Origin of the sequence: Micromonospora sp. NPDC048169 (assembly GCF_040652815.1) — a bacterium.
Lineage (GTDB): Bacteria > Actinomycetota > Actinomycetes > Mycobacteriales > Micromonosporaceae > Micromonospora.
The window spans coordinates 54502-168348 of sequence record NZ_JBEZMS010000009.1; the positions used below are offsets into that span (position 1 = coordinate 54502).

At 72.5% G+C, this 113847-nt stretch carries 105 protein-coding genes (2 of these 105 cut by a window edge); 50 read left to right on the forward strand and 55 right to left on the reverse strand.

What is annotated here, in order from left to right; all coding sequences use genetic code 11:
• The 5 genes from AB0D28_RS10690 to AB0D28_RS10710 form a co-directional block, all read right to left on the reverse strand.
• A protein-coding gene (locus AB0D28_RS10690) for a cellulase family glycosylhydrolase (RefSeq protein ID WP_357384652.1) crosses the window boundary here: on the reverse strand, positions 1-231 show its beginning. Its footprint begins 1209 nt before the window's first position; the window shows 231 of its 1440 coding nt (coding positions 1-231); the start codon lies at positions 229-231; the stop codon falls past the left edge of the window.
• 139 nt (positions 232-370) lie between these two features.
• Entirely contained in the window at positions 371-655 is a 285-nt protein-coding gene (locus AB0D28_RS10695; protein WP_357384654.1) for a BON domain-containing protein, read from the reverse strand.
• Positions 655-1221: an STAS domain-containing protein gene (locus AB0D28_RS10700; protein WP_357384395.1), complete on the reverse strand. Its 567-nt coding sequence runs from the start codon at positions 1219-1221 to the stop codon at positions 655-657. The genes AB0D28_RS10695 and AB0D28_RS10700 overlap by 1 nt, the downstream gene beginning before the upstream one ends.
• Positions 1218-1532 carry a hypothetical protein gene (locus AB0D28_RS10705; RefSeq protein WP_357384397.1) on the reverse strand — a complete coding sequence of 105 codons (315 nt, stop codon included), beginning with the start codon at positions 1530-1532 and terminating at the stop codon, positions 1218-1220. The genes AB0D28_RS10700 and AB0D28_RS10705 overlap by 4 nt, the downstream gene beginning before the upstream one ends.
• 9 nt (positions 1533-1541) lie before the next feature.
• A complete protein-coding gene (locus AB0D28_RS10710; RefSeq protein WP_357384399.1) occupies positions 1542-1907 on the reverse strand; it encodes an STAS domain-containing protein in 366 nt (121 codons plus the stop codon).
• A 149-nt stretch (positions 1908-2056) separates the two neighbouring features.
• Between AB0D28_RS10710 and AB0D28_RS10715 the strand changes: the two genes are divergently transcribed.
• The 4 genes from AB0D28_RS10715 to AB0D28_RS10730 all read left to right on the forward strand — a co-directional run bounded on the left by AB0D28_RS10715 (position 2057) and on the right by AB0D28_RS10730 (position 5588).
• Positions 2057-2731: a response regulator transcription factor gene (locus AB0D28_RS10715; RefSeq protein WP_357384401.1), complete on the forward strand. Its 675-nt coding sequence runs from the start codon at positions 2057-2059 to the stop codon at positions 2729-2731.
• Complete coding sequence (locus AB0D28_RS10720) at positions 2728-4077, forward strand: HAMP domain-containing sensor histidine kinase (protein WP_357384403.1); 1350 nt, start codon at positions 2728-2730, stop codon at positions 4075-4077. Before AB0D28_RS10715 ends, AB0D28_RS10720 begins: the two co-directional genes overlap by 4 nt.
• Positions 4074-4637: a GerMN domain-containing protein gene (locus AB0D28_RS10725; RefSeq protein ID WP_357384405.1), complete on the forward strand. Its 564-nt coding sequence runs from the start codon at positions 4074-4076 to the stop codon at positions 4635-4637. Before AB0D28_RS10720 ends, AB0D28_RS10725 begins: the two co-directional genes overlap by 4 nt.
• Positions 4638-4778: 141 nt before the next feature.
• Complete coding sequence (locus AB0D28_RS10730) at positions 4779-5588, forward strand: SigB/SigF/SigG family RNA polymerase sigma factor (RefSeq protein WP_357384407.1); 810 nt, start codon at positions 4779-4781, stop codon at positions 5586-5588.
• A 237-nt stretch (positions 5589-5825) separates the two neighbouring features.
• Here the strand turns inward: AB0D28_RS10730 and AB0D28_RS10735 are convergent, their stop codons facing one another.
• Positions 5826-7217 (reverse strand): PLP-dependent aminotransferase family protein, encoded by a 1392-nt coding sequence (locus tag AB0D28_RS10735; RefSeq protein WP_357384409.1) that lies wholly within the window; start codon positions 7215-7217, stop codon positions 5826-5828.
• Positions 7218-7245: 28 nt separating this feature from the next.
• On the opposite strand from AB0D28_RS10735, the gene AB0D28_RS10740 reads away from it, so the two are divergent.
• Positions 7246-8178: a DMT family transporter gene (locus tag AB0D28_RS10740; protein ID WP_357384411.1), complete on the forward strand. Its 933-nt coding sequence runs from the start codon at positions 7246-7248 to the stop codon at positions 8176-8178.
• A gap of 72 nt (positions 8179-8250) precedes the next feature.
• Here the strand turns inward: AB0D28_RS10740 and AB0D28_RS10745 are convergent, their stop codons facing one another.
• Positions 8251-9456, reverse strand: coding sequence for a hypothetical protein (locus tag AB0D28_RS10745; RefSeq protein WP_357384413.1), 1206 nt, complete (start codon positions 9454-9456; stop codon positions 8251-8253).
• 319 nt (positions 9457-9775) lie between these two features.
• Between AB0D28_RS10745 and AB0D28_RS10750 the strand changes: the two genes are divergently transcribed.
• Complete coding sequence (locus AB0D28_RS10750) at positions 9776-11341, forward strand: pectate lyase (protein ID WP_357384415.1); 1566 nt, start codon at positions 9776-9778, stop codon at positions 11339-11341.
• 61 nt (positions 11342-11402) lie between these two features.
• Here AB0D28_RS10750 and AB0D28_RS10755 read toward each other — a convergent pair whose 3' ends face one another.
• The 5 genes from AB0D28_RS10755 to AB0D28_RS10775 all read right to left on the reverse strand — a co-directional run bounded on the left by AB0D28_RS10755 (position 11403) and on the right by AB0D28_RS10775 (position 17935).
• Positions 11403-13133, reverse strand: a complete 1731-nt coding sequence (locus AB0D28_RS10755; RefSeq protein ID WP_357384417.1) for a cellulose binding domain-containing protein — start codon at positions 13131-13133, stop codon at positions 11403-11405.
• Between the two features lie 27 nt (positions 13134-13160).
• A complete protein-coding gene (locus tag AB0D28_RS10760) occupies positions 13161-14588 on the reverse strand; it encodes a non-reducing end alpha-L-arabinofuranosidase family hydrolase (protein WP_357384419.1) in 1428 nt (475 codons plus the stop codon).
• 262 nt (positions 14589-14850) lie between these two features.
• Positions 14851-15915 carry an SRPBCC domain-containing protein gene (locus AB0D28_RS10765; protein WP_357384421.1) on the reverse strand — a complete coding sequence of 355 codons (1065 nt, stop codon included), beginning with the start codon at positions 15913-15915 and terminating at the stop codon, positions 14851-14853.
• A 21-nt stretch (positions 15916-15936) separates the two neighbouring features.
• A complete protein-coding gene (locus tag AB0D28_RS10770; RefSeq protein ID WP_357384423.1) occupies positions 15937-17268 on the reverse strand; it encodes a low temperature requirement protein A in 1332 nt (443 codons plus the stop codon).
• 76 nt (positions 17269-17344) lie between these two features.
• Complete coding sequence (locus AB0D28_RS10775; protein ID WP_357384425.1) at positions 17345-17935, reverse strand: TetR family transcriptional regulator; 591 nt, start codon at positions 17933-17935, stop codon at positions 17345-17347.
• A gap of 120 nt (positions 17936-18055) precedes the next feature.
• Between AB0D28_RS10775 and AB0D28_RS10780 the strand changes: the two genes are divergently transcribed.
• Positions 18056-19696: an MDR family MFS transporter gene (locus AB0D28_RS10780; protein ID WP_357384427.1), complete on the forward strand. Its 1641-nt coding sequence runs from the start codon at positions 18056-18058 to the stop codon at positions 19694-19696.
• A 74-nt stretch (positions 19697-19770) separates the two neighbouring features.
• Complete coding sequence (locus AB0D28_RS10785) at positions 19771-20613, forward strand: phosphatase PAP2 family protein (protein WP_357384429.1); 843 nt, start codon at positions 19771-19773, stop codon at positions 20611-20613.
• Between the two features lie 7 nt (positions 20614-20620).
• Here AB0D28_RS10785 and AB0D28_RS10790 read toward each other — a convergent pair whose 3' ends face one another.
• The gene (locus tag AB0D28_RS10790; protein ID WP_357384431.1) at positions 20621-22678 is read right to left on the reverse strand and encodes a cellulose binding domain-containing protein; all 2058 of its coding nucleotides are present in this window, start codon (positions 22676-22678) and stop codon (positions 20621-20623) included.
• Positions 22679-22921: 243 nt separating this feature from the next.
• Between AB0D28_RS10790 and AB0D28_RS10795 the strand changes: the two genes are divergently transcribed.
• The 5 genes from AB0D28_RS10795 (at position 22922) to AB0D28_RS10815 (ending at position 27652) form a co-directional block, all read left to right on the forward strand.
• Positions 22922-23671 carry a lytic polysaccharide monooxygenase gene (locus AB0D28_RS10795; RefSeq protein WP_357384433.1) on the forward strand — a complete coding sequence of 250 codons (750 nt, stop codon included), beginning with the start codon at positions 22922-22924 and terminating at the stop codon, positions 23669-23671.
• Positions 23656-24300 (forward strand): DUF305 domain-containing protein, encoded by a 645-nt coding sequence (locus AB0D28_RS10800; RefSeq protein WP_357384435.1) that lies wholly within the window; start codon positions 23656-23658, stop codon positions 24298-24300. The genes AB0D28_RS10795 and AB0D28_RS10800 overlap by 16 nt, the downstream gene beginning before the upstream one ends.
• Positions 24301-24606: 306 nt before the next feature.
• Entirely contained in the window at positions 24607-26196 is a 1590-nt protein-coding gene (locus AB0D28_RS10805) for a DHA2 family efflux MFS transporter permease subunit (protein ID WP_357384437.1), read from the forward strand.
• A gap of 122 nt (positions 26197-26318) precedes the next feature.
• A complete protein-coding gene (locus tag AB0D28_RS10810; protein WP_357384439.1) occupies positions 26319-26543 on the forward strand; it encodes a hypothetical protein in 225 nt (74 codons plus the stop codon).
• Positions 26544-26578: 35 nt separating this feature from the next.
• Positions 26579-27652 (forward strand): PIN domain-containing protein, encoded by a 1074-nt coding sequence (locus AB0D28_RS10815; protein WP_357384441.1) that lies wholly within the window; start codon positions 26579-26581, stop codon positions 27650-27652.
• 199 nt (positions 27653-27851) lie between these two features.
• On the opposite strand, the gene AB0D28_RS10820 is transcribed toward AB0D28_RS10815, so the two are convergent.
• The gene (locus AB0D28_RS10820) at positions 27852-29042 is read right to left on the reverse strand and encodes a hypothetical protein (RefSeq protein WP_357384443.1); all 1191 of its coding nucleotides are present in this window, start codon (positions 29040-29042) and stop codon (positions 27852-27854) included.
• Positions 29043-29132: 90 nt separating this feature from the next.
• Between AB0D28_RS10820 and AB0D28_RS10825 the strand changes: the two genes are divergently transcribed.
• A complete protein-coding gene (locus AB0D28_RS10825) occupies positions 29133-29606 on the forward strand; it encodes a molybdenum cofactor biosysynthesis protein (protein ID WP_357384445.1) in 474 nt (157 codons plus the stop codon).
• Between the two features lie 153 nt (positions 29607-29759).
• The gene (locus AB0D28_RS10830) at positions 29760-30326 is read left to right on the forward strand and encodes a sigma-70 family RNA polymerase sigma factor (protein ID WP_357384447.1); all 567 of its coding nucleotides are present in this window, start codon (positions 29760-29762) and stop codon (positions 30324-30326) included.
• Between the two features lie 66 nt (positions 30327-30392).
• Here the strand turns inward: AB0D28_RS10830 and AB0D28_RS10835 are convergent, their stop codons facing one another.
• Both AB0D28_RS10835 and AB0D28_RS10840 read right to left on the reverse strand, forming a co-directional pair.
• Positions 30393-31130, reverse strand: coding sequence for a zf-HC2 domain-containing protein (locus AB0D28_RS10835; protein WP_357384449.1), 738 nt, complete (start codon positions 31128-31130; stop codon positions 30393-30395).
• A 49-nt stretch (positions 31131-31179) separates the two neighbouring features.
• On the reverse strand, positions 31180-32586 hold the full coding sequence (locus tag AB0D28_RS10840; RefSeq protein WP_357384451.1) for an acyl-CoA synthetase: 1407 nt from the start codon (positions 32584-32586) through the stop codon (positions 31180-31182).
• A gap of 116 nt (positions 32587-32702) precedes the next feature.
• Between AB0D28_RS10840 and AB0D28_RS10845 the strand changes: the two genes are divergently transcribed.
• A complete protein-coding gene (locus AB0D28_RS10845) occupies positions 32703-33830 on the forward strand; it encodes a CoA transferase (RefSeq protein WP_357384453.1) in 1128 nt (375 codons plus the stop codon).
• Positions 33831-33852: 22 nt separating this feature from the next.
• Here the strand turns inward: AB0D28_RS10845 and AB0D28_RS10850 are convergent, their stop codons facing one another.
• Positions 33853-34269, reverse strand: coding sequence for an ASCH domain-containing protein (locus AB0D28_RS10850; RefSeq protein ID WP_357384455.1), 417 nt, complete (start codon positions 34267-34269; stop codon positions 33853-33855).
• 115 nt (positions 34270-34384) lie between these two features.
• The gene (locus AB0D28_RS10855; protein ID WP_357384457.1) at positions 34385-35263 is read right to left on the reverse strand and encodes an alpha/beta hydrolase; all 879 of its coding nucleotides are present in this window, start codon (positions 35261-35263) and stop codon (positions 34385-34387) included.
• Between the two features lie 108 nt (positions 35264-35371).
• Here AB0D28_RS10855 and AB0D28_RS10860 point away from each other — a divergent pair, with 108 nt between their 5' ends.
• Positions 35372-35908, forward strand: coding sequence for a GNAT family N-acetyltransferase (locus AB0D28_RS10860; protein ID WP_357384459.1), 537 nt, complete (start codon positions 35372-35374; stop codon positions 35906-35908).
• A gap of 1 nt (position 35909) precedes the next feature.
• Here the strand turns inward: AB0D28_RS10860 and AB0D28_RS10865 are convergent, their stop codons facing one another.
• Positions 35910-36320, reverse strand: coding sequence for an MmcQ/YjbR family DNA-binding protein (locus AB0D28_RS10865; RefSeq protein WP_357384461.1), 411 nt, complete (start codon positions 36318-36320; stop codon positions 35910-35912).
• Between the two features lie 166 nt (positions 36321-36486).
• Here AB0D28_RS10865 and AB0D28_RS10870 point away from each other — a divergent pair, with 166 nt between their 5' ends.
• From AB0D28_RS10870 to AB0D28_RS10880, 3 genes are read left to right on the forward strand one after another with little or no spacing between them, the layout of a single operon-like run.
• Complete coding sequence (locus tag AB0D28_RS10870; protein ID WP_357384463.1) at positions 36487-37602, forward strand: exo-alpha-sialidase; 1116 nt, start codon at positions 36487-36489, stop codon at positions 37600-37602.
• Positions 37599-37895 carry a MoaD/ThiS family protein gene (locus tag AB0D28_RS10875; protein WP_357384465.1) on the forward strand — a complete coding sequence of 99 codons (297 nt, stop codon included), beginning with the start codon at positions 37599-37601 and terminating at the stop codon, positions 37893-37895. Before AB0D28_RS10870 ends, AB0D28_RS10875 begins: the two co-directional genes overlap by 4 nt.
• 45 nt (positions 37896-37940) lie before the next feature.
• Positions 37941-39902 carry a beta-propeller domain-containing protein gene (locus AB0D28_RS10880; protein ID WP_357384467.1) on the forward strand — a complete coding sequence of 654 codons (1962 nt, stop codon included), beginning with the start codon at positions 37941-37943 and terminating at the stop codon, positions 39900-39902.
• Between the two features lie 54 nt (positions 39903-39956).
• Here AB0D28_RS10880 and AB0D28_RS10885 read toward each other — a convergent pair whose 3' ends face one another.
• The 9 genes from AB0D28_RS10885 to AB0D28_RS10925 form a co-directional block, all read right to left on the reverse strand.
• Entirely contained in the window at positions 39957-40571 is a 615-nt protein-coding gene (locus AB0D28_RS10885) for a hypothetical protein (RefSeq protein ID WP_357384469.1), read from the reverse strand.
• A complete protein-coding gene (locus AB0D28_RS10890) occupies positions 40568-41920 on the reverse strand; it encodes a hypothetical protein (RefSeq protein WP_357384471.1) in 1353 nt (450 codons plus the stop codon). Before AB0D28_RS10890 ends, AB0D28_RS10885 begins: the two co-directional genes overlap by 4 nt.
• Positions 41917-42714: an ABC transporter ATP-binding protein gene (locus AB0D28_RS10895; RefSeq protein ID WP_357384473.1), complete on the reverse strand. Its 798-nt coding sequence runs from the start codon at positions 42712-42714 to the stop codon at positions 41917-41919. Before AB0D28_RS10895 ends, AB0D28_RS10890 begins: the two co-directional genes overlap by 4 nt.
• 79 nt (positions 42715-42793) lie before the next feature.
• Complete coding sequence (locus AB0D28_RS10900; protein ID WP_357384475.1) at positions 42794-43600, reverse strand: zf-HC2 domain-containing protein; 807 nt, start codon at positions 43598-43600, stop codon at positions 42794-42796.
• Positions 43597-44163: an RNA polymerase sigma factor gene (locus AB0D28_RS10905; protein WP_357384477.1), complete on the reverse strand. Its 567-nt coding sequence runs from the start codon at positions 44161-44163 to the stop codon at positions 43597-43599. The genes AB0D28_RS10900 and AB0D28_RS10905 overlap by 4 nt, the downstream gene beginning before the upstream one ends.
• Positions 44164-44245: 82 nt before the next feature.
• Complete coding sequence (locus AB0D28_RS10910) at positions 44246-45412, reverse strand: SGNH/GDSL hydrolase family protein (RefSeq protein WP_357384479.1); 1167 nt, start codon at positions 45410-45412, stop codon at positions 44246-44248.
• A 73-nt stretch (positions 45413-45485) separates the two neighbouring features.
• The gene (locus tag AB0D28_RS10915; protein WP_357384481.1) at positions 45486-46325 is read right to left on the reverse strand and encodes a sugar phosphate isomerase/epimerase family protein; all 840 of its coding nucleotides are present in this window, start codon (positions 46323-46325) and stop codon (positions 45486-45488) included.
• Positions 46322-47485, reverse strand: a complete 1164-nt coding sequence (locus AB0D28_RS10920; protein ID WP_357384483.1) for a dihydrodipicolinate synthase family protein — start codon at positions 47483-47485, stop codon at positions 46322-46324. The genes AB0D28_RS10915 and AB0D28_RS10920 overlap by 4 nt, the downstream gene beginning before the upstream one ends.
• Positions 47482-48633 carry a Gfo/Idh/MocA family oxidoreductase gene (locus tag AB0D28_RS10925; protein ID WP_357384485.1) on the reverse strand — a complete coding sequence of 384 codons (1152 nt, stop codon included), beginning with the start codon at positions 48631-48633 and terminating at the stop codon, positions 47482-47484. Before AB0D28_RS10925 ends, AB0D28_RS10920 begins: the two co-directional genes overlap by 4 nt.
• A 102-nt stretch (positions 48634-48735) precedes the next feature.
• Here AB0D28_RS10925 and AB0D28_RS10930 point away from each other — a divergent pair, with 102 nt between their 5' ends.
• Both AB0D28_RS10930 and AB0D28_RS10935 read left to right on the forward strand, forming a co-directional pair.
• Positions 48736-49755, forward strand: a complete 1020-nt coding sequence (locus AB0D28_RS10930; protein WP_357384487.1) for a LacI family DNA-binding transcriptional regulator — start codon at positions 48736-48738, stop codon at positions 49753-49755.
• A 39-nt stretch (positions 49756-49794) separates the two neighbouring features.
• A complete protein-coding gene (locus AB0D28_RS10935; RefSeq protein ID WP_357384489.1) occupies positions 49795-50304 on the forward strand; it encodes a pyridoxamine 5'-phosphate oxidase family protein in 510 nt (169 codons plus the stop codon).
• A 72-nt stretch (positions 50305-50376) separates the two neighbouring features.
• Here the strand turns inward: AB0D28_RS10935 and AB0D28_RS10940 are convergent, their stop codons facing one another.
• Together AB0D28_RS10940 and AB0D28_RS10945 are read right to left on the reverse strand one after the other, a co-directional pair.
• Positions 50377-51267: an arginase family protein gene (locus AB0D28_RS10940; RefSeq protein ID WP_357384491.1), complete on the reverse strand. Its 891-nt coding sequence runs from the start codon at positions 51265-51267 to the stop codon at positions 50377-50379.
• 25 nt (positions 51268-51292) lie between these two features.
• A complete protein-coding gene (locus AB0D28_RS10945) occupies positions 51293-52024 on the reverse strand; it encodes a methyltransferase domain-containing protein (protein ID WP_357384493.1) in 732 nt (243 codons plus the stop codon).
• A gap of 79 nt (positions 52025-52103) precedes the next feature.
• On the opposite strand from AB0D28_RS10945, the gene AB0D28_RS10950 reads away from it, so the two are divergent.
• Entirely contained in the window at positions 52104-52571 is a 468-nt protein-coding gene (locus AB0D28_RS10950) for a hypothetical protein (protein ID WP_357384495.1), read from the forward strand.
• A gap of 17 nt (positions 52572-52588) precedes the next feature.
• Here the strand turns inward: AB0D28_RS10950 and AB0D28_RS10955 are convergent, their stop codons facing one another.
• From AB0D28_RS10955 to AB0D28_RS10965, 3 genes are all read right to left on the reverse strand, one after another.
• Positions 52589-53407, reverse strand: a complete 819-nt coding sequence (locus AB0D28_RS10955) for an RNase H family protein (protein WP_357384497.1) — start codon at positions 53405-53407, stop codon at positions 52589-52591.
• A gap of 32 nt (positions 53408-53439) precedes the next feature.
• The gene (locus AB0D28_RS10960) at positions 53440-54276 is read right to left on the reverse strand and encodes a hypothetical protein (protein WP_357384499.1); all 837 of its coding nucleotides are present in this window, start codon (positions 54274-54276) and stop codon (positions 53440-53442) included.
• Between the two features lie 62 nt (positions 54277-54338).
• A complete protein-coding gene (locus AB0D28_RS10965) occupies positions 54339-54911 on the reverse strand; it encodes a DUF4352 domain-containing protein (RefSeq protein ID WP_357384501.1) in 573 nt (190 codons plus the stop codon).
• Positions 54912-55010: 99 nt separating this feature from the next.
• Between AB0D28_RS10965 and AB0D28_RS10970 the strand changes: the two genes are divergently transcribed.
• The 9 genes from AB0D28_RS10970 to AB0D28_RS11010 all read left to right on the forward strand — a co-directional run bounded on the left by AB0D28_RS10970 (position 55011) and on the right by AB0D28_RS11010 (position 69731).
• Positions 55011-56915: an N-6 DNA methylase gene (locus AB0D28_RS10970; RefSeq protein WP_357384503.1), complete on the forward strand. Its 1905-nt coding sequence runs from the start codon at positions 55011-55013 to the stop codon at positions 56913-56915.
• A 211-nt stretch (positions 56916-57126) separates the two neighbouring features.
• The gene (locus AB0D28_RS10975; protein ID WP_357384505.1) at positions 57127-59088 is read left to right on the forward strand and encodes a class I SAM-dependent DNA methyltransferase; all 1962 of its coding nucleotides are present in this window, start codon (positions 57127-57129) and stop codon (positions 59086-59088) included.
• Positions 59085-60395, forward strand: coding sequence for a restriction endonuclease subunit S (locus AB0D28_RS10980; protein ID WP_357384507.1), 1311 nt, complete (start codon positions 59085-59087; stop codon positions 60393-60395). Before AB0D28_RS10975 ends, AB0D28_RS10980 begins: the two co-directional genes overlap by 4 nt.
• Entirely contained in the window at positions 60392-63439 is a 3048-nt protein-coding gene (locus AB0D28_RS10985; protein ID WP_357384509.1) for a type I restriction endonuclease, read from the forward strand. The genes AB0D28_RS10980 and AB0D28_RS10985 overlap by 4 nt, the downstream gene beginning before the upstream one ends.
• A 64-nt stretch (positions 63440-63503) precedes the next feature.
• Complete coding sequence (locus AB0D28_RS10990) at positions 63504-64250, forward strand: hypothetical protein (RefSeq protein WP_357384511.1); 747 nt, start codon at positions 63504-63506, stop codon at positions 64248-64250.
• Between the two features lie 46 nt (positions 64251-64296).
• A complete protein-coding gene (locus tag AB0D28_RS10995) occupies positions 64297-65919 on the forward strand; it encodes a serine/threonine-protein kinase (RefSeq protein ID WP_357384513.1) in 1623 nt (540 codons plus the stop codon).
• Between the two features lie 5 nt (positions 65920-65924).
• Complete coding sequence (locus AB0D28_RS11000) at positions 65925-66080, forward strand: hypothetical protein (RefSeq protein ID WP_357384515.1); 156 nt, start codon at positions 65925-65927, stop codon at positions 66078-66080.
• A gap of 415 nt (positions 66081-66495) precedes the next feature.
• Positions 66496-69015, forward strand: a complete 2520-nt coding sequence (locus AB0D28_RS11005; protein WP_357384517.1) for a DUF262 domain-containing protein — start codon at positions 66496-66498, stop codon at positions 69013-69015.
• A gap of 32 nt (positions 69016-69047) precedes the next feature.
• A complete protein-coding gene (locus AB0D28_RS11010; protein WP_357384519.1) occupies positions 69048-69731 on the forward strand; it encodes a DUF6308 family protein in 684 nt (227 codons plus the stop codon).
• A gap of 128 nt (positions 69732-69859) precedes the next feature.
• Here AB0D28_RS11010 and AB0D28_RS11015 read toward each other — a convergent pair whose 3' ends face one another.
• From AB0D28_RS11015 to AB0D28_RS11040, 6 genes are all read right to left on the reverse strand, one after another.
• Positions 69860-70333 (reverse strand): hypothetical protein, encoded by a 474-nt coding sequence (locus AB0D28_RS11015; RefSeq protein ID WP_357384521.1) that lies wholly within the window; start codon positions 70331-70333, stop codon positions 69860-69862.
• Between the two features lie 14 nt (positions 70334-70347).
• A complete protein-coding gene (locus AB0D28_RS11020) occupies positions 70348-71637 on the reverse strand; it encodes a hypothetical protein (RefSeq protein WP_357384523.1) in 1290 nt (429 codons plus the stop codon).
• Positions 71634-71954 (reverse strand): type VII secretion target, encoded by a 321-nt coding sequence (locus tag AB0D28_RS11025; protein WP_357384525.1) that lies wholly within the window; start codon positions 71952-71954, stop codon positions 71634-71636. Before AB0D28_RS11025 ends, AB0D28_RS11020 begins: the two co-directional genes overlap by 4 nt.
• Positions 71941-72342 (reverse strand): YbaB/EbfC family nucleoid-associated protein, encoded by a 402-nt coding sequence (locus AB0D28_RS11030; protein WP_357384527.1) that lies wholly within the window; start codon positions 72340-72342, stop codon positions 71941-71943. Before AB0D28_RS11030 ends, AB0D28_RS11025 begins: the two co-directional genes overlap by 14 nt.
• 83 nt (positions 72343-72425) lie before the next feature.
• Positions 72426-73061, reverse strand: a complete 636-nt coding sequence (locus AB0D28_RS11035; protein ID WP_357384529.1) for a hypothetical protein — start codon at positions 73059-73061, stop codon at positions 72426-72428.
• Between the two features lie 5 nt (positions 73062-73066).
• Positions 73067-74458 carry a pyridoxal-dependent decarboxylase gene (locus tag AB0D28_RS11040; RefSeq protein ID WP_357384531.1) on the reverse strand — a complete coding sequence of 464 codons (1392 nt, stop codon included), beginning with the start codon at positions 74456-74458 and terminating at the stop codon, positions 73067-73069.
• Between the two features lie 177 nt (positions 74459-74635).
• Between AB0D28_RS11040 and AB0D28_RS11045 the strand changes: the two genes are divergently transcribed.
• Together AB0D28_RS11045 and AB0D28_RS11050 are read left to right on the forward strand one after the other, a co-directional pair.
• Positions 74636-75559: a hypothetical protein gene (locus AB0D28_RS11045; RefSeq protein WP_357384533.1), complete on the forward strand. Its 924-nt coding sequence runs from the start codon at positions 74636-74638 to the stop codon at positions 75557-75559.
• A 43-nt stretch (positions 75560-75602) separates the two neighbouring features.
• Complete coding sequence (locus AB0D28_RS11050) at positions 75603-75905, forward strand: hypothetical protein (protein ID WP_357384535.1); 303 nt, start codon at positions 75603-75605, stop codon at positions 75903-75905.
• A 9-nt stretch (positions 75906-75914) separates the two neighbouring features.
• Here the strand turns inward: AB0D28_RS11050 and AB0D28_RS11055 are convergent, their stop codons facing one another.
• Complete coding sequence (locus tag AB0D28_RS11055; RefSeq protein WP_357384538.1) at positions 75915-77864, reverse strand: BTAD domain-containing putative transcriptional regulator; 1950 nt, start codon at positions 77862-77864, stop codon at positions 75915-75917.
• Positions 77865-77961: 97 nt separating this feature from the next.
• On the opposite strand from AB0D28_RS11055, the gene AB0D28_RS11060 reads away from it, so the two are divergent.
• The 3 genes from AB0D28_RS11060 to AB0D28_RS11070 all read left to right on the forward strand — a co-directional run bounded on the left by AB0D28_RS11060 (position 77962) and on the right by AB0D28_RS11070 (position 80695).
• Positions 77962-78843 (forward strand): alpha/beta hydrolase, encoded by an 882-nt coding sequence (locus AB0D28_RS11060; RefSeq protein WP_357384540.1) that lies wholly within the window; start codon positions 77962-77964, stop codon positions 78841-78843.
• Positions 78844-78920: 77 nt separating this feature from the next.
• Positions 78921-79889, forward strand: coding sequence for an ATP-binding cassette domain-containing protein (locus AB0D28_RS11065; RefSeq protein ID WP_357384542.1), 969 nt, complete (start codon positions 78921-78923; stop codon positions 79887-79889).
• A complete protein-coding gene (locus AB0D28_RS11070; protein WP_357384544.1) occupies positions 79886-80695 on the forward strand; it encodes an ABC transporter permease in 810 nt (269 codons plus the stop codon). The genes AB0D28_RS11065 and AB0D28_RS11070 overlap by 4 nt, the downstream gene beginning before the upstream one ends.
• A 40-nt stretch (positions 80696-80735) precedes the next feature.
• Here the strand turns inward: AB0D28_RS11070 and helR are convergent, their stop codons facing one another.
• Positions 80736-82907, reverse strand: coding sequence for an RNA polymerase recycling motor ATPase HelR (gene helR, locus AB0D28_RS11075; protein WP_357384546.1), 2172 nt, complete (start codon positions 82905-82907; stop codon positions 80736-80738).
• A 223-nt stretch (positions 82908-83130) separates the two neighbouring features.
• On the opposite strand from helR, the gene AB0D28_RS11080 reads away from it, so the two are divergent.
• Together AB0D28_RS11080 and AB0D28_RS11085 are read left to right on the forward strand one after the other, a co-directional pair.
• On the forward strand, positions 83131-83922 hold the full coding sequence (locus AB0D28_RS11080) for a TetR/AcrR family transcriptional regulator (protein ID WP_357384548.1): 792 nt from the start codon (positions 83131-83133) through the stop codon (positions 83920-83922).
• A gap of 43 nt (positions 83923-83965) precedes the next feature.
• Positions 83966-84277: an NIPSNAP family protein gene (locus AB0D28_RS11085; protein WP_357384550.1), complete on the forward strand. Its 312-nt coding sequence runs from the start codon at positions 83966-83968 to the stop codon at positions 84275-84277.
• 16 nt (positions 84278-84293) lie between these two features.
• Here the strand turns inward: AB0D28_RS11085 and AB0D28_RS11090 are convergent, their stop codons facing one another.
• Positions 84294-85292 (reverse strand): WYL domain-containing protein, encoded by a 999-nt coding sequence (locus AB0D28_RS11090; protein WP_357384552.1) that lies wholly within the window; start codon positions 85290-85292, stop codon positions 84294-84296.
• Positions 85293-85388: 96 nt separating this feature from the next.
• On the opposite strand from AB0D28_RS11090, the gene AB0D28_RS11095 reads away from it, so the two are divergent.
• Positions 85389-85967 carry a DinB family protein gene (locus AB0D28_RS11095; RefSeq protein ID WP_357384554.1) on the forward strand — a complete coding sequence of 193 codons (579 nt, stop codon included), beginning with the start codon at positions 85389-85391 and terminating at the stop codon, positions 85965-85967.
• Positions 85968-85997: 30 nt separating this feature from the next.
• On the opposite strand, the gene AB0D28_RS11100 is transcribed toward AB0D28_RS11095, so the two are convergent.
• Positions 85998-87206, reverse strand: coding sequence for an aminotransferase class I/II-fold pyridoxal phosphate-dependent enzyme (locus AB0D28_RS11100; RefSeq protein ID WP_357384556.1), 1209 nt, complete (start codon positions 87204-87206; stop codon positions 85998-86000).
• A gap of 34 nt (positions 87207-87240) precedes the next feature.
• On the opposite strand from AB0D28_RS11100, the gene AB0D28_RS11105 reads away from it, so the two are divergent.
• Positions 87241-87795 carry a GNAT family protein gene (locus tag AB0D28_RS11105; RefSeq protein WP_357384558.1) on the forward strand — a complete coding sequence of 185 codons (555 nt, stop codon included), beginning with the start codon at positions 87241-87243 and terminating at the stop codon, positions 87793-87795.
• A gap of 66 nt (positions 87796-87861) precedes the next feature.
• Here the strand turns inward: AB0D28_RS11105 and AB0D28_RS11110 are convergent, their stop codons facing one another.
• Positions 87862-89490: an acyl-CoA dehydrogenase family protein gene (locus tag AB0D28_RS11110; protein WP_357384560.1), complete on the reverse strand. Its 1629-nt coding sequence runs from the start codon at positions 89488-89490 to the stop codon at positions 87862-87864.
• Between the two features lie 178 nt (positions 89491-89668).
• On the opposite strand from AB0D28_RS11110, the gene AB0D28_RS11115 reads away from it, so the two are divergent.
• From AB0D28_RS11115 to AB0D28_RS11140, 6 genes are read left to right on the forward strand one after another with little or no spacing between them, the layout of a single operon-like run.
• Entirely contained in the window at positions 89669-91207 is a 1539-nt protein-coding gene (locus AB0D28_RS11115; protein WP_357384562.1) for an ABC transporter substrate-binding protein, read from the forward strand.
• Positions 91207-92151 (forward strand): ABC transporter permease, encoded by a 945-nt coding sequence (locus AB0D28_RS11120; RefSeq protein WP_357384564.1) that lies wholly within the window; start codon positions 91207-91209, stop codon positions 92149-92151. The genes AB0D28_RS11115 and AB0D28_RS11120 overlap by 1 nt, the downstream gene beginning before the upstream one ends.
• A complete protein-coding gene (locus tag AB0D28_RS11125) occupies positions 92148-93029 on the forward strand; it encodes an ABC transporter permease (protein ID WP_357384566.1) in 882 nt (293 codons plus the stop codon). The genes AB0D28_RS11120 and AB0D28_RS11125 overlap by 4 nt, the downstream gene beginning before the upstream one ends.
• A 35-nt stretch (positions 93030-93064) precedes the next feature.
• Positions 93065-94042, forward strand: a complete 978-nt coding sequence (locus tag AB0D28_RS11130) for an ABC transporter ATP-binding protein (protein ID WP_357384656.1) — start codon at positions 93065-93067, stop codon at positions 94040-94042.
• Entirely contained in the window at positions 94039-95073 is a 1035-nt protein-coding gene (locus tag AB0D28_RS11135; protein WP_357384568.1) for an oligopeptide/dipeptide ABC transporter ATP-binding protein, read from the forward strand. Before AB0D28_RS11130 ends, AB0D28_RS11135 begins: the two co-directional genes overlap by 4 nt.
• A 10-nt stretch (positions 95074-95083) precedes the next feature.
• Complete coding sequence (locus AB0D28_RS11140) at positions 95084-96871, forward strand: gamma-glutamyltransferase family protein (protein WP_357384570.1); 1788 nt, start codon at positions 95084-95086, stop codon at positions 96869-96871.
• 9 nt (positions 96872-96880) lie between these two features.
• On the opposite strand, the gene sthA is transcribed toward AB0D28_RS11140, so the two are convergent.
• Positions 96881-98284, reverse strand: coding sequence for a Si-specific NAD(P)(+) transhydrogenase (gene sthA / locus AB0D28_RS11145; RefSeq protein WP_357384572.1), 1404 nt, complete (start codon positions 98282-98284; stop codon positions 96881-96883).
• A gap of 82 nt (positions 98285-98366) precedes the next feature.
• On the opposite strand from sthA, the gene AB0D28_RS11150 reads away from it, so the two are divergent.
• Entirely contained in the window at positions 98367-99845 is a 1479-nt protein-coding gene (locus tag AB0D28_RS11150) for a M1 family metallopeptidase (RefSeq protein ID WP_357384574.1), read from the forward strand.
• Between the two features lie 47 nt (positions 99846-99892).
• On the opposite strand, the gene AB0D28_RS11155 is transcribed toward AB0D28_RS11150, so the two are convergent.
• Positions 99893-101266 (reverse strand): glycosyl hydrolase family 18 protein, encoded by a 1374-nt coding sequence (locus AB0D28_RS11155; protein ID WP_357384576.1) that lies wholly within the window; start codon positions 101264-101266, stop codon positions 99893-99895.
• Positions 101267-101408: 142 nt separating this feature from the next.
• Here AB0D28_RS11155 and AB0D28_RS11160 point away from each other — a divergent pair, with 142 nt between their 5' ends.
• On the forward strand, positions 101409-102653 hold the full coding sequence (locus AB0D28_RS11160) for an ROK family transcriptional regulator (RefSeq protein ID WP_357384578.1): 1245 nt from the start codon (positions 101409-101411) through the stop codon (positions 102651-102653).
• A 32-nt stretch (positions 102654-102685) separates the two neighbouring features.
• Here the strand turns inward: AB0D28_RS11160 and AB0D28_RS11165 are convergent, their stop codons facing one another.
• From AB0D28_RS11165 to AB0D28_RS11205, 9 genes are all read right to left on the reverse strand, one after another.
• Positions 102686-104098 carry a GH1 family beta-glucosidase gene (locus tag AB0D28_RS11165; protein WP_357384580.1) on the reverse strand — a complete coding sequence of 471 codons (1413 nt, stop codon included), beginning with the start codon at positions 104096-104098 and terminating at the stop codon, positions 102686-102688.
• A 39-nt stretch (positions 104099-104137) separates the two neighbouring features.
• Positions 104138-105145, reverse strand: a complete 1008-nt coding sequence (locus tag AB0D28_RS11170) for an ABC transporter ATP-binding protein (protein WP_357384582.1) — start codon at positions 105143-105145, stop codon at positions 104138-104140.
• Complete coding sequence (locus tag AB0D28_RS11175) at positions 105142-106206, reverse strand: ABC transporter permease (RefSeq protein ID WP_357384584.1); 1065 nt, start codon at positions 106204-106206, stop codon at positions 105142-105144. Before AB0D28_RS11175 ends, AB0D28_RS11170 begins: the two co-directional genes overlap by 4 nt.
• Before the next feature lie 3 nt (positions 106207-106209).
• On the reverse strand, positions 106210-107187 hold the full coding sequence (locus AB0D28_RS11180; RefSeq protein WP_357384586.1) for an ABC transporter permease: 978 nt from the start codon (positions 107185-107187) through the stop codon (positions 106210-106212).
• On the reverse strand, positions 107184-108290 hold the full coding sequence (locus tag AB0D28_RS11185) for an ABC transporter ATP-binding protein (protein WP_357384588.1): 1107 nt from the start codon (positions 108288-108290) through the stop codon (positions 107184-107186). Before AB0D28_RS11185 ends, AB0D28_RS11180 begins: the two co-directional genes overlap by 4 nt.
• An 87-nt stretch (positions 108291-108377) precedes the next feature.
• Positions 108378-110054 (reverse strand): ABC transporter substrate-binding protein, encoded by a 1677-nt coding sequence (locus AB0D28_RS11190; RefSeq protein WP_357384590.1) that lies wholly within the window; start codon positions 110052-110054, stop codon positions 108378-108380.
• Positions 110055-110170: 116 nt separating this feature from the next.
• Complete coding sequence (locus AB0D28_RS11195) at positions 110171-111241, reverse strand: LacI family DNA-binding transcriptional regulator (RefSeq protein ID WP_357384591.1); 1071 nt, start codon at positions 111239-111241, stop codon at positions 110171-110173.
• Between the two features lie 228 nt (positions 111242-111469).
• Positions 111470-112192: an FkbM family methyltransferase gene (locus tag AB0D28_RS11200; RefSeq protein ID WP_357384658.1), complete on the reverse strand. Its 723-nt coding sequence runs from the start codon at positions 112190-112192 to the stop codon at positions 111470-111472.
• A gap of 357 nt (positions 112193-112549) precedes the next feature.
• Positions 112550-112930, reverse strand: a complete 381-nt coding sequence (locus tag AB0D28_RS11205) for a YccF domain-containing protein (RefSeq protein ID WP_357384592.1) — start codon at positions 112928-112930, stop codon at positions 112550-112552.
• A gap of 116 nt (positions 112931-113046) precedes the next feature.
• Here AB0D28_RS11205 and AB0D28_RS11210 point away from each other — a divergent pair, with 116 nt between their 5' ends.
• On the forward strand, positions 113047-113847 hold the 5' portion of the coding sequence (locus tag AB0D28_RS11210; RefSeq protein WP_357384593.1) for an FUSC family protein. It continues 12 nt past the right edge of the window; only the first 801 of its 813 coding nucleotides appear in the window; its start codon is at positions 113047-113049; its stop codon lies beyond the right edge, outside the window.

Sequence of the window (113847 nt, forward strand, 5' to 3'; positions counted from 1 at the left end):
GTCGGGGAAGGTGAAGCCCAGCGTCCAGTTGCTCACCGGGTCGCCGAGGTTGCGCACCGTGACGCCGGCGGTGAAGCCGCCGGGCCACGAGTTGGTGGTGTAGGTGACGGCGCAGCCGGTCGCCGCCATCGCGTTCGTCGACGGCAGCACGGCGGTCGCCGCCAGGGCGAGCGCGCCTACCGCGCCGCCGACGAGCAGGTGCCGCCGGGACGGGCGGGGAATCGAGAACATACGGGAAGGTCCCATCGTCTGGATGGTGATCGGACGGTGCCCGTCGTGAACCTGCCCGGAAAGCTCGACGTGGCGGCCTGGGGGAGCGCTCCCACGGCAGAGCGTAGAGGTGGACGCCGATGCGTGCAACCACCGCGGCTCAGCGGCCGCCGCGCCGCCCGCCGTAGAGCCGCAGCGCGTTGCAGACGTCGAACACGCCCGGCACGTCCCAGGCCAGCTCGGCGGCGACCAGACGCGTCGCCGGGTCGGCCACCAGGCCGGCGAGGATGACCACCCGGTTCTGCACGGTCACGGTGATCTGCTGCCGCCGGGTGGTCCAGTCGGCGCTGAGCCGCTGCGCGACGAGCGACGCGAGCCGGGTGTCCGCGTCGTCGGGATCCGGCCCGCCGCCGGTGAACGGGAACTCGGGGTACGGCCAGGGCATCACCACGGGGAGGGCTCCTTCTGTTCGGTCAGGACCGGCCGGCGGGACGCGGGCCCCGGTGCCGGGACGCGGCCGTCGACGACTGTGAAGACGCCGTCGAGCCGCATGGTGTGCAGCACGGTGAGCACGAACCGCGACGGCGACAGCAGGCCCAGCCGCCGGCCGTCGCGCCGGGCGTCCTGGTGCGCGCGCACCAGCAGGCTGAGCCCGGCGGAGTCGATCACCTCCAGCCCGGACAGGTCGACCAGCTCCAGGTCGCCGCGGACGGAGCGCTCGGCGAGGGCACGGCGTACCGTCGCGGCCGGGTCGACGTCGTGGGCGGCCGGTGTGCCGGCGACCTGTTCCAGCTCGTCCAGGCCCAGGCCGTCGTCGGCGATGGCCGCCCGGGTGCTGCACCGGGGGCAGTGGTGCGGTCCGGACGCGAACGGGGAGCCGACCCAGTCGTGCTCGAACACCAGCGTCCACACCACCTCGGCGTCGGGCAGTGTGGCGCCCGTGCCGGTGACGCTGTCGCCGCAGCCGTCGCAGATGAGCATCATCAGGTGGTCCGCGGGTACGACAGTCACACCTCCTCCTTTCGCCGGCCACCCGGCGCGGGCGGCGTCTGCCCCTCGGCCTCCGACCGGCCGGCGGCCACCACCGCGAGCACGACCGCCACGGCGGCGAAGCCGATCTCGACCATCAGCGGCAGCAGCGTCGAGCCGCCGGTGCGGTGATCAACCAGCCCGACCACGATCGCGCCGAGCAGTGCGGCCGCCACGCCGAGCGCGAGCGTCAGCCAGACCGGGACGGCCTTGCGCCCGGGCAGGACGAGGCGTCCCAACCCGCCGACGGCCAGGCCCACCACGAGCGCTCCGACGAGCGTGCTGCCGGTCACCTATCCTCCTCAGCGTGCTGCGGACGCGACCCGGGCCCGGCCGCGCGCGGCCGGACGGGGCGTGTCGACGACGGGTACCGCACCGAGCCCGGAGGTCTCCAGGATGCGCCGGATCCGCGGGTGTGGATTGCTCAGCGTGAGCCGGCCGTCCTGCCGCGCCAGCCGGCGGTGCACGTCCAGCAGCAGCGCGACGGCGGCCGGGTCCACATGCCGGCATCCGGCGAGGTCGATCGTCAGCTCGCGGGGCCGCAGCGCGAGGATGCGGTCCAGCACGTGGGCGACCTCGGGCAGCCCGGCGAGGTCCAGCTCGTCGGTGATGTCCACGCGCACGTGCGGCACGGCGGACTCCGGCGGGGACGGCAGGGTGGCGGGCATCGCGTCGCTTCCGTGGTCGGATCGGGGCAGACCTCACTCTGCGCGCGGATCTTGGAGGTCCCCGGACGGTTGTATGACGGTTCGATGACAAAAACCACGAACGGCCTACGCGATTGGGCGACCCGTGCGGGGCCGGTCATGATGCCCATATGACGGCCGTACTGGTGATCGAGGACGACGACCGCATCCGGCTCGCGCTGCAGCTCGCCCTGGAGGAGGAGGGCTACGAGGCGTACGGCGAGCCGACCGCCGAGGACGGCCTGCGCCGGCAGCGGGAGAAGCCGGCGGACTACGTGCTCGTCGACCTGATGCTGCCCGGCATGAACGGCTTCGACTGCATCCGGCAACTGCGCCGCGACGACGACGTGCCGGTCGTGGTGATCAGCGCCCGCGACGACACCCACGACATCGTCGCCGCGCTGGAGGCCGGCGCCGACGACTACGTGGTGAAGCCGGTCGCGATCAAGGAGCTGTCGGCCCGGCTGCGGGCGCTGCGGCGGCGCGTACGCACGGTGTCCGGACCCGTCCCCGCCCAGTTCTTCGGCGACCTGGAGATCAGCGCGGAGGCCGGCGAGGTGCGGCGCTCGGGCCAGCCGGTGCCGGTCACCCGGACCGAGTTCCGGCTGCTCTGCGAGCTGGCCGAGCACGCCGGGCGGGTGCTGTCGCGCCAGCAGTTGCTCAGCCGGGTCTGGGGCTACGAGACCGGCGACGAGCGGCTGGTCGACGTGCACGTGGGCCGGCTGCGGCAGAAGATCGAACCCGACCCGGCCAATCCGCGCCACCTGGTCACCCTGCGCGGTCTCGGCTACAAGCTGCAGCGATGACCCGTCCCGGACTCCGCGCCCGGGTCACCGCGGCGTTCGCCGTCGGCGCGTTGCTGCTGTCGGCGCTGATGGCCCTCTTCTCGTACGACCTGACCCGGCGCTCGCTGCTCGACGAGCGGGAGCGCGCGGCGGTGCGGGCCGCCTACTACGACGCCGCCGTGGTCCGCTCCGGCCTGGACACCGGCACCCCGGACGTGGTGGCGGTGCTGCGCTCGCTCGACACCGGCAGCGCCCGCCGGCCGCTGCTGCACCTGCCCGACGGCTGGTACGCCCGGACCGCCGACGTGGGCGCCAGCTCGGTGCCGCCGGAGTTGCAGCGCATGGTGGCCGACGGCAAGCCCGCGGTGCAGCGGATCCGGCTCGACGGTCAGCCCGCGCTGCTGGTCGGCGTACCGCTGCCCGGCGCGCTCGGCTACTACGAGCTGACCTCGCTGCGGGAGGTCGAGGAGACCTTCCAGGTGGTGGGGCTGGCGCTGATCGCCGTGGCGATCATGGTCGCCGGGGCGGGCGCGGCGCTCGGCTGGTACGCCACCCGGCACAGCCTGCGGCCGCTCACCGCGGTGGCCGACGCGGCGGAGCGGATCGCGGGCGGCGATTTCGCCACCCGGCTCGACCCGACCACCGATCCCGACCTCACCCGCCTGTCCAGCTCGTTCAACGAGATGGTCGACAAGCTGGTGCACCGCATCGAGCGAGACCGGCGCTTCGCCGCCGACGTGAGCCACGAGCTGCGCTCGCCGTTGCAGACCCTGTCCGCCGCCGCGAGCGTGCTCAACCGCCGCCGGGAGCACCAGGACGAACGCACCGCGACCGCGGCGGGCCTGGTGGCCGACGAGGTGACCCGGTTCCAGCGCCTGGTCGACGACCTGATCCAGCTGGCCCGCACCGAGCAGCCGGCCCACCGCGAGACGGTCGACGTGGTGGAGCTGGCCCGGGCCTGCTGCCGGGAGCGGTCGCTGCCGGAGAGCCTGGTGACTGTCGACGGCGACGCCCCGCACCTGTGGTGGGTCGACCGGCGCCGGTTCGCCCAGACACTGCTGAACCTCGTCGAGAACGCCGAGCGGTACGGCGGCGGGCCGGTCGCCGTACGCCTGGGCGGGCGCGACGGCGTGGGCGTGCTGGAGGTCGACGACGCCGGTCCGGGTGTGCCACCCGCCGACCGCGAGATCATCTTCGACCGGTTCGTCAGGGGCCGGGCGGCGCACGACCGGGCCGGCACCGACGGCACCGGCCTCGGGCTCGCCCTGGTGGCGCAGCACGCCGCCGCGCACGGGGGAACGGCCGCCGTGCTGGACCGCGAGCCCGGCGCGCGCTTCCGCGTGGAGCTGCCCGGAGCGCTGCGATGAGCCGGCGGCGGCTCCTGCCCGGCCTGCTCGTGGCCGTGCTGCTGGCCGGCTGCGGGGTGCCGGTGGACGACGAGCCCCGGCTGGTGCAGACGCCGCCCGGTGCGTTCCCGACCCCGGCCGTTTCCTCGACCGTCGACGCGGACGGGCGGGTGGACGAGCCGTTCTGCTTCGTCCGGGACGACGGCCTGGTCGTGGTCAAGCGCCGGGTCGACGGGCTGCCGGGGGTGGACGCGCACCTTCAGCACCTGCTGGCCGGGCCGGACGGCGGCGAGCGCCGGCAAGGGCTGAGCACGGCGCTTCCGGGCACCGTGGCGGTGGCCGGGGCGACGCTCGCCGGCACGCTGGCCACCGTTGACGTGCGCCAGGCGGGGGAGGAGACCGGCCGCAACGACGAGGTGCTCGCCTTCGGGCAGATCGTGTGCAGCCTCACTCAACGGCCCGACGTGTACAGCGTCGTGTTCCGCCGGGACGGGCAGCCGCTGGAGGTGCCGCGCGCGGACGGAAGCCTCTCCGTGCTGCCGCTCACCGCCGCCGACTACCGGCCGCTGATGCCCCGCTGACGCACCCTGATCGACCCTATGTCCGTATTGACACGAAATCTCCATCGTCCGTTCGGTTGATTTGGCCGTGGCCTTTGGTCTAGTGTGGCTGGCACGACCGGTGTGGGAGGCCACCCGTTCTCCGAGGACAGGAAGGGCAGCATGACCACGATGACCATGGCATCGACCGCGACCGAGGTGCACCGCGCGCCGCAGACCGGTGAGGAGTCCCGTGCCAGCGAGCTGATCACGGCGCTCGCCGCGCTGCCCGCCGACCACCCGCAGCGGGCCGCCCTGCGCAACCAGGTCATCGAGGCGTGGCTGCCGCTGGCCAACCACCTCGCCGCCCGTTACAGCGGTCGCGGCGAGCCCGCCGGCGACCTGGCGCAGACCGCGGCGCTCGGCCTGATCAAGGCGGTCGACCGGTTCGACGCCTCGCGCGGTGTCGACTTCGCCGGCTTCGCCATCCCGACGATCCTGGGCGAGATCAAGCGGCACTTCCGCGACCGCACCTGGAACATCCGGGTCCCGCGCCGCCTCCAGGAGCTGCGGCTGCGCATCTCCGAGGCCAACAGCACGCTGACCCAGACGCTCAACCGGGCCCCGACCGTCGCCGACATCGCCGCCCACCTCGACGTCACCGAGGAAGAGGTCCTCGAGGGCCTGGAGGGCGCCCGCGCGTACAACGCGGTCTCGCTGTCCACCCCGATCGGCGACGGCGACAGCGCCACCGAGCTGGGCGACACCCTCGGCGCCGAGGACAACGAGTACGAGCTGGCCGAGCTGCGCGCCTCGCTGGGCCCGGCGCTCGCCACCCTCGACGAGCGCGAGCAGAAGATCCTCACGCTGCGCTTCTACGGCAACCTGACCCAGAGCGAGATCGCCGCCCGGGTCGGTGTCTCCCAGATGCACGTGTCCCGGCTGCTCGCCCGCGCGCTGACCAAGCTGCGTGGCCAGCTCACCGAGGCCTGATCCACCCCGACCACGACCCCCGCCGGCCACCCGGCGGGGGTCGAGTCATGTGCACCCACTCCGGACCTCTGTAGATCTTGGTACGGAAGCGCCCCCATGAGGGCGGGCCCGTACCAAGATCCGCGCAGTCCTGACCCCGGCCGGCGGACTCTGCGTTGATCTTGCACTTTCGGCCCTATTTTTGTCGGGATTGTTCCCTCTGCCGGGGCCGAAAGTGCAAGATCGCGGGGGCGAGGGTCAGTGGGGGAGGGCTGTGGACAGGCGGCGGACGGCTTCGTCCATCTGTTCGGGTGGGGCGGCGGCGTAGGTGAGGCGCAGGTGCGGGGCGGGGGGTTCGGCCGCGTACCAGGGGCGCCCCGGGAAGACGGTGACCCCGGCCGCGGCGGCCGCCGCCGTCACCGCGACGTCGTCGACGCCGTCGGGCAGGCGTACCCACAGGTGCAGGCCACCGCGGGGGACGTCGCGCGGCGCCAGTGCCGGCAGGTGCCGGTCCAGCGCGGCGAGCAGCGCCTCCCGCCGGGCCCGCAACTCCCGGCGCAGGGTACGGCGGTGCCGGTCCCACGCCGGCGCGGTGAGGAACTCCAGCGCGGCCTGTTGCAGCGGCCCGGCGACGAAGAGGTCGTCGAGCAGGCGGGCGGCGCGCAGCCGCGCACCGGCCGGCCCGCGCGCGCCGAGCGCGGCGATCCGCAGGCCGGGCGCGGCCGGCTTGGTCAGCGACCGCAGGTAGACGACGTGCCCGTCCGGGTCGTCGGCGGCGAGCGGCGGCGGGGCCTCGCCGTCGACGGTGAGGTCGCGGGCGTAGTCGTCCTCGATCAGGAACGCGCCGGCCTCGCGTACCGCCTCGGCGACCTGGTCGCGGCGGGCCGGTGCGAGCGTCGCGCCGTGCGGGTTGGCGTGCAGCGGCTGGCAGTAGAACACCCGCGCGCCGGTGCGGGCGAACGCGGCGGCGAGCTGGTCGGGCCGTACCCCGTCGGAGTCGGCGGGTACGGGCACCACCCGCAGCCCGGCCGCGCGGGCGGCGGCGAGCGCGCCGAGGTAGGTGGGGGACTCGACCAGAAGCGTGTCGCCGGGCGTGGTGAGTGCCCGCAGGGTCGACGAGAGCGCGGCCTGCCCGCCCGGGCAGATCACCATGTCCTCGGCGCGCAGGCCGCCACCTGATTCGCGGGCGAACCAGGCTCGCAGGTCCGCCCGCCCCTCCACCGGGCCGCGCTGCCACGTGGCGGGCTGGCGGGCGGCACGGGCGAGCGCCGCGCCGAGTGCGGCGGCGGGCTGGAGATCCGGGTCCAGGTAGCCACCGGTCAGCGGGATCGCGCCCGCCGGAGGTAGGGCCAGCAGCGCCTGCATCTCCTCCTCGCCGCCCCGCCTCGGGCCCAGCGCGACCGTCTGCCACGACAGGTCCGCCCGCTGCGGCCCGGTGCGCCGGGCGGCCACGAACGCGCCACGCCCCGGCCGCGTCTCGATCAACCCGTCCGCGACGAGCCGCCGGGTCGCCTCGGCGACTGTCACGGGGGAGACGTGATGGCGCGCGGTCAGCTCCCGCACGGACGGCAGCCGCGTGCCCGGGGCGGCGGATGCCGCCAGCGCACCCAGGTGCCGGACGAGGTGGTCGATAGCGCTACCATCATTCATGAAGGAACAGAGTAGCGCTACTGCCGTGATGACGGTAACGGTCAGGCCGGGCGGCGGGGTCGCCCTCGGCACGCTGGGGGTGCTGGCCTTCAGCATGTCGCTGCCGGCCACCCGCGTCGCGGTGCACACACTCGACCCCTGGTTCGTCGCGTTCGGACGCGCGGTCGGCGCGGCGCTGCTGGCGTGGGCCTACCTGCGCCTGACCGGTGCGCCGCGCCCCACCCGGGACCAGTGGCGACGGCTGTCGATCGTCGCGCTCGGCGTCGTCGTCGGCTTCCCGCTGTTCACGTCGCTCGCGCTCACCACGCAGACCTCCGCGCACGGCGCGGTGGTCGTCACCGTGCTGCCCGCCATGACCGCGGTGTTCGCGGTGCTGCGGGCCGGGGAGAGGCCGCCGCCGCTGTTCTGGCTCGCAGGCGCGGCCGGCCTGGCGCTGGTGCTCGCGTTCCTCGCCGCCGGCGGCTCGATCCGCGGCGCGCTGTCACCGGCCGACGCGTTCCTGCTCGCCGCCGTGGTGCTCTGCGGTCTCGGGTACGCCGAGGGCGGCAGGCTGGCCCGCGAACTCGGCGGTGCCCGGACGATCTGCTGGGCGTTGCTGCTGTCGCTCCCGGTCACCGTGCCGGTCACCGGGATTGCCGCGCTCCTGCACCGCCCGCAGGGCGGCGTCGCCGCCTGGACCGGATTCGGCTACCTCACAGTGGTGTCGATGTTCCTCGGCTTCTTCGCCTGGTACGCCGGGCTGGCCCGGGGCGGGATTGCCAAGGTCGGCCAGATCCAGCTCGTCCAGCCGGTGCTCACGCTGGTGTGGTCGGCAGTGCTGCTGGGTGAGGCGGTCACGCCCGGCGCGCTGGTGGTGGCGGGTGCGGTGCTCGCCTGCGTCGTGCTCATCCAGCGCACCCGGGGCGGCGCGGCGCCGGGCGTGACAGCGGGTCATCAGGCGTCGGTGAACAAGGCGGCGTAGCGGTTCAGGTGCAGCCGCCAGCCCCGTCGTGAGCGACGCCGTCGCGGACCGACTCCCAGCCCGGACCCCGCCTCAGCAGGCCGGGATGGCGCCGGTCACGCTGGAGACGTACGCGTGGCTGACGAAGTGACCTGACGCGAGTCGGTTCCACTGGCTGGTCGTCCGGTACGGCCCGCTCACCGACTGGCCGGTGACCGAGCACTCGATCGGCACGTTGGCGTAGGTGGCGGCCAGCCCGACGACGGGGTTGCTCGTGGCCGGGCCGGAGCGGATGTTGAGCGGGCCGCTGCCGATCCGGCCCCGGGTGCCGCTGCCGGTCCAGAGGTAGGCGACGTCGACCCAGGCGTTGTCGGTGAGCAGCAGTCCGTCCCAGAACGTGCCGTCGGCGAGGTCGATGCCGGCCGGGCTGCCCACCACGCGCCCGAACTGGTCCCGGCCTCCGTTGTAGCCGCTCTGGTACGCCGCCTGCGCCTCGGGCCGGCCCTGCGGCAGGTCCTTCCACGACTCGCGGACACTGCTCGGGTTCCAGTAGTCGTCCTTCGTGTTCCACGGCCCCATGTCCCAGACCGGCGCGTACTCGCAGCGGCTGCGGGTCGTGGTGCAGACCCGGACGGTGTAGTCGCCGGTGTTCCTCGGCGCCAGGCCACGGGCCGACGGCAGCGCGACGAAGTGGTCCCGCGAGACGATCACGTGCCCGTTGGCGGTGGTGCCGCCGACCAGCCCCTCCCGCGTGGCGTACACCCGGTAGGTGAGGCCCGGGGTGGCGGCCGTGACGGCGGCGACCGAGTCGGCGACGAGCCGGACCGCGCGCACGGTGGGCGCGGCGGTCGGCCGCTCGGCGGTGAGGGCCACCCGGATCTGCACCCGGGTGACGGGCTGGTCGAAGACGGCGGCGCCGGAGAGGGACCGCCACTCGGTCCACGCGCCCGATCGCCAGCCGCGTGCCGCCACCTCGACGGCGCCGCCGGGGGTCGCCTCGACGTCGGCCCGGACCCGGTTGGCCGGCGCGGCGAGTGGGTGGGGCGCGGTGACGAGCATGCCCCCGGCCGTCGGCCGGCGCTGGGCTGCCGGCCGGCTCGCCGTGTCGGCGAGGCGCAATCCGGCGTCGGTCCAGCGGACGCCGACGTCGTCGGCGTCGACGACGGTGAGGTCGGCGGTCCACGCGCTGCCGGTGGCCGTGGGTTCCGCCGGGGGTGCGGCGGGCGCCGGGGAGACGGCCAGGACGGCGGCGAGCGCGCCGGCGGCCGCGGCCAGCGGGGTTCTGCGGGGATGGGGCATGGCGCTCCTCGTGAGGGCAGTAAGTAGACGAGTGTCGATCTCCAGGGTGAGGTGCAGGCAACCACCGATCGCGCGTCCCGTCAAGAAGGCGGCGCGGCCGAGCGGTGCAAAAAACCTGCAAACGCCAGCTCTTGCCTTCCTGGAAAGCGCTTTCATACGATTGCGTTACATCGATGTTTCATGTGCGGGCCGGGCATCGCAGATGAACCACATTCGCTGGCGGCGCGCCTGATCGCGTCGCGGCTCCTCATTATTCCCATTCGGTGACTGCCGCTGCTCGGCGGCGATTCCCGCATGCTCGAAAAAGGAATGAGGCGACATGAGAAGAACAGTCACGCTGCGACTCCACGCGGCACTGGCAACGGCGGTCGTCGGTATCGCCGTCGCCGTGGTGATGCCGTCCCCGCAGGCGTCGGCGGCGGCGGGCAGCGCCACCGGCTACGCCACCCAGAACGGCGGCACCACCGGCGGCGCGGGCGGCCAGACCGTACGCGCCACCACCGGCACCGCGATCCACGCGGCGCTGTGCAACCGGGCCAGCAGCAGCACCCCGATCACCATCGAGGTGACCGGGACCATCAACCACGGCAACACCAGCAAGGTCTCCGGATCGAGCTGCAACACCGCCGACGGCGTGATCGAGCTGAAGCAGATCAGCAACGTCACCCTCATCGGGGTGGGCAGCGGTGCCGTCTTCGACCAGCTCGGCATCCACATCCGCGACTCGCGCAACATCATCATCCGCAACGTCACGGTGCGCAACGTCAAGAAGTCGGGCTCGCCGACCTCCAACGGCGGCGACGCGATCGGCATGGAGAGCACCGTCCGCAACGTGTGGGTCGACCACGTCACGCTGGAGGCGTCCGGTGGCGAGTCGGAGGGCTACGACGGCCTGTTCGACATGAAGGACGACACCCAGTACGTGACGCTGTCGTACAGCATCCTGCGCAACTCCGGCCGGGGTGGCCTGATCGGATCCAGTGAGAGCGACCGCGGCAACGGCTACATCACGTTCGAGCACAACCTGTACGAGAACATCGACTCCCGTACGCCGTTGCTGCGCGGCGGCATCGCCCACATGTACAACAACCACTACAACGGGCTGCACGAGTCGGGCATCAACTCCCGGGCCGGCGCGCGGGCCAAGGTGGACAACAACTACTTCCGCAACTCAAAGGACGTGCTCGGCACGTTCTACACCAGCGAGCGCGGCACCTGGCAGGTCAGCGGCAACATCTTCGACAACGTGACCTGGTCCTCGCCCGGCAGTGACAACTACCCGGCGGGTCCGAACGTGACGTCCACGACCACCGTGAGCGTCCCGTACTCGTACCGGCTCGACGGGGCGAGCTGCGTGCCGGACATCGTGCGGCAGACCGCCGGCGCCAACACCGGCCTGCGCGTCTCCGACGGCAACTGCACGCCGCAGTCCCCGGCCCCGACCACGCCGGGGCCGACCACCCCGGCGCCGACCACGCCGCCGCCGGGAACGACCACGCCGCCCCCGTCCGGCGGGACCAACCTGAGCCTCGTCTCCGGTGCCGGCGCGGACGGTTCCAGCAAGGCCGACGGCACCAGCTACGGCAACGTGCGCGACGGCAACCTGAGCACGTACTGGTCGCCGTCCGGGTCGACCGGCACGATCTCGATCAAGTGGGGCTCGGCCACCACCGTGTCCCGCGTGGTCATCCGTGAGCCGTCCGGCACCTCGGGTTCGATCGGGTCGTGGCAGCTCGTCAACAACGACAACGGCGCGGTGCTCGCCTCCGGCAGCGGGGCCGGCCAGATCACCTTCGGCGCGACCTCGCTGAAGAAGATCAACTTCAAGATCAACAGCTCCAGCGGTACGCCGAGAGTCGGCGAGTTCGAGACGTACGCCAGTTAGTAGTCACAAACGAGCGGGGGCGGCCGATCCGGCCGCCCCCGCCCTTGTTCCGTGTCCCCGGTCAGAGAGTGAGTACGACTGTGGAGATGCTCCGCGCGCCGACGTTCACGGTCACCTGGTTGCCGTTCACGCCGACCGGCTGGCTCGCCGCGCTCGCGTTCTGCGACGTGGCCACGTACTCCGCCCGGCTGACGTTCTGCGGCGCCTGGATGATCGCGTTGTTCACCGCGCTGGTGGACCGGTTGAGGATCACCAGCGTGACCTTCCCGTCGCCGGAGTAGGCGGTCACCTCCAGCGGGGACGCCTTGGAGCTCTTGGTCAGGGCGACCCGCTGGTAGCCGGGCCGCACGTACTTCGCGTACTGGGAGAACGCGTACCCGCGCTTGAGCGGCGCACCAGCCACCGTGCCGTACGCGGACTCCCCGTCACCGATGAACGAGTAGTAGCGCTTGCCGTACCACCAGACGTACGCGCTCCAGTTCGACTCCATCGACTTGTGCACGGTGCGCATGATGTCGTCGAGCGTCTCGTTCCAGACCGTGGCGTTTGCCGGGTTGCCCCAGATGTTCGAGCCGCCGCCGTCGGCCTCGTGCAGGTTCCACTCGGTCATCCACACCGGCTTGTTGTACTGCTGCGCCAGCGTGTACGGCTTCAGCCGGCCGGACGCCTCGGTGCCGTAGAGGTGCCCGCCGATGTAGCCGATGTTGTTGCGGGCCGCCGCGTCGTTGAGCGTCGGGTCGGTGTAGCCGTAGTTGAGGTTCACCGCCTCGGCGACCATCAGCTTCGTGTTCTGCACCTTGGCGCCCTGCTCCCGCACGAAGGTCTGCAGCTCGGTGCCGCTCCAGTCCATCGAGTCGTAGTTCGGGTGCCAGTCCGGCTCGTTCTGCACGGACGTGACGTCGATCGTCACGCCCTGGTTGCGCATGTACTGCACGTAGCTGTTGAGGTGGCCTGCGTAGTCGTCGTAGTAGTCGGTGCGCAGCTTGCCGCCGTTGATCCGGCTGTTGTTCGTCTTCCAGGCCGCCGGGGCGGTCCACGGCGACGCCATGATCTTCACGTTCGACCCGTACGACTTCGCCGTCCGCAGCGCGCTGACCTGGGTTCCCCACTCGCCGGACACCGGCGAGATCCCGGTACGCACGATGGACAGGCCGAGCTGGTTGGGGCCGAGCCCGACGAGCGTCTGCGTCTCGGCCGTCGACCAGGCGCCGCCCCAGATCGACACGGCGGCGCCGAACCCGTCGATCGTCTGGTAGCGGCTGGCGGTGTTGACGGTGATGTCCGCCGCCCCGGTCGGCGGCGGGGTGCTGGGCGAGGTGGTCGGCGAACTCGTCGGTGACGTGGACGGCGAGGTGGACGGCGACGTGGGCGTCGTGCCGCCGGTGCAGGTCACCCCGTTGAGCGCGAAGCTCGTCGGCGCGGGGTTGCTGCTGGTCCAGGCCCCGTTGAACCCGAACGACGTGCTGCCGTTCGTGGGGATGGACCCGTTGTAGTCGACGTTGCGGGCGGTCACCGCCGCTCCGCTCTGGGTGACGGTGGCGTTCCACGCCTGGGTGACGGTCTGGCCGGCGGCGTAGGACCAGGTGAGCGTCCAGCCGTTGACCGGGTCACCGAGGTTGGTGACCGTCACGTTCGCGCCGAAGCCGCCCTGCCACTGCGACGACACGGCGTAGGTGACCGCGCATCCGGCGGCCGCCGCTCCGGCCGGCAGCGCCGCGGCCATCGCGGTGGACGCCAGCAGGACCGCGCCGGCCGACAACACCGCGGTACGGGTCGTTCTGTGCCTTCTCATGCGACCTTCCTTCCTGGACGGTCCGGCTCAGCGCTGGAGGGTGAGCAGTCCGGGGCGGTAGGGCAGGAGGCCGTAGTCGCCGCCGGAGTTGGGGGAGCGGCCCTGGTAGAGCAGTTGGAGGTTGCAGGGGTCGACGGTGAAGGTCTGGTCCGCGGTGGTGCGGATGAGCTCACCGTGGCTGATGTCGTTGGTCCAGGTGGCGCCGCTGTTGGCCTTGCCGGCGAACGGGTTGGACTCGGTGGCCGCCTGCGGGGTCCACGATCCGTTCAGGCTGGTGGCGGTGAACGAGCGGAAGTAGCGGCCCTGCGAGCCGATCGCCTCGACGATCATCAGGTAGCGGGTCTGGCCTTGCAGCTTGTAGACCTGCACGGCCTCGAACAGGTTGTTCGTCGAGTCCGACATGATCGTGGTGTAGTTCGAGCCGAAGCTGCCGGGGAAGTTCCCGATCGGCATGCTGGAGCGGTAGATCTTGCCGTTGTCACCGGCGAAGAACAGGTACATGTTCTGGTCGTCGGCGATCAGCGTCTGGTCGATCGGGCCGGTGCCGGAGCCGGAGATGCTGCCGGTGAACAGCGGCTGCGCCGACGACCACCCGTTCGGGTTCGTCGGGTTGGTCGAGGTGCGGTAGGAGAACGCGGTGGGTCCCCACTGGTATGCCAGCACCCAGATGTTGCGCGGCGCGAAGTAGAACAGGGTGGGCGCCACGGTGCCCGACGACATCGCGTTCTGCGACGCGGAGGCCATCTGCGACCAGTTCGAGAACAGGCCGAAGTTCATCGACCCCCACGACGACCCGGTGTCGTGCGTGGTGGCGTAGACCAGGTGCTGCCCGTTGTAGGGCACCACTGTGAAGTCCTTCAGCGACACCCAGCCCGACCGGGGCTGCGCCAACGCACCTGTGGACGACCACCGGTACGACGACGGCAGACTGCAGGTGTTGCCCGGCGGCGGTGTCGTGGGCGGTGCGGTGGTCGGCGGCGCCGTGGTGGGCGGTGCGGTGGTGGGCGCGCCGGTCGGGCCCCCGGTCGGCGTGGTGGTGCCGCCCGTGCAGGTCACCCCGTTGAGCGCGAAGCTGCTCGGCACCGGGTTGCTGCTGGTCCAGGAGCCGTTGAAGCCGAATGACGTGCTGCCGTTGGTCGGGATCGACCCGTTGTAGTCGACGTTGCGCGCGGTGACCGCGGACCCGCTCTGGGTCAGGCTCGTGTTCCACGACTGGGTGACCGTCTGCCCGGCGCCGAACGACCACGTCAGCGTCCAGCTCGACACCGGGTCACCGAGGTTCGTGACGGTGACGTTGGCGCCGAAGCCGCCCTGCCACTGCGACGAGATCGCGTAGTTGACCGAGCAGCCGGCGGCGGCTGCCCCGGCGGGCAGGGCCACGGCGACGGTCCCCGACGCCAGCAGCGCGGCGCCTGCCGACGCCAATATGGCATTGACTGACCTAGATCTGGACATGGAATGACCTCCTGCGGGGGCAGCGGCTCCGACATTGGCGGTGGCGATTGTTTTGTGAGCGTTAACAGCCGCGTCAGGGATGTTACGGGAGCGCTCCCATGCACTCAACAACCCATTTCCGCACCCACCGCACCGGCACCCCCGCCCGCCCACGCCCCATCCGCCCACGCCCCACCCGCCCGGGATGCGGCGATCATGACGTTGGCCGTCGTCAATGCGGACGAATCCACGGCCCAACTTCATGATCGACGTGGTGAAGCCCTCAGGCGGGGGTGCAGGGGGTGTTCTCTGTGGCGCAGGCGGCGGGGGCGTCGTGGCCCGGGTCGGGGTCGCGGACGTCGAAGCGGATGGTGGCGGTCTCGCCGCCCGGCAACACGCCGCCGGTGAACGTCACCACGGCGCCGTCCTGTTTCGCCTCGGCCCCGCTCACGCTGCCCACCGTGGCGCCGTCGTGCAGCGTCACGGTGACCGTCCAGCCCGGACGCGGCGACGGTCCGGGATTGCGCAGCACCACCTGGCCCCGGTAGCCGAAGACCCGGTCGGTGACCGTCTCGTAGGTGGCACTCAGCGGCGCCGCCGCGACAGTCGAGGGCGTCGGGCTCGGCGTACGGCTGGGGGTGGGTGATGGTGTCGGCGAGGGCGACGCGCTGCGGCGGCTCGGGCTGGGCGTGGGCCGCGCGGTCGTGGGGCGGGCCGACGGCGTGGCGCTGGACGGCATGACGAGCGACGTCGTCGGGAGCGGCGCGGCCGGCGCGGGCGGGTCGTCGCCGGTGGCCCACACCGTCGCCCCGGCCGCCGCGGCGAGCAGCGTCACAGCGCCGGCCACCAGCAGCACCCGGCGCCGCCCGGGCCGGCGGTGCTCGTCGCCGAGCAGCCGGACCACCGGCAGTTCGGCGGTCAGCCCGCCCTCGGCGCGGCGCAGGTCGACGTTCTGGAACGCCAGCCAGTCGAGGATCGCCGGCAGCCGTCCGGTGACTGCCTGTTCGTGCTGCTCGGCGCGGGCGTCGGCGTCCCAGTCGCCGTCTTCGAGCACCTCGCGTACGGACAGCCGGGTGCCGAGCGCGGTCGGGGTCAGGTCGCAGGCGAGACGGGTCGCCCGGCCGTCCTCCCGGCAGCGGACCACCAGCCGCTGCGGCGCACGCACCTCGACGGTCTCCACCTCGGTGTCGCCGTCGTAGCCGGGCAGCGCGGCGGTGGCCAGGATCCACCGGTCGGACCGGGGCGCGCTGTCGGCGAACCACTTGGCAAGCAACGCGCGTTCCGTGAGCGCCCGCCAGACCCGGGCGGGCGGGTGGAACAGGTCGACCTCGGTGACGATCTCGATCACGCGGAGACTCTAGGTCCTGTGTCAAGATCGGCGCGGGGCGCTGTCGCCGTCCTCGCGCCAGCGGGCCCGCCAGGCCGCCTCGCTCTCCTCGGCGCTCGTCTTCTCCTCGTGCATGAGCCGGCGCAACGCGACCCGGGAATCGGCGAAGATCACCAGCTCGGCGCCGACGAGGGCCACGCAGATCGCGGTGAGCAGGCCCAGCGCGGCGAGCGCCGGCAGGTGCCGGCCGACCGGCAGCGCCGCGGCGAGCAGCACCACAGTGCCGAGCCGGGTCCAGGACAGCGTCCGCAACGCCCGCCACTGGAACGCCATGTTGGCGGCGAGGTAGACCAGAACGCCACCGAAGAGCAGCGGCACCGCCGGCCCGTGGCCGCGCTCCGCCGGGCCGCCCGCCGGGTCGGTGACGATCCGGACCAGCTCCTCGGCGCCGATCGCGAACAGGATCACCCCGGCGATCATGGGCAGGTAGAGATACGCGTACGCGTCGCGGGCCAGCGCGACCCGCGGACGGCCCTGCGCGGCGTGCAGCGCGATCCGGGCGGCCGGGCCGATCATGTCGAAGTGCGCCCACCAGAGCGCCGCGGTGAACAGGATGCCGAAGATCGCCGCCGGGATCGCGGGCCAGGTGACCGGCTGGCCGAGCAGGTTGCCGCCGACGCCGACCGAGATGACCGACTCGCCGAGCGCGATGATCAGGATGAGGTCGTACCGCTCGGTCCAGTGCTCGGCCGAGGTGATCTTCCAGCCGTCGGCGCCGGCGAGCAGGCCGCTGCTGTACTGGATGGCGACGACCGCGATCCAGAGCCCGTCGCGCAGCCACGGGCCGACGTCGGGGGCTACGCGCGGCGGCAGCAGCGCCGCCACCAGCAGCAGGGTGGCGGTGACCAGCGCCTCAGGCAGGAACAGCCGCAGCTTGCGCCGGGCCGGCGGGTCGTCGCGGGTGGCGTACCAGTACAGGGCGGTGTGCACGAGCCGGATCACCACGTAGCTGATCGTGACCAGGATCGGCCCGGCGCTGCCCTTGTCCAGGTCGCCGAACGTCTGCGGCAGCGCGAGCGCGAACGTGAACAGCGCGATCATGCCGACCACCATGAGGATCGGCACGAAGCCCTCGCCCAGGCGCAGCCGGGCGGCGACCGCGCTGTGCACCACCCAGCACCACCAGAGCACGGCGAGCACCAGCAGCGCGTGCAGCAGCTCCCGCGGTGTGACGTTCGCGGCGGTGGCGCGCGTGATGATGAAGAAGGAGACCACGAAGACGAGGTCGAAGAAGACCTCGAACCGGTCGACCCGGGTCGCCGGGGCGACGCCGGTCGCCGGTCCGAGCCCTTTGCGCCAGCGGTCGGCACCCACCGGGCGAGTCTGTCAGCCCAGGTCAGGTGGGGTGTTCCGTTCGTGGTCATTCCACCGTTCCCGGCTGGGGGAGCGCTCAGCCGTCCGCCGGGGCGGCGCGGGCGAGCACGTCGCGCAGCACGTCGCGCAGCGGCCGGCCGGGGTGTTCCAGCCACTCGTGGGCGGCGACGCGCAGGGACGCGAGGAACGTGGCGGCGACGACCCGGGCCCGCAGCGGCGAGTCGGGCCCGGTCAGCCGGCGGGCCAACTCCGCGGCCATCTCCCGCTCCTGGGCCGCGTACGCGCCGACCTGGTGGGCGGCCAGGCTCGGGTGGCCGTGCAGCCGCCGTCGCCGGTTGAGCCAGGGCTCGGCCGGGTCGTCGTAGCCCTCCTCGGCTTGGATGAGGGCGGCCCGGGTCAGCGTGGCCCACGGCCCGAGTTCCGCCGGCTGCTCGGCGACCAGCGCGAGGAGCCGGCGCAGCCGCAGCGTGTCGCCGTGGAAGAGGGCCTCCTCCTTGCCGCTGAAGTGGTTGGAGAACGTGCGCCGGGACACGTTCGCGGCGTCGGCGATGGCCTCGACGGTGATCCGGTCCGGGCCGTGCTCGGCGGCGAGCGACAGCGCCGCCTCGTGCAGCGCGAGGCGGGTTGCCGCCTTCTTGCGTTCCCGCAGGCCGGTGCACTCGTCCATGCGGCTAGCGTAGGTGAGCCATTTCTCAATGGGCAAACTTGCCTACCGGGCAAGGTTTAGTGTTGATTGCTTGAGGCAACGAAGCGGCCAACCCAATCGACACACCTGGAGGACGCGCGGATGAGCGCACCCACCGCGACGGCTGAGGCCGCCCCCATGAACCGGCGGCAGACGCTGGAGGCACTCAGCGGCCTGCTGCTGGTGCTCTTCGTGGCCATGCTGAGCGGCACAGTGGTCTCGACGGCCCTGCCGAAGATCATCGGAGCGCTCAACGGCTCGCAGACGCAGTACACCTGGGTGGTCACCGCCACCCTGCTCACCGCCACCGCGACCACCCCGATCTGGGGCAAGCTGGCCGACCTGTTCAACAAGAAGCTGCTGATCCAGGTCGCCATCGTGGTGTTCCTGGTCGGATCGGTCGCGGCCGGCTTCGCGCAGAGCGCCGGACAGCTCATCGCCGCCCGCGCCTTCCAGGGCATCGGCGTCGGCGGCCTCCAGGCGCTGGTGCAGGTCGCGATCGCGGCCATGATCCCGCCGCGCGAGCGGGGCCGCTACAACGGCTACCTGGGCGGCGTGATGGCGCTGGCCACCGTGGGCGGCCCGCTGCTGGGTGGCCTGATCGTGGACACCTCGTGGCTCGGCTGGCGCTGGTGCTTCTTCGTCGGTGTGCCGGTCGCCGCCGTCGCGCTGTTCCTGCTCCAGATCACCCTGAACCTGCCCACCGCGCGCCGGGACAACGTCAAGATCGACTATCTGGGCGCCACGCTCATCGCCGCCGGCGTCAGCGTGCTGCTGATCTGGATCTCGTTCGTCGACGACTCGTTCGCCTGGGTCTCCTGGCAGAGCGGCGCCATGGTCGGCGGCGCGGTGCTGCTGCTCGCGCTCGCCGTCTGGGTGGAGGCGCGGGCCGCCGAACCGGTGGTGCCGCTGCACATCGTCCGCGAGCGCACCACCGCCCTGGCGATCCTGGGCAGCCTCGCGGTCGGCATGGCGATGTTCGGCGGCGCGGTCTTCCTCGGCCAGTACTTCCAGATCGGCCGCGGCTACAGCCCGACCGAGGCCGGCCTGCTCACCATCCCGATGATGGCCGGCGTGCTGATCTCCTCGATCGTGGCGGGCCGGATGATCACCGCCACCGGGAAGATCAAGCCGTACATCGTGTTCGGGGCGGTCGTGCTCGTCATCGGGTTCGGCATGCTCGGCACCATCGACCACGAGACCTCGCTGGTCTTCGTCGGCATCGCGATGTTCATCGTCGGCGTCGGCGTCGGCATGACCATGCAGAACCTGGTGCTCGCCGTGCAGAACACCGTTTCGCTCAAGGACATCGGCGCGGCGAGCGCCAGCGTCGCCTTCTTCCGCTCGCTGGGCGGCACCATCGGCGTGTCGGTGCTCGGCGCGGTGCTGGCCCGCCGGGTCACCGACCGGATCAACCACGACCTGGCCGCGGCCGGCATCCCCGCCTCCGGCGGAGGCGGCGGCAGCACGCTCAACCTCGACGCGCTGCCCGAACCGGTCCGGCAGATCGTCCGGGCCGCATACGGGGACGCGACCGGGCATATCTTCCTGATCTCGGCCGCCATCGCGGTGGTCGGTATCGTGGCGGCGCTGCTGCTGCGCCCGGTCACCCTGCGTTCCAGCCTCGACCTGCCGGACACCGGCCGATCGGTGGCGGTGGGAGCGGACGCCGTCGACGGCGCGCCCGCCTTCGACGAGGTGAGCGTGGACTCGGCCGGCCGGGAGGAACGCGCCCGCCGCTGAGCCCGTACCCCCAGGGCCGTCGCCGACCCCGGCGGCGGCCCTGGCCCATGCGGGGACGAACCGAAGGAGGAGCCGTGGACGTCACGCGGACCGCGCCCACCCGTCTCGCCGTATGGCAGCGGGCCGCGCGTGAGCTGGCGCTGGTCGCCGTGCTCTTCCTGGCCTACAAGGCGGGCCGGCAGGTGGTGGCCGGGCACGCCGAGGTGGCCCTGGCAAACGGCGAGTGGGTCTGGCGGCTGGAACGGCTGCTGCGCCTGCCCGACGAGATGCTCGTGCAGGGGCCGCTGCTGTCGCAGGAGCTGCTGGTACGCGTCGCCAACTCGTACTACGCCTACATGCACTTCCCGGCCACCGTGCTCTGCCTGGTCTGGCTCTGGCTGCGCCGCCCGGCCCACTACCTGCGGCTGCGCCGCGCCCTGGCGTCGCTCACGGCGGTGGCGCTGGTGCTCCACGTCTGCATTCCGCTCGCGCCGCCCCGGCTGACCGCGCTCACCGGGATGGTCGACACCGGCACCCGGTTCGGCCCGAGCGTCTACGGTCCCCCCGACACCGACCAGCTCAGCAACCAGTACGCGGCCATGCCGTCGCTGCACGTGGGCTGGGCGCTGGCGATCGCGCTGGCGCTGATGGCGGTCACCACCGGACGCCTCCGCTGGCTCTGGCTGCTCCACCCCCTGGCGACAGCGCTCGTGGTCGTGGTCACCGGCAACCACTACTGGCTCGACGGTGTCGTCGCGGTGGTGCTGCTCGTGGCGATCCTGGCCGTCCTGCCGACGGCCGTGCCGGAACCGCCCACGCTCCCGTCCGGACCGGTGCGCCCGCACGTGGTGCCGGCGCCCCGGCGAGCCGGCCACCGCCGGAACCCGAAGGTCCCGGCGGCGGCCGACGTACGGCTGCGGCCACCCGGCCGCGGCTGAGGACTCCTCAGCGCAGCGTGCAGACCGTGCCGTTGAGGCGGAACGCCGCCGGCGGCACGTTCGGCCCGCTGTACGCGCCGACGAAGCCCACAGTCGTGCTCCCGCCGTCGGCGGCGAGCCGCCGGTTGTCGGCGGTGGGCGTCACCCGGACGTCGCGGCCCTGCTGGTCCCAGGTGGCGCTCCACCCGCTGCTCACCTGCTGCCAGGCCGTCGGCCAGGTCCAGGTCAGCGTCCAGCCGTCGACGGCCTTCGCGCCCGTGTTGATCACCTCGACGTTCGCCACGTACCCGTTGCCCCAGTCGTTGTCGTCGTTGAACCGCACCGCGCAGGAGCTCTCGGCCGGGCTGCCGGTGGCGAACGTCAGCGGTGGCGACGACCAGGAGACCTGTCCGGCCGTGTCCCGGGCCAGCACGTTGACCGTGTAGCGGGCGCCCGGTTCGAGGTTGCCCACCGTGAGGGACGTTCCGGCGGTCTCGCCGAGCTGCTCGCTCACCGCGCCGTACTGCCGGTGCACCTCGTACTTGGCGATCGGCGACGCGCCCGGCGTGGCCGCCGGCCAGGAGATGGTCGCCGCGCGGTCGGTCACCGCGCTCGCCGTCGGCCGGCCCGGGGCGCCGGGCCGCCCGGCCGAGCTGCCGGCCGGTCGCAGCACGAGCGTGGTGAGCGAGTACGGCGGCAGCGTCCGCGCCGCCGCGCTGCCGGCGCGGGCGGTGCTGATCGCGGTCGCGCCGTTGGTGAACGTGTGCACTGTTGGCGCCTCGTCGGCCGGGGTGAACCCGGCGTAGTCGAGCGCCACCGGGTGTGCGTTCTCCGGGTCCTTGTTGAGCAGCAGGACCGCGAGGCTGCCGTCCGGCCGGAGGACCGCGTGCGCGGCCACCAGCGGCTGGTCGGTTCCGGCGCGGACGAGCTGGTCACCGGGCCGGGCGAACAGGTTCATCATGGACAACGCGTGGTACGGCGCGAACGGCGTGTTGAACGCCGGCTGGCACACCTCGCCGTCGTTCGTGCAGTTGCCGCTGGACAGCAGCCCGAAGTCGCCGTAGTCGGTCTGCCCGGCCACCTCGGAGACCGTGCCGATGCCGTTGTGCACGTTCCACCACTGCACCGTGAACACGCCCTGCTCCAGCAGGCCGCTGTAGGCGTCGGCGAGGAACAGCGCGCCCGGCGCCGTGGTGCGGCCGGCGTCCACGTTCAGCTCGGTGAAGCTGATCCCGATCCGGTCCGCCCCGGGGCCGGCGTACCGGGCGATCTGCTGGCGCAGCAGCCAGGCCGCGTCGGGCAGATGGTTGGTCCGGGCCAGCGAGTCGGCGGCGTTGCCGCCCGGGTACCAGTGCACGTCCACGAAGTCGATCTTCGGACCGGCGAGGGAGAGCACCGTCTGGTTCCACGGCCCCGGGTCGGATCCGGCGGTGATCCCGTCCGGCCAGTTGCCGGGCATGGTGAGCACCGCGCCGACCTTGATGCTCGGGTCGACCGCCTTCATCGCGTCGGCGTACTCGACCACCAGCCGTGCGTACTGGGTGGCGCTCTTGTCCGGGTGGTCGTCGGCCTCCCAGGCCGAGCCGTAGTGGCCGTTGCCGTAGTTCTCGTTGCCGACTGTCCACCACTTCGCGCCGTAGCCTTTTGTGACGTTGGCGTAGCGGACCCACGCCGCCGCCTCGGCGGGCGTGCCGGTGCCGTAGTTCGCGATGATCATCGGCTGGGCGCCGATGCGGCGGGCACCGGCCATGAACGTGTCGAAGTCGGTGTTCGGGGCGACGTAGCCGCCGGGCGCGGTGTGGGTCTCCCAGTGGTAGATGTCGGCGTACGAGCCGCCGGGGTAGCGCAGCATCTTCACGCCCGCGGCCTTGAGCAGGTCGGACGTCTCGGCGCTGCCGAGCTGCGAGTCCCAGATGGCGTGGTTGACGCCGAGCGCGGTGGCCGGGACGGTGGCCAGCCCGGCGCGGGTGTTCACCGTGACGGTGACCGGGTCGGCGGGGTCGGCGGCGGCGACCGGCCCGCCGACGGTGCTGAGCGCGGCGGCGACAAGCAGCAGGCTGGCCGCGAACGCGGTGGATCTCCTCATGTGGGGGTGTCCTCCGGGGAGTGGGACGACGAGGCGATGCCCGGTCTGCGTCGTCCTCCCGGACGCCTTGCGGCGGCGGGATGCCCAGGAACGACGGTCGGCTCCGCGCGGCGAGCCATCGATCAGGATCATACGCCCGGCGCCGGTCGTGCAGGACTTAATTTATAGATAGGAGTCTTTACTGTTAAGAATGTTTAATTTATGTTCGGGGCACCTTCCGTTCCGCCCGAAGGAGTTGCCACCATGCGTCGAAGAATCACCCTCCCGCTGCTCACCGCCGGTGCCGTCACCGGCACGCTCGCGCTCGCCGCACCCGCGCAGGCCCACGGCTACGTCTCCTCGCCACCCAGCCGGCAGGCGCTCTGCGCGCAGAACCGGGTGCCCGACTGCGGCCAGATCAAGTACGAACCGCAGAGCGTCGAGGGCCCCAAGGGTCTGCGGAGCTGCCACGCCGGCATCGCCCAGTTCGCGGTACTCAACGACGACAGCCGCAACTGGCCGGCCACCTCCGTCGGCAGCACCGTCACGTTCACCTGGGTCAACACCGCCCGGCACGCCACCGCCAACTGGGAGTACTGGATCGGCGGCACCCGCGTCGCGGTCGTCGACGGCGGGGGCCGCCAACCCGGCGCGACCGTGTCCCACACGGTCGGCCTGGGCGGTTTCTCCGGCCGGCAGAAGCTGCTGGCGATATGGAACATCTCCGACACCGCCAACGCGTTCTACTCCTGCGTCGACCTCCAGATCGGCGGCGGAGGCGGCAACCCCACCCCGTCGCCCACCCCGACCGCGGCGCCCACCACGCCCGCGCCGTCGCCCACACCCACCCGGACCAGCACCCCGGCGCCGGGCGGGACGTGGACCGCCGGGCGGGCGTACCAGGTCGGCGACACGGTCACCTACGACGGCCGCGGCTACCGCTGTCGCCAGGCGCACACCGCCATCGCCGGCTGGGAACCGCCGAACGTTCCGGCGCTGTGGCAGCAGATCTGAGCCCGCGTACCCGCGCGGCGGAGCCGGCCGTTCCCCGGCTCCGCCGCGCGCCCGCGGCGCTGCTCGCGGTCCTGTTGACCCTGACTGGGTGCGGCGGGGCGCCCGCCGCCGATCCGTCCCCGCCGGTGCCGTCCGCCACGGTCCCGGCGGGCCCGGACGCCTCGGTGCCGGGCGGCGCGGACGCCCCGGTCAGCGGGATCGACGCGCTGTTCCTGGCCATGATGGTGGCGCACACCGAGCAGACGCTGGAGATCGTCCGGCTCGGCCTCGACCGCGCCGGTGACCCGCGGCTGCGCACGCTCGCCGCCGCCGTCCGGGCCACCGAGACCGACGAACTGGCCACCATGCGCCGATGGCTGCGCGAGGCCGGCCCGTCAGCCGCCGCTGCCGCCCGGCACGACCACTCCGGACACAGCGACGCCGCCGCCGGACTGGCCCGGCTGCGCGCCGCCGCGCCCGCCGACGCCGACCGGGTGCTGCGCGACGTGCTGAGCCGGCACCAGCGCACCGCCGCCGACCTGGCCCGCGCCCAGGTCACCGCCGGGACCAGCGAACGGGTACGCGACCTAGCCCGCCGCATCGACCGCTCCCGTACGGCCGAGGTCGAACTGATGGCCGGGCTGGGCTGAGCGGCGGTCCGCGTGGGGCATGACCTTCGTCACGGTCGCCGCCGCCGGCCCCGTCCCGACAAGGTTCACGAACCGGCGCGCACCAGCCCTTTCCGCGAGCCGCCGGAGCGCCCGGGGCCGCCGGGGCGGCCGCCTGCCGCAGCACCGCGGTTCGCCTCTGGGCAAAACCGGCCGCGTGCTGTCCCAGGTCATCGCTACGCTGTCGCCCGGACGTCGCCCCGCCGCGCGTTCCGCCCGCGCTCCGCCGACGGCGCGCGGCGCCGCCACCGCCTCGAAGTGCCGGACCGGATCCCCAGGAGACCGTCAGTGACACACCAACCCGTCGCGACGTCGACGAAGCTCGACGCCGCCGTACTCAAGGTGGCCGGCGTCGTCGTGCTCGGTGCGATCATGTCGATCCTCGACGTGACAGTCGTCAGCGTGGCGCTGCCGACGTTCCAGAGCGAGTTCGACGCCTCGTACGCCCGCGTCGCGTGGACCATGACCGGCTACACGCTCGCGCTGGCCACCGTCATCCCGCTCAGCGGCTGGGCCGCCGACCGGTTCGGTACGAAACGCCTCTACATGGTGGCGCTGGCGCTGTTCACCATCGGCTCCGGGCTCTGCGCCACTGCCGACTCGATCGGCGAGCTGATCGCCTGGCGGGTCGTCCAGGGCCTCGGCGGCGGCATGCTCATGCCGCTCGGCATGACGATCATGACCCGGGCCGCCGGCCCGCACCGCATCGGCCGCCTGATGGCGGTGCTCGGCATCCCGATGCTGCTCGGCCCGATCACCGGCCCGATCCTCGGCGGCTGGCTGATCGACGTCGCGAGCTGGCACTGGATCTTCCTGATCAACCTGCCGATCGGCCTGGTCGCCCTGGTCTACGCCCAGCTGGCGCTGCCCAGGGACAACGCCGAGCCGTCCGAGTCGTTCGACTTCCTCGGCATGCTCATGCTCTCGCCCGGTCTCGCGCTGTTCCTCTACGGCATCTCCACGCTGCCCGAGACCGGCACCGTCGCCGACACCAAGGTCTGGCTGCCGATGCTCGTCGGTGGCGCGCTCGTGGTCGCCTTCGTGCTCTACTCGTTCCGGCCCCGGCACCCGCTGCTCGACCTGCGGCTCTTCCGCAACCGCAACCTGACCATCGCCGCCGTCACCATGTTCGTCTTCATCATCGCGTTCATGGGTGCCGGCCTGCTGTTCCCGAGCTACTTCCTCCAGGTGCGCGGCGAGACGACGCTGACGGCGGGCCTGCTGATCGCACCGCAGGGCATCGGCGCGATGCTGACCATGCCGATCGCCGGCATGCTCGCCGATCGCGTGCCGGTCGGCCGTACGGTGCCGTTCGCGCTCGTGCTCATCGCGGCCGGGTTCTTCACCTTCACCCAGCTCGGCACCGACACGTCGTACTGGCTGCTCTGCGGCTCGCTGTTCGTGATGGGCCTCGGCATGGGCGGCACGATGATGCCGATCATGACCTCGGCGCTGAAGACGCTCAGCGCGGCGGAGGTGGCGCGCGGTTCCACGCTCGTCAACATCCTCCAGCAGATCGGCGGTTCGGTGGGCGCCGCGGTCATGTCGGTCATCCTCACCAGCGAGCTGAACGGCTCGCGGCCGATCCCCGGCGCCGTCGACCCGGGCACCGGCGCCACGCTGACCGAGGCGCAGCTCGCCATCGCCACCCAGCAGCGGCCCGAGTTGCTCCAGCAGTTCCCGGTTCCGCCGTCGCTGATCGAACGCGGGCTCGACTACGCGGCGAGCTCCTTCTCCACCACGTTCTGGGTCGCCTTCGGCCTGGTGCTGCTGACGTTCGTCCCGGCTGCGTTCCTGCCCCGCCGCCGGGAGCCCTCGCACCTGCTCGACGGCGAGACGGGGGAGGACAAGCGCCCCGCGCCGATCCCGATCCACTGACCGCCGCCGTGACACCGGGGGCCGGACGCGTCAGTGTCCGGCCCCCGGCCGTCGTGATCCGCTGCCCCGGCGGTGACCAGCGCCTAGGATCGGAAAAACGGAGCCGGGGAGAGGCGGACGGCGTGAGCGGACACGACACGCAGCGGTCGGCGCGACGGCGCAACCGGCTGTTGCTGGCGGGACTGCTCGCCGTCGTCGGGCTGATCCTGCTGTTGCTCGGTCTCACCGTCGCCAACGGCACCATCGCCGGTGTCGAGGTGGCGCTCGCGCTGTTGCTGCTGGTCGCCAGCTACGCGATCCAGCGCGTGGCCCGCCGCGAGACCGTCTACCGGGACGAGCGGCGCTGACCGGTCCGGCGCTCCGGCCGGGCTAGGCTGCCAGTGTGGATCACGAAGACCGGATCGCGCTGTTCCTCGACTACGAAAACCTGGCCCTCGGCGTACGGGACCATCACGGCGGCCGGCCGTTCGACTTCCGGCCGATCGCCGACGCGCTCGCCGAGCGGGGGCGCGTGGTGGTGCGCCGGGCGTACGCCGACTGGTCGTACTTCGACGAGGACCGCCGGATGCTCACCCGCTCACACGTCGAGCTGATCGAGATCCCGCAGCGGATGGGCGCCTCGCGCAAGAACGCCGCGGACATCAAGATGGCGGTGGACGCGGTCGAGCTGGCGTTCGAGCGCGGCTACATCTCCACGTTCGTGATCTGCACCGGCGACAGCGACTTCACCCCGCTCGTGCACAAGCTGCGCGAACTCAACAAGCGGGTGATCGGCGTCGGGGTGGAGAAGTCCACCTCCGCGCTGCTGCCCCCGGCCTGCGACGAGTTCCTCTACTACGACCGCCTGGAAGGTGTGGACGTGCCGCCCCCGGCCGCCCGCCGGTCGCGCCCGGCCCGGCCCTCACCGGCGGAGCCGGCGCCCGAGCCGGCGGTGGAGACCGTCCCGGCCGAGGACGAGTCGGCGCGGGACGTCGACACGCTCGCCGTGCAGCTCGTGCAGACGGTGGCCGGCATGCAGGGCAGCTCCAGCGGCGACGTGACCGCGTCCGCGCTCAAACGTGCGCTGCTCCGCAAGGACCCGACGTTCAGCGAGTCCGACTACGGCTTCCGTACCTTCGGCGAACTGCTGCGTCATCTCGCGGCGCACAACGTGGTGGAGCTGGCCGCCGGGCCGGCGAAGGGCGATCCGGAGGTGTCGCTTCCCGAACAGGGGGACCGGGAGGTCGCGTTCGGGCTGCTCCGCTCCGTGGTGGTGGACCTCGCCGCGGACGGTGGCGCGGTGGCGCTGTCCGGCCTGAAGGACCAGCTCCGGCGGGCCCGGCCGGACTTCAGCGAGAAGAAGCTCGGCTACCGCAGCTTCCTCCAGTTCTGCAAGGCCGCCGCCACCGGCGGCGCGGTGGAGCTGCGCTGGAGCCCCGAAGACGGCGACTACCTGCTGACCCCCCAGCCCTCCTGACCCTTACCCCGCCCTCACCCCCTCTCCTCGCGATCTTGCACTTTCGGCCCCCCCATATGGGGCGAATCCGGCGTCCTGGGGGCCGAAAGTGCAAGATCGACGGGGACGGGGGACGGGGGACGGGGGAGCAGGTCGGGAAGGGGTCGGGTTCACCGGGGATCTGAGGCCGGGGCGGCGGCCGGGGTGATCGGCGGGGACATCAGGGTCGGGGCGGCTCGGGTGAGGGGGTGGGGCTCGGCTCTGCTGTCGGGCTTGGCGCTCCGGTCGTGCCCGGATCACCCGTGGGGCTCGCGGTCGGCGCCGAGGTCGCCTGGGCGGCCGGCGGGGTGGACGGATCGGCGCGTGCCGGCGGGCGGTTGCCGGGGTGCGACGGTGGCGGTCCGGCTACAGGTGGCGCGGTGGTGAGGACTCGCGTACCCGGCCGCGCTGCCGGATCCGACCACGTCGCGGGATTCGGGAAGGGCTCCGGTCGCGGTGCGGGCCGGGTCGGCGGGGGTGTCGAGGGCGACGCCGGAGTGGCCGTGGGCTGTGCCGGCGGCGCGGCTGCCGTGGTGGACGTGCCCGCCGGGTGGGACGCGGGCCGGCGCGCCGGGTCGGTCTGCCCGGCGGTGGCGCTCCAGGTGCCGGCGGACGTGACGCCGAGCAGCACGGCCACCGCCGCGACGCCCGCCGCCACCAGCCGCCGGGGGAGTGCCGGTTCGGCCGGGGCGTCCCACGGACCGAGCGGACGGGGTGGCCGGGGACGGGCGGCCCGGTGGGCGGACCGCAGCGTGTCGATGTCCTCGACGACCGCTTGCCGTGTGCCGGTGGCGTCGGCGTGGGCCAGGGTGAGGTAGAACCGGGCGTTCGCCGCGCCCGGCGCCGGTACGCGCAGTCCCGCCGGTGCGCCGCCGTCGGTGCCGTGGAGCAGGGTGACCGGGCGGTCGCTGTGGTGCCCGAGGCCGTGCAGGTCCCGCAGGGGCCAGTCCCGCCGGACGTCGCGCCCGGCGAAGGTCACCCGCCGGTCGGTCACCACGGCGGCACCGCTGTCGACCACGCGCAGCCCGGCCGGTAGCGGGCCGTCGGCCGGGCCGAGACGGCCGGTGAGGGTGCGGCCGGGCGCGGGTAGTCCGGGCACGTGCCGGGCGGTGGCCTCGACCAGGTCGACGGCGGACAGGATGCGGTAGACGACCTCACCTTCGTCCAGCGGCACCGGCAGTGCGGTGCCCGGCAGCGCGCAGCCCCGGAAGCCGGCCGCCTCGATCGCCAGCCGGTCGAGGTGCTCCGCGCGGCGGCGCCAGGTCCGGGCCGCCGTCTCGTACGCCTGACGCCGGCGCTCGTTCTCGCGCCGCGCCCAGGCCAGCCGCCGTCGCGGATGAGCTCCGATCGCTTCTGGTCGCCTCGCCGTCACACCCCGTACAACGGGCCGTGACCAGGGCGGATACGTGAACGTGGCTATCGTCCGGTTTGGCGATGTTATGCCCGCTACTACACTTCGGGCATGCCGAGGATCGTCCAGTTGCTGGCCTCGCCGGTGCACCGGTACGTGGGCCGTCCGGCGGACGGACCCGCCCCGGCGCCACCCGGCGAACTGGTCGACCAGGTGCGGGTACGCGCCGGACTCGGCATCGTCGGTGACCGCTACTTCGGCCGTCCCGCGCACCGGGAGGCGAGCGTCACGCTGATCGCGCGGGAGTCACTGCCGCCCGGCACGGACCTCACCCAGCTGCGGCGCAACGTGCTGACCGAGGGCATTCCGGTGGACGACCTGGTGGGCCGGGTGCTCACGCTCGACTCCGGCGACGGTCCGGTCCGGCTGCGGGCGCATCGGGCCGCGCCGCCCTGCGCCTGGCTGGACGTGGTGGTCGAGCCCGGTACGTGGAAGGCGATGCGCCGCCGCGCCGGCATCCGGTGCGCCCCGCTCACCGACGGCGTGCTGCGGGTCGGGCCGGTCACAGTGTCCGTCGAAGACTGACCATGTCCCGGGAACTTTGTCCCTGCGACGGCCGACCAACCGAGGGGCGGCCGGTACCGCCTTGCCGGCAGGAGGGACGCCACTGATGAACCGAGCGGGGCTCTTATCCGTACCGTCCGGCATGAGCATGCCGGACCGGCGGACCGGCCGCGGATGAGACCGGACGCCGACGACGAGCAGGTCACCGGCTGGGCGCGGCGCGCCGCCCGGGGCGACCGGCTGGCCGCCGCCGCCTTCGTCCGGGCCCTCCAGGTGCCGGTGTGGCGTTTCCTCGCCCACCTGGCCGGGCCGGCCGAGGCCGACGACCTCGCCCAGGAGACGTTCCTGCGGGCGCTGCGCAGCCTGCCGGGCTTCGCGGGCCGGTCGTCGGCGCGTACCTGGATCTTCACCATCGCCCGCCGGGTCGCGGTGGACCACGTGCGGACGGCGACCACCCGGCCCCGGCTGGCGGCGCTGCCGGACTGGCAGACCGCCGCCGAGGCGGCCGGCGCGGTGACCGGCGGCGGGGACGACGGGGTGGTGTTGCGTGGTCTCATCGCCGCGCTGGCGCCGGACCGGCGGGAGGCGTTCGTGGCCACCCAGGTGCTCGGCCTGTCCTACGCCGAGGCGGCCGAGGTGTGCGGCTGCCCGGTGGGCACCATCCGCTCCCGCGTGGCCCGCGCCCGCGAGGACCTGGTCGCCGCCTGGTCCGGCGACGCCCGCGACCGCCGGGCCCGCTGAGATCGCGACCCGCCGCCTCGACCGCTGGCACAGCCCGCCGGCAGCCGGGGCTCGCGCGGCGGGTCGTCAGGCGGCGCGCCGGTCGCGGGCCTGTGCGGGGTACGGGCCGGGCGGCACCAGCCGCAGCGGCGCGGGCGCGGGCGGTTCCTCGATTCGCAGCGCCCACCGCGAGCCGTCCGACCGGCGCTGCCCGGGTGGCGTGTCGCCGGGACGGCGGCCGAGCCGGGACAGCACCAGCATCACGGCCCAGCCGACCAGCAGGAAGCCGTGGCTGACCAGCCGGGTCATCTCCACCTGTCCGATGATCAGGTCGTTCACCGACAGCAGCACCAGCGTGGCGACGAACGCGCTGAGCATCGGCAACAGGCCGGACGGGGTGGACCGGCGCGTCGCCACGTAGAGGAATCCGGCGCCGACCGCCACGTTCCACGCCGCCGACTCGTGCCACAGGTGCTGGCCGGAGGCGTGCGCGTGGGTGACGACCGCCTCCCGGCCGATCTGGGTCAGGCCGAGCACGAGCTGCACCGCGCCGAGCAGGCCGAGCGCCCCGCGCAGCCCCAGCGTGATCCGGTGGCGGCGGCTGGGCCGGGGCGGCGGCGCGGCGGCCAGCACCGCGTCGACCAGGTCGGGCACCCGCGGGGCGAGCTGCGTACGGACCCGCCGGATCACCGACGCCGCGGAGTCGAACCAGCCACGGCAGCCGGCGCAGCCGGTCAGGTGGGCCTCGGCCGCCTCGATCTCCGACGCGGACGCCTCACCGTCCAACTGTGCCGACAGGATCTCCCGCCACTGCTCACACGCCATGTAGGGATAGTCGTCGGGAGCGCCGCGCTGGTTCCCGGCGGGGTGCGGGTCACGCCCCGGTCAGCCGGGACTTCTGCACCTTGCCCATCGCGTTGCGGGGCAGCGCGCTTACCAGCCGTACCTGCCGGGGGCGTTTGTGCGCGGACAGGTGCCGCGCCACGAAGTCGATCAGCTCCGCCTCGGCCACGCCGTCGCCCACCACGTACGCGGTGACCTGTTGCCCCAGGTCGGGGTGGGGCGTGCCGACCACCGCCGCCTCCCGTACCCCCGGATGCGCCAGCAGCGCGTCCTCCACCTCACCGGCCCCGATCCGGTACCCGCCGCTCTTGATCAGGTCGGTGGCGGCCCGCCCGACGATCCGGTGGACGCCGTCCCGGCCGACGAGCGCGACGTCGCCGGTGCGGAACCAGCCGTCCGCCGTGCGGCTGGCCGCGTCGGCGTCCGGCCGGTTCAGGTAGCCGTCGAAGAGCGTGCCGCCGCGCACCTGAAGCTCACCCATCGCGGCGCCGTCGGCCGGCAGCGGGCCGCCGTGCTCGTCCACCACCCGCGTCCGCACGCCGGGCAGCGGCACGCCCACGGTGCCGGGCCGCCGGGGACCGTCGGCGCGGGCGCTCACCGTGACGAGGGTCTCGGTCATGCCGTACCGCTCCAGCGGCTGGTGCCCGGTCAGCCCGGCCAGCGCCGCGAAGACAGGTTCGGGCAGAGCGGCGCTGCCGGACACGAGCAGCCGGGCACCGCGCAGCGCCCGCGCCGCCGCGGGGCGCGCCGCGATCCGGGACCAGATCGTGGGTACGCCGAAGTACAGCGAGGCGCCTGCCGCCGCGTACCGCTCGGGGTGGGGCCGGCCGACGTGGTGCAGCCGGCTGCCGACGCGCAGCGGGCCGAGCACGCCGAGCACCAGCCCGTGCACGTGGAACAGCGGCAGGCCGTGTGCCAGCACGTCGTCCGGGGTCCAGGCCCAGGCGTCGGCGAGCCCGTCCAGGCAGGCGGCGACCGCGCGGCGCGACAGCACCGCGCCCTTCGGCGCGCCGGTGGTGCCGGAGGTGTAGAGGATCAGCGCGGTGGTCGCCGGATCGGGCTCGGGGAGTGTGGTGTCCGAGCGACGCGCCAGGTCCAGCGGTACGACCGGCGGCGCGGCGGCGTCGGTGTCCGGTACGTCCGGCGGCGCGAGCAGCAGTTCCGCGCCGGAGTCGCGCAGGATGTGATCGCGTTCCATCGGGCCGGCGTCCGGCGGCACCGGCACCACCGCCGCGCCGGCGAGCAGCCCGCCGACCACGCCGACCACGGTCTCCAGGCTCGCCGTGGCGGGCACCGCCACCCGGGTCGCGCCGCGCAGGTCGTCGGCGACGGCGGTGGCCGCGCGGCGCAGCTCCACCCGGGACAGCGAACGGTCGCCGACCCGGACCGCCCCGGGTCGCTCGTCGGTGGTCTCGGCGAGCCGGCTGAGCAGCGACACGGGCACCCCTTCCCGGTATGGCCGCCGATGTACCGCGACCCTAACCGGCTGGGCCACCCCCGCCGGGCACGCCGTCGGGTATGTGTCATCGTGGGCGGCGGCGAGGGAGGTGCCGCATGTCGGGTCCGTTGCGCGGGGTGCTGGTCGCCGACTTCTCCCGGATCCTCGCCGGGCCGTACGCGACGATGCTCCTGGCCGATCTGGGTGCGGACGTGGTCAAGGTGGAGCCCCCGGGCGGCGACGACACCCGCGACTGGCGGCCCCCGGTCCGCGACGACGTCTCCACCTACTACCTGGCGGTCAACCGCAACAAGCGGTCACTGGCGCTGGACCTGACCGACCCGGGCGACCTGACGCTTGCGCACCGGCTGGCCGACCGCGCCGACGTGCTGATCCAGAACTTCCGCCCGGGCGCGCTGCGCCGCTTCGGCCTTGACCACGACACCGTCACCGCCCGCAATACCCGCCTGGTGTACGCCTCGATCAGCGGCTTCGGCGACGCCGGGGGCGCCGACCTGCCCGGGTACGACCTGATGGTGCAGGCCGCCGCCGGGCTGATGAGTCTCACCGGTGACGCCGACGGCCCACCGTACAAGGCGGGGGTGGCCGTCTTCGACGTGATCGCCGGACTGCACGCGGCGGTCGGCATCCTCGCCGCGCTGCGGCACCGGGAGGAGACCGGGCGCGGTCAGCACGTCACTGTGGACCTGCTCTCCTCGGCGCTGTCCGGGCTGGTCAACCACACCAGCGCGCACGTCGCGGGGGGAGCGGCGCCGCACCGGATGGGCAACGCGCACCCGAGCATCGTGCCGTACGAGCCGCTGCCCACCGCCGACGGCGAGCTGGTGGTGATCGCCGGGAACGACGCTCAGTTCCGTACCCTCTGCCGGGTGCTCGGCGTGCCGGGGCTGGCCGACGACGCGCGGTTCGGCCGCAACGCCGACCGCGTCGCGCACCGCGACGAGCTGCGCCCGCTGCTGGTGACGGCGCTGTCCCGGCGCGGCAGCGCGGACTGGTTCGCCGAGCTGCGGGCGGCCGGTGTGCCGTGCAGCCCGATCAACTCGGTGGCCGAGGGAGTGGCGCTGGCGGAGGGGCTGGGCCTGGAGCCGGTGGTGACGGCCGGTGGGGTGCCGGGGATCCGCAACCCGATCGGCCTGTCCGGCACCCCGCCCCGCTACGACCTGCCGCCACCGGAGCTGGACGAACACGGCGACCAGCTGCGCGCCTGGCTCGCCGCCTCCTGAGCCCGGCCGGCCGGGCCCGCGGTCAGAGCGTCTCGACCAGGCGGAAGCGTTCCAGCACCGCCGGGGTGTCGTCGTCGACGGTGAACGTGGGGTCGCCGAGCCAGCCGCGGTAGTCGTCGCCGTGCCAGAACCGCTCGTGGCCGGCGCGCCAGGCGGCCACCGACTCGTGGCCCTCGCCCTCGTCGCGCGCGTGGTCGAGGTCGACGTCGCCGAGGCGGGCGACACGGACCTCCACCAGCTCGATCACCGCCACCGGACGGTTGTCGGAGTCGAGCACGGCCGAGCGGGCGCCGACCGCCGGCAGCGGCTCACCGTCGATCTCGTAGTCCTGGAGCAGACCGGTGGTGGTGGTCTTGCTCCCGTCGAGCACAGCGGCGACGAGCTTGTCGCGCAGCGGGCCGGGAAAGGCGAACTCGAACGTGGGCAGGTCGGCGTCCATGCCCGGCAGGCTAGCGGTCAGCGGCGGCGCGGCGCGCGGACAATTGGAGCCGGAACCGGCCGCCCGCTCAGCCGGCCGCCCGCTCAGCCGGCCGCCCGCTCAGCCGGCCGCCCGCTCAGCCGGCCGCCGGCAGCAGCCGGTCCAGCCAGCCCAGCAGCACCCGCTCGTACTGCGGGCTGACGCTGTCCAGATCCTCGCCCTCGCCGAGCGTGGGGGCGTGGTCGCAGCCGGCCAGCCGGGCAACCGTCAGCTCCGCGTCGCACGCCGCCCGCCGCCACACCGCGAGGCTCTCCTCGATCGGGATCCACGCGTCCGTCTCGCCGTAGCAGAGCAGCACCGGGCCGGTCAGCCGCGCCAGCACCGGCGCCGGGTCGTAGTCCATGTCGGTCCAGGTGCCCGGCGTGGCGGGCAACTCGTCGGGCAGGAACGCCAGCGGGAACCAGCGGCGTCGCGCCGCCGCGTCCAGTGCCGCCTGCGCCACCGGCCGCGGCACCTCGCCGCGCTGGAAGCCCTCTGCCAGCCGGCGCAGCTCGGCCAGCTCGGTGAGATCGGCCGGGCCGTAGCCGTGCCGGCGCAACTGCTCGGCCGTGCCGTAGCGCATCTGGACCGCCGGGCTCACCGCGCTGCACCCGACCAGGACCAGGAAGTCGACCGGATGCCGGGTCGCGGTCAGGGCCGCCGCCCACGCGCCCTGGCTGAAACCCCACAGCCCGAGCGGGACCGCCCCGACGTGCCGGCGCAGCTCGGTGAGCGCCGCCGTCGCGTCCTCGGCCTGCTCGGCCAGTGGCACGTCGCGCCCACCGGGCCGTGGGCGACGGTCGTAGCGCAGCACCGCCACCCCGGCCGGAGGCAGCAGCCGCGCCAGATGCTCGTAGAGGAAGTACGAGCGCTCGCCGGCGTGCGAGCCGTGCAGCACCACCAGGCCGCCGCGGACCGGCCCGGCCGGCAGGTCGAGCATCGCGGGCAGGCCCGCCGCGCCGACTGCCGTCTCCATGCCCGGCAGTGAACCACGAACCGTCCCGCCCGGTGGTCCCGGCCGCCGTCCGGGACACCCGCGTGCGTACGCTGAGCAGGTACGTCGCAGCGACCGTGGAGAACCGCCATGACCAGCCCCGCACCCCGTACCGTCCGGGTCGCCCGCCCCGAGGACGTGCCGGCCCTCGTCGACCTGATCGAGTCGGCGTACCGGGGCGAGCGCAGCCGGCAGGGCTGGACCCACGAGGCGGACCTGCTGGCCGGGCAGCGCACCGACCCGGAGATGGTGACCACGGCGGTCACCGGCCCGGACGGTGTGGTGCTCGTCGCCGAGCGGGGCGGCGACCTGCTCGCCTGCTGCCAGCTGGAGCACCGCGACGACCACGTCTACTTCGGGATGTTCGCTGTGGCGCCCGGCCGGCAGGGCGGCGGCCTGGGCCGGGAGCTGCTGGCCGAGGCCGAGCGCTACGCGGCCGAGCAGTGGCACGCCGGTGAGATGCGGATGACGGTCATCGTCCAGCGCGACGACCTCATCGCCTGGTACGAGCGGCGCGGCTACGCCCGCACCGGCGAACTGAGCCCGTTCCCGTACGGCGACGAGCGCTTCGGCGTGCCGCTGCGGCCGGACCTGGCGTTCGAGACGCTGCGCAAGAAGCTGGGCTGACTCAGCCCGGCCGGTCCACCAGCGCGACCAGCTTCTTCGGGGCCAGCACGCAGTAGCTCTCGGTGAGCAGCTCGGCGACCTCGGTCCAGTCCGTCTCCGCGTCCAGCCGCAGGCCGACCACGTCGGCGGCCCAGTCCGGCTTGAAGAAGTGCGGCCCGGCCGCGAGCAGCCCGGCGATCTCGTCGCCGGGGGAGCGGAACGTCATCACGCAGACCGGCTCGTCGGTCGCCGCGGCCCGCGCGTACGCCGCCTGGTGGCCGGGGTCGACGGTGAGCACGTGGGCGAACGTGCGGCCGCGCACGCGCCACCGCACGCCCACCCAGGCCGGTTCCTCGTAGGTCTCCGGCAGGCCGAGACAGACCGGGCGCAGGCGGTCGAGGTGCTCGGGTGGGACGTCTCCGGGGCCGGTCATGCGCGCAGGCTAGCCGCCGCCTCCGACAATCCGGCCGCCCCGGCGTGTCGGCCGTCCGCGCGCGCCCGATGCGGGAAATGTCGCAGCCGGGGAGTAGACAGCGATGAGTTCCGGTGAGCCGCAGGGTCATTGCGACGGAAGAACCCCTCGGACGAGAGGACGAGACATGAGCGGCGTACGAGTACTTGTCGGCACGCGCAAGGGCGCGTTCATTCTGACGTCGGACGGCAAACGCGACGACTGGACCGTCGACGGGCCGCACTTCGGCGGCTGGGAGATCTACCATCTGACCGGTTCGCCCGTCGAACCGGACCGGCTGTACGCGTCCCAGTCCGGCGGCTGGTTCGGGCAGCTGATCCAGCGCTCGGACGACGGCGGCCGGACCTGGTCGACTGTGGGCAACGACTTCGCCTACAGCGGCGAGGTGGGGCAGCACCTCTGGTACGACGGAACCCCACGCCCGTGGGAGTTCAAGCGGATCTGGCACCTGGAGCCGTCCCGCCACGACCCCGACACGGTGTACGCGGGCGGCGAGGACGCTGCCCTCTACCTGTCCACCGACGGCGGCCAGAAGTGGTCCGAGCTGACCGCCCTGCGTCAGCACCCCACCGGCCCGTCCTGGCAGCCCGGAGCGGGCGGGATGTGCCTGCACACGATCCTGCTCGACCCGGCCGACCGGGACCGCATCTACGTCGCGATCTCGGCGGCGGGCGCGTTCCGCAGCGACGACGGCGGTGCCAGCTGGCTGCCGATCAACAAGGGCCTGCGCTCGGGGGAGATCCCCGACGAGGACTCCGAGGTCGGGCACTGCGTGCACCGTCTCGCCCAGCACCCCTCCCGGCCGGACACGCTGTTCATGCAGAAGCACTGGGACGTCATGCGCACCGACGACGCCGGGGCGAACTGGCGGGAGGTCAGCGGCGACCTGCCGACGGATTTCGGCTTCCCGATCGCCGTGCACGCGCACGAACCGGAGACGGTCTACGTGGTGCCGATCACCAGCGACTCGCTGCACTACCCGCCGGAGGGCAGGCTGCGCGTCTACCGCAGCCGTACCGGCGGGGAGCAGTGGGAGCCGCTGACCGAGGGGCTGCCGCAGTCGCACTGCTACGTCAACGTGCTGCGCGACGCGATGGCAGTGGACACGCTCGACCCGTGCGGCGTCTACTTCGGCACCACCGGAGGTCAGGTCTACCACTCGGCCGACGGCGGCGACACCTGGGCGCCGATCGTGCGGGACCTGCCAGCAGTGCTCTCGGTCGAGGTCCAGGTGCTGCCGTGATCCGGGTCGTGCTGCCGGCGCACCTGAAGACTCTGGCCCACGTCACCGGCGAGGTACGTGTCGAGGTGGCCGGGCCGCCGACCCAGCGGGAGGTGCTGGACGCGCTGGAGGCCGCGTACCCGATGCTGCTCGGCACCATCCGTGACCGGCACAGCGGGAAGCGGCGGCCGTTCGTGCGCTTCTACGCCTGCGAGCTCGACCTGTCCAACGAGTCCCCGGACGCGCCGCTGCCCGAGGAGGTGGTCGCCGGCAAGGAGCCGTTCATCGTGCTCGGCGCGATGGCCGGCGGTTGAGGGGACCGGCGGGAACCGCGCCCGGCGCGGCCACGTCTGACCGGCATGACTCGTCACGGATCCCGGACGCACAGATGGACGACGGTCGCCGCGCTGGCGCTCGCCGGCTGCACCGCGTCGCCGCCGGCCGTCGCCCCGCCGCCCGCCGACCCGCCACCTGCCGGCACTGCCGTACCGGCCGGCGGGCTGCGGCTGGTCGCCTTCGACTCCTGTGACGAGGCGCTGCGGCAGATCCGTACGGCCGCGAAGGCGGCGGTCGGGCCGTGGGGCCTCGGGTCGGACGACCCGCTGCGGCAGTTCGCCGCGAAACGGGCGGCGGTCGGCGGCGTCGAGGACGCCACCTCGGCGTCCACGCCTGATTTCTCCGGCACCAACGTGCACGAGGCGGGCGTGGACGAACCGGACCTGGTCAAGTCCGACGGGCGGCGGATCGTCACCGTCGCACGGGGAGTGTTGTCGGTGGTCGACGCGGCGACCCGCCGCGTGACCGGCCGGGTGGCGCTGGACCCCACCACCGATCGGCGCTCCGGTGGCGAGGCGAGCCTGCTGCTGCACGGCGACCGGGCGCTGGTGCTGCTGCGCGACGGGTGGGTCACCAGGGGCACCGTCCCGGGCCGGCCGCCGGCCCCGGGAGCGGCCGGGCAGGCCCGGCTGGTCCTGGTCGATCTCGCCGGAGCGCCGCGGGTCGCCGGCGAGTACCGGATGGACGGCCGGCTGGTCGACTCGCGGCAGGTCGGCGCCACCGCCCGTGTCGTGATCAGTTCCGGACACCGGCTCGACTTCCCGCAGCCGGGGAAGCGCACCGACGCGCAGCGGGTCGCCGCCAACCAGGCCGTGATCGACAAGGCCACGCTCGACGACTGGCTGCCGCGCTACGAGATCCGCGACGGCGCCCGGACCGTCGGCTCGGGCCGGGTCGGCTGCGACCGGGTCAGCCGGCCGGCCGGGTTCTCCGGCGCCTCGATGGTGACGGTGCTCAGCTTCGACCTGGGCGCGTCCACGCTCGGCGCCGGTGACCCGGTCACCGTGTTCGCCGACGGCGACACCGTCTACGGCACCGGCTCCCGGCTCTACGTCGCCAACGACCAGCGGTGGCGGACGTGGCGGGGCGAGCCGTCCGAGGCGGGCGGCTCCCGCACGGAGATCTACCAGTTCGACACCGCGGCGGCCATGCCGCGCTACGTCGCCGCCGGGTCCGTGCCCGGCTGGCCGATCGGCCAGTACGCGATGTCCGAGTGGGACGGTCACCTGCGGGTGGCCACCACCACCGGCGACACGTGGAACCGCGGAACGTCCTCCCAGTCCGGCGTGTACGTGCTACGCGCCGAGGGCGCCACGCTGAACCGGGTCGGCGCGGTCACCGGGCTGGGCAAGGGCGAGCGGATCTTCGCGGTGCGGTTCCTCGGCGGCACCGGGTACGTGGTGACGTTCCGGCAGACCGACCCGCTGTACGGGCTGGACCTGCGCGACCCGGCCGCCCCACGGGTCACCGGCGAGTTGAAGATCAACGGATACTCGTCGTACCTGCATCCGGCCGGTGACGGCCGCCTGATCGGTGTCGGACAGGACGCGACCGACCAGGGGCGGGTGACAGGCACCCAGGTGTCGCTGTTCGACGTGGCCGACCCGGCCCGGCCGGCCCGGCTCGCCCAGCACCACGTCCCGGGCGGCTGGTCCGAGGCGGAGAGCGACCCGCACGCCTTCCTCTACTGGGCGCCGGAGCGGCTGGTCGTGCTCCCGGTGACCCGTCCGGGCGTGGTCACCGACCAGGCCGAGAGCGTCAAGGGCACGCCGTCCGGCGGTGTGCTGGCGCTGCGGGTCGGCGACAAGGGCTTCACTGTGGCCGGCGCCGTCGACCACCCCGCCGACCTGGCCGACGGCGGCGAGTGGACGCCGATCCGCCGCTCGCTGATGGTCGACGGTGTGCTCTGGACCGTCTCCGACGCCGGGCTCAAGGCGACCGCCCTGTCCGGCATGAACACCCTGGCCTGGGTGCCGCTGACCTGACCGTGGACGGCCGGACCCCGCCGCGTGCCAGGCACGCGGCGAGGTCCGGTCCGCTCACTGTTCCAGCGCCGCCTCGGCGGCCGATACCTGCGGTCCCGTCCGCAGCGCGTACGCGACGACGCCGCCGAGGAGGAACGTCGTGGCGGTGACGGCGGCGATCCGGTTGTCCGGCTCCTGTGCCATCCACAGCGCGACCTGCCGCCATTCCGGCCCGCCCGGCGCGGCCAGGAGCGCGCCCAGCGCGGCCCAGGCGGTCGGCACCTGCCAGGCGGCCCGGGCGCCGGCGAGCGCGGCGCCGAGCCCGACCAGCCCGGTCAGCCCGGCCGTGTCGCGGGCCAGTACGGACAGCGGCCCGAAGTCGGCGCCGAGTACGCGGGCGGCGGCCAGCAGCCCGACCACCAGTGCGCCGTACCCGAGCAGGTGCCCGGCCCGGCGCGGCGCCCACTGCCAGGCGGCGGTCCGCTCCAGCGCCGGGTCGGTGCCGGCGAGCGTCGGCCCGAGCGGCGCCACCGCCAGCGCGGTGGTGAGCACGGCGAGGCGAGCGGGCACCTCGGGACGGTCGGTGAAGGCGGACCAGGAAAGAGCCATCACGGCGACGGCGACCGCCGATCCGGCCAGCGCGGCGGGTAGCCGGCGGGACCGCACGTAGAGCGGCAGCCAGCGGGTCACGGCGCGGCCCGTCCGGTGAGCGCCGGCATCAGGTCCGGCTCGCACCGCGCGGCCGCGTCCCGCAGCGCGGTCACCCGCCGCAACTGCTCCGGCTCGGGCAGCGCGCGCAGCTGTCGCACGCCGGTCCGGATCTCCTCCTGCTGCTCGTCGGCGTACCGGTATCCGGTCCAGGAGTCCCACAGCCGCACCGTTTCGGCATCGAGCAGCCAGGCGGCGGCGACCGCCGGGGCGATGTCGTCGCCGCTGCGCCCGCAGCCGTACCACTTGGTGCCGCCGCCCAGGGCGATGCGTTCGGCCACGTCGGCGGCCCGGCCGGTGTCCGGGTCGACTTCCAGGAGGAACTGCACGGTGCCGGGTTCGGGTTTGGGCCGGTGCCACTGCTCGCTGTCGTTGCTGCCGATGGTGTCCAGCCGCAGTTCCACCGCGCGGGTCGGCGCGTCCGGCAGCTTCGCCAGCGCGCGCAGTCCCCGGCGGGCCTCGGGAGTGATCTGGGGCAGCAGGTGCGCGTTGATCGCGGTGACGCACACCTGCGGCGTGCCGTCGGCGCAGACGTAGCGGCGTGCCGACTGGTCGAGCTGCCAGATGCCGGCGGGGCCCGGTGCGCTGATCAGCAGGAGTCCCGCGACACCGGCGGCCAGGCTCGCCGCCGCGCCGGCCCGGAGCGGCCACGACCGGCCCGCCGCCAGCAGCAGGCCGGCGAGGACCAGCCCGACCCCGAGCGTGAGGCGGCTGAGCAGCAGCCGGTCGGACAGCGTCTCCCACGGCGTGTCCGGCGGCCAGGAGATCATGAGGGACGCGTTCGTCAGCCGGCTACCGGCCGGACCGCCGAGCATGGCGGTGCCCTCCTGCGCCACCAGGCCGGCGGCGGCCAGCAGCGGCGGCAGCAGCGGTGAGGACCACAGCCGGCCCGCTGCCACACCGACCCAGGCCGCGCCCACCAGCACCAGCACGTCGATCAGCGGCCCGGCGAGTCCGCGTACGCCGAGGTAGGTGCCGCCGGTGGCGATCACCGCCGCGCTGGCGGCGACCACGAGCAGGTGCGCGGCGGCGGCGGCGACGCCGAGCGCCGTCATCGCCGGCAGCGCGCGCTGCCAGCGGGGCCGGCCGGTGCTGTTCATCAGCTCGTCGGCGCGGGTACGGCGGTCCCGGCGGCCGAGCACCGCGCCACCGGCGAGCGCGAGCGGCATCAGCAGGAAGACGTTGGAGGCGTGCACGTAGCCCAGCCGCAGCCACTGTCCCTGCCAGAAGTCGTACATGCTGGCGGTGCCGAGGACGCCGACGGCGATCAGCAGCACCGCCACGACCGGCGCGTTGGAGCGGCGCAGTTCGACGCGGATCTGTCGGATCATCGGGCGCTCCGGTGCTGCTGGAGCAGGTACGAGTAGCCGCGCTCGGCGGCGCTGTCGCCGATGCCGCCGGTCTCGCCGTGGCGGACCAGGTCGGCGGGCAGGCCCTGGAACACGCGGGCGCCGTGATCCATCAGGATGACGTCCGAGCAGGCCGCCACCACGTCCTCCACCAGGTGGGTGGAGACCAGCACGCAGGCGTCCGCGCCGAGTTCGCGGATCAGCTCCCGGAACTCGACCCGCTGTTCCGGGTCGAGGCCGACTGTCGGTTCGTCGAGCAGCAGCAGGTCCGGTTCGTTCACGATCGCCTGGGCGATGCCGGCCCGGCGCAGCATGCCGCCGGACAGCGACTTGAGTTTGGCGTCGGCCCGGTCGGTGAGGCGTACCCGTTCGATGGCCCGCTGGGCCGCGCCCGGCACCGCCGAGGCCGGCATCTCCCGCAGCCAGGCCACGTACTCGACGTACTCCCGCACCGTGAACCGGGGGTAGTAGCCGAACTGCTGCGGCAGGTAGCCGAGCCGGCGGCGCACCGGCCGCAGCTCGCGGGTCGTGGTGGCGTCCGCGCCGAGCAGCCGCAGCACTCCGGCGTGCGGCTTGACCACAGTGGCGAGCGCGCGCATCAGCGTGCTCTTGCCGGCGCCGTTGGGGCCGAGCAGCCCGTGCACGCCGGCGCCGAGGGTCAGGCCGAGGTTGTCGACGGCGAGGTGCCGGCCGGCCTTCACCGACAGTCCCACCGCCTCGATCCGCCAGGCGTGCCGGGTCGGCGCCACCTCGTCGGCGCTCACTGCGCGTACCAATGTCGTCTCCTTTTTCCGGGCAGGGTGGACAGCGGCGCCGGACGGGCGCCGTGTGGTGGTGGGGGTCGCGGGGCCGGCGTCAGCCGGTGGGCCGCCGCAGGTGTTCGGCGCGTAGCGCGGTCAGCACCGTGAGCACGACGGCGGCCGTCGCCCAGGCGGGCATGGTCGCGGGCCGGAGCAGGGTCTCGGTGACGGCGGCGGCGCGGTTCGCGTCGGCGGTGAACGACCCGGCCGCGACCGCCGCGAGCCAGCCGCCGCCGAGGAGCGCGGCGGCCACCGGCACGCCGACGCGGCTGCCGAGCAGCAGCGTCGCCGCGGTGAACGTCAGGCAGGGCAGCAGCCACAGCGCCGGGTTGCGGCCGACCGCGAGCCCGGCCACCGCGAGCACCGGCGCGACCAGGAGCAGAACCGCGAGGGTACGGCGCAGCAGCAGTTCCAGCCCGGCGCGGGCGGTGCCGGCGACCACCTCCCAGTTCGGGTTGGCGCGGCGGGACCAGGCCACCGCGAGCCCGGCCAGCGGCGCCACCGGCGCGAGCAGCAGCACCGCCGAGGGGCGATCCGGGAAGTTGCGGTCCAGCAGCACCGCGGCGAGGATCGCCGTGCACGTCATGGCCGCCCAGGCCGGCATCGACCAGTCGGTCCAGCGCAGCCACCACCGGCGCAGCGGCCGCCGGGGCACCGGCTGCGGGCCGGTGCGGGCCTGTTCCAGGATCGCCTCCCGGGCGTCGCCGAGCAGGGCCCGCAGCGGCGGCGCGGCCAGCTCGCCGAGCCGGTCGCGGCACTCGGCGCAGCCCTCCAGGTGCACCTCGATGGTCCAGGTGGCGGCGTCGTCGGGGCTGCCCGCCGCGTACGCGGCCAGGGCCGGCGGGGGAACGTGAGCGGTCATGTCAGTGCCTCCCGGAGTGCGGTGCGGGCACGCCGCGCCCGGCTCTTCACGGTGCCCTCCGGCACCCCCAGCAGGACCGAGGTCTCCCGGACGGTGAGCCCGTCCAGGACCATGGCGGCCAGCACCGCCCGCAGCTCCGGGGCGAGCGCGTCCAGCGCGGCGCCCACCTCGGAGCCGAGCGACCCGGCGAGCGCCTCGTCCTCGGCGGCGGGCGCGCTGCGTACCGGAAGCACGTCGGTCGGCACCTCCCGCACCCGGGCGCGGCGGCGCATCGCGTCGACCAGGCGGCGGGCCGCGATGGTCCAGATCCAGCCGGCGGCCGAGCCGCCCGGCGCGTCCGCGCCACCGGAGGGCCGGAGCCCACTGAACGAGCCGGCGGCGCGCCACACCGTCAGGTACGTGTCCTGGAGGACCTCGGCGACGAGGCCGTCGTCGGCGCACCGCCGCCGCAGCCGGATCGCGAGCCACGGCGACGTACGCCGGTACAGCTCGTCGAACGCGTCCAGGTCGGCGCGTGCGACCCGCCGCAGCAGCCGCTCCTCGTCCTGTCTGCTTCCTTCCACGCCTAGATGGTCGTTCCCGGCGCCCTCGACGGATCACGGCCCGGAGTGACCTGGGTCACTCCCGGCCGTGCGGGGCTGTCCGTCACTCCGACGCGGCGAACGGTCCCGCCGGGCCGAACGCCAGTGCCGCGAACCGCTCGCCGATGCGCCGGTCGGCGGCGGGATCGGGGTGCAGCTCGTCGGGGAGCGGCAGCTGCGCGTAGTCGGCCTCGCCGTACAGCTCCAGCCCGTCGAGGTAGTGCAGGTTCGCATCGGCGCCGGCCCGGGACGCCACGATCCGGGCCAGTTCGGCGCGGATGACGCGCAGCGTGAGCCGCCCGGCGGCCACCTCGGCCGGGTCGCCGGTGGCCCGGAACCGCACCTTCCCGTCGGCGAACCCGGCCGCGCCGGGGCCCGGCGTGTCCTCCTGGATCGGGCACAGGATCGACGACACGACGAGCAGCGGCGTCCGCGGATGCCCCTCCCGGATGGTGTCCAGGAATCCGTGCACCGCCGGGCCGAACGCCCGCAGCCGCATCGCGTCGCTGTTCACCAGGTTGATGCCGATCTTGACGCTGATCAGGTCGGCCGGGGTGTCGCGCATGGCCCGCGCGGTGAACGGGTCGAGCAGCGCGCTGCCACTGAACCCGAGGTTGACCACTTCCACGTCGGCCAGCGCGGCGGCCACGGCCGGCCAGGTGCCGGTGGGGCTCTCCGCGTCCGAGCCGTGGCTGATCGAGCTGCCGTGGTGCAGCCACACCCGGCGGCCGTCCGTGCCGGCCGGCTCGACCGGCGCGTCGGTGCGCAGTGCCACCAGTTCGGTGATCTCCCGCTGCGGCAGCCAGATCACCACCTCCTTGTCGGTGGCGGGCAGGTCGGTGAAGCGCACCGTGCCGACCGGGCCGGGCTCGACGCCGGACGTGCCGGTGGTCAGGTCGATGGTGAGCACCCTGCCGCCACCGGCGGTGGCCTGACCGGCGAGACGGCCGTCGACGACCAGGTCGTAGCGGCCGTCGGGACGCGGCCCGGTGCCCCGGTAGACCATCTTCGTGGGCAGCACGTCCAGCTCCACAGTGGTGGCCCGGGTGCGGAACGCCAGCCGTACGCCAGAGGGCATCGCCTCCGCCATCATCACCTGCGGGTCGGTGTTCTGCGCCCGGGCCCACGCGGGCAGCCGGTGCGGCAGCACCCCCTGCGCGGTCCGTTCCAGGTCGAGTGCGCCGCGCAGCAGGTCCGGGGTGATCGGAGTGGTGAGGTGAGGGGATGACATGGTTCCGATCCTGCCGCCGGATCCGGCGGGCGGCCACCTGATTTGTCCGACAGGCCGGACTCGTCACGCTGGGTCAGCCGGTCAGCACGCGATCCACGTACCGAGCCGTCATGGTGGCGAGCACCAGGTCCGGATCGGTGGCCCACACCTCGGCGTTGAAGATCTCCACCTCGACGTCACCGGAGTATCCGGCGGCCTCCACCGCGCGGCGCAGCGGCGGGAAGTCGATGTGCCCGTCGCCCATCATGCCGCGCCCCAGCAGCACGTCGGCCGGCAGCGGGGTGAGGAAGTCGCAGACCTGGAAGCTCGCGATCCGCGCCCCGGCGCGGGCGATCTGCCGCCACACGTCCGGATCCCACCAGACGTGGAACGTGTCCACCACCACGCCGACCTGGTCGGCCGGGAACGCCTCGGCCAGGTTGAGCGCCTGCCCGAGCGTGGACAGCACCGCCCGGTCGGCGCAGTACATCGGGTGCAGCGGCTCCAGCGCCAGGCGTACCCCGCGCTCGCCCGCGTACGGCGCCAGCTCGGCCAGCGCGTCGGCGACCCGCAGCCGCGCGCCCGCCAGGTCGCGTGAGCCGGGCGGCAGGCCACCGACGACGAGCACCAGGCAGGCGGCACGCAGTTCGGCGGCCTCGTCGATCGCGCGCCGGTTGTCCGCCAGCGCCGCGGCCCGTCCGGCCTCGTCGGCGGCGGTGAGGAACCCGCCCCGGCACAGCGACGACACCCGCAGCCCGGCGTCCGCGACGAGCCGCGCCGCGGCCGGTACGCCGATCTCGGCCACCGGCTCACGCCACAGCCCGATCGCCGGGATGCCGGCGCGCACACAGCCGCCGACCGCCTCGGCCACGGACCAGCGCTGCGTGGTGCGCTGGTTGAGCGACAGCCTCGCCAGCCGCGCATCGGTGGTCATCCGGGCACGCCCGCGACGTCCAGGTACGCGCGCATCCGCCGGGCCGCGAGCTCCGGGTCGCGCAACAGCCCGGCGGCGTCGGCCAGCCGGAACACCTGGACCAGGTGCGGGACGCCGCGCCCGCCGTGCAGGCCGCCGACCATGGTGAAGCCCGGCTGCCGCCCGTTGAGCCAGGACAGGAACGCGACGCCGGTCTTGTAGTACGGCGTGGGCGGGGCGAACAGGTGCCGGGACAGCGGCACCGTCGGATCGAGGACCGCCCGGAACCCGGCCGTGTCGTCCGCGTCGAGGCGCCCCAGCGCGGCGGACGCGGCCGGGGCGATCGCCGCGAACGCGCCGAGCAGCGCGTGGCTGAACCGCTTCCCGTCGCCCTCGATCAGCTCCGGGTAGTGGTAGTCGTCGCCGGTGTAGACCTTCACCGCCGGTGGCAGCAGCTCCCGCAGCCGGACCTCCCGGGCGGCGTCCAGCAGCGACACCTTCACCCCGTCGACCGCCTCGGCGTGGGCGTGCACCAGCGCGGCGAACGTGGCGGTGGCCTCGTCCAGGTCGGCCGAGCCCCAGTAGCCGGCCAGCGCCGGGTCGAACATGTCGCCGAGCCAGTGCAGCACCACCGGCACGCCGGCCTCGCGCAGCACCCGCTCGTAGACGCGCAGGTAGTCGTCGGGGCCGGTGGCGAGCGCGGCGAGGTGCCGGCTGGCCATCAGCACCGGCGTGGCGCCGCACCCCCGCACGAACGCGACCTGCTCGGCGTACGCGGCGACCACCTCGTCCAGCGTGCGCGGGACGTCGGTGAGCTGGTCGGTGCCGGCCCCGGCCACAATGCGCCCGCCGCAGGCTGCGGCCTCGGCGGCGCTGCGCCGGATCAGCTCCCGGGTGGCCGCCCAGTCCAGCCCCATCCCGCGCTGCGCCGTGTCCATCGCCTCGGCCACGCCGAGGCCCCACGACCACAGGTCGCGCCGCACCGCGAGCGTCGCGTCCCAGTCCAGCCGCGCCGGGCGGCCGGGGGAGTTGTCGGCGTACGGGTCGGCGACGACGTGCGCCGCCGCGTACGCGATCCGGCTGGCCGGCGGCGCGAACGGCCGGCGCCAGGCGGGCGGTTCGCGCAACGTCAGCTTCTCGGTGCCGCCGCCTGGAACCGGCAGCGTGATGCGTGTGCTCACCGGGGGATCTCCTCGATCGTCACCCGCCGCCCCTCGCGGGCGGAGCGCAGCCCGGCCTCGGCCAGTTGCACGCCTCGGGCGCCGGCCAGGAAGTCCCACGGGAACGGCTCGTCGTCGACGACGTGCCGCAGGAACGCCTCCCACTGCACCTTGAACGCGTTGTCGTGCTCGCCGTTGTCCGGCACCGTCTGCCACTGCGCGCGGAACGGCTCGGTGACCGGCAGGTCGGGGTTCCACACGGGCATCGGGGTGGTGCCCCGGTGCTGGATGCGGCAGTCGCGCAGCCCGGCCACCGCGCTGCCGTGCGTGCCGTCGACCTGGAACTCGACCAGCTCGTCCCGGTGCACGCGGACCGCCCAGGAGGAGTTGATCTGCGCGACGATGCCGCCGGCCAGCTCGAAGATGCCGTACGCGGCGTCGTCGGCGGTGGCCCGGTAGCTGTTCCCGGCCTCGTCGACGCGCTCGGGGACGTGCGTGGCGGTGACGGCGGTGACGGCGGTGACCGGGGCGATGATCTGCTCCAGCACGTAGTGCCAGTGCGGGAACATGTCCAGCGTGATGCCGCCGCCGTCCTCGGCGCGGTAGTTCCAGCTCGGACGCTGCGCGGCCTGCCAGTCGCCCTCGAACACCCAGTAGCCGAACTCGCCGCGCACGGACAGGATCCGGCCGAAGAAGCCGCCGTCCACCAGCCGCTTGAGTTTGCGCAGGCCGGGCAGGAACAGCTTGTCCTGCACGACGCCGTTGCGGACGCCGGCGGCGGCGGCGAGCCGGGCCAGCTCCAGCGAGGCGAGGAACCCCTCGGCGAGCGGCTTCTCGGTGTAGACGTGCTTGCCGGCCTCGATCGCCGCCCGGATCGCCTTCTCCCGCTGCGCGGTCACCTGCGCGTCGAAGTAGATCCGGTTGGCGTCGTCGGCGAGTGCCGCGTCCAGGTCCGTCGTGTACGCCGACAGCCCGTGCCGCCCGGCGATCTCGCCGAGCCGGTTCTCGTCCCGGCCGACGAGGGTCAGCTCGGGCCAGATGCGGCTGCCGTCGCGGGCCGGCACGCCGCCCTGTTCGCGGATGGCGAGCAGGGACCGGACGAGGTGCTGCCGGTAACCCATGCGGCCGGTGACGCCGTTGAGGATGATGCCGACGGACGTGCGTTCCACTGTGCCTCCCCGCCCTGAATGCGCTTTCAGTAAGCGCTTTCAGGGTGCTACCGTAGCCACGCCGGAACACCGGGTCAAGACGTTCCGCAGGGAGCCGCATCGATGTCGCACGTGACGCTGGAAGACGTGGCCAGGGCGGCCGACGTCTCCCTGGCCACCGCCTCCCGGGCACTCAACGGCCGACGGGTCACCCCCCACCTGCACGAGCGCGTCCTGGCCGCCGCCGCGCGGCTCGCGTACACCCCGAACGCCCACGCCCGCGCGCTGGCCGGCGCGTCCCGGCGCAGCGTCGGCGTCGTCTGCCACGACGTCACCGACCCCTACTTCGCGGCGGTCGCCGGTGGCGTCATGCGCGTCGCCGCCGACAACGACCTGCTGGTCATGCTGGCCAGCACGTTCCACGACCCGGAACGCGAGATCGCGTACGTGTCGATGCTGCGCGCCGAGCGCGCCCCGGCCATCCTGCTCATCGGCTCCGGATTCGAGGACCCCCGCTGGGAGCGGGCCATGGCCGCCGAGCTGGCGCCCTACCTCGACGGCGGCGGCCGGGTCGCGGTGGTCAGCCGGCACCGCAACCTCAAGGTCGACAGTGTCCTGCCGGAGAACCGGTCCGGTGCCGCCGAGCTGGCCCGCGCCCTGCTCGGCCTGGGGCACCGCCGCTTCGCGGTGCTCTCCGGCCCGCCCGAGCTGACCACTGTCGCCGACCGGCTCGGCGGGTTCCGCGACGAGCTGGCCGCCGCCGGGGTGGCGCTCGACCCGGCCGCGGTGGCCGAGGCGGCGTTCACCCGCGACGGCGGCTACCAGGCGATGACCGAGCTGCTCGACCGCGGGCTCGACGCCACCTGCGTGTTCGCCTGCACCGACGTGATGGCCGTCGGCGCGTACGCGGCGCTGCGCGACAGGGGGCTGTCGGTGCCCGGCGACGTCTCGGTCGCCGGCTTCGACGACATCCCTGTCGTACGCGACCTCGCCCCGCCGCTCACCACTGTGGCGCTGCCGCTGCACCGGCTCGGCGAGGAGGCGATGAGACTGGCCCTGACCGAGAACACCGCTCGCCGCCGCCGGGTCGTACGCCTGCCCGGCGCTGTGGTGTTGCGGGACAGCACCGCGCCGGTCGCCTGAGCCGGGCCGGTAGGGTGCCGTCATGATCGAGGACGCGCCGTGCCGTTGACGAACCCCTGGCTGACCGGGCCGACGCCGACGAGAAAGCTGGACCGGGAACGCCTGGCCGAACGCATCCTCAACCTGCTGTCGTCGCAGAACATGTGCGTGCTCGCCACGACCGGGCCGGACGGGCCGCTCGCCACGCCGGTGCGTTACTACCCGCTCGACTTCACGCTGATGTTCACCGCCGCGCCGCGCTCACCGAAGATGCGCAACATCGCCGCCGACCCCCGGGTGTCAATCGGCGTCTTCGCGCCGCTGGTCGGGCTGGCCAGCAGCCGTGGCGCCCAGGTGTTCGGCACCGCCCGGGTGCTCGGCCCGGACCACCCCGACCGGGCGCACCACTGGGCCGCGTTCCGCTGGGAGAACGAACACGCCGAGCGCGGCCGGCCGCTGTCCGAGCCGCCCGAGGACCTGCTCGTGGTGATCGAGGCCGACCGGATCGTCTACACCGAACACTGGTTGCGCCGCGAGGGCTACGCCCCGCGCCAGCACTGGCGTCGCTGACCCGTCCGCCGGCCGGCGGTGGGTGGAGCACCGCGTGTGCCACCCATGACCTCTACACCTCGCGGAAACCGCCTAACGCCCGGTCAGCGCCCCGGCCAACGTGTCGACGAACCGGGGGAGCACCTCGTCGTCCGGCAGGTGAGCCGGGTTGATCTCGGTGACCGACAGCCCGGCGAACCGAGGGCTCGCCACCAGCTCCGCCAGCGTCGCCGCCGCCTCGCCGAGGCTGAGCCCGAACGGCTCCGGCACGTCCGCCAGCGGCGCGTCCACGAAGCTCAGCACGTCCACGTCGAAGTGCACCACGAACCGGTCGGCCGCGCCCTCGGCCACCGACCGTGCCCGGCGTGCCGCCGCCCGCGCGTCGGCGTGCACCTCGTCGGCCGGCACGTACGCCAGCCCCAGCTCCGCCACCAGCTCCCGCTCGTGGTCACCCCGGGGCAGCGAGTCCCCGTACACCACCACCCGCTCCGGCGACAGCAGCGGCACCGCCGGCCCGACACCCGCCACCTCGGGCAGCGTCCCCGGCAGGCCGAGCATGTGCGCCAACCCCATCGCGTCCAGGTTGCCGTTGGCGCGGGTCTCCGGGGTGTAGAGATCCGGGCCGCCGTCCACGTACACCAGCGCGGACGGCAGCCCGGCCCGCGCGCAGCCGGCGACCAGGCCGAGCGTCACCGTGCAGTCGCCGCCGAGCACCAGCGGCGCGCGCCCCCGGCCCAGCGCCGCCGCGACCCGGTCGGCCACCGCCGAGGCGACGGCGGCCACCGTGCCCGCGTTCTGACCCCTGGGGTACGCCGGATCCGGCCGCCACCGGAAGCCCGGCACGTCACCGGCGTCCTCGACGTCGGCGCCCAGCAGGTCGAGCAGGCCGGCGGCGCGCAGGGCGGCCGGTGCGCGCTCGATGCCCGGGGTGTGGGCACCGGCGCTCGACGGCGCCCCGATGACCGTCCACTGACGATGATCCATCGCCCCACCCTAACCGTCGGCCTGGTCAGCGCAGCACGAGCAGGTCCAGCGCGTCGATCACCGGCCCGGTGTCCGCCTGTGCTGCCTCGCGTAGCCGCCGGACGCCGGCGGCGTACTCCGCATCGGTGATGAGCTGAAGCGGCGTGTGCGCCTCCCGGCGCAGGCCGGCCGCCGCCTCCCGCAGCGACGGCGCGGTGACCTGCGGAACCTGCTCGACCGCCGCGGTGGGGAAGCCGGCGGCGGCGAAGGCGGCCTCGACGTCGGCGATGCCCGGGTACGTGTCGAGCACGCGGACCGCCTCGGGGAAGTAGTCGAACAGCGTGATCGCCTCGTGCCGTCCGGCGAACGCGGACCGGATGAGCACCGGGGCCCCGGGCCGCAGCACCCGGCGCAGCTCGCGTGCCGTCGCGGCCAGATCGGGGACGTGGTGGATGACTGTGGACAGCCACGCGCCGTCGACGCTGTCATCGGCGAGGGGGATGTGCTCGGCGTCGCCTGCTAAGAGCGGCGCGAACGCGCACCGGGCGCGCATCGCCGCCGAAGGCTCGACGGCGACGACCTCGATGCCGGGGAACCAGTCGGTGAACGCGCGCGCCCAGCTGCCGGTCCCGGCACCGAGGTCGAGCAGTCGCATGCCCGGGCGCGGGGTGAGGTGGCGGGCGACGGCGGCCCGCCAAGCCGTGAGACCGTCGTCGGTGAGGTGCCGGGTCGCGGCGAACGCCTCGGCGTCGGCGTCGTGGTACGCGATGCGGGCCATACGCGAAAGCCAACTCCCCGGCGGGCCGCTGAGGCAAGACACTGTGGCGGATCTGGCTCGGCTTCGGAGAGGGGTAGGGGTGCGGTATCGGATCCACTTCGAGGCCGGGCTGCCGGCGGATGCCGTGCGTGCGTTCCTGCTGACGGAGTACGGCGTCGCGCCGGAGACCGTGTACGTCGGGCGGATCGAGGACCGGGCCATCGACGATCCTCGGCCGGTGGTGATGCTCACGCCGCCTGACGAGGACGAGGGATTCGGCTGGATCCTCACCGGCGACACCGAACTGGCCGACGCCACCGGTCTGCGCGAACATGACCTCGCGGTTGCCCTCGCCCGGGCGTTCGGCGTACGGGCGCTGGTCGACGACGGCGGCGTCCACCCCGACCGGTGGGTGCTGGTCAGCGCCGACGGCAGCAGCGGCCGGGTGCTGACCGACGCCGACGCCGCCGCCGACGGGGACCTGCGGATCGTGCACGCGCTGGAGCCGATCAGTGGGGAGCCGCAGCTCGCCGTCGTACCGCCGCCGGACTGGGCCCGCGACTGGTGACCCGGCCGGGCCCGGGATCAGTGGATGAGGCTCGCGTGCCAGTCCCGCAGAAACGCCTCCGCCAGCGCGCGAGCCCGGGGGCGAACGTCGAAGCTCTCCCCGACCCGGCGGCGGGCCATGTGTGACAGCCCGTCAGCGGCCTCGTTGAGCGCGTGCCCGCTGTGCGCCTTGACGTGCCGGAAGGACAGGTCCGGTCGACGGCTCACCTGCTCGGCGAGGCGCACCAGCGTCGGCCGGTCGGCCCAGCGGCGCCGGCGCAGGCTGTAACCGGCCGGCATGTCCGCCACCGAGCCGGACTGCCAGCGGTGCAACCACCGCAGCGCGGAGAGGCTGTCCACCAGCACGGTCATCGCCGGTGGCGGGTCGTCGTACGCGGTGAGCAGGAAGTCCACCGCCCGCAGCTCGTTGATCAGCACTCGGGACGCGCCGGTCGGGTCCAGGCGGCCGGTGCCCCGGCTGCGCAAGCCGTACCGGCCGTCGCTCGCCACGTACCCGATGCCGCCGGCACGGCCCTTCCAGCTCGCGTCGGTCGCGGCGACGACCGGCGCGGAAGCTGTCGCCCACCGCTGGACCTGCCCACGTCCCCGTTCCGGCTCCGGTTGTGACCGGCAGTCGGCGCCGTGCTCCTCGGCCAGCCGGGTGGCGTTGTCCAGGAGCTGCCCGGCCGAGGCGAGCTGGTCGTAGTGCGCCGCGGTCAGGGCGAGGGTGACCGCGTCGCCGATGCGCTGGCACTGCGGGCAGGTGGTGCGGAAGACGTAGCGGCGCAGCGGGAGCGCGCGGGCGTACAGGGGCGCGGGCAGGAGGCTCAGGGCGTGGCGGAACTCATCGGGTCGCATACTTGCTCCTGACGGGTATGGGAGGGCGGGGGTCAGGCCGGCGCGATGGTCCAGTTGCCGTCGGCGGTGATCTGCACGAGCGCGGGCGTGGTGAGCGGGCGGACGCCGGAGTACGCGCCGATCTCGTTGACGAGCAGGCCCCCCTCGCCGTCGTCCAGGGAGTACGCATGGACGACGAAGTTGGACGAGCCGCGCCGGTGGGTGATCCGCACGGCGGTGGCGTCGCCGCCGAGCAGCAGCACGTCGTCACCCTTGCCGGACGCCTTTCCGGTCTCCGACGTGGTGGCCAGTTGCGCGACAGTGCCGATGGTGAGCGTCCACGAGCCGCTGGCCTCGATCTCGAACTGCGTCGTCAGCGAGCCGTCCTCCACGTTGATCCACCGCTTGCCGGTGTACGACCCGATCTCGTTGACGAGCAGCCCGTCGCCGTCGCTCTTGAGCACCGTGTTGCTGTTGCACCGGCAGGTGAACTTGACGACCGCGAGGTCGGTCAGGTCGGGGATGCGCACCACGTCGTCGCCGCGTCCCTTCACGACCTTCGGCTTTGGAGTGGGCGACGGCGCCGGCGGCTCGGTGGTGGCCGGCGCGGCCGGGGTGGGCGCGGCGGTGGTCGGGGCCGCCGTGGTCGGCGCGGCGGACGGGGACGCCGAGGCGGGGACGGTGCTGCGCTGAGCAGCGGTGACCGGCTGCGGCTCGTCGTCCTCGGTGAGCGCGCCGGCCAGGATGACGCCGCTGATCGCGAGAGCGAGCACGACGCCGCCGGCGACGAGGGGACGCGCGTCTGCGGGGCGGTTCGCTGCGGCGGGCGGGTTCGGCATCGTCGCGTCGCCGGTCCGGTCGGGCGGCGCGGGCTGGGTCGGGTCGGACATTGCGGTTCCTCTCGGGGTCGGGGGTGCGGGGCGGGTGCGGCCCGCCCCGCAGCGGTGGCTGGTCAGTTCAGCGAGACGGTCACGCCGCCGGAGAACGGCGAGTCGTGCAGCTCCAGGCGGGCGAGCTTGACGCCCTTGGGGATGTCGAAGACGACCACGCCGGTGACCTGGTTGCCGGGGTTGATGTCGTTGAGGAACGTCTCGGCGTTCTTGTTGGCGTAGAGGCCGGCCGAGCCGTCGGCGGAGTACTCGGTGCCGTTGGCCGCGTACGCCTTCTGGCTGCTGCCGTCGAACATCTGCGACTCCTTGCCGATGTTCTTCACGTTCAGCGTGACCAGGCAGAACTGGCCCTGCGCCGTGGCGCCGACCATCGACGTGCCGACCTTGCCGACGCCGCACTTGGCGGACTTGACGGTGAACTCGAACTTGCCGTCGCGGGCCGGCTGGCCGATCTTCGCGGTCTTCGGCTTGTCCTCGGGCTTGCCGGCGTCCGCCTTACCGCCGTCGACCTTGCCGGCGGCGGCCTCGGTGCCGGATTCCGCCTTGCTGCCGGTGGTGTCGTCGGTGGTGCCGGCGCCGCAGCCCAGGGCGACGAGGGCGCCGGCGATCAGGGCGAGCGTGGTGGTCTTTCGCATCGTTTTCCTCCTGCTGTGAACGTGGCGGCGTCAATAAGAGCATCATCTGTGAACGGTGTCAACAAGCATCATGCTTGACAGATGTGACACACTCCGAACGTGCAGGAGACACCGACAATCACCGCAGCGGAGATCGCCCGGCTCGCCGGTGTCGGCCGGGCCGCCGTCAGCAACTGGCGCAAACGGCACGGCGACTTCCCCGACCCGGTCGGCGGCAGCGCCACCAGCCCGGAGTTCGACCTCGCCCAGGTCGAACGCTGGCTGCACGCCCAGGGCAAGCTCCCGGAACTCGCCACCGCCGACCGGCTCTGGCGCCACCTCGCCCCGGCCGGCGCCTCACCGGCCGCCGGGCTCGCCGCCGTCGGGGCCCGGCTGCTCGCCCGGCAACGCGGCCAACGACCTGCCCGTCCGGCGGACCCGCAGCTCAAGGCGCTGCTGCCGGACGTCGACGCGCTCGCCGACGAACTCGGCCCACAGGGCGCCTTCGACGCGCTCTGGCAACGCTTCTCCGCCCCCGGACCGGGCCGCCCCTTCGCCACCCCCGACGACATCGCCGACCTGATGGCCGGGCTCGCCGCCGTCGCCGGCGGCTCCGTGTTCGACCCCGCCGCCGGCACCGGCGCCACACTGCGCGCCGCCGTCCGCGCCGGCTGCACCTCCGCGTACGGGCAGGAACTCGACCCCGACCTCGCCCGGCTCGCCGGACTGTGGCTGGCGCTGCGCGACGTACCAGGCGAGGTGAGCACCGGCGACTCACTGCGCGCCGACGACTACCAGGGGCGCACGTTCGACGCGGTCGTCTGCCACCCGCCCTTCGGCGCCAGCAACTGGGGCGACGAGGAACTCGGCCACGACCCCCGCTGGATCGTCGGCACCACCCCACGTACCGAGCCGGAACTCGCCTGGGTCCAGCACGCGCTATCCCACCTGCGCCCCGGCGGCCACGCCGTACTCCTCATGCCCCCCGCCGTGGCCGGCCGCCGCGCCGGCCGCCGCATCCGCAAGGAACTGCTGCGCCGCGGCGCGCTGCGCGCCGTCGTCGCGCTGCCACCGGGGGCGGCGGCACCGCACGGCGTACCCCTGCACCTGTGGGTGCTGCGCCGCCCGCCCGCCGACGCGCCGCTGCCGGCGCGGACGCTGTTCGTCGACGCCGCCACCGGCGACCACTCCCGCATCCTGGAGACCTGGCGGGCCTTCACCGCCGACGGCGAGGTGGACGAGCCCGGCTACGCCCGCGCCGCCGACGTCATCGAACTGCTCGACGACGACGTCGACCTCACCCCCGCGCGTCGCCAGCCCGCCGTCGCGGGCGAGGCGACAGGCGAACATCTGGTACGCACACGCGAGCGCCTCGCCGCCGTCGTCGCCGACCTGCCCACACTGATGCCACAGGTGACGCCCGCAGCCGACGGGGGCCAGGGGGAGTTCCTCACGGTCGGCGAGTTGGTCCGGGCCGGCGCTTTGCAGCTTCTCGGACCGATCCGGGGCGCTGCCTCCGGCGACGACGGTGAGCCGACCGGCGACGGTAGGCCGGTGCTGACCGTGCCGGACGTGCTCGGCGGCGGCGAACCCTCGGGCCGCGACGACGGGCGGCTCGGGCAGGAGATCGTCCTGGCCTCCGGGGACGTGGTGGTGCCGATGATCGCGCGGCAGCTCGTCGCACGGGTGGTGACGACCGATGGCGCGCTGCTGGGGCGCAACCTGTATCTGCTGCGGCCGAATTCCGCCGCCTTGGACTCGTGGTTCCTGGCGGGCCAGCTTCGGACGTCGACGAATGAGCGGCAGGCGTCGAGCCTGTCGGGGACGCTGCGGTTCGACGTGCGGCGGGCGCAGGTGCGGCGGGTGGCGCGGGAGGAACAGCAGGCGTACGGGGAGGCGTTCCGGCGGCTGCACGCGTTCGAGTCGGCGCTGCGGCAGGCGGCGACGCTCGGGGCGGAGCTGGTGCAGCTCACGGCCGACGGGTTGGCCCGTGGCGCGGTCCGCCCCGCGGATGGCCCCGGGTGATTCCCCGGCGGATCTTCCTTCCGTCAGATATCCGACGCGGGGGCGGCGTTCTGGTGACAGATGCGGAAGCCTGCGGGCCGGTGGCCCGCCGTGCATCCTCCGCCTGAGACGACACGCTGACGCTCGGTTGATCGTTTCGGCCGAGTGGGCGACTACAACGATGCAGGACGGCAGTGATACTGCTTGTCTTAAGGCAATCGAAAGGAAACTGGTGAGCACCAAGCACCAAGAGTTGGCCAACTTCATCTGGTCTGTGGCCGACCTGCTTCGCGGCGATTACAAGCAGTCCGAGTACGGACGTGTGATCCTTCCGTTGACAGTGCTGCGACGGCTGGACTGCGTGCTGGAGCCGACGAAGGACGCGGTGCTCGCCCGGTACCAGCAGCTCCAGGACGCCGGCGTGCAGAACATGGAACCGGTGCTGCGGAGGGCAGCCGGACTGCCGTTCTACAACACCAGCGAGTTGTCCTTCAAGACCTCGTTCGGCGACCAAGACCACGTGGCGCTCAACCTGCGCGCCTACATCGGCGGGTTTTCGCCGGGCGCGGTCGACGTGCTGGATAAGTACGGCTTCGACGCCCAGATCAGCCGGCTCGCCGAAGCCGGGTTGCTCTACCAGGTGGTTGCCAAGTTTGCAGAAGTGGACCTGCACCCGGACGTGGTGTCCAACCACCAGATGGGCTACGTCTTCGAGGATCTGATCCGCCGCTTCTCGGAAATCAGTAACGAGACCGCGGGTGAGCACTTCACGCCGCGTGAGGTCATCCGGCTTATGGTCAACCTGCTGTTGGCGCCCGACGAGGACGACCTCGTCACCCCGGGTATCGTCCGCAAGATCTACGACCCGGCCTGCGGCACCGGCGGCATGCTCACCGAGGCGCAGGAGCACATCCAGGCCCACAACCCGCACGCCACCGTCGAGGTGTACGGGCAGGAGCTCAACGGCGAGACCTACGCGATCTGCCGCTCCGACATGATGCTCAAGGGCGGCGACCCGACGAAGATCGCCTTCGGGAACTCGTTCAACCAGGACGGCCACGAGGGCGAGCGGTTCGACTACATGCTCGCCAACCCGCCGTTCGGGGTCGAGTGGAAGAAGGTCGAGAAGTTCGTCAAGGACGAAGCGGCCCGCGGCCACGCCGGCCGCTTCGGTGCCGGCCTGCCCCGGATCAACGACGGTTCGCTGCTCTTCCTCCAGCACATGATCTCGAAGATGAAGCGCCCCGAGGACGGTGGCAGCCGCCTGGCGATCGTCTTCAACGGCTCGCCGCTGTTCACCGGCGCAGCCGGCTCCGGTGAGTCGGAGATCCGCCGCTGGATCCTGGAGAACGACCTCCTGGAGGGCATCGTCGCGCTGCCCGACCAGCTCTTCTACAACACCGGCATCTCCACGTACTTCTGGATCCTCACCAACCGCAAGGCGCCGGCTCGCCGTCGGAAGGTCGTGCTGCTCGACGGCCGCGACTACTGGACGAAGATGCGCAAGAGCCTCGGCGACAAGCGCAAGATGCTCACCGACGAGCACATCGCCGAGCTGACCCGGGCGTACGTGAACGCGCTGGCCATCGCGGACGATGCGGAGCACCCGCAGCACGCCAAGGTGAAGGTCTTCAAGACCACGGACTTCGGCTACCAGCGGATCACCGTCGAGCGCCCGCTGCGGCTGCGCTTCGAGGTCACGGAGGAGACGGTCGCGCTGCTCGCGGAGGCGAAGGCGGTGCTCAAGTACGCGGAGCGGGAGTCGCTGCTGGCGGCGGCGAAGTCGCTGATCGGTACATCGTCTGCGACGCGCGCCGAGTTCGCGATGAAGCTGAACGGACTGGGGAAGCTGCCGACAGCAGTGGAGAAGGCGGTGTGGGAGGCGTTCTCGGTCAGCTCACCCGAGGGGGAGGTGCAGACCGACCGCAAGGGCAAGCCGCTGCCGGATACCGACCTGCGCGACAACGAAAACGTCCCGCTCGAAGAGGACATCCACTACTACCTCGAACGCGAGGTGCTGCCGCACGTCCCTGACGCTTGGATCGACGAGAACAAGACCAAGGTCGGCTATGAGATCCCTTTTACGCGATATTTCTACGTATATGCGCCGCCCCGGCCGCTCGCGGAGATTGACGCCGAGATCAAGGCTCTTGAGGCTGAGATTCAGAGTTTGCTCGGCGAGGTGACGAGGTGAGCGTTGGACTTGCCGGGCTGCGCATACCGGCCTCCTGGAGATGGTGGCCCCTGAAGCGCGCTGCCCTTTCCATTAGTCGAGGATCTGCTCCAGACTATGTGGAGGATGGGCCGGTCTGGGCGGTAAGCCAGGCAGCAAACCAGCCGGGGGGTCTTGATTGGAGCCGGGCCCGCTTCCACGCCTTCGGTGGCAACCCTGCAAACCTGAAGGGGCTGCTGCGTCCGGGTGACGTCCTGATCAATTCGACAGGTCGAGGCACGTTAGGCCGGGTGGGCTACTTTACGGGCTCGCCCGATCGCCGTGTGGCGATGGCCGATGGTCATGTGACCCGTGTCAGAGTGCGGCCAGACGTGCTTCATCCCCGGTTCGCATACTATTATTTATCCTCGGATCCGTTTCAGCACTACATCTACTCGGCACTTATCGTGGGAGCAACAAACCAGATTGAACTTGTAGGCGAACGGCTCGCATCCGCACCGATTCCAATGCCGCCGATTGAGGAGCAGCGCCGCATCGCCGACTTGCTCGACGCAAAGGTTGCCGTGCTAGACAGGCTGTCAGCTTTATCGTTGCAGCAACTGTCCCTCATGGACGAGCGTCTAGTCGAGTTATGCCGGGCCATGACGACCGGCACCCTGCGCTCGATTGACCACGTAGAAACTGGTGTACCTTGGATGCCCAAGGTCGCGTCCGGATGGGCTTTAAATCGCGTTGGGCGTGTCTTTCGAACCGGAAGCGGAACTACACCCAAGTCGAGCGAGGCTACTTATTTTGAGGGTGATGTTCCGTGGGTAAACACCGGCGATCTGCGTGACGGTCCTGTCACTGCTGTCAATCGTCGGGTGTCTAGGTTGGCTCTGCGGGAGTATCCGACCCTAGCTCTCTATAGGCCCGGTTCCCTCATAGTCGCGATGTACGGGGCTACGATTGGTCGGGTCGGTATGCTCGAAACCGAAGCTTGCGTCAATCAGGCGTGCTGCGTGTTGTCCCAAGCGACTCTCGTCGACACAAGATTTGCCTTCTATTGGTTTCTCTCCCACCGGTCGGAGATCATCCGGCTGGCGTCTGGCGGGGGTCAGCCGAATATTAGCCAGGATATCGTTCGCGGCCTCAGGATCCCTGCTCCAGACCTACATGAGCAACGCGAAATTGTGCAGAAGATTGACAGGGAATGGGATCGAGCGGCGGCCATGCGGTCAGCGCTTTCGCGGAGGATCAATCATCTGACGGAGCGGCGACAGGCACTGATCACCGCGGCCGTCACCGGACAGGTCGAGGTCACGACTGCGGGGGGGATGGACGTATGAGCCCGGTTCCGCAGGAGCAGGCGTTCGAGGCAGCAATTGAGGGTCAGCTGCTCGGCTCGGGCTGGCTGCGGGGCAACGGCAGCACCTACAGGCCCCAACTCGGACTCGACCCCGCCGAGCTGCTCGCGTTCATCGGCGCTACCCAGCCGGACGAGTGGGCGAAGCTTCTGGCCTACCACGGCAACAACCCGGACGAGGCGCAGCGGCAGTTTGCCCAGCACCTCGCCAAGCAGATCGATGAGCGCGGCCCACTCGACGTCCTCCGCCGTGGCGTGAAGGACAAGGGCGTGCTCATCCGTCTCGCCTACTTCAAGCCCGCCCACGCCATCACCGACGACGCGCTCAAGCTCTACCGCGCCAACCGTCTCACCGTCACCCGTCAGCTCGCGTACTCGACAAGCAACAACAACACCCTCGACCTGGTTCTCTTCGTCAACGGCATTCCGTTGGCAACCGCCGAGCTGAAGAACCCGCTCACCGGCCAGACCGTCGAGGACGCCAAGGAGCAGTACCGCAAGACCCGCGACCCGAAGGAACTGATCTTCGCTCGGCGTACCCTCGTACATTTCGCCGTCGACCCTGACCTGGTCTTCGTCACGACGAAGCTCGCGGGGGAGAAGACCCGGTTTCTACCGTTCAACACCGGGTCGAACGGGCCCGGCGTGTCCGGTGGCGCCGGCAACCCGCCGGCTACGGACAAGGGTTACCGCAGCTCCTATCTCTGGGAGCAGATCTGGGACCCCGACGTTTTCATGGACCTGGTCCGGCGGTTCCTGCACTACGACAAGGAATCCAAGGCGCTGATCTTCCCGCGTTACCACCAGTGGCACGCGGTCACCCAGCTCACCGACCATGCGGCCCGGCACGGATCGGGTCACAACTACCTGGTCATGCACTCGGCTGGGTCGGGCAAGTCGAACACCATCGCCTGGCTGGCGCACCGGCTGTCCAGCCTGCACACCGCGCCCGACACCGCCAAGGACGGGCTGCGCCCCAACGAGCCGGTCTTCGACAAGGTCATCATCATCACCGACCGGGTCGTCCTCGACCGGCAGTTGCAGGACACCGTGTTCCAGTTCGAGCACGTGCCCGGCGTGGTGCAGCGGATCGACAAGGACTCCGCGCAGCTCGCCGCCGCGCTTCAGGGTGAGACGGCCAAGGTCGTCATCACCACGATGCAGAAGTTCCCGTACGTGCTCAACCAGGTGCAGGGCCTCAAGGGGAAGCGGTTCGCGGTCATCGTCGACGAGGCGCACTCGTCGCAGTCCGGCGACTCGGCCGCCGCGCTGAAGAAGGTGCTGCTCAAGCTCGGCAGCGACGACGTCGACGAGTCCGGTGACCTGCTCACGGCGTCGGCGCTGGCCAGGGGCCGGCACGAGACGTTGTCGTACTTCGCGTTCACCGCCACCCCGAAGCCGAAGACGCTCGAACTGTTCGGCACGCCGCACCCGGTCACCGGCAACCCGCAACCGTTCCACACGTACTCGATGCGGCAGGCCATCGACGAGGGGTTCATCCTCGACGTGCTGCGCAACTACCTCACCTACAAGTCGTACTGGAAGCTGGCTAACGCCAACCCCGACGACCCGGAGGTCGACCCGAAGAAGGCCGGCGCCCAGCTCGCCCGCTTCGCCAGCCTGCACCCCACCATGCAGGCACAGAAGGCGGAGATCATCGTCGAGCACTTCCGCAAGCACACCGCACCGCGCCTCGGCGGGCGCGCCAAGGCCATGGTGGTCACCGGCTCCCGCGAGGCCGCCGTCCGCCTGCACACCGCCATCAAGAAGTACGTCGAGATGCAGGGCTACGTGGGCTGCGACTCCCTCGTGGCGTTCTCCGGTGATCTGGAGGTCGACGGCGTCGAGCACACCGAGGCGCGGATCAACGGTTTCGGCGAGGGTGAGCTACCCGGCAGGTTCGGCTACACCGCCGCCGACGACAAGCACGCCGGTACGCCGAAGGCCAAGCAGGACACCGAGTACAAGATCCTGGTCGTCGCCGAGAAGTACCAGACCGGCTTCGACCAGCCGCTGCTCACCACCATGTACGTCGACAAGCTGCTCAAGAACGTCGCCGCGGTGCAGACCCTGTCCCGGCTCAACCGCACCCACCCGCTCAAGAGCCAGGGTGACGTGTTCGTTCTCGACTTCGTCAACGAGGCCGGCGACATCGCCGAGCAGTTCAAGCCGTACTTCGAGACCGCCGCCACCACCCCCACCGACCCGAACCTGCTCTACACCGCGCAGAACGCCGTCACTGGCTACCCGGTCCTCGTCGACTCGGAGATGCAGGCGTACGCCGAGGCCCTGCTCGCGGCGGAGCGGAAGGCGACCACGGAGACGGGCCTCCAGCGGGCCCACGCCGCCCTCTACCGCTTCACCGAGCCGGCCGTCCAGCGCTTCAACGCCCTGGCCGCCGACGACCCGGAGGCCGCGGACGGCTTCCGGTCCGCGCTGCGCGACTACACCCGGATGTACGCGTTCCTCAGCCAGGTGGTGCCCTACCACGACGAGGACCTGGAGCGGCTCTACCTGTACGGTCGGGCGCTGCTCAACCGGCTCCCGCGACGGCAGGACCCGTCCGTCGACATCGGCGAGGTGCAGTTGACCCACCTGCGGGTCAGCAAGACCGGTGAGCACGACGCCTCGCTGACCCCCGAGGGGGAACAGATGCTGCCCGGCTTCGTCGGTGGTGGCGTCGGCTCGCAGCACGACCCGGAGAAGGTCGCGCTCTCGGAGCTGATCGACGTGTTCAACGACCGGTTCGGTATCGGCCTGGGCGAGGCCGACAAGGTCTGGGTCGAGCAGCAGATCGTCGCCCTCGCGGAGGACGGCACGCTGGAAGCCGCCGCGCTGGTCAACGACGAGAGCAACTTCGGCGTCGTCTGCGACAAGCGGATCGAGGACGTGATCCTGTCCCGCCACGACGACAACGGCAAGCTGATGCAGCGCTACCTCGACGACGAGAGCCTGCGGTCGCAGCTCAACGAGTTCGCACGCCGGCAGGCGTACCAGATGATCCGCCGCCGCAAGGGCATCGCATAACCGAGACTCGCCGAGAGGAGGACGGTTGTCCCCGTCCACGTCCACCTTCCACCTCTGGATCGCCGTGAACGAGTCCCAGGTCACGACAGCGCTCACTGCGCTGAAAGTGACCCGCTCGTCACGCCGGCACGAATGGGGCAGCATCACCGACCTGCGAGCGGTCCCGGCCACCCCGGAGCCGTCGAAACTGCCCGGCGTCCTCGTGCTCTGCACCGCTACGGTGATCTTCTCCGCCGTGCTCTTCTTCGCGGGCGCACCACTGCCTGTCGTGCTGTTTCTGGTCGCGCTTCTGCTGGTCTGCGGGCTAGCCGCGATCACGTTGACGAAGCCGCCACCGCAGATCGAGGCGCCCGACCAGGCGGCTTTTCCGGCCCTGCACCGCACCCTGACCGACGCCGACGACCGGCGAGACTTCCTCGACCTGGTGGAGCTGGCGGAGCGGGCCGGCCGGGCACTGCCCGAGGTGGACCGCGTGATGGATGCGGCAGAGGGTGGGCAGATCCTGGCGCAGGCGCTCTGGGAGGCGAGCGACGTGCTCAGCCGCCGCCAGCAGTTGCGTACCCAGATGGGGCGCCGGCAGCCCGGCCCGGCGGCGGAGGATTCGACGAGCAGCGTGGGGAAGGCGCTGGCGGAACAGCGGCAGCGCGTGACAACGCTGTGGGACGAGACGGAGTCGGAACTGACCCGGGTGCGTAACGCGCTCGAACTCGCCGCCGTGGCTGCCGAGAACGCGGCACACGATCCCGGTGCGGACGATGCGGTCCGAGAGGCTTACCAGGAGTTGCTCAACATCTATGGCGAGCGGTACTAGCCGACGACTCGTCGGTGTCATCTGACAGGACTGCCGGGGGAGACGAATGCAGGCGCAGGAACGAGTAGCCGATCGATACGAACTGACGTATCCGATCGGTCACGGCGGTATGGGGGAGGTGTGGGCGGGCTTCGACGAGAAGCTGGACCGGCCCGTCGCCATCAAGTTCCTGCGTAAGCTCGCCGTACCCGATGGCGACCGCGACACCGCTGTCGACCGGTTCATCCGTGAGGCACGGGTCACCGCCCGCCTGGACCACCCCGGGGTGCCGAGCGTGCACGACGTCGGCCACCACGGCGACGACCTCTACATCGTCATGCAGCTCGTGCCGGGCGTGCTTTTGTCCGATCTGATCGCCGAACGCGGATGGCTCGCCGTGCCGTGGGCCGCCGCCATCGGCACACAGATCTGCTCGGTACTGGCGGTGGCGCACGCGGCCTCGCTCGTGCACCGTGACCTGAAGCCGCAGAACGTCATGGTGACCCCCAGCGGCGCCGTCAAGGTCCTCGACTTCGGGGTGGCCGCCCTGCTTGGGCCGGAGGTACCCCGGCTGACCGCCACCGGGCACACGCTGGGCACGCCCACCTACATGGCTCCCGAGCAGGCGCTCAACAGTGCCGTAGGTCCCCGCACCGACCTCTACGCACTCGGTTGCGTGTTGTTCGAGCTGCTCACCGGCAAGCCGCCGTACCGGGCCGACAACCCACTCGGCATGCTGCACCGGCACCTGAACGACCCCGTCCCGTCAGTGCAGGAGCACCGCGCGGGCGTGCCGGACGTCCTGGTGCACCTCCTCGTACGGCTGCTTGCCAAGGACCCGCAGCACCGGCCCGAGTCGGCGGCCGAGGTCTACGAGCTGCTGGCGCCGTTCGGAGCGGTCGATGCCGAGAAGGCAGCCGACGCTGCCCCGACTGTGGCGGACGGGCAGCGGGTGGACCCGACAATGCCGTACCGGTATCCGTTCGGGCCGTTGCCGCCCCGTTCACCGCTGCCGCCGACGCGCATCGACATCGTCCGTCCACGAGCAGCGGCAGAGATCGTCGAGCCGCCGTCGCTCGACCAGCTCGCCGAGGTGGAGGAGAGGGCCTGGGAGCTTGCCGAGGAAGAGCGGTTCACCCAGGCCGCCGAGCTGCTCGAATCGGTGTTGCGGCCGATCAGCGGCGCGCACGCCGCCAGGCAACCGCGAGTCCTGGAGCTGCGGCTCAACCTGGCCAACCTGTACGTCCTGGCCGGGGCGTTCCGGCAGGCGCTTCCGGAGTTTCAGCGGCTCGTCGTCGATCTCGCCAAGCGTCCCGTGCCGGACGAGGAATTGATCTGGCAGTGCCGGCAGCAGGCGGCGAGCTGCCAGGCGGAGCTGGGCGAGGCGACCGAGGCGTTGCGAGAACTGCGGGCGCTCCTCGCCGAAGAACAGCGGGTGATGCCGCCGGACTCGCCGGAGCTCTTTCCGCTACGGCAGCAGATCGCCATGCTTGTCGCCGGCTTGGGCGACGTGCCCGAGGCGCGGCAACTGCTGGAGGGGCTACGGCGCGACATCAGCGCGCTCTACGGCTCAGGGTCTGCGCCGTCGGCCGAGATCGAAGCGCTGCTGAGCCATCTGCATCGGCTGGGGGAAGAGATGCCCGGATCGACGGGCCAGACTTCGTCCGGGGCAACACAGCGTGAAAGATGAGGAGCATGTTCGAACTGGAAGACGCCGTCAGCCGGGACGGCCTCGGCCGTCTCCCGCACGGCCGGGACCGGCTCGAGCAATGCCTTGACCGGTTGGCGCGCTTCCGGCGCGAACACCAGTTCTTCTTGCACAGCAAGGAGAACGTTACGCGACACACGTAATGCCGTGGCCGCGTGCGGCGTTCAGATCGTGTGGTGCCGCACCAGGCGGCGCCAGCGAAGCGCACACGAGCCGGCCAGCTTCGAGTTCTGGTCGACACCTGTTCTACCTGGAACCTCGCCATCGACCACCGGTCCTGCCACACCCGTTTCACCTGCGAGCTCGGCTTGGAGTTCAATCTGCGGCAACTGAGCGCAGGAGGTCGCCCAGCTCTTGCTCGCTGGCCAGCCCAGCGGGCCTGCTTGCGGGAGGAACACACCTGCCCGCTGTGTCTGGGCGCGGCCCCGACTCGTCCCTGTCGCAAGTACGACAGAGCGGTCGTGCTGATTTCCTCCACATCGCGCCTATCGTGGCTGCTCTGTGTCAAAGGCGGGCGGCCGGCTGCAGAATGCAGCTTCGAGGATGAGGAGTCGGCGCATGGTTTCGGCGCACGAGACGACGTTGCGTGAGCTGCTCGAGGGTGCGAAGCAGTATCGGGTGCCGCTCTATCAACGGACCTACTCGTGGACTGACTCGCAGCTCAAGCGACTGTGGGACGATATCCGCAAGTTGGCCGAGGAGCGTGTCGAGAGCCCGGACCTCACGCATTTCATCGGCTCGCTCGTGCTCGCGCCCAGCCCCACTTATGGGCCTTCGGTATCGGAGTTCCTTGTCGTGGACGGTCAGCAGCGGCTGACCACCCTGTCGATCCTGCTCTGTGCGATCCGCGACCACCGGGCCAAGCACGAGGACCTCGGCCACCGAGACCGGATCGACCAGGAATATCTCATCAACAAGTACAAGCCCGCCCACCGATTGAAGCTCGTTCCCACTCAGGCAGACCGGGCTGCCTACGAGGCGTGCCTGGAGGCGACGCCACAGGCTGGGGGCAGTGACCAGGTGGGCGCGGCGTACCGATTCTTCGCCGCCCAACTTGTCGCCGTCGACGATCCGGACGATCCGCTGGACATCGAACGCATCGAGGATGCCGTCATTTCCGGGATGTCCCTGGTCTCGGTCGTGGCGAAGGCCGGCGACAACGTTTATCGGATCTTCGAGTCGCTCAACAACACCGGCCTGAAGCTCACCCAGGCCGACCTGCTCCGAAATTACCTGTTCATGCGGCTACCGACCCGTGGCGAAGCGGTCTACGACTCGTTGTGGTTCCCCCTGCAGAAGCAGCTGGACTCTGGGGAACTGGAACAGTTGTTCTGGCTCGATCTGGTGCACCGCAACCCCGAGGCGAAGCAGACCGACACCTACGTTGGTCAGCAGGAACGGCTCAACGGCCTGCGCACCGAGACGGAGATCGAGGACGAGGTGCGCAGATTCTGCGGCCTCGGTGCCCTCCTGCGGGCCATCCTGCATCCCGAGGAGGAACAAGACCCGGAAGTGCGGCGACGCCTGACCAGGCTGAACGCGTGGGACACCACCACCGTATTGCCACTGCTGCTGCACCTGCTGGACCGTCGGCAGGAGGGGACCGCGACCTCCGGCCAGATCGCCTCTGCGATGCTCTATGTCGAGAGCTACTTCGTCCGGCGTCTGCTCATCGGCCGGGCCACCGCGAGCATCAACCGGGTGCTGCTGCGCATCGTAACCGACATGCGGAAGGACCTGTCGGTCGACGAGGCGGTACGCGCCTATCTGTCGGTGGGACGAAAGTACTTCGCCACCGACGCCAACCTGCGGGACGCTGTTCGGTCGATCCCGTTCTACCTCAATGGCCGCGCCACCCAGCGCAAGTTGGTGCTGCAATGGCTCGAAGAATCATACGGTAGCAAGGAGCCAGTCTCGCCGACGACGCTGACCATCGAACACGTCATGCCGCAGAGCCCGACCGCCGAGTGGAAGCAGATGCTCGGCGAGGACCTGCGAGGTGAGGAGAGCTTCGCCGAGGTGCATGAGGCACTGGTGCACACCTTGGGTAATCTCACCCTGACCGGCTACAACGCGGAGCTGAGTAATAGCTCTTTCCTGGTGAAGCGGGCCCAACTGGGTAAGAGCGGGATCGCGCTCAGCCGGGAGATCGCCGAGCAGAAGCGTTGGGGTCGCCCCGAGATCCATGCCCGTGCCGATGCCCTCGCAGATCGCATCATCGCCACCTGGCCCGGGCCGACTGAACAGGCAGGCGGCAAGTCGGAGGTGCCCTGGGACATCATGAACACGGCACTCGCCGCGCTGCCCGCCGGCTCCTGGACCGCGTACGGCGACCTCGCCGCGCTCATCGGTAGCCACCCCGTTTCGGTCGGTGCGCGGCTGGCCAACCATCGTGCGCCCAACGCACACCGGGTGCTTCAGGCAGAAGGCGTGGTGGCTCCTAATTTCCGCTGGCTCGATGAGGGCCGAAATGACGATCCACGCGACCTGCTGCGTGACGAGGGCGTGGAATTCGACAAGTATGGTCGGGCCAGCCAGGCCCAGCGCATCGGAGTGGAGGAGCTGGCCCAGCTCGCCGGACTGCCCCAGCAGGACGCGTCAGATCAACTGCTTCGGCCTCGGTCCCGGCGGAACAACTCGCTGGATGACCGCTTCCTTGAGCAGTTGACCGACCTGCAGGACGCGCAGGTCGCGCATGGGACGGTTGCGGTGCTCGAGGCGTGGGTCGGAATGGGTGGTCAGCTCTTCTACGGCACCGGGGGCGAGACGTCATGCTTTCTTATGGCCCGCGACAAGGCCCATCCACTTGGCAACATCTGGCCTTCCACCATTTATCCGAGTGGAAAGTTTGAGATTGTCTTTCAATACCTGACCATCCGAACTCCATTCGACGACATAACACTGCGGGAACAGTTCCGTCAGCGGTTGAACGAGCTGCCGGGCGTGAAGATCGCCGCCGCAAAGCTCGCGCTGCGTCCGGGCTTCTCCCTTGACGTACTCGCGGACGCGGCCGCCCGGGAGACGTTGGTCGAGCACCTCCGATGGTTCTACGCGCAGGCCCTGACGAGTGAAGCGTGATACGCCCGCCGGTGCCTGAGAGGAAAAGAGAAGTGAATCAACCCCTCACCTTGCATGAGATCCTCGCCGTGCTGAATGCCCCGGCTTCGGTCGATGACCTTCGTCGGTACTTCCACTCAGCCGGCGAGTCGGCCTTCACCGGCGGGCAGTTCGATGTGCTCGGCGGGGGCGGGTCCCGTCCCGAGGTCGCGTACGTGGTCACCGCTGAAGACGTGGTCGCGGTCGAGTTGCTCGGCGTGTGCATCCCGGCGAGACAGCGGCTCAACCTGCTGCGGGGCCAACTCGGCCGGGAAGTGACCGCCCAATTGGTCGACATCCCGAATGATGTCGAACTGGGGAACGCGGCGGCGCTGCAGTACATCGTCGATGCTGGTGCTGCGAGCTCCCTGTGGAATCGCCTCTGTGCCGCGGACGGCATCGGTTGGGTGACCGCTGGCAAACTGCTCGCCCGGAAACGGCCGTCGCTCGTGCCGGTTTACGACACCGTCGTCTCCTGCGCCTACGGCACACGGACCGGCTTTTGGCGGTGGCTACACGGCAAGCTCGGCGAAGAGGGCGGAGTCTTGAGGGAGAAGCTCGACACCCTGCGTCGGGACGCCGAGTTGCCGGCCCTGGTCAGTCGGCTGCGGGTGCTCGACGTCGTGTTCTGGATGCGGCACCGAAGCGATCACGTTCCCGGCGACTGCTCTGGGCTACGAACGCCCGACCCCGTGTAGGGACGAGATGCGTGAGATCACGGTCCGGTTCGACTGTCCCGACCATGACGGTGAATGGCGTCCGTAGGCTGAGGAATTCGATCCGGTGCGCTGTAACTATGCTGGCTGCGATGCCGTACCGCCTCCCTTCAGGCTCCCGACGGCCGGCGGTGCTTCTCCCAGAGCGCACGGTCTGCGATATCGGGCGTGGTGCCGGGCGGGAAGTCCCGGTAACCCGACCGGGGGTCCCAGGCCGCGACAAGCAGGTCGAGGCCATGCAGGAGAAGCACCGGCCAGGGGCTCACCGCGGTCAACTCGATGAACAAACGTCGTGCCTCGTCACGCTGCACCTCGCCGTCCCGTCGGCTGTAGCCGAGGTCCCACACGAGGCTGTAGCCGTCGATGACGGACTCCTCCTCCGGCTCGTCAAAGGGGTAGCTGTAAGGGTTGGCTGACAACTCGCCGCCGACGACGCCGGGCCGTCCGTCCGAGGCCGGTCGACTGAGGTACACCTTGCCCTCGTCGTCTCGGCTGAACTCCACGTGCATGCGGGCGGCGAGTTCAGCCGCCACACCCTCGGGCGTCAGATTGGTGTGGATGAAGATGTGCTCGAAGGTGGACATGCGCCGTCCGGCTCCTAGGGAAGATCGATGATGCGGCCGTCGCCGAGGATGATGCGTACCGTCGCCGGCATCTGCTGGTCATGAACACGGGCCTGTCCGGCCGCCCGGCCGTAGCCGCGGCGCGCATCCTCCTCCGTCAAACCGACGTTACGACCGTCGAGGACCGCGACCCCGTCGGATCCTGCCTGTTCACCCGCCTCAAGGATATTCCGCCGTACGCTACTGCTGCCTGACCCGACCAGTGTCTTGAACTCGGTGATCACACCGGGATCCTCCGGACCAGTCCGCACCATCGCATCGGGATTCTTCATCTTGTGGGCGTCGTCTATTCGTTCCCTCGGATGGACCATCTCACCGTCGCCGGCGAGACGGTCCGCGATCGCCCGCTCCTTCTTTTCGAAAAGCGCCCGAGGATCGTGCACCCCCGGGTGGAACTCGTCACCGAGCGGGCCGTGGTGTCGGCCCGGATCGAAGTCGGCGGGCCTCGACCCGTGCGGGCCGTCCGGTTTGGCGGATCCGCCACCTGGAACCTCAGGGGAGCGACGACCCAGAAGGCGGCTCAGCGCCTCCTTCAGCTTCTCGATCAGCTCACCCAGCCGCCGTACCTCCGGCATCAGCCGCCGCAGGCTCGCCAGCAACCCCCGCAACAACCGCCCGATCCGCGCCGCCCACGACGCCACTGTCGTGGTCACCTGCTCGACCACCAGCGGCGTCGCCAGCCCGGCCGTGGCGACCAGTTCGGTCGCGTACACGATCAGGCGGGACACGCAGGCGGCGATGGCGTCGCGGACCAGCAGCCGCACGGCCGCGACCAGGCCGGCGGCGCCTTCGGTGATCGCGGCCATCGCCTCTGCGCCCTGCGCCAGCCCGGTGATGGCCTGCTGCTGTTCGCCCGCCCAGCGGCGGTAGCCGGTGGCGGCGGCGCCGGTCCAGCCGGCCACCTCGGCGCGTACGGCGTGGGTCAGCTCGGCGGCGTCGTCGCGCAGTGACGCGGCGACGTTGCGCCAGGTCTGGGCGTGCGCGGTGATCTCGGCGGGGTCGCCGGCGAGCCAGTCCAGGGCCTCGCTGAGCGGCTTGACGTGTTCGATGAGCCAGGCGATGCCGTACTGGAGGAGGGCCCCGGCCGGGTCGGAGACGAGCGCGAGCGCGTCGAGGCCGGCGCTGACCACGCCGAGGCTGCTGTCGATCCAGCTGCCGGTGCGTACGCCCTGGGCGATGAGTTCGATGTCCTCGCAGATCCACACCCCGGCCCACGGGCTCGGTCCGGTGTCCGCCGGGTCGGCGACCAGCGGATTCGTGCTCACCTCTGCTGCCGCAGCCGGTCGAGCAGGTGCGCGGCGCGCGCGTCTGAGGCGCGGTAGCGCTCCGCGCTCGCTCGCACCCTGTCCGCGGTGTCCCGGACCGAGGTGGCGGCGGTGCCGATGCCGTCGGTCAGGGTCCGTTGGAGGCCGTCGAGCAGGACCGGCATGATCGCGCAGAGTTGCCCGTACGCGTCGGCGCTCAGCCGGACGTGCTCGCCGGCCTGCCGGGCGGTGTCGATGCTGTCGGCGCGGTGGCCGAGGGGCGCGGCGTGCGCGTTCAGGTCGTCCGGGTCGACCTGGAGGCCGTCACCGGGCTGCATCCGGTGTGCCCGGATCGGGGTCGAGCCGTCGCCGGTGCGACTCGACAATCGCCGTCGCGGCCGGGTCGTCCGCGCCGAACGTTTCGGTGGTCGCCTCGGTGAGCCGACGCAGCAGGTCCGCCCGGGCGGCCCGGGTGACCACCAGGATCTGCCGGGCGGTGTGCGCGGCGGAGTGCTGCCGGACACGCTCGTCCAGTCGTACGTCGGTGGGCAGCCCGGACGCGTCGACGGTGACCTCGACCAGCCCGTCGGCGCTGCGGGCGGTGCCGGTCAACGCCTGTGTGCGGGCGGACAGGGCGCGGGCGCGTGCGGCCCGGTCGCCCAGCGACGACTCCCACTCGTCGAGCCGGCACGCCGCCGCGTCCAGCGCGGCCTCGTCCGTCCACATGACGACCCTCCCCAGGGGACTGCGACAGCGCCACGCTACCAACCGATCGCGGTGCGTGTATGCCCGTGAGGCTCCGGAGCGGGTCAGCCCTGCAGCCGCTGCGCCCAGTACACCTGACCGTCCGGTCCCATGTAGACGAGCGCCAGCAGCAGGTCCGGCAACGTCACCGGCGCGGTGGCGATCGGGTGCGCCCGCTCGTGCCGCTCCAGATGTGGGAACAGGACGACGAATGTCAGGGGTGAGGCGAGCGTGTCGATGATCGACAGCCTGCTGCCGGCGCTGAGCCACTCGTTCTCGCCGACCCGGATGTCGCCCGCGCCGCGCAACCAGGGGTAGCGGTCGGGGATCCTGTTCTCCACACCGGCGCTGCCCATGCCGACGCTCTCCTGCGGCGCTGCCACCGCGAACACCGACGGCTTGAGGTCGGTGCGCTTGTCGACGAGGAACAACGCGAAGTACCCGCCGTCCAGGGGCGCCGGTGGCTCCTGCCACGACACGCGGCCCAGCACGAGCTGGTCGCCGTCGTACGTCACCGGCGCCTGGTATGCCGACCCCAGCGCGACTTGGGCCTCGTCATGGGTGACGAACTCCAGCGAGGAGCGCAGATGCAGCGCCTCCGGCCCGTACGGCGGGTGCTGGCGCCACCAGCGCCAGCCACCGGCGGCTGCCACGGCCAGGACCAGCACCGCCACCGTCGAAGCCGCCCGCCGCCACGTCACGGTCCTCAGTGAACCACCTCGCCGGTGCCCGTGCGGGCCAGCCGGATCATGGCCGCCACCGACCGGTCCACGTCCGCCTCCGTCGTGGTCGCGTTCGACACCGAGATCCGCATCAGCCGCCGTCCCCGCCAGGTCGTCCCGCCCACCCAGCACGTCCCGTCGGCCTGCGCCGCGGCCACCACCCGGTCGGTGCGCGCGTCGTCGCCGAACCCGACGAGCACCTGGTTGAGCACCACGTCGTTGACCACCTCGAACCCGGCTGCGGTGAGCCCGTCGGCGAACCGCCGGGCCAGCGCGCAGCATCGCTCCACGAGCGCGGCGACGCCGTCGCGGCCCAGCTCCCGGAGGCCGGCCCAGACCGCGAAGCCACGGGCGCGGCGGGAGGACTCCGCGGTCAGGTCCGCGCCCGCCGGCACACCACCGGAACCCACGAGGTACGCGGCCGCGTACGACATGGCCGCCGCGTGCGCGTCGGGCCGGGCGCAGAACGCGAACGCCGTGTCGTACGGCAGGTTGAGCCACTTGTGGCCGTCGCAGGCCCACGAGTCGGCGTTTTCCAGCCCGTCCACCAGGTGCCGGGTCGACGGGCTCGCCGCCGCCCACAGCCCGAACGCGCCGTCCACGTGCGCCCAGCCGCCGTGCCGGTGGACCAGGTCGCAGGCGCGGCGCAGCTCGTCGCACGCGCCGGTGTTCACGTTGCCCGCCTGAAGACAGACGATCGTCGGTCCGGGACCGGCGTCGCGCAGCGCCGCCGCGAGCGCGTCCGGGTCGACAGCGCCCTGCGGGCCGGCCGGTACCGCCCGCAGCGCGTCGGTGCCGAGACCGAGCAGGCGCAGTGACCTGTCGATGGTGGCGTGCCGCTCCGTGCCCGCGAACACGCGTACCTCGGGCGCGCCGGACAGGCCGCGTCGTTCCACGTCCCAGCCGGCGTCGGCGAGCACCTGGTGGCGGGCGGCGGCGAGCCCGGCGGTGTTGGCGGCCTGCCCGCCGGTGACGAACCCGACCGACGCGGTGGCCGGGATGCCGAGCAGGTCCTTGAGCCAGGTCCCGGCGGCCGCTTCGGCGGCCACCGCGGCGGGGGAGGTGACCGCGTTGAACGCGACCTGGTCCCACCCGGCGGCCAGCATGTCGGCGGCGGTGGCGGCCGGGGAGGCGCCGCCGACGACGAAGCCGAAGTAGCGCGGCCCGGCGGTGGCCACGAGCCCCGGTTCGGCGGCGGCCACCAGGTCGGCGAGGACCCGTCCGGGCGGGGTGGGCGCGTCCGGCAGCGGCCCGGCGAACGCCTCGTTCAGCGCGGCCTGGTCGACGGGTACGCCGACCGGCCGGTCCGGCAGCGACAGCCGGTAGTCGGCCGCGTGGTCGGCGGCGCGCCGGAACAGGTGCCTCAGCTCGTCCATCGCCGCACCCTAGCCGCAGCCACCCGGAGGTGGGGCCTGTGCGGGCTGTCCGGGCGCACGTGGAGTGAGTGCTGAGTGACGTCCGTGACCGCTGGCTCACCCATCGTTCCTGCGCTTGTGTGGATTGCAGAAAACCGTTTGTGGCTTTCCCACTGAGAGGTGGAACCCGGAGGACCGATGATTCTGAGAAGACTGCTTGACAGCGCATCCGCCCGTCTCGCCCGCCAGAGTTCCGATCTGCTTCAGCTCGTCGTCCTGACGGGTACGGCGCTCGTGGCGATGTTCGGCATCGGACGTGCGTGGATGGTGGCGCTGCACCTCCCGTCGTGGACGCTCGCCACCCCGCTGGTGCTGCTGGCCGTTGCAGCCATGGTCGTTTACTACGTCCGGTGTGTTCACCACCCGGCTGACTTCGTCATCGAGGAACTCGACGGATCGTTGGTCGTCACCAGGGTCGAGGGTGAGGATGGCCGCCATCATCACCGATACGCCTACACGCGACAGCAACGTGTCCGGGCCACCCGGCAGATCCGTCTCGTAGGCATCCGTTCCCACTGGAGCGGACAGACTCGGGTGATCGAGGGGGCGACGTCGCTGTTTCCCGAACATCGGCTTCTCGACGGCGCAGTGGCCGAGGAGGACGGGCGCGTCTACCGGTGGTTGTATCTGCTCGGTCCGCTTGCCCGCGGTCGTCGCGTCAACGTCGGAATCAGACAGGTGTTTGAGGATGTCTACGCCCCTATGAAGCCCTATTACCGCGAGAGCTGCGAGGAACGGCGGGTGGGAAAACTGTCGGTACGTGTCCAGTTCGATCGGGCGGATTCGCCAGCCGAGGCGTGGCAGGTCGTGTGGCGGAGGACGCGGTCGGGATCGAGCCGCCAGGAGATCGCCCGTACCCGCTGCCAGCCGAGCGGTAACCACCTGGCGGGGAAGGTGGTCTATGAGATGACCTTTCAGCGTCCGGACCGCGAATGCGCGTACGGCATCTGGTGGCGGTGGCCCGAGCCGCCGACCCGCCGGCGCCCGGGTTCGGCATCCGCCGGTGCTACGACCGAGCCCGAGCACGACATCAGCCCGGATTCCCCGGCCGGACGGCGGTGATCCGACCCGGGAATCCGGAGGATCGACCTGATCATCTCTCCAGATGCCGGTCTACGAAACCGCCGCGGTCAGGGTGGCAGCCGAGACGGTCGCCGCCGCCCTGACCGTCCTGTGCGGACGTCCGGCCTGTCTCGTCGACGCGGGGGAGAGCCTCCGCGTGATCACCGGTGAGCTCGCGACCGTTCTGGCCGACGAGATGAGCATGGACGATTGGGACGAGGCGGTCCCGCCGTGCCCGGGTCACGGTCATCCCCGCCGGCTGGTCCGGCGGGGCGATTCGGTGGTGTGGCAGTGTCCCCGGGACCAGGCCCACGCGCCGGTGCTCCTCATCGACTGCGGCCGGTGAGCAGCCCGGTCAGCCGCCGCCGAGGGCGGCGTCGAGCCGGTCCAGGTGTGCGGCCACCGGCCCGGCGGTGAGCAGCCCGCTGCCCGCCCCGGCTACCTCGCCCGCCGCCGGGGCGAGCGAGGACCGCGCCCGGAGCATCGCGTCCCGGTCGTCCAGCGCGACGGCGGCCCGCGCGGTCAGGCACCACAGCGCCTCCATGAGCAGGTCACGCGGCGGTGCCGGGGTGCGGCGCAGCGCGGCGGCGGCCTCGTCGCGGCGGCCGCCGGCGAGCAGCTCCAGCGGGCGCGCCCAGGGCGCGTACGGCCCCCAGTCCGTGTCGGCGGGAAAGTCGGCCGGCAGGTCGTGCCACACCCGCAGGCAGAGCAGCGCCAGCGGCGTCAGCCCGTGTTCGACACCGGGCATGCCGCAGCCGGCCAGCGCGGTCGCCCACGACCGGTACGCCGCCTCCGACTCCGGGTACGACGCGCCGGTGGCGGCGGTCCGCATGGCCCGGTAGCCGCCGGTGAACACGCCGACGAGTGGGCTTTCGTGCCGGGCGGCGAGCCGGTCCGCCGCCTCGGCGTGTGCGTCGGCGGCGGTGAAGTCGGCGAGCGCGCTCCGCGCCTGCACCCGGATCAGGTGTCCGAGGATCTCCACCGTGGCCAGGCCTTGCCGGGCGGCGAGCGTGACCAGTTCCGCGCCGATCGAGTCCCGCCGCGCGGCCAGCCCGGCCCGCTGGAACGTCTGCATCCACACGCCGTTGAGGGCCTGGGCCAGCAGCGCCGGGTCGGCCACCCGCCGCGCGATCGCCTCCGCCTCCCGCGCGGCCTCGGCGGGGCGCGGCGACGCCGTACCGCGCGACTCGATCGCGACGGTGGCCAGCAGCCGGGCGCGCGTCGCCTCCGGCGCGTCCGGAACCAGCCCGGCCAGGGCCCGCTCCGCCGCCGCGACGACCCGGGTCGCCTGCGCCGGGTCGTCCGAGCGGGTCCAGATCGCCGGTACGTCGTACCCGCCGATCACCCGCGCGGTGAACTCCGGGTCGCCGAGTTGCTCGGCCGCGCTGATAGCCGCCTCGCGCTGGTCCCGGGCCGCCTCCAAGCCGCCCGGCCCGGTCACCGCGAGGCTGCGCAGCAGCCCGACAGTGGACTCCAGCCGGGCCCGCGCGCCGGGCACCACACTGCGCTCGTACGCCGCCGCCGTCTCGGCCCAGACGCGCGCCGGGCCGGTCGGTTCGGGTTCGGCCTGGCGCAGCAGGTCCGTCTCCAGGCGCCGCAGTCGCGGTCCGGGGTCCAGGCCGAGTTGGTCGCGCAGCAGTTCCCGGGCGCGGCGCAGCACGGCGAGCGCGTCGGCCTGCCGCCCGGCGCGGTAGAGCGCCGACGCCAGCAGCGCCCAGCCGTCCTCCCGCCACGGGTACTGCGCGACGTGGGCGTCGAGATCGGGCACGGCGTCGGCGGCCCGGTCCAGCGCCAGCAGCGCCTCGGCCCGCCGCTCGACGGCGGTGAGCCGGATCTGGTCGAGCCGGGTCCGTTCGGCGTGCGCCCACGGCTGGTCGAAGTCGGCGTACGCAGGCCCGCGCCACCAGCCCAGCGCCTCGTCGAGCCGGTCCAGGGCGGCCCGGGGCAGCGCGTCCGCGACAGCGGTGACTGTGTCCTCGAACCGCCAGGCGTCGACGCTCTCCGGTTCGGCGCGCAGCGCGTACCCCGGTCCCTCGGTGACCAGCAGCCGGGCGGGCTCGCGGGGCGGACGGTGCGGTTCCAGGCGGCGGCGTAGCGCCGCGACGAACGTGCGGACCGCGCCCACCGCGCCGGCCGGCGGGTCGTCCCACAGGTCGTCGACGATCTGCCCGACCGGCACGGTCCGGCCCCGGGCGGCGACCAGCCGGGCCAGCACGGCCCGGTGCCGGGGCCCCTTCAGGTCGACCGGCACACCCGCGTCGTCCCAGGCCGTGACCGGACCCAGCACACCGAAACCGACAGGCACCGACCCCTCCTCGACCCGCTGGTCACCGTATCGCGCTCATCGGTTGCTCATCCGGCGCCGCCACGCTGGACCGGTACGACGAGACGAAAGAGGGATCATGATGAGCACCACCATCGCGGGATTCGACTACCAGCGCGTTCCGGTCGCCGAGGGTGTGACGCTGAACGTGGCGGTGGGCGGCGTGGGCAGCCCGGTCGTGCTGCTGCACGGCTTCCCGCAGACGCATCTGATGTGGCGGCACGTCGCCGCCGACCTGGTCGGCGAGCACACGGTGATCTGCCCGGACCTGCGCGGCTACGGCGCCAGCGACAAGCCGGCCGCGCTCACCGAGGACACGTACGCCAAGCGGACCATGGCCGCCGACGTGGTGGCGCTGGCCCGCGCGCTCGGACACGAGCGGTTCGCGCTCGCCGGGCACGACCGGGGCGCGCTGGTGGCGGTCCGGGCCGGCCTGGACCACCCGGACGCGGTCACCCACCTGGCGTCGCTTGACGTGCTGCCCACCCTCGACATGTGGGACGTGCTGCACGGCGCGTCCGCCTCGGTGGCGTTCCACCTCTACCTGATGGCGCAGCCGCCCGGCCTGCCCGAGACGATGATCGCGGCCAGCGCCGACGCGTTCTTCGGGCACTTCCTGGACGCCTGGGCCGGTGACCCGGCGGCCATGCCGTCGGAGGTGCGCGCCGAGTACCTGCGGGCCTCCCGGGAGGCGGTCGACTCGATCGTCGCCGACTACCGGGCGTCGGCCGGGATCGACGTGGCGCACGACCGGGCGGACCGGGACGCCGGGCGGCGGCTGACCATGCCGGTCACCGTCATCCAGCAGGACTGGGGCGCCGCGCTGGGCTACGACGCGGCAGCCGTGTGGCGGGCCTGGGCCCCGGACCTGGAGCACCGCACCACCACTGCCGGGCACTTCATGGCAGAGGAGGCGCCGGGCGAGATCGCCGGAGCGCTGCGCGCGCTGCTGAAGCGCTAGCCGGGCCGGACTTCGTTGGCGAACGCCTTACCGTACGTTGTACGTTAGTGGCCGTCGTCAACGGAGGGGGCACAGACGTGGAACACGCGATCCTCGCGGAGGGCCTGCGCAAGCGGTACGGGGACACCGCCGCGCTGGACGGGTTCGACCTGCGGGTGCCGGCGGGCACCGTGTGTGGGCTGCTCGGGCCGAACGGCGCCGGCAAGACCACTGCCGTCCGCATCCTGGCCACGCTGCTGCGCTTCGACGCCGGGCGGGCCGAGGTCGCCGGCTACGACGTGGCCGGCCAGGCCGATCGGGTACGCCACCGCATCGGCCTGGTCGGCCAGCACCCGGCGGTGGACGAGGCGCTGAGCGGGCGGGAGAACCTTGTCCTCTTCGGCCGCCTGTTCCACCTGGACCGGGCCGGGGCGAGGCGACGCGCCGGCGAACTGCTCGACCGGTTCGGGCTCGCCGACGCCGGTGACCGGCCGGTGCGCACGTACTCCGGTGGCATGCGCCGCCGCCTCGACCTGGCCGCCGGGATGATCCTCGCGCCCTCGGTGCTGTTCCTCGACGAGCCGACCACGGCGCTCGACCCGCGCGGGCGCAACGAGGTGTGGGAGGCGGTACGCGACCTGGTCCGCGACGGCACCACGGTGCTGCTGACCACGCAGTACCTGGACGAGGCCGACCAGCTCGCCGACCGCGTCTGCGTGCTGGACGCCGGGCGGGTGATCGCCGAGGGTACCCCTGACGCGCTCAAGTCCCGCCTCGGCGGCGACCGGATCGAGCTGGTCGTCCGCGACGCCGCCGACCTGGCCGCCGCCGCCGGGCGGCTGCGCGCCGTCGCCGTCGCCGAACCGGCAGTCGACAGGGACCGGCGGGCGGTGAGCGCCCAGGTCGGCGACCGGGCGGGCGCGCTGACCGAGGTGCTGCGCGCGCTCGACACCGACGGCGTGGGCGTGGCCGACATTGCGTTGCGCCGGCCCACACTGGACGAGGTGTTCCTCCAGCTCACCGACGGGCCGGCCGCCGGCCGGACCGGCGTGGAGGTGACCGCGTGACCGCCACAGTGACCCCGGCCCGGCGCGCGTCGCTGGCCGGTGACGGCCTGACGCTGACCGGGCGCGCGCTGGCGCACTGGCGGCGCGAGCCCGGCCCGCTGATCGGCTCGCTGGGCTTCGACATCCTGATGGTGCTGATGTTCGCCTACCTGTTCGGCGGCGCGCTCCAGGTGCCCGGCGGCGGCGACTACCGGGAGTTCCTGATGCCCGGCATGTTCGCCATGACGATGGTCTTCGGCATCAGCATGACCACCATGGCGGTCTCGGCGGACCTGGAGCGCGGCGTCACCGACCGGCTGCGGTCCATGCCGGTGTCCCGGCTGGCGCCGCTGCTCGGCCGCGCGGTCGCCGACCTGATGTTCGCGGTGGTGACGCTCGCCGTCATGCTGCTCGCCGGCCTGGCCGTCGGGTGGCGGGCGCGCGGCGACGCCGGCGACACGTTCGCCGCGCTCGGGCTGATCCTGCTGCTGCGGTTCGCGCTGGTCTGGGTGGGCGTCTTCCTCGGCCTGACGGTGAAGGGGCAGAGCGCCGTCACCGCCGTGCAGACGCTGGAGTTCCCGCTGGGCTTCCTGTCCAGCGCGTTCGTGGCGCCGTCCACGATGCCCGCGTGGCTGGGCGCGGTAGCCGAGTGGAACCCGCTGTCCGCGACAGTGGGGGCCACCCGGGAGCTGTTCGGCAACCCCGGGTGGGGCGGCGACTCGTGGGTGGCCGCGCACCACCCGCTGCTGGCGGTGCTCTGGCCGCTGGCGCTGGTCGCGGTGTTCCTGCCGCTGTCGCTGCGCCGCTACCGGGCGCTGAGCCGCTGAGCCGAACCCGGGGGCGGTGTGCGCCGCCCCCGGGCACGGGTCACGGCCCGGTCAGCACGACCAGCTCGCCGGTGGCCCGGGTCATCGCGACGTACCTGTCCACCGCGCCGGAGACCCCGTCGCCGAACGACTCCGGGGCGACAAGCACCACCAGGTCGAACTCCAGCCCCTTGGCCAGCACCGGGCTCAGCGAGCGGACCCGGTCCGAGGCCGGGAACGCCGGGTCGCCGATGACGCACGCGACGCCCTCGCTGTGGGCGTCGAGCCAGCCGTCCACCACCGCGCGCAACTCCGCGCGGTCGCCGTACCGCACCGGTGCGCCGTCGCGGATGGACGTGGGCACGTTGGCGTCCGGCAGCACGGCCCGGATCACCGGCTCGGCGGCCGCCATCACCTGCGCCGGCGTGCGGTAGTTGACCGACAGCGTCGCCACCGCGACGTGGTCGAACCCGGCCCGCGCCAGCCGCCGCTGCCACGACTCGGTGAACCCGTGCCGGGCCTGCGCCCGGTCGCCGACCACCGTGAAGCTGCGCGACGGGCAGCGGGCCAGCAGCATCTGCCACTGCGCGTCGGTCAGCTCCTGCGCCTCGTCCACCACGACGTGCGCGAACGGCCCGGCGAGCAGGTCCGGGTCGGCAGCGCTCAGCGCGCTGGAGTCGACCAGGCTGGTGCGCATGTCCTCGCCGTACAGCATGGTCATCAGACCCTCGCCGTCGTCGTAGGCGTGCGACGCGATCAGCGCGTCGACCACCGTGTCCATCTGCGCGCGCTGCGCGGCCAGCACCGCCTCGTCGCGCCGCCGCCGCAGGGACGCCTCCGGGTCGCCGACGCGGCGCCGGGCCGCGTCCAGCCACGGCAGGTCCGCCACCGTCCAGGCCCGGGGGTCGGCCCGCCGCAGGGTACGGATCTCCTCCACGCCCAGCCCGGGGGCGCACCGGCGCAGGTAGGCCGGCACCGACCACAGGTCGGCCACCACGTCGAGCGGGTCGAGCAGCGGCCACGCCCGGCCGAACGCGGTGACCAGCTCCCGGTCGCGCGCCAGCGACCGGCGGACCGTCTCCTCCGGCTCGTCGCCGCGGTACTTCTCCACCAGGATCGTGAGCAGTTCCTCCCACACGTCGTCGCGGGCCTCGTTGTGCGGGACGCCCGGTCCGGCCGCCTCGAACGCCGTCACCCAGTCGTCGGCGGTAAGCCGCAGCTCGTCGTCCCCGACACCGACAGTCATCCCGGTGGCGGGCGGCTCCTCGTAGAACCGGACCGCGGCGTCGACCGTCCGCACCGGATCCGCCGACGCCTTCAGCCGGGCCACCTCGGGTTCGATCTCCGGCCTCGCCGCCGCGCCCTCGGGCACCAGGTCGGCCAGGGTGCAGATCTGCACGTCCTCCTCACCGAGGCTGGGCAGCACGTCGGACACGTAGTTCAGGTACGGCTGGTGCGGCCCGACGACGAGCACCCCGCCCCGGCGCTCGCCCAGCCTCGGGTCGGCGTGCAGCAGGTACGCGGTGCGGTGCAGCGCCACCACCGTCTTGCCGGTGCCGGGACCGCCGTCGACCACAAGCGCGCCCCGCGACCCGGCCCGGATGATCGCGTCCTGGTCGGCCTGGATGGTGCCGAGCACGTCGCGCATCCGGGCCGACCGGGTCGCGCCCAGGCTGGCGATGAACGCCGACTGGTCGTCCAGCGCGGCGTGCCCGGCCAGGGCGTCGGCGGTGAACACCTCGTCCCAGTAGTCGGTGATCCGGCCCGCGCTCCACCGGTAGCGGCGGCGGCTGGCCAGGCCCATCGGATCGGCGTGGGTGGCGCCGAAGAACGGCTCGGCGGCGGGGGAGCGCCAGTCCAGCAGCAGCCGGCCGCCCGCGCCGTCGGTCAGGCCGAGCCGGCCCACGTACACCGGTTCGGCACCGTCCGCGCCGACCATCCGGCCCAGGCACAGGTCCAGGCCGTAACGGCGCAGCGTACGCAGGCGCGCGCTCAGCCGCCGGACCTCCTGGTCCCGGTCCACCGCCTGCCGGCCCCGGCCGCCCGCGGCCCGGCGTGTCTCGTCGAGCCGGTCGGTCAGGTCGGCGATCGAGCGGCGCAGGCTGTCCGCGATGGCGGCGAAGTGCCGTTCGTCGGCGGCGATCAGGTTCGGGTCGGCCTTGGCCGACAGACGTTCGGGAAGATCGAAAACGCTGGTGGCAGGCAGGTTCAACTCGTCTCCGATCACGGGCACGGCCGGGCCTCCGCTCTTCGCGGCTCCGGCCGAATACCTCGGCAATGGGGTTACGGGCGGCAATTCTGCGCCACTACCCGGGCCTTGCGGCAAGACCGGGGGGCGCTATATGTTGGTAGTGGCGGGAGAACCCGCCATTCTTTTTGCGCGAACAATTCTCGTACCCATTCCGGGTGTCCCGCCGCCCGCCGGTGACCGGCGTGGTCGGTAGGATGACGGCACCATGTCGAAGGAGCGCCGGCGCAAGGCCGATCCCGCCCGCAGCCTGGCCCTTCTCTGGCGCACCCGGGAGCCGGCCAGCCGGGGCGCCGGTCCCTCCCTCAGCGTCGACCGGATCGTGCGCACGGCCGTCGAGATCGCCGACGCCGAGGGCATCGACGCGCTCACCATGCGCCGGGTCAGTGAGGCGCTCGGCGTCGGCACCATGTCCGTCTACACGTACGTGCCCGGTAAGGCGGAACTGCTCGACGTCATGGTGGACACCGTCCTCGGTGACCTCCCGCGCCCGGCCGACGTGCCGGGTGGGTGGCGCGGCCGGCTGGAACGCATCGCCCGGGACAACCTGGCGCTCTACCGGGCCCATCCGTGGCTGCTGCGCGCCGAGACCACCCGGCCGGTGCTCGGCCCGAACGTGCTCGCCAAGTACGACTACGAGCTGCACGCCGTCGCGGACATCGGGCTCGACGACGTGGAGATGGACGCGGTGCTCACGCTCGTGCTGGGGCACGTCAAGAGCGCGGCCCGGGCCGCCCTGGACGTGGCCGAGCTGGAACGTGAGACCGGGATGACCGACGACCAGTGGTGGCAGACGCACGGGCCGTGGCTGGAGAAGTTCATGACCGCCGGCAGCTTCCCGCTCGCCGCGCGGGTCGGCACCGCCGCCGGCATGGCGCACGGCGCCGCGTACGGGCCGGACCACGCCTTCGAGTTCGGTCTCCAGCGGGTGCTCGACGGCATCTCGGTGGTGGTCGCCGAGCGTGCCGGTGACGGGACGGCGCCCGGGACGACCTCGTAGTCCGGCTGTTCACGTCGGAAATCGCCGTCGCTATCGTGGCCGCGTGATCACCTGCGTCGTGCACTACACGATCGACCCCGCACAGATCGAGGCGTTCGAGCGTTTCGCCCGTGCCTGGATGCGGCTGGTGGCACGGCACGGCGGTGTGCACCACGGCTACTTCCTGCCCGCCGAGGGCGCCAGCGACCGGGCCGAGGCGCTTTTCAGCTTCGAGAGCCTGGCGGCGTACGAGCGGTACCGGGCCCGGTTCGGAGTGGACCCCGAGTTCGTCGCCGCCGACCGGATCCGCGACGAGTCGGGCTGCGTCCTGCGGTACGAGCGCACGTTCATGCGCCCGCTCCTGCCCGGCGACTGATCCTCCGGCCGGGCGGCTACCGAGCCGGGTGCGGGCTCTCGGCCGCGGCGGCGTACCGGCGGGCCAGGTGGGCGAACGCCGCCCGCAGCTCGGGCGGCCCGACCACCTCGATGTCGGCGTCGTAGCGGCCGAGCACGGCGGCCAGCCCGGCCCACGACCAGCCGCCCAGGACCAGGCGGCAGCGGTCCGGTCCCAGCTCCTCGACGATGCCGTCGCGGGTCCACGCGGACACCGTCCGGGCGGGCAGGTCGAGGGTCACCTCGCCCCGGCAGGGCCAGTCACCGGGCCCGGTGGCGCCCTTGAACCGCCCGGTGACGTACGCGGCGACGTCCCCGCCGGGTAGCTCGCGCGGCGTGAACCGGGGGCCGGTGGGCGTACGCGGACTGATCCGGTCGACCCGGAACGTGCGCCAGTCGGCCCGGTCGAGGTCCCAGGCGACGAGGTACCAGCGTCCGCCCCAGGTGACCAGGTGGTGCGGCTGCACCCGGCGCGGCGGCGCATCCGGTGTGCGGGCGGCGGACGTCGACACCGACTCGTAGTCGAAGCGCAGCTCCTCGCGGGCGTGCACGACGGCGCTCAACGTCATCAGCAGACCCGCGTCCACCCGGGACGCGGCGGGCGTGGCGGTCCGTTCCACGGCGATCACCCGCAGCGCGTCCACCCGGTGCCGCAGCCGCGCCGGCATCACCTGCCGCACAGTGGTCAGCGCCCGGGCGGCGGCCTCCTCGATGCCGGTGACACCGGTGGCGGCGGTCTGCAACGCCACGGTGAGCGCGACCGCCTGCTCGTCGTCGAAGAGCAGCGGCGGCAGCGCGGAGCCGGCGCCGAGCCGGTAGCCGCCGTCCGGGCCCTTGGCGCTCTCGATCGGGTAGCCCAGCTCGCGCAGCCGGTCGACGTCGCGCCGCACCGTACGCGGGCTGACCCGCAGCCGTTCGGCCAGCAGCGCGCCCGGCCAGTCCCGCCGGGCCTGGAGCAGGGACAGCAGGGAGAGCAGTCGCGCGGAGGTCGTCGGCACGACACGCATTCTGCCGCGAGAAGAGGACAGAAACTGACCGCTACGCCTGCGAGTGTGGTCTCCGTACCCGATCAGGACCGGAAGGAACAGATGACGATGACCGGCACGACCACGACCTCCACCACCCTCGACGCCGAGCGGGCCGACCTGCTCGCCGAGCTCGCCGACGCCCGGAACATGCTGATCAACACGGTGCGCGGCCTCACCGACGAGCAGGCCGGGCTGCGGCCGACCGCCAGCGCGCTCTGCCTGGGCGGCGTGATCAAACACGTCGCGTCCACCGAGGAGGCGTGGCTGCGGTTCGTGGTCGAGGGCCCGTCGGTGATGTCCTTCGCCCTGCCCGAGGGCGTGACCTGGGAGGACTTCATGTCGGGCAAGGCGCGTGAGCTGCCGGAGTGGGCGATCGAGCGGGGGCGGGACTTCCAGATGCTGCCCGAGGACACGCTGCCGGCCATCCTGGACCGGTACGCCCGCGTCGCCGCCCGTACCGAGGAGGTCGTCGCCGGCGTCGAGGACCTGTCGGCGACGTGGCCGGTGCCGGACGCGCCGTGGAACGAGCCCGGCTCGGTCCGCAGCATCCGGCGCGTGCTGATCCACGTCATCGCCGAGACCACCCAGCACGCCGGGCACGCGGACATCCTGCGCGAGAGCATCGACGGGCAGACCACCACCTGAGCCGCCCCGCAGACCCGTGCCGGGCGGCGGTCAGGCGACCGCCGCCCGGCCCATCCGGGTCACCGCCTCGGTGAGCACCGCCGGGGAGGTGGCGAAGTTGAGCCGCACGAAACCGGCGCCGCCGGATCCGAAGACGTGCCCGGAGCTGAGCGCCACCCGGGCCCGGTCGAGGAACATCCGCGCCGGACCGGCCAGGTCGCTGGCCACTCCCGGCCCGTCGCCCGCCTCGGTGGGTACGCCGAGCGCGCGGCAGTCCAGCCAGGCCAGGTACGTGCCCTCGGGCGGCCGCCACGACACAGCGGGCAGGTGTTGGCTCAGCAGCGACCCGAGCAGCGCCCGGTTCGCGTCCAGGGCGTCGAGCAGCCGGTCCAGCCACGGCCCGCCGGCCCGGAACGCGGCGGTGTGCGCGAGCACCCCGAGGTGGCTGGGGCCGTGGCTGACCTCCTCCGGCATCCGGGCCAGGTCGTCCGCCGCGTCCGGCCCGGCGACCGCCAGCGCCGCCTTGAGCCCGGCCAGGTTCCACGCCTTGGACGCGGACAGCAGCGCGAACGCGTTCTCCGCGCCGGGCACCGTCAGGTACGGGGTGAACCGCGCGCCGGGCAGCGCCAGCGGCGAGTGGATCTCGTCGGCCACCACCCGTACGCCGTGCCGGGCGGCCAGCTCGGCGACGGTGGCCAGCTCGTCGGGGCGGTGCACCACACCGGTCGGGTTGTGCGGGTTGCAGAGCAGGAACGCCGGCCGGTCGCCGAGCGCGCGGGCCCGGCGGAACGCCTCGTCCAGCGCGGCCGGGTCGAGCCGCAGGTCTGCCCCGAGCGGCGCCTCGACCACCCGGCGCCCGGCGTTCATGAGGAACGCGTAGAACGGCGGGTAGACCGGGGGAGTGACCACCACGGCGTCGCCCGGGCCGGTGACCAGGCGCAACACCTCGACCGTACCCATCATCACGTCCGGCACCAGCGAGGTGCGGCCGACCGGGAAGTCGGCCCAGCCCCAGCGCTGCGCGGCCAACCCGCCGACCGCCTCGGCGTACCCGGTGCCGAACGCGTAGCCGGTGTCGCCCAGCTCGACCGCCCGGCGCAGCGCCTCGGCCACCGGCGGCGCCAGCGGCACGTCCTGCTCGGCCACCCACAGCGGCAGCACGTCCGGCGGGTAGAGCCGCCACTTCACGCTCGTGCGCTGCCGCAGCTGGTCGAGCGTGAGCTGGGTGAGCGGGTTGCCCTCGTCGGCGGAAACCGTCATGCGGCCCACCCTAGGTGGCACCTACCATCGGCCGATGGCCCACCCGGCGTACCCGCTGCGCACGTCCCGGCTGCTGCTGCGCCCGGTGACGCTCGGCGACCTCGACGACGTGCACGCCTGGCAGCGCCGGCCGGACGTGGTCCGCTGGATGGCCGGCGCCGCGCCGCGTACCCGAGCGGGGTCGAGGTCGTCGGTGACCGCGATGGCCGGCGAGGACGCGCTGCGCGCGGAGGGCGACTGCCTGACGCTCGCCGTGGTCGGCGGCGAGCGGGTCGTCGGCGCGGTGGAGCTGGTCTGGCGCAGCCGCGCCGACCGCACCGCCGAGCTGGGGTACGTGTTCCACCCCGACCACGGCGGCCGTGGCCTGGCCACCGAGGCGGCCGGCGCACTGCTGGACTGGGGTTTCGGCGAGTTCGGGCTGCACCGGGTCATCGCCCGCTGCCACGCGGACAACGAGCCCTCGGCACGTCTGATGGCCCGGCTCGGCATGCGGCGGGAGGCGCGGCACGTGCGCAGCTACCGGTTCCGGGGCGGCTGGGCCGACCAGCTCGTCTACGCGATCCTGGCCGACGAGTGGCGGTCCCGCTGAGCCGGGTCAGGAGACGGCGACCGGATCGCCGACGTGGATCTCGCCGGTGAGCCGCATCACCGCACCCTAGCCGATCTTGGGGGTGGCGCGGTCGATGATCGCGGCGAGGTCCAGCCCGCCCGGCAGCGTCCCGTACGCCTGCCCGTGGTCTCCGTCGAGCCGGGACGCGCAGAACGCGTCGGCGACCGCCGGGTGGCCGTGACGCACCAGCAACGCGCCCTGGAGGACCAGCGCCAGCCGCTCCACCACCCGCCGGGCGCGCAGCTCCAGGTCGCTGTGGTCGGCCAGTTCGTCGCGGACCCGGCGCACCGCGGCGTCCAGCCGGGCGTCCGCGCCGGCCGCGGCGGCCACCTCCGCCTCGTACGCGGCGAGCACCTGCGGTTCCCGGGTCAGGGCGCGCAGCACGTCCAGCGCGGCGACGTTGCCGGAGCCCTCCCAGATCGAGTTCAGCGGCGACTCGCGGAACAGCCGCGGCATGCCGGACTCCTCCACGTAGCCGTTGCCGCCCAGGCACTCCAGCGCCTCGGCGGCGTGCCCCGGCCAGCGCTTGCAGACCCAGTACTTGCCGACGGCCAGGGCGAGGCGCTTGAACGCGGTCTCGCCGTCGTCGCCGCGCGCCGACCTGTCGGTCGCGCCGGCCAGCCGGACCATCAGGACGGTGGCCGCCTCCGACTCCACCGCCAGGTCGGCGAGCACGTTGCGCATCAGCGGCTGGTCGGCCAGGTAGCCGCCGAACGCCCGCCGGTGGGTGGCGTGGTGCACGGCGGTGGTGACGCCGTGGCGCATCCCGGCCGCCGCGCCGATCACGCAGTCGAGGCGGGTCAGGTTGACCATGTCGATGATGGTGCGCACGCCCCGGCCCTCGTCGCCGACGCGCCACGCCACCGCGTGCTCGTACTCGACCTCGGCGGAGGCGTTGGAGCGGTTGCCGAGCTTGTCCTTGAGCCGCATCAGCCGCATCGGGTTACGGGTGCCGTCGGGCAGCACCCGGGGGACCAGGAAACAGGTGAGGCCACCGGGCGCCTGGGCGAGGGTGAGGAACAGGTCGCACATCGGCGCCGAGGTGAACCACTTGTGCCCGACCAGCCGGTAGCCGCCGTCCGGCTCCGGCCGGGCCGTCGTGGTGTTGGCGCGGACGTCCGAGCCGCCCTGCTTCTCCGTCATCGACATGCCGGCGAGCAGGCCGCGCTTGGTCTGCGGCGGGCGCAGCCCGAAGTCGTACTCGCGGGTGGTGAGCAGCGGCTCGTAGCGTGCCGCCAGGTCCGGGCTGTGCCGCAGCGCGGGCACCGCCGCGTAGGTCATCGAGATCGGGCAGCCGTGCCCGGCGTCGGGCCGCCACAGGTAGAAGCCGGCCGCGCGGGCCACGTGCGCGCCCGGCCGGTCGTCGGCCCACGGCGCGGCGTGCAGGCCGTGGCCGACCGCGGTACGCATCAGCTCGTGCCAGGACGGGTGGAACTCCACCTCGTCGATCCGGTGGCCGTACCGGTCGTGGGTGCGCAGCACCGGCGGGTGCTCGTTGGCGAGCCGCCCGTGTTCGGCGGCCTCCTCGCCACCGGCGAGCCGGCCCAGCTCGCGCAGCCCGGGCAGCGCCCAGCCGGCGCCCTCCCGGGTCACGCCGTCGCACAGCGCCGGGTCGTCGGCGGTGTCGTGGCCGACCATCGGGGGGACCTGGTTGACGACCTCGTGTGTGGTCACGGCGGCAACTCCCAGCGCGGTGGCGGATCAGGTCGGGGCCCGGATTGAACCATCGTTCAGTCCGCACCGGCAAGCACCCGCCGACCTGTCAATTTGACTGGTTTCGTTTGACATCATCCGGCTCGGAGATAAGACTCGCCGAAACTTTCTTTTGTCCGGGAAGTGGCTAGGGGGGCCTGTGTCCAGGAAGAAGCTCGGCGTGCTCGGCGCCGCACTCACACTGACAGTCGGCGTCCTGTCCGGATGCACCGGCGGCGAGGCGGTCGACGTCGGCGGCGGGGGGAACGCCGGCGGCGCCGGTGGTGTCCTCAACGCCGCGATCGGCGGCGAGCCGGATCAGCTCGACCCGCACAAGACCTCGGCGTACTACAGCTTCCAGGTGCTGGAGAACGTCTACGACACGCTCGTCGAGCCGGACGCCGACCTGAAGATGGTGCCGTCGCTGGCGACGAAGTGGACCACCAGCGCCGACCAGCTCACCTGGACGTTCACGCTGCGCGAGGGCGTGAAGTTCTCCGACGGCTCGCCGCTGACCTCGGCCGACGTCGTCTACTCCTATGAGCGGATCATCAAGGAGAAGCTGAACAACGCGTACAAGTTCGCCACCGTCAAGTCGGTCACCGGCCCCGATCCGGCCACAGTGGTGGTGACGCTGACCGCGCCCACACCGAACCTGCTGGCGAACCTCGGCGGGTTCAAGGGTGTGGCGATCGTGCAGAAGGCCAACGTGGAGTCGGGCGCGGTGAAGACCGCACCGGTGGGCAGCGGGCCGTTCAAGGTGGCCGGCTACACCTCCGGCGACAGCGTCAAGCTGGTCCGCAACGACGCCTACTGGGGGGACAAGCCGAAGCTGGACGGCGTCACGTTCACCTTCGTCAAGGACCCGACGGTGGCGTTGCAGAACCTGCGCAGCGGCCAGGTGCAGTGGACCGACAACCTGCCGCCGCAGCAGGTGAAGTCGTTGCAGGACGGCGACGACCCGGTGGTGAAGTCGGCGGCCTCCACCGACTACTGGTACGTGGCGCTCAACGAGGCCCGCAAGCCGTTCGACAACCCCGAGGTGCGGCGCGCGATCGGCTACGCGCTGGACCGCGAGGCGATCACCAAGGCCGCGAAGTTCGGCCTGGCGACCGTCAACCAGACCGCTATCCCGAAGGCCAGCGGTTTCTACTTCGACTACGCGCCCTACAACCACGACCCGGCCAAGGCGAAGCAGATGCTCGGCCAGGCCGGCGTGAGCAACCTGACCATGGACCTGATGGTCACCAGCGAGTACCCGGAGACGGTCACCGCCGCCCAGGTCATCGCCGCGCAGCTCAAGGACGTCGGAATCACCGTCAAGATCCGTACGCTGGACTTCGCCCAGTGGCTCGACGAGCAGGCGAAGGGCAACTTCGACGGGTTCATGCTCGGCTGGCTCGGCAACATCGACCCGGACGAGTTCTACTACGCCCAGCACCACAGCGGCGGCACGTTCAACTTCCACAAGTACAAGAACCCGGCGGTGGACAAGCTGTTGGACGACGCCCGTACCCAGACCGACCAGGGCGCCCGCAAGCAGGCGTACGAGCAGGCGGCGAAGCAGATCGTCGACGACGCCAGCTACCTCTACCTCTACAACCCGGACGTGGTGCAGGGCTGGTCGAAGAAGGTCTCCGGCTACGACGTGCGCACCGATCGGGCGATCCGGTTCCGGTCGGTCGCCCTGGCCAAGTGATGGCCCGCTTCGTCCTGCGGCGGGTCCTCCAGTCGGCGATCGTGCTGGTCGGCGTCACGCTTGTGGTGTTCCTGCTGCTGCAACTGGTGCCGGGCGACCCGGTCCGGGTGGCGCTCGGCACCCGGTTCGACCCGCAGACCTACGAGGCGCTGCGGGAGCGCGCCGGGCTCGACCAGCCGCTGCCGGTGCAGTACGTGAGCTACCTCGGCCACGCGCTCACCGGTGACCTGGGGGTCAGCTTCCGCACCGGCCAGCCGGTGAGCCACATCGTGCTGGAGCGGCTGCCCGCCACGCTGTCGCTGGCAGTCACCGCCGTGGTGTTCGCGTTGCTCGTCGCGTTCCCGCTGGGCATCGTCGCGGCGGTACGCAGCGGCTCCGCGATCGACCACGCCGCCCGCGTGTTCAGCCAGTTCGGCGTCTCCGTGCCGGACTTCTGGATGGGCATCATGGGCATCCTGCTGTTCGCCGGGGTGCTCGGCTGGCTGCCCCCGTCGGGCTACGTGGCGCTGACCGACGACCCCGGCCGGTGGGCCACCCACGTGGCGCTGCCGGCGGTCACCGTCGGCCTGGTCACCGCGTCGATCCTCACCCGGTTCATCCGCTCCTCGGTGCTGGAGGTGCTCTCCGCCGACTACGTGCGCACCGCCGAGGCGAAAGGGCTGCGCAACCGCGTGGTGATCCTGCGGCACGTGCTGCGCAACGCGCTGATCCCGGTGGTCACCGTGGTCGCGGTGCAGCTCGCCAGCCTGCTCGGCGGCGTTATCGTGATCGAGGTGCTGTTCGCCTGGCCGGGCATCGGCCGGCTCACCTTCGACGCCGTGCAGGCCCGCGACTACCCCGTCCTGCAGGGCGCGGTGCTCCTTGTGGCGGCCCTGTTCCTGCTGGTGAACCTTCTGGTGGACATCCTCTACGCCCGCCTCGACCCGAGGATCACGGTCAAGTGAGCACCACGACCGAGAGCACCGGACGCCGCGTCCTGGACGCGCTGCGGCGCGACCCGCTCGCCGTCGGCGGGACGATCGTGCTCGTGCTGCTGGTGGTGGTGGGGATCGCCGGCCCGTGGCTGGCACCGGCCGGCGTCAACGACGTCGACGTGGACCAGATGCTGCGCCCGCCCAGCGGCGCGCACCCCTTCGGCACCGACGAGCTGGGCCGCGACGTGCTCAGCCGGGTGCTCGTCGCCGCCCGGGTGTCGCTTCAGGTCGGCGCCGTCAGCGTCGGCATCGCGCTGGTCGCGGGCGTGACGCTCGGGCTGTTCGCCGGCTACTACCGGGGCTGGCTGGACAGCGTGCTCATGCGCTGTATGGACGTGCTGTTCGCGTTCCCGGTGCTGCTGCTGGCGGTGGCCATCGTGGCGGTGCTCGGCCCCGGCCTGCTCACCGCCATGGTCGCCATCGGCGTGGTCTACACGCCCATCTTCGCCCGGATCACCCGCGCCGGTGTGCTCTCCGTACGCGAGCAGGTGTTCGTCCGGGCCGCCGTCTCCATCGGCGCGTCCGACCTGCGCATCATGCGCCGGCACGTGCTGCCGAACATCGCCGCGCCGCTGATCGTGCAGACGTCTCTGTCGCTGGCGTTCGCGATCCTCTCCGAGGCCGCGCTGTCCTTCCTCGGCCTGGGCATCCAGCCGCCCGCACCGGCCTGGGGCCGGATGCTGTTCGACGGGCGTGGCTTCGTCACCGACGCGTGGTGGCTGGGCGTGTTCCCGGGCGCGGCGATCTTCCTCACCGTGCTGGCGTTCAACCTGGTCGGCGACGCGCTGCGGGACGTGCTCGACCCGCGCCAGCTCACCCTCGGCGAGGCCCGCAGGAGCACCCCATGAGCGAGCGCACCGAGCGAACCGAGAGCCACGAGCGCATGACCGACTCGACAGTGCTGTCAGTGGACGACCTCACCGTGACGATCGGCACCCGCCGCGGCCCGGCCCGTGCGGTGGCCGGGGTGTCCTGGCAGGTGCGGCAGGGGGAGACGTTCGCGCTGGTCGGCGAGTCGGGCAGCGGCAAGAGCATGACCCTGCTCGCCGCCACCGGTCTCGCCCCGCGCGCCGCCACCGTCACCGGCCGGGTCCGGCTGCTCGACACCGAGCTGACCGCGCTGCCCGACGAGCGTCGGCGCAAGGTACGCGGCCGGCACGTCGGGTTCGTCTTCCAGGACCCGATGACCTCGCTCAACCCGGTGCTGCCGGTGGGCCGGCAGGTCACCGAGGCGGCCGAGGAGCACCTCGGGCTGACCCGCCGCGCCGCCCGCGACCGGGCGGTGGAGTTGCTGGAGCTGGTGGGCATCCCGTCGGCGGCGCGGCGCGTCGACGCGTACCCGCACCAGTTCTCCGGCGGCATGCGCCAGCGCGTCGCCATCGCCATGGCGCTGGCCTGCGAGCCGGATCTGCTGATCGCCGACGAGCCGACCACGGCGCTGGACGTCACCACGCAGGCGCAGATCATCGAACTGGTCGCCGACCTCCAGGCCCGGCTCGGCACCGCGGTCGTCTGGGTCACCCACGACCTGGGCGTGGTGGCGGGCATCGCCGACACCGTGGCGGTCATGTACGGGGGACGGATCGTCGAGCAGGGCCCCGTCGACGCGGTGTTCGACACGCCCACCCACCCGTACACCCGGGCGCTGCTGGCGGCCCGGCCGGACCCGTCGCGGCGCGGCGAGGACCTGGTCGCCATCCCCGGTTCGCCGCCGAGCCCGCTGGACCTGCCGCCCGGCTGCGCGTTCTGGCCGCGCTGCCCGGTCCGTGCCGATCCCCGCTGCGAGCACGAACTTCCCCCGCTGACCCCGGTCGGCGAGGGGCACACGGTCCGCACCTTCTACAGTGGAGAGACCGGATGAGCGCCGACACCCCGGACGTGGTGGCCGAGCTGGACGACCTGAAGGTGCACTTCCCGACCCCGGCGGGAACGGTCCGCGCGGTGGACGGCGTCAGCCTCGCCGTACGCCGAGGGGAGACGCTCGGGCTGGTCGGCGAGTCGGGAAGCGGCAAGTCCACTGCCGGTCTGGCGCTGCTGCGGCTGGTCGACCCGACCGCCGGCCGGGTCCGGGTGGCGGGCGAGGACGTGACCCGCTGGTCCCGCCGGCGCCTGCGCGCGACGCGCCGCCACGTGGCGATGGTCTTCCAGGACCCGCAGGCGTCGCTGGACCCGCGCCGCACGGTCGGCGACAGCATCGCCGAGCCGCTGTTCGTGCACCGGCTCGCCAGGTCCGCCGCCGCCCGCAAGGCCCGGGTCGCGGAGCTGCTGGACCTGGTCGGCCTGCGCGCCGACACCGCCGGCCGGTACCCGCACGAGCTGTCCGGCGGCCAGCGCCAGCGGGTCGGCGTGGCCCGCGCGCTGGCCGGGGAACCGGACCTGATCGTCCTGGACGAGCCGATCGCCTCGCTGGACCTGAGCGTCCAGGCGCAGATCATGAACCTGCTCCGGCACCTGCAACGCGACCTCGGGCTGACCTACCTGTTCATCGCGCACGACCTGGCCGCCGTGGAGCACATGAGCGACCGGATCGCGGTGATGTACCTGGGCCGCATCGTCGAGACCGGCCCGCCCGAGCGGATCTACCAGCACCCGGCGCACCCCTACACGGCGGCGCTGCTGTCGGCGGTGCCGGTGGCCGACCCCCGCGTCGAGCGGGAGCGCCGCCGCATCGTGCTCACCGGCGACATCCCCAGCCCGGTGGATCCGCCCAGCGGTTGCCGCTTCCGTACCCGCTGCCCGCAGGCCCGCCCCGCGTGCGCCGAGACCGACCCGGCGCCGGCCGAGGTGGGCCCGGGTCACCACGCGGCGTGCCTGTTCCCGCTCGACGGCGAGCGCGACGATGGCCTGGGGGAGGACGGCGCGACGACACGGGCCGACGCCGGCACGCCGTAGGCTCGCGCCCATGGCGTTCACCACCCGGCCGACGCTGCGCGGCACGTTCGGCATGGTCTCCTCCACGCACTGGCTGGCCAGCCAGTCGGCGATGGGTGTGCTGGAACGCGGCGGCAACGCCTTCGACGCCGCGGTGGCCGCCGGCTTCGTGCTGCACGTCGTGGAGCCGCACCTCAACGGCCCGGCCGGTGAGGTGCCGGCGATCCTCGCCACCGCGACCGACCCCACACCGCGGGTGCTGTGCGGCCAGGGCCCGGCTCCGGCCGCCGCCACCGTCGCGCACTTCCGGTCGCTCGGCCTGGACCTCGTCCCCGGTGCCGGACCGCTCGCCGCCGTGGTGCCGGGCGCCGTCGACGCCTGGCTGTTGCTGCTGCGCGACCACGGCACCCGCACGCTCGCCGAGGTGCTGGAACCGGCGATCGGCTACGCCGCCGCCGGCCACCCGCTCGTCGGCGCGGCCGGGCAGACCGTCGCGCGGGTCCGGTCGCTGTTCACCGGCCACTGGCCGACCTCCGCGCGCCTCTGGCTCCGCGACGGCCGCCCGCCCGCGCCGGGGGAGATGATCACCAACCCGGCGTACGCGGACACGCTGCGCCGCCTCGTCGACGCGGGACGGGCCGCCGGTGCGGACCGGGAGGCGCAGATCGAGGCGGCCCGGCGCGCCTGGCGGGAGGGTTTCGTCGCCGAGGCGATCGACGCGTTCAGCCGGCTGCCGTTCCGCGACTCCAGCGGGCGCGCGCACGCCGGGCTGGTCACCGGCGACGACCTGGCCGGATGGTCGGCCACCTGGGAGGCGCCGGTCACGCTGGACTGGCACGGGCACACGATCGCCAAGACCGGCTTCTGGGGCCAGGGTCCGGTGCTGCTCCAGACGCTCTCCATTCTGGACGCGCTCGACGACCCGGCCGTCCACGACCCGTCGAGCCTGGAGGGCATCCACGCGCAGGCCGAGGCGCTGAAGCTCGCGTTCGCCGACCGGGAGGCGTGGTACGGCGACACCGCCGTGCCGGGTTCCGCGCTGCTGTCGGCCGACTACGCCCGCTCGCGGGCCGCGCTGATCGGCGACAGCGCGGACACGACGCTGCGTCCCGGCAGCCCGGCGGGTGAGCCGCCCCGGCTCCCGTCCCACCTGCGCACCGACGCGGGTCGCGGGGCCGTCCCGCGGGATCCGAGCACCGGCGAACCCACGGTACGGGCGGACGGCGTGACCCGCGGCGACACCTGCCACGTCGACGTGGTGGACCGGTGGGGCAACATCATCTCCGCGACGCCCAGCGGCGGCTGGCTGCAGAGCTCACCCGCCATCCCGGAGCTGGGGTTCCCGCTCGGCAGCCGGTTGCAGATGTGCTGGCTGGAGGAGGGGCTCGCCTCGACGCTGCGGCCGGGCCGGCGTCCGCGTACCACGCTCAGCCCGACGCTCGTGCTCCGCGACGGCGAGCCGGTGATGGCGTGCGGGACGCCCGGTGGCGACCAGCAGGACCAGTGGCAGCTGCTGTTCCTGCTGCGGCACCTGGCCGGCGGGCAGGAGTTGCAGGAGGCGATCGACGCCCCGATGTGGCACACCACGAGCCTGCCCGCGTCGTTCTATCCGCGCGAGGTCGAGCCGGGCGTGCTGGTGCTGGAGGACCGGATCGACGCGGATGTGCTGGCGGGCCTGCGCGCCAGGGGCCACACCGTGCGCCTGTCCGGCCCGTGGAGCCTGGGCCGCATGTGCGCCGTGACACGCGACCCGCGCACCGGAGTGCTCTCCGCCGCGGCGAACCCCCGAGGCGCCCAGGGCTACGCCGCAGGCCGCTGACCCTCCCGGTCAGGTGTCGATGCGGGTGATGTTGCGGATCTTGTTGGCGGCGTCCAGGGCGGCCACCTTGTACGCCTCGGCCAGCGTCGGGTAGTTGAAGACGGCGTCCAGCAGGTAGTCGACGGTGCCGCCGCAGCCCATCACGGCCTGCCCGATGTGGACGATCTCGGTGGCGCCGGTGCCGAAGACGTGCACCCCGAGCAGCCGCCCGTCCTCGGGTGAGACGAGCAGCTTCAGCATCCCGTAGGAGTCGCCGACGATCTGCCCCCGGGCCAGTTCCCGGTAGCGGGCGATGCCCACCTCGAACGGTACTGACGCCTCGGTCAGTTCCTCCTCGGTCTTCCCGACGAAGCTGATCTCCGGAATCGTGTAGATGCCGATCGGTTGCAGGTCCGACATGCCGCGCGCCGGTTCGCCGCAGGCGTGCTGGGCGGCCAGCCGGCCCTGTTCCATCGAGGTGGACGCCAGCGCGGGGAAGCCGATCACGTCGCCGACGGCGTAGATGTTGTCGACGGCGGTGCGGTAGTCGGCGTCCACGGTGATCCGGCCCCGGTGGTCGGCGGTGAGCCCGGCCGCCTCCAGCGCGAGGTCGTCGGTCTGCCCCTGCCGCCCGGCCGAGTACATCACCGTGTCCGCGACGATCTTCTTGCCGCTGCGCAGGACGCAGAGTGCGGCGCTGCGGTGCTTCTCCACGGAGGCCACCTCCTCACCGAAGCGGAAGGTCACCGACAGGTCCCGCAGGTGGTACTTCAGGGACTCGACGATCTCCTCGTCGCAGAAGTCGAGCATCCGGGGGCGTCGCTCGACCACCGTCACCTTGGTGCCGAGCGCGGCGAACAGGGACGCGTACTCCATGCCGATCACCCCGGCCCCGACCACGACCATGCTGCCCGGGACGGCCTGAAGGTTGATGACGCCGTCGGAGTCGACGATCGTGCGGTCGTCGAAGTCGACGCTGTCCGGGCGGGCCGGGCGGGTGCCGGCGGCGATGACGGCCTTGTCGAAGCTGACCCGGGTCTCCCGGCCGGAGCCGGCGTCCACCCAGACGGAGTGGGCGTCGGCGAACCGGCCGGTGCCGGTGATCAGCGAGATCTTGTTGCGGGCCAGCTGGTTGCGGATGACGTCGGTCTGCCGGGTGATCACGTGCTGGGTGCGGGCGGCCAGGTCGGCGACGGTGATCTCCTCCTTGACCCGGTAGCTGCTGCCGTAGAGGTCGCGCTGGCTCAGCCCGGTCAGGTAGAGGACCGCCTCACGCAACGTCTTGGAGGGCACGGTGCCGGTGTTTATGCACACTCCGCCGAGCATGTCGCGGCGGTCCACGATCGCCACCCGGCGGCCCAGCTTCGCCGCGGCGATCGCCGCCTTCTGTCCACTCGGTCCGGAGCCCAGCACCAGCAGGTCGTAGTCATACACGAGCGCCAGCCTCGCAGGGTCTCGCAACCTGTGCCAGCCGGGACGCCCCCACGAAGATCGATTACTGCCGTAGGGTGCGCTGGTGCGCCGCCCCATAACCCTGATCATGATCCTCGGACCGCTGCTCGTCGCCGGGTGCACCACCGCTCCCGCCGCCCCGGCCGCGACCCCCTCCGCCTCCACCCCGCCGAGCCCGACCGCGCCCGCCGTCGACTACGCCGCCTGGCAGGCGGGGCGGTCGACGCCGGTCGCCGACCCGGTCTATCCGGCCCGGGGCACCGACGCGCTGGACGTCCTGCACTACGACCTCGCGCTGGAGTGGGCGCCGTCGACCACCACCCTCACCGGCACCGCCACGCTGCGGATCCGGCCGGTGAAGGACGCGCCGGACCTGGTCCTCGACTTCATGCCCTACCAGCTCGACAGCGTCACGCTGGACGGCGCGACGGTTCCCGGCGCGGTGGCCAAGGAGAAGCTGACCGTCTCCGCCCCGGTGGCGGCGGACAAGCCGGTGACCCTGGTGGTCACCTACCACGGCCGGCCGAAGACGACCCCGATGCCGTCGCACCGCAAGGACACCGAAGCCCTGGGTCTCACCGTCAGCAAAGAGGGCGGCCTCTGGACCATGCAGGAGCCGTTCGGGGCGTTCACCTGGTACCCGGCGAACGACCAGCCCTCTGACGAGGCCCTCTACGACATCCGGGTGACAGTGCCGGCGGGCTGGTCCGCGATCGCCGGCGGCACGCCCGCCGGTCAGTCCGGCACCACGTTCAGCTACCGCAGCACCGACCCGGTCGCGACCTACCTGACCACGCTCGCGGTGGGGAGGTACCAGAAGCTGACCGTGGCGGGGCCGCGCGGAGTGCCGCTGACCTACTGGTACCGCAAGGGCACCGACGACAAGCTGCTGCCGTACCTGAAGAAGTCCCCGCAGTACCTGACCTGGCTGGAGAAGAAGTTCGGCCCGTACCCGTTCCCCTCCGGCGGCGTCGTGGTGGTGGACTCGGCGTCGGGCATGGAGACCCAGCAGATGATCACGATGGGCCGGAAGATCGAGAACACCGCGGCCCGCCGGGACCGCTGGGGCAGCGACCTGATGCACGAGTACGCCCACCAGTGGTTCGGCAACTCGGTCACGCCCACCACCTGGCGGGACCTGTGGCTGAACGAGGGCTGGGCGACGTACATCCAGGACCTGCACACCAAGGAGAGGATGAAGCTCAGCGAGGCCAGCCTGGACCGGTACCTGCGCGAGGGTGACGCCGCCCTGCGCAAGAAGCTGGGCCCGCCCGGCCGGCCCGACCCGAAGCGGTTCGCCGAGGGGAACGTCTACCTGTGCCCGGCGGCGATGCTGCGTGAGATCCACCGGACGGTCGGCGACAAGGCGTTCTTCGCGCTGGCTCGCGCCTGGGTCCAGGAGCAGCGCAACACGCCGCAGGACCGGGCCTCGTTCATCGCCTTCGTCAACAAGCAGACCGGCCGGGACTTCACCGCGCTGATCAACGCCTGGCTGGACTCCCCGACCACACCGAAGAAGATGACCCCGAAGAAGATCGGCTGACGCATCGCGGGGGCCCCGCCCGTCCGGCGGGGCCCCCGCGGCGCGTCTCAGCGGCCCTGCAACGCGCGGACGTTGTCGCCGAACGTCCAGCCCTTCGACCCGTCCCAGTTGACCGACCAGGTCATCAGGCCCTTCAGCCGCCCCTGGTAGGTGTTCCACGCCTGGGCCACCAGCGCCGGGCTCATGTAGCCGCCGCCGGCGCCGACCTGCGCGGGCAGCCCGGGGACCTGCCGGTCCAGCGGGACGCGGACGGTGGTGCCCTGGATGACCAGGCCGGCGTCGAGGCAGTTGGTCTGCGCGACGAAACCGGCCACCGTGCCGGCCGGGTACGAGTCACCGGCGCAGCCGTACATCGAGCCGTTGTAGTACTGCATGTTCAGCCACCACAGCCGCCCGTTGTCGGCGTACTTCTTGACGATCGGCAGGTACGCGCCCCAGATCGAGCCGTAGGTGACGCTGCCGCCGGTGACGTACGCGGTCTCCGGCGCCATGGTGAGCCCGAAGCCGGCCGGCATCTGGGCCAGCACCCCGTCGATGATCCGGATCAGGTTGGCCTGCGAGGGGGAGAGCTGGTTGATGTTGCCGCTGCCGGTCAGGCCGGTCTCGATGTCGATGTCGATGCCGTCGAAGTTGTGCCGTTTGAGGATCGGCACGACTGTGGCGACGAACCGGTCGGCGACAGCGCTGGAGCTGAGGTCGATGCCGGCGGTGGCGCCGCCGATGGACAGCAGCACGGTGAGCCCGGCGGCCTTGGCCTGGCACACCTGCGCCGGGGTGGGCACCTTGACGCCGGCGTCCATGCCGTCCTCCCAGAGCACGGTGCCGTCGGCGCGGATGACCGGGAACGCGGCGGTCACCACGTTGTAGCCGTGCCCGGTGATCCGGGAGTCGGTGACCGGGATCCACCCGAGCCCGGGGTGTACGCCGTTGGCGGCACCGTCCCAGTTCTCCCAGTAGCCCTGGAGCACCTTCCCGGACGGCCGGGACCGCAACGCACAGGTGTCCCCGCCGGGCGTGGTCGGGCTGGACGACACGGTCGGCGTGGGCGATGGCGGCCGGGTGGGGGAGGCGGACGGAGAGGCGGAGGGCGTGGGCGATGGCGGCCGGGTGGTGGGGCTCGGCGACGGCGTGCCACCGGTGCAGGCGCCGAGGTCGGTCCAGAGCGCCGGTACGGCGGCCGGGGTCCAGCCCGCGCCGGCCGGCGGGGTGTGCGTGACGAGCGCCTGGTAGAGCCGGCCGGCATAGGTGGCCCGGCTGCCGGCGGTCCAGGTGACGCTCTCGGCCCAGACCGGCGCGTCACACGCGACGAGCGCGCCCACGGCGCCGGTCGGTGTGGCGGCGGTGGCGGGCAGGGCGGCGGCGGTGGCGGCGAGCAGCGCGACGCCACCGAGCAGAGCGGTCATCCCACGTCGAAGTCGCATGACATACCTCCTCATCGATGCGCCGGAGGTTATCAGTTAACTTTGTTAAGTGTAAATGCGGCGTACCCTGTCACCACCCCGCTCAGGGCGTGAAGCAGGAACGAAAGCCGCCCTCGGGCGGCCGGGAAGGACGGCGGCGGACGTGGACGCCAGACGCACCACGGTGCGCGACATGCGCCGGGCCAACCGCTCGGTCCTGCTCACCCGGATCTGGCTGGACGGCCCGCTCAGCCGGCACGAGCTGGGCCAGTCCACAGCGCTCAGCCTGGCCAGCGTCAGCAACCTGGTCGGCGAGATGATCAACGAGGGCCTGGTCGAGGAGGCCGGCTCGGTCGAGTCCGACGGCGGCCGTCCCCGCGTCCTGCTGCGCGTCGCGCCCGGCTACGGCTACCTGGTCGGCGCCGACGTCGGCGAGACCCGCGTCCAGGTGGAGCTGTTCGACCTGAGCATGACCGCGCTGGCCAAGGCCGAGTACCCGATCGACGCCGCCGACCCGGACCCCGAGCGGGTCGCCGGGCACCTGCGGCACGGCCTCGCGGCCGTCACCGAGCAGGCCGGCGTCGACCCGGCCGCGGTGCTCGGCTTCGGCGTCGCCGTCGCCGGCACCGTCGAGCGCGCCGCCGACGCCGTGGTGCACGCCCAGACGCTCGGCTGGGACGGCGTGCCGCTCGGCGCGATGCTGCGCGCCGGCACCGACGTGCCGGTGCACGTGGACAACGGCGCGAAGACGCTCGGCCAGGCCGAGATGTGGTTCGGCGCAGGCCGCGGCGTCCGGCACGCGGTGGTCGCCCTGGTCGGCTCCGGCGTCGGCGCGAGCGTGGTCGCCGACGGCGTCGGCTACCGCGGCGCGCACAGCAGCGCCGGGGAGTGGGGCCACACCACCATCGTGTACGGGGGCCGCCGCTGCCGCTGCGGCAACCTCGGCTGCCTGGAGGCGTACGTCGGGGCGGAGGCGGTGCTGGACCGGTTCCGCCAGGCCAACCGGGGCCGCCCGGCGCCGGGCGCGGACGAGGAGACCGCCTTCGGCGAGCTGCTGCGCTCCACCGGCCGCACCGCCGCGACGGTGATCGACGAGACGGTCGGCTACCTGGGCGCGGGGGTGGCGAACCTGGTGAACCTGTTCAACCCGGAGCGGGTGGTGCTCGGCGGCTGGGCCGGACTGGCCCTGGGCGAGCGGCACCTGCCCGCCATCCGCGAGGCCACCGCGCGGCACGCGCTGCGCCAGCCGTACGCGCAGACCTCGATCGAGCTGTGCCGGCTCGGCCCGGACGCGGTCGCGATGGGCGCGGCCACCCTGCCGATGACCCGGCTGCTGCGCGACGGCGGCGTGCCCCGCGACCCGGCCGCCCGCCCGGGCCCGGCGTGGGGGCCGGGCCGCCGTCACTGACCTGACCGGCCCTGCCCCCACGCCGGACGACGTCAGCGCTGCCCGCGTACCCGCCGGACGGTGTCGCGGTACCAGAGCGCGCTGCGCTTGGGGGTGCGGCGCTGGGTGTCGTAGTCGACCCGGACGATGCCGAACCGCTTGTCGTAGCCGTACGCCCATTCGAAGTTGTCCAGCAGCGACCAGGCGAAGTAGCCGCGCACGTCGGCGCCGGCCGCCCGGGCCCGGGCCACCGCCCGCAGGTGCTCGGTGAGGTAGCCGACCCGGTCGTCGTCGGCGACGAACCCGTCGGCGTCCGGCTCGTCGTCGAACGCGGCGCCGTTCTCGGTGATCACCATGGGCACGCCCGGGTAGTCGCGGTGCAGCCGCACCAGCAGGTCGGTGAAGGACTCCGGCACGATCTCCCAGTCCATCGCGGTACGCGGCAGGTCACGGCGCACCACCCGGCGTACCGGCCTGCCGTCGTCGTCGCGGTCCCGGCCCCGCTCGTCCACGCCGGAGTGCAGCTGCCCGAAGTAGTAGTTGACCCCCAGCACGTCGATCGGGGTGGCGATGACGTCCAGGTCGCCGTCCTGGACCGGAATCTCCACCCCCTCGGCGGCCAGGTCGGCGATCACGTCCTGCGGGTACGCCCCGCGCAGCACCGGGTCGAGGTAGAGCCGGTTGCCCAGCCCGTCGGCGGCCCGCGCCGCGTCCCGGTCGGCGGCGCTGTCGGTGGCCGGGTCGGCGGTGGCCAGGTTGAGCGTCAGGCCCAGCTCGATCGGGGACCGGGCCGCCTCGCGCAGCCGCCGCGTCGCCAGCCCGTGCCCGAGCAGCAGGTGGTGCGCCGCGGCGATACCGTCGCCCAGGTTCCGCCGGCCCGGGGCGTGGTCGCCGTAGGCGTACCCGAGCATGGCCGAGCACCACGGCTCGTTCAGCGTGGTCCAGGTGCGGACCCGGTCGCCGAGCGCGGCGAAGACCAGCTCCGCGTAGTCGGCGAACCGGTGGGCGGTGTCCCGGTTCGGCCAGCCGCCCGCGTCCTCCAGCTCCTGCGGCAGGTCCCAGTGGTAGAGCGTCACCCACGGCTCGACGTCGCGGCCGAGCAGCTCGTCCACCAGCCGGTCGTAGAAGGCGAGCCCGGCCACGTTGGCCGGACCGCGCCCGCCCGGCTGCACCCGGGGCCAGGCCACCGAGAACCGGTACGTGTCCAGCCCCAGGTCGGCGATGAGCGCGACGTCCTGCGGCATCCGGTGGTAGTGGTCGCAGGCCACGTCGCCGTGGTCGCCGTTCGCCACCGCGCCGGGCACCCGGCAGAAGGTGTCCCAGATGGACGGCGTCCGGCCGTCCTCGGCCACCGCGCCCTCGATCTGGTACGACGACGTCGCCACCCCCCACCGGAAGGTCGGCGGCAGCGTGTCGATCGGGTCCGTACCGGCGGCCGGCGACGGGCGGGTGAGGTCGGTGTCCATGGTTCTCCTCGCGGGTAGCGGGTGGTGGTGTCGGGCGGGTCAGCGGGACACGGGCGCGACTGCCGGGTGCAGCCGGCACGCGACGGCCCGCGCCGGGTCGTCGACGCGCGGCGCGCCGAGCACCGGCACCTGCTCGTCGCACCCGTCGAACGCCTCCGGGCAGCGGGGGTGGAACGCGCAGCCGGACGGCATGGCGCGCAGGTCCGGCGGGGAGCCGGGGATGCCGGTCAGCTCGCGGCGCGGCCCGTGCAGCGCCGGGAACGAGTGCAGCAACCCCTCGGTGTACGGATGCAGCGGCTCCCGGTACAGCCGTGCGGCGGGCGCCTCCTCGACGATCCGGCCGCCGTACATGATCGCGATCCGGTCGGAGAACTCGACCAGCAGCGACAGGTCGTGGGTGATGAACAGCACCGCGAAGCCGAGGCGGTCGCGCAGCTCGGCGAGCTGGCCGAGGATCTGCCGCTGCATCACCACGTCCAGCGCGGTGGTCGGCTCGTCCATGATGACCACCTGCGGCTCCAGCGCCAGCGCCATCGCGATCATGACGCGTTGCCGCATGCCGCCGGAGAGCTGGTGCGGGTAGCTGTCCAGCCGGTCGGCGGAGATGCCGACCAGGCGCAGCAGCTCCTTCGCCCGGGCGAGCCGGCCCGTCGCCGTGCTCTTGGGGTCGTGCGCCCGGATCACGTCGAGCAGCTGGGTGGAGACCTTGTGCACCGGGTTCAGCGAGTTCATCGCGCCCTGGAACACGATCGACGCCTCCGCCCAGCGGAACTCGCGCAGCTGCGCCGGGCTGAGCGTGAGCACGTCGACGGGCGGGCCGTCCGCCGGGTGGTAGATCACCTGACCGCCGCTGACCACGCCGGGCGGGGGCAGCAGCCGGGTCAGCCCGTAGGCGAGCGTGGACTTGCCGCTGCCGCTCTCTCCGGCCAGGCCGAGCACCTCGCCGCGGTGCAGCGTCAGGTCGACGTCGCGGACCGCGCGGACCGCTTCCGCGCCGACGCCGTAGTCGACGCACAGCCTGCGGATCTCCAGCACCTGGTCGCTCATGCGCGCGTCCCTCTCTCGTCGGCGTCGGCGGGCGGCCCGTCGGTGCCCCGCGCCCGCATCGGCACCGTGGCGGTGACCGGCGCGAGCACCGGGGTGAACCCGACCCGCATGCGGACGGCCCGACCGTCGGCGGTACGGATCCGGGTGCGGCCGCCGGTGCGCAGCCGCGGGCTGACGAACTCGTCGATGCCGAAGTTGATCAGCGCGAGCGCGGTGCCGAGCAGCGCGATGGCCAGCCCGGCCGGCACGAACCACCACCAGGCGCCCTGCGCCAGGGCCTGCTGTCCCTGGGCCCAGAACAGGATCGTGCCCCAGTTCCACGACGTCATCGACGAGACGCCGATGAACGCCAGGGTGATCTCCGACATCACCGCGAAGATGACGGTGCCGACGAAGCCGGAGGCGATGATCGCGGTCAGGTTGGGCAGGATCTCGAACCCGATGATCCGCCAGGTCCGTTCGCCGGTGGCGCGCGCGGCCTCCACGTAGTCACGGCGGCGCAACGACAGCGTCTGGGCGCGCAGCACCCGGGCGCCCCACGCCCATGACGTGAGGCCGATGATGAGCGCCACGAGCATGTCGCTCGCCTGGTCGACGAGAGACGTGACGATGATGATCAGCGGCAGCGCCGGGATCACCAGGAACACGTTCGACACCGCCGACAGGCCCTCGTCGGCAGCACCGCCCAGGTAGCCGGCGGTCACGCCGATCAGGATCGACAGGATCGTGGCGAGCACGCCGGCGGTCAGGCCCACCACCATCACGCTGCGCGCGCCGACCAGGATCTGACTGAAGATGTCCTGCCCGAGGTGGGTGGTGCCGAACCAGTGCCGGGCCGAGGGCGCCTGGAGCACGTCGGCGCTGCGCGCGTCCGGGTCGTACGGCGCTATCCACGGCCCGATCACCGCCAGGAGCACGTACACCCCGAGGACGGCGAGGCCGGTCGCGGCCTTGCCGTTGGCGACGAAGCGGAACCGGCGGCGGCGGGCCCGGGCCGCGGGCTGCGCCATCGCGCCCTGGCCGGGGATGACCTGCTCGATGCTGGACGGGGAGAGTGTCATCGTTCAGCTCTTTCGGGTCCGTGGGTCGAGGAGCAGGTACGCCACGTCGGCGAGCAGGTTCGCCACCAGCACCGAGATCGTGATGATCAGGAAGATGCCCTGCATGAGCGGGTAGTCCTTCGCGCCGACGGCCTGGAAGAGCTGGAACCCCAGGCCGGGGTACGAGAAGACGATCTCCACGAGCAGCGTGCCGCCGACGATGAAACCGAGCGACAGCGCGAACCCGGACACGTTCGGCAGCAGCGCGTTGCGGGCGGCGTAGCTGAGCGCCACCCGGCGCTCGGACAGCCCCTTGGCGTGCGCCACGGTGATGTAGTCCTCGCTGGCGACGGTCACCATCATGTTGCGCATGCTGAGGATCCAGCCGCTCATCGACGACACCAGGATGGTCGCCGCCGGCAGGATGCTGTGCTGGATCGCGCTCGGCACGAAGTACGCGTCGAACGCGGGCACCAGCCCCGGCTCGTAGCCGCCCGAGGAGGGGAAGAAGCTGCCCGGCCCGGCGAACAGGGCGATCGCGACCAGGCCGAGCCAGAAGTACGGGATCGAGGACAGGAACGTGGTGGCCGGCAGCAGCCCGTCGATCCACGAGCCGCGCCGCCAGCCGGCGCCGACGCCGAGCGCGGTGCCGAGCAGGAAGCTGACGATCGTGGTGACGCCGACCAGGCCGACCGTCCACGGCAGGCTGTCGCCGATCACCTGCGACACCGGGGCGGGGAAGAACGTGAACGACAGCCCGAGGTCGCCGCGCAGGAGCTGCCCCCAGTAGGCGACGTACTGCTCCCACAGCGAACTGTCGGAGTCCAGCCCGAACAGCACCCGCAGCGACGCGACCGCGTCGGCGCTGATCCGGCCCTGGTTGCGGGAGATCAGCGACTGCACCGGGTCGCCCGGGACCATCCGCGGGATGAAGAAGTTGAGCGTGATCGCCGCCCAGGCGGTGAACAGGTAGAAGGCCACCCGTTGCAGCAGGAACCTCACCGGGCCGCCTCCGTTCCCGCCGCCGTCACGCCGTTGGCCCGCGCGGCCGCCACCGTGTCCGCGTCGTACAGCCAGCAGGCGGCCCAGTGGCCGGGCGCGTCGTCGACCGGGATCGGCGATGGCAGGTCGGTGGCGCAGCGCGGCATCGCCGCCGGGCAGCGCGGGTGGAAACGGCAGCCGGCCGGCGGGCGGATCAGGCTGGGCGGCTCGCCGTGGCCCCGCTCGCCCGCCGCCGCGCCGTCGCCGCCCGCGCCGGTGATCCGCTCCGGGTCCGGCGCCGATTCGATGAGCAACCGGGTGTACGGGTGGGCCGGCCGCTGGGTGACAGTCTCGCTGTCGCCGCCCTCGACCATCCGCCCGGCGTACATGACGATCGTCTCGTCGGCGAAGTAGCGGGCCGAGGCGATGTCGTGGGTGATGTAGAGGATGGCCAGGTCGAGCCGGTCCTTGAGGTCCTGGAGGAGGTTGAGCACGCCGAGGCGGATCGACACGTCGAGCATGGACACCGGCTCGTCGGCGAGCAGCACCTCGGGGTCGGCGCCGAGCGCCCGCGCGATCGCGACGCGCTGGCGCTGCCCGCCGGACAGCTCGTGCGGGAACGCGTCGAGGTAGCGCTCCGGCGGGGTGAGCGCGACCCGGGTCAGCAGGTCGGCCAGCGCCTTCTCCAGCCCGTCCGGCCCGGTACCGGCGTTGCCGTGGACGCGCAGCGACCGGGTCAGGTGGTAGCGGACCGTGTGCACCGGGTTCAGCGAGGCGAACGGGTCCTGGAGGATCAGCTGCACCCGGCGTACGTACGCCCGGAACCGTCGCCCGCCGCGTACCCGGGTCGATTCGCCGTGCAGCCGGATGTCGCCGCCGGTGCGCGGATAGAGCTGGGCCAGCAGCCGGGCGACAGTGGACTTGCCGGAGCCGGACTCGCCGACCAGCGCTGTCACCCGTCCCCGGCGCAACGCGATCGATACGTCGTCGACGGCGTGCACCACCGCCGGGGTGCGGGAGAGGAGGTCACGCAGCCGCCGGCGGACGGGGAAGTGCTTGGTCAGGCCGACGGCCTCCAGCACCACCTCGTCGGTCGGCGCCGGTGCGCTCTCGGTCAACGTCATGCCGCATTCCTGTCTGGGGTTGCCGGTAGCGAGGGGTGGGCGCCGCCGGCCCGGCCGCGCGATCGTGGCCGGACCGGCGGCACCGGGTCAGCCGGCGGCCGGCTTGAGGTGCAGCACCACGTCGACCGCGTTGGGCTGGGTGGGCTGGAGCGCGCCGTACGGGTTCGAGTCGTCCGGCCAGCCGGTCCAGTTCTTCGTGCTGTACGCGCCGCCGATGTTGTCCGCGCCGACCGGGATCATCGGCACCTGCTCGACGAAGATCTTCTGCAGGGTCGCCAGCGCGGTGGTACGGGTGGCGTCGTCGGTGGCGTTGGCGTACGACACCAGCGCGTCGGTGGCATCCTTGCTCTGGAACCGGCCGAAGTTGCCCGCCGGGGAGGCGGTGCCGACCGGCTTGAGCACACGGCCGTCCATGACGGTCCGGTAGATGTCGTACGGCGTGGCGCCGGACTCGGTCCACCGGAACGTGGCCTCGAAGTTGCCCTGCTCGACGTTGCGGAACCAGGCGTCCTGGTTGGCCTTGTCGATCGTCGCCGCGATGCCGATCTTCGCCAGGTTGCCCTTCACGATCTCCAGGCTGGTCTGGTAGTCGGACCAGCCGGCCGGGTCGGTCAGCCGGATCGTGACGGCCTTGCCGCTCTTGTCCTTGAGCGTGTTGCCGTCCAGCTTGTAGCCCGCGCCGGTGAGCAGCGCCTTGGCACCCTCGACGTCGACCTTGTGCTCCTGGCCCTTGTACTCGGGCGCGATGAACGAGTCACCGGCCGGGCTGGGCAGACCGGTCACGCTCTTGACCTCGGGGTGGAAGTAGCCGGCCTCGGCGGTGGTGAAGATGTCCGCCCGGTCGACGACCATGTTCATCGCCTTGCGCAGCGTCGGGTCGTCGAACGGCTTCTTCGTGGTGTTCAGGTAGAGGCCGTGGATGCCCAGCACCGGCGGCGCCCACATCTTGTGGTTCTTCTGGTCCTTGGCCACGAACACGGTCTGGTAGTTCGGGATGAAGACGAAGCTCCACTCCGACTCGCCGTTCGCCAGCGCGGTGGTCTGCGCGCTGTTGTCCGTGTAGGACGTGTACCGCAGCTCCTTGACCTTCGGCGGGTCCTGCCAGTAGCCGCTGTCGCGTACGGAGAGCGTCGTGGTCGCCGGGGTGAACGACTTCAGCGTGTACGGGCCGCTGCCGACCGGCTGCTTCACCGGGTCGGTGGCCGGGTCGGCGATCTTCTCCCACAGGTGCTTGGGCACGATCGGCACCCGCCACAGCACCTTCTGCTGGTTGACGAACTGCGGGCTGGACATCGAGATGGTGACCTCGTTGCCGCTGGCCACGGCGTCGGTGTACGGCACACCCTGGTCGTTGAGGGCCGGGAACTTCTTCACCAGGTTGTAGGTGAACGCGACGTCCTCGGCGGTGACCTTCTGCCCGTCCGACCAGGTGGCGTTCTCCCGGATGGTCACCTTGACCGTCTTGTAGTCCGACGACCACTCGGCCTTGGTGGCCAGCCACGGCTTGAACGGCTCGGCCGGCTTGACCGGGTTCCACATCATCAGCGGCTCGTAGATCTGCCACCGGTAGCCCAGCGACGCGGCGGCCGAGGTGGTGAGGAACGGGTTGTTGTTCTCCGCCTGCGGGCCGTTGGGCATGCCGACGTTCAGCACCGTCGCGGCCTGGCCGTTCTTCTTGTTCGCGTTCGGGCTGTCGCCGCAGGCGGCGGCGCCGGTGACCATCGCGCCGGCCAGCGCGAGGGCGAGGAGTTGCCGTCTTCTCATGGAGGTCTCCCTCGGTAATCCCGCATTCCTCGGGCGGGATGTGGTGGATGGAGGGTGTGCGGTGGTGCCACCGGCGGGCGGACCCGCCGGCACGGTCGCCGGGTACGCGGGGTGGGTCAGGTGACGCGGGCGCCCGTCGGCTCCCGTGTGTCCGCCGGGTCCTGTGTGGTCGGGTCGCTCGCGTTCCCGCTCACGCCGGTGGAGTCGCGGGCGGTGAAGCCGGTGGGGATGACGGTCGGGGTGTCAGGTAGCGGGGTGCCGGCGAGGTGGCCGATGAGCAGCCGGGCGGCGGCCGTACCCATCTCCCGCAGGGGTTGGCGCACGGAGCTCAGCGGCGGGTGGGTGTGCCCGGCCAGCGGGAGGTCGTCGAAGCCGACCACCGCCACGTCCTGCGGGACGCGCCGTCCGGCGTTGCGCAGCGCCTGCAACGCCCCGGCGGCCGACAGGTCGTTGTGGGCGAAGACGGCGTCGAACGGTACGCCGTCGGCGAGCAGCCGCCGCACCGCCGCGCGCCCGCACTCGACGGTGAAGTCGCCCTCCACCACCCGTTCCGGCTCGATCTCCAGGCCGGCTTCGGCGTACGCGCCGGCGAACCCGGCGAGCCGCTCCCGGGTGCAGCCGAACCGGCGCAGGCCGGTGACGACGAGCGGCCGTCGTCGCCCGAGCGCCAACAGGTGCGTCGCGGCGGCCCGCGCCCCTGCCTCGTTCGTGGTCCGCACCGACGGGAAGCCCGGCTGGTGGCCCCGGTCGTCGATGAGGATCACCGGCAGGCCGCGGCGGTGCAGTCCGGTGATGTAGTCCAGCGTGCCCTCGGGCTCGACCACGAGCAGGCCGTCGAACGACTTGGCCGACACCTGGGAGGCGAACCGGCGCATCGACTCGTCGCCGTGGGTGCAGGTGAACAGCAGCATGCCGTAGCCGGCCGCCTCGACCACGTCGGCCGCGCCCTGGAGCACCTCGCTCATCCAGGGCCAGGTCAGCGCCGGCACCAGCATGCCGACCACCCGGGTACGCCCCCGGGCCAGCCCGACCGCGCGGGCGCTGGGCACGTACCCGAGGTCGCTGATCACGGCGCGGACCCGGTCGGCGGTGCGCACGTGGACCTCACCCTTGCCGTTGAGGACCCGGGAGACCGTCGTCTTGCTCACCCCGGCGCGGGTGGCCACGTCGGCGATGGTGATCGGCACGTGACGCTCCTGGGTCGCAGGGATGTGCGGGGTGTTTCGGAACCGGTTGCGGAAGCGGTTCCGTGGCAGTCAACCCAAGTGGCGTCGGTCACGTCAATCACAGATGGATAACGATGTATTACTAAGTTCGAGCCTTGAAAAAAGCGCCCGGGCTGGGGGTCTGCCGATCACGGTGATGAGCAGGGTCGATGCCTCGTCGTCGGGCGCGCCGTCGTCCGAAATGGATGCTCAGGCGCGCGCGTACACGTCGCCGGAGTTGGCCTCGTCCGGCAGCGCGCGCAGGTACGCGGCCACCTCGGCCGCGGGGCGCCAGCCCGGCAGCGCGAACCGCATCTCGTCCCCGAGCGCCACTGTGAAACCGGTGAAGCCGAGCGCGGTGAGCCGGTCCAGGCAGCGCGCGGCCAACTCGCGGGCGATGGTGGTGAACTCGAACGACAACGCCGGGACCGGCCGGCTCAGTCCGGCCAGCACGGCGTCCTCGAAGCCCTCCACGTCGATCTTGACGAACGCCGGCACGCCGTACGCGGCCACGAGCGTGTCCAGCGTGGTCCCCGGCACCTCGATCTGCGCGTCCCAGGTCTCGTCCGCCCAGCCGGGTGCCCCGACGGCGGCACGCACGAACCCGGGGGAGGCGGTGGAGACGGTCGGGTTTGCCGAGTTCACGTGCAGCCGCACCGGATCGGCGGTACGCCCGCAGGCCGCCTCCACCACTGTCACCGCACCGTCGCCCGCGTAGATCTCGCGCAGCGCCCGGGCGCACAGCGGCTGCGGCTCGACCGCCACCACCGTCGCGCCGAGGCGGCGGAAGCTGCCCAGCCGGTCGCCCACGTGCGCGCCGACGTCGAAGACCAGGTCACCGGCGCGGACCAGCGGGGCGTAGAACGCGTCCAGGGCGGAGTCGCGCGCCGGATCCCCGTGATAGAAGTCAAGCGACCGGCGCAGGCCGGCCATCGCCGGGTCCGCCCTGAGCGCCTCGACCACCCCGTCCCGCACCCCTCCGACGCTAGCCAGCGAGCCCGCCCCGCGAGCGTCATTCGTATCCTTGAGGCGAGCACCACATCCTCCTAGGATGCTGTAGAAGTTGTGGCGTGCCACGCCCGCTGAGCGCGTCATGCGAGCCCGCGATGACAACGCCTGGGAGATCTTGGTACGAAGCGGCCCGCATGGGGGCTGCCCGCATGGGGGCTGCCCGCATGGGGGCTGCCCGCATGGGGGCCCTCTCGTACCAAGATCTCCTGCGATCACGGTGACCGGAACGCGGATCCCGCCCATTAGGAGCCGCCCTCGTTCGCTGGCGCCGGGAAGCCGTTACGGGGTTTCGACGACCTCCTGGCCGAGCGGCCACAGCGCCGCCGGAACCAGCTTGAAGTTCGCCACCCCGAACGGGATGCCGATGATCGTCACGCAGAGCGCGATGCCCGCGAGGATGTGCGACAGGGCCAGCCACCAGCCGGCCAGCACCACCCAGAGCACGTTGGCCAGGCCGGAGGGGAGGCCGGCGCCGGGCTTGGGCACGATCGTGCGGCCGAACGGCCACAGCGAGTACAGGGCGAGCCGCAGCGAGGCGACGCCGAACGGGATGGTGACGACCAGGAGGAAGCAGATCAGCGCGGCCACGCCGTAGCCCAGGGCCAGGACGAAACCGCCACCGAAGACGAGCCACAGCAGGTTCAGCAGAAAGCGGATCACCACTCCATGATCCCTCGCGTCCGCAAGGGCCCGGGAATACCGGCGCGAGCGCCGGGTAGAGGAGGACGTGATCGAGCCCGAGTCGGCGTGCCCGTGGCGCCCGGGCGGGCGGTGCCGTGACCCCCGTCGCTCCAGCGGCACGGCGGGAGTTCCGGGAGGCGTACGAGCGGCTGCGCCGGTACTTCATCGTGGCGCTGCAGGCCGGCCTGGCCGCCGGCTTGGCCTGGTACGTGGCAAGCACGCTGCTGAAGAACCCGCAGCCGCTGTTCGCACCGGCGGCAGCTGTGGGCACCATCGCCGCGGCGATCGGCAACCGGATCCGCCGCCCCGCCGAGCTGCTCGGCGGGGTGATCGTCGGTGTGCTGGTCGGCGACCTGATCATCAAGCTGATCGGTGCGGGTCCGGTGCAGATCGGCCTGGTGGTCGCCCTCGCCATCTCGCTCGCGGTGGTGATCAGGGGCAGTGGCGCCGTGATGGTGCAGGCCGGCAGCACCGCTGTGCTGCTCGGCACCGTGGAGCCCAACGCACCCGACCTGGCCGTGCCGCGTACGGCGAACGCGCTGGTGGGCGGCGGGGTGGCGGTGGTGGTGGCGCTGCTGCTGTTGCCGGTGAACCCGGTCCGGGTGGTGCACCGCGCCGCCGGGCCCACCCTGGACCTGTTCGCCAAGGAGCTGACCGCCACGGCGAACGCGCTCGCCGCGGGTGACGCGCGGACGGCCGGGGCGGCGCTGGAGCGGCTGTCGGACATCGCCCGTTCCCGGGCGCGGGCGGCCGGCCTCGGCTTCTCCGGCACGATCGTGGCCTCGCAGCTCTTCATCGTGGTCGGCGAGCTGCTCCAGGCATCCGGCATGACCAAGATCGAGGCGGACCGGATGGCCGGCGTCTGCGAACACCGAGCGGAATCCCGCCCGGACCCG

Excerpts from the sequence above, each read along its gene's own strand:
- AB0D28_RS10695 (WP_357384654.1), bottom strand. The coding sequence starts at position 655 with ATGCCCTGGCCGTACCCCGAGTTCCCGTTCACCGGCGGCGGGCCGGAT.
- AB0D28_RS10710 (WP_357384399.1), bottom strand. The coding sequence starts at position 1,907 with ATGCCCGCCACCCTGCCGTCCCCGCCGGAGTCCGCCGTGCCGCACGTG.
- AB0D28_RS10715 (WP_357384401.1), top strand. The coding sequence starts at position 2,057 with ATGACGGCCGTACTGGTGATCGAGGACGACGACCGCATCCGGCTCGCG.
- AB0D28_RS10720 (WP_357384403.1), top strand. The coding sequence starts at position 2,728 with ATGACCCGTCCCGGACTCCGCGCCCGGGTCACCGCGGCGTTCGCCGTC.
- AB0D28_RS10725 (WP_357384405.1), top strand. The coding sequence starts at position 4,074 with ATGAGCCGGCGGCGGCTCCTGCCCGGCCTGCTCGTGGCCGTGCTGCTG.
- AB0D28_RS10730 (WP_357384407.1), top strand. The coding sequence starts at position 4,779 with ATGACCACGATGACCATGGCATCGACCGCGACCGAGGTGCACCGCGCG.
- AB0D28_RS10735 (WP_357384409.1), bottom strand. The coding sequence starts at position 7,217 with ATGAATGATGGTAGCGCTATCGACCACCTCGTCCGGCACCTGGGTGCG.
- AB0D28_RS10740 (WP_357384411.1), top strand. The coding sequence starts at position 7,246 with ATGACGGTAACGGTCAGGCCGGGCGGCGGGGTCGCCCTCGGCACGCTG.
- AB0D28_RS10745 (WP_357384413.1), bottom strand. The coding sequence starts at position 9,456 with ATGCCCCATCCCCGCAGAACCCCGCTGGCCGCGGCCGCCGGCGCGCTC.
- AB0D28_RS10750 (WP_357384415.1), top strand. The coding sequence starts at position 9,776 with ATGAGAAGAACAGTCACGCTGCGACTCCACGCGGCACTGGCAACGGCG.
- AB0D28_RS10755 (WP_357384417.1), bottom strand. The coding sequence starts at position 13,133 with ATGAGAAGGCACAGAACGACCCGTACCGCGGTGTTGTCGGCCGGCGCG.
- AB0D28_RS10760 (WP_357384419.1), bottom strand. The coding sequence starts at position 14,588 with ATGTCCAGATCTAGGTCAGTCAATGCCATATTGGCGTCGGCAGGCGCC.
- AB0D28_RS10775 (WP_357384425.1), bottom strand. The coding sequence starts at position 17,935 with ATGGACGAGTGCACCGGCCTGCGGGAACGCAAGAAGGCGGCAACCCGC.
- AB0D28_RS10780 (WP_357384427.1), top strand. The coding sequence starts at position 18,056 with ATGAGCGCACCCACCGCGACGGCTGAGGCCGCCCCCATGAACCGGCGG.
- AB0D28_RS10790 (WP_357384431.1), bottom strand. The coding sequence starts at position 22,678 with ATGAGGAGATCCACCGCGTTCGCGGCCAGCCTGCTGCTTGTCGCCGCC.
- AB0D28_RS10795 (WP_357384433.1), top strand. The coding sequence starts at position 22,922 with ATGCGTCGAAGAATCACCCTCCCGCTGCTCACCGCCGGTGCCGTCACC.
- AB0D28_RS10825 (WP_357384445.1), top strand. The coding sequence starts at position 29,133 with ATGCCGAGGATCGTCCAGTTGCTGGCCTCGCCGGTGCACCGGTACGTG.
- AB0D28_RS10830 (WP_357384447.1), top strand. The coding sequence starts at position 29,760 with ATGAGACCGGACGCCGACGACGAGCAGGTCACCGGCTGGGCGCGGCGC.
- AB0D28_RS10835 (WP_357384449.1), bottom strand. The coding sequence starts at position 31,130 with ATGGCGTGTGAGCAGTGGCGGGAGATCCTGTCGGCACAGTTGGACGGT.
- AB0D28_RS10845 (WP_357384453.1), top strand. The coding sequence starts at position 32,703 with ATGTCGGGTCCGTTGCGCGGGGTGCTGGTCGCCGACTTCTCCCGGATC.
- AB0D28_RS10850 (WP_357384455.1), bottom strand. The coding sequence starts at position 34,269 with ATGGACGCCGACCTGCCCACGTTCGAGTTCGCCTTTCCCGGCCCGCTG.
- AB0D28_RS10855 (WP_357384457.1), bottom strand. The coding sequence starts at position 35,263 with ATGGAGACGGCAGTCGGCGCGGCGGGCCTGCCCGCGATGCTCGACCTG.
- AB0D28_RS10860 (WP_357384459.1), top strand. The coding sequence starts at position 35,372 with ATGACCAGCCCCGCACCCCGTACCGTCCGGGTCGCCCGCCCCGAGGAC.
- AB0D28_RS10865 (WP_357384461.1), bottom strand. The coding sequence starts at position 36,320 with ATGACCGGCCCCGGAGACGTCCCACCCGAGCACCTCGACCGCCTGCGC.
- AB0D28_RS10870 (WP_357384463.1), top strand. The coding sequence starts at position 36,487 with ATGAGCGGCGTACGAGTACTTGTCGGCACGCGCAAGGGCGCGTTCATT.
- AB0D28_RS10880 (WP_357384467.1), top strand. The coding sequence starts at position 37,941 with ATGACTCGTCACGGATCCCGGACGCACAGATGGACGACGGTCGCCGCG.
- AB0D28_RS10890 (WP_357384471.1), bottom strand. The coding sequence starts at position 41,920 with ATGATCCGACAGATCCGCGTCGAACTGCGCCGCTCCAACGCGCCGGTC.
- AB0D28_RS10900 (WP_357384475.1), bottom strand. The coding sequence starts at position 43,600 with ATGACCGCTCACGTTCCCCCGCCGGCCCTGGCCGCGTACGCGGCGGGC.
- AB0D28_RS10910 (WP_357384479.1), bottom strand. The coding sequence starts at position 45,412 with ATGTCATCCCCTCACCTCACCACTCCGATCACCCCGGACCTGCTGCGC.
- AB0D28_RS10915 (WP_357384481.1), bottom strand. The coding sequence starts at position 46,325 with ATGACCACCGATGCGCGGCTGGCGAGGCTGTCGCTCAACCAGCGCACC.
- AB0D28_RS10930 (WP_357384487.1), top strand. The coding sequence starts at position 48,736 with ATGTCGCACGTGACGCTGGAAGACGTGGCCAGGGCGGCCGACGTCTCC.
- AB0D28_RS10940 (WP_357384491.1), bottom strand. The coding sequence starts at position 51,267 with ATGGATCATCGTCAGTGGACGGTCATCGGGGCGCCGTCGAGCGCCGGT.
- AB0D28_RS10945 (WP_357384493.1), bottom strand. The coding sequence starts at position 52,024 with ATGGCCCGCATCGCGTACCACGACGCCGACGCCGAGGCGTTCGCCGCG.
- AB0D28_RS10955 (WP_357384497.1), bottom strand. The coding sequence starts at position 53,407 with ATGCGACCCGATGAGTTCCGCCACGCCCTGAGCCTCCTGCCCGCGCCC.
- AB0D28_RS10960 (WP_357384499.1), bottom strand. The coding sequence starts at position 54,276 with ATGTCCGACCCGACCCAGCCCGCGCCGCCCGACCGGACCGGCGACGCG.
- AB0D28_RS10965 (WP_357384501.1), bottom strand. The coding sequence starts at position 54,911 with ATGCGAAAGACCACCACGCTCGCCCTGATCGCCGGCGCCCTCGTCGCC.
- AB0D28_RS10985 (WP_357384509.1), top strand. The coding sequence starts at position 60,392 with ATGAGCCCGGTTCCGCAGGAGCAGGCGTTCGAGGCAGCAATTGAGGGT.
- AB0D28_RS10995 (WP_357384513.1), top strand. The coding sequence starts at position 64,297 with ATGCAGGCGCAGGAACGAGTAGCCGATCGATACGAACTGACGTATCCG.
- AB0D28_RS11000 (WP_357384515.1), top strand. The coding sequence starts at position 65,925 with ATGTTCGAACTGGAAGACGCCGTCAGCCGGGACGGCCTCGGCCGTCTC.
- AB0D28_RS11005 (WP_357384517.1), top strand. The coding sequence starts at position 66,496 with ATGGTTTCGGCGCACGAGACGACGTTGCGTGAGCTGCTCGAGGGTGCG.
- AB0D28_RS11015 (WP_357384521.1), bottom strand. The coding sequence starts at position 70,333 with ATGTCCACCTTCGAGCACATCTTCATCCACACCAATCTGACGCCCGAG.
- AB0D28_RS11025 (WP_357384525.1), bottom strand. The coding sequence starts at position 71,954 with ATGCAGCCCGGTGACGGCCTCCAGGTCGACCCGGACGACCTGAACGCG.
- AB0D28_RS11030 (WP_357384527.1), bottom strand. The coding sequence starts at position 72,342 with ATGTGGACGGACGAGGCCGCGCTGGACGCGGCGGCGTGCCGGCTCGAC.
- AB0D28_RS11040 (WP_357384531.1), bottom strand. The coding sequence starts at position 74,458 with ATGGACGAGCTGAGGCACCTGTTCCGGCGCGCCGCCGACCACGCGGCC.
- AB0D28_RS11045 (WP_357384533.1), top strand. The coding sequence starts at position 74,636 with ATGATTCTGAGAAGACTGCTTGACAGCGCATCCGCCCGTCTCGCCCGC.
- AB0D28_RS11050 (WP_357384535.1), top strand. The coding sequence starts at position 75,603 with ATGCCGGTCTACGAAACCGCCGCGGTCAGGGTGGCAGCCGAGACGGTC.
- AB0D28_RS11060 (WP_357384540.1), top strand. The coding sequence starts at position 77,962 with ATGATGAGCACCACCATCGCGGGATTCGACTACCAGCGCGTTCCGGTC.
- AB0D28_RS11080 (WP_357384548.1), top strand. The coding sequence starts at position 83,131 with ATGTCGAAGGAGCGCCGGCGCAAGGCCGATCCCGCCCGCAGCCTGGCC.
- AB0D28_RS11095 (WP_357384554.1), top strand. The coding sequence starts at position 85,389 with ATGACCGGCACGACCACGACCTCCACCACCCTCGACGCCGAGCGGGCC.
- AB0D28_RS11100 (WP_357384556.1), bottom strand. The coding sequence starts at position 87,206 with ATGACGGTTTCCGCCGACGAGGGCAACCCGCTCACCCAGCTCACGCTC.
- AB0D28_RS11105 (WP_357384558.1), top strand. The coding sequence starts at position 87,241 with ATGGCCCACCCGGCGTACCCGCTGCGCACGTCCCGGCTGCTGCTGCGC.
- AB0D28_RS11120 (WP_357384564.1), top strand. The coding sequence starts at position 91,207 with ATGGCCCGCTTCGTCCTGCGGCGGGTCCTCCAGTCGGCGATCGTGCTG.
- AB0D28_RS11130 (WP_357384656.1), top strand. The coding sequence starts at position 93,065 with ATGACCGACTCGACAGTGCTGTCAGTGGACGACCTCACCGTGACGATC.
- AB0D28_RS11135 (WP_357384568.1), top strand. The coding sequence starts at position 94,039 with ATGAGCGCCGACACCCCGGACGTGGTGGCCGAGCTGGACGACCTGAAG.
- AB0D28_RS11140 (WP_357384570.1), top strand. The coding sequence starts at position 95,084 with ATGGCGTTCACCACCCGGCCGACGCTGCGCGGCACGTTCGGCATGGTC.
- AB0D28_RS11155 (WP_357384576.1), bottom strand. The coding sequence starts at position 101,266 with ATGCGACTTCGACGTGGGATGACCGCTCTGCTCGGTGGCGTCGCGCTG.
- AB0D28_RS11165 (WP_357384580.1), bottom strand. The coding sequence starts at position 104,098 with ATGGACACCGACCTCACCCGCCCGTCGCCGGCCGCCGGTACGGACCCG.
- AB0D28_RS11170 (WP_357384582.1), bottom strand. The coding sequence starts at position 105,145 with ATGAGCGACCAGGTGCTGGAGATCCGCAGGCTGTGCGTCGACTACGGC.
- AB0D28_RS11175 (WP_357384584.1), bottom strand. The coding sequence starts at position 106,206 with ATGACACTCTCCCCGTCCAGCATCGAGCAGGTCATCCCCGGCCAGGGC.
- AB0D28_RS11185 (WP_357384588.1), bottom strand. The coding sequence starts at position 108,290 with ATGACGTTGACCGAGAGCGCACCGGCGCCGACCGACGAGGTGGTGCTG.
- AB0D28_RS11190 (WP_357384590.1), bottom strand. The coding sequence starts at position 110,054 with ATGAGAAGACGGCAACTCCTCGCCCTCGCGCTGGCCGGCGCGATGGTC.
- AB0D28_RS11200 (WP_357384658.1), bottom strand. The coding sequence starts at position 112,192 with ATGGCCGGCCTGCGCCGGTCGCTTGACTTCTATCACGGGGATCCGGCG.